Genomic DNA, 114,830 nt, shown 5'->3' with positions numbered 1-114,830 from the left:
AGACATTTCCTTCCAGCACATGATTTCTCGCGTGCAAGACGATACGCACGGACAGCACGCCGCGAGGTTGATACAGCTGCTCGATCGATACCAGCGAGCCATCGTCGAAACGGTGGTATTGCTCAAAAATCTGTTGCGTCCTGTCCATCGTCCCTTTCTTCTCCACAAAAAAAACCGGCCTGTCGAGGCCGGCTTTCATCATACAAGCGCGCACGCTTAATTGGTGCACTGCCTGGCCACGCCTTCGGCCGGCGCGGGCGGCTCGATCAGCGGCATCAGGCTCGGCGCCAGCGAGACGAGCAACTGCACCGGCAAGGCGCTGGTGAAATCGTAGTTCTTCGATTCCGGCCCCCGCACATACGCCGTCATGCTGCCATAGAAGCGTTCGCCGATATTGAAGACGAACGTGGCCGAGCGGTTCACATAGCGCGACTCGATCAGGCGGCCACCGGCGCCATACACGTCGAAACGCTGGTCGCCCGTGCCCGTCTTGCCGCCCATCGGGATGGGCACGCCGTCGGCGCCGACGAATGCCGTCTTCGCCCGCTTCGCCGTGCCGTCCGACACCACTTCGCGGATGGCCTTGGCCACGGCGCGCGCCACGTCCGGCGACAGCACTTGCTCCGCCTCCACCTTGCTGCCCCGCTGGAACTTGGTGTCGTATGGCGTGTTGGCGGCGAAATGCATGGAATCGATGCGCACGCTCGGCTTGCGCACGCCATCGTTGATGATGATGCCCATCAACTCGGCCAGCGCGGCGGGCCGGTCGGCCGAGGCGCCCAGGGTCGTCGCGTACGACGGCACGAGCGAGTCGAACGGATAGCCCATCTTCTTCCACTGGCGGTGGATTTCCAGGAACCCTTCCACTTCCAGCAAATTGGCGATGCGGCGGTCCTGCGCATGCTTGCGGTGCGTATTGAACAGCCATTTGTACACTTCCTGGCGTTCCTTTTCGCTGGCCGCCACCATCTGCGACAGGGTGGAACCCTCGTGCTGGCGCAGGTACGCCACCATCCACAGTTCCAGCGGATGCACATTGGCGAGATAACCACGGTCGGCCAGCGACCAGTTTTCCATCGCGTACTGCTCGTACATCTTGGCCACGCGCTCGGGCGGCACTTCATTTTGCGATGGCAAGTTGGCGTTGAGGAAATCGCCGAATTCCGCCACGGTGCCCTTCGGATTGATGGTGCGGAAGATATTCGCCAGGCGCACGGGGGTCGGGCGTATGCTGGCCAGCAAGATCTTTTCCTGCTCGTCGACGCTCTTGCCACGGTATTTCTGATAGAAGCGGTGCAGGAATTCGCGCCCTTCCTTGTCGGCAAAACGGCTCAGGTACTGCGCGCGGCGCGGATCGTCGGCGTCCGCCAGCAAGGAGGCGGACGAATCGGGACGCGAAAACATGTAGTAGCGGGCCACGTCGCGCATCAGGCGCACGAACACCAGGTTGGTCGACTGGCGCAGCGCCTGCTGCAAGGTCATGATGCGGCTGTCGTCGAGCTTGGAGAAGTTGCCGAAATGGTGCAAGCCGCCGCCCGTGAAGAAGCCTTCGCCCGGGTTGCCCGAATACTTGCGTTCCATGGCGGCCGCCAGCATGGCCGGCAGCTTGCGCGCCTCGCCGAGCGGCAACGGTTTCAAATAGGCAATCGCCCACTGCGACAGCATGTCCTTCGGATCGACGGCGATCTTGCCCAGCTCGGCGGCGCCCATGCCGCTGTAGCGCTGGTGCAGCTGGTCGATGATGTCCAGGTAGGTCACCAGCGTGCGCAGCTTGGCCGTGGAGCCGAGGTCGAGCTTGGCGCCCTCGTTGATGTCGAGCGGCTGGTCATAGTTGTCCGTCTGCACGCGCAGCAGGTTGGCCTGCTCGCCCTTTTGCAGCAGGGTAAAGCTGTACACGACATTGGCCGGGTCGCCATTGCCCAGCATGCCCTTGCCCGTCAGGCCGGCCGCTTTCGCCACTTCGGGGTCGCGCAGCTCGCGCAAGACCTTGGTGACGGCGTTTTGCGCCTGCGCGTCAAGCGTGCTGACCACTTTCAGGTCAAGACGGTCGAGGTTGTACAAGCGCGGATCGCCGAGCATGCCAGCCAGGTGGTTGCGCACGGCATTCGAGGCCTTGCGCGTGACGAACGAGGTCGACGCTTCCGACTGCACGCCCGAGGCCGTCGATGGGCGCAGGCGCTCGGCGACGGCGGCATCGCGCAGCTGCGGCGAGATCACGCCCGCCTGCGCCAGCAGGCGCAGATGGCTGTTCGTCAATTCTTCCAGGTCGGCGCCGCCGGCCACCAGATAATGCGAGGGACGGCGCTGCGCGATCAGCAGGCTCAGCGCCTGCTTGTAGGCGAGCGCGCTGCCCGGCTGGTCCATATTGCCCTTGAGCAAAGTCTTGACCTCGGCGAACGGGCGGCCATACCAGACCCACATGCCGTCGCCAATGCCGTTGACTTCGCCAAAGCCGCTTTTCGCCGACAGCGGCACGGTATTGAGGTAATTGACGACGATCTTGCGCCGCGCTTCCATGGTGTTTTCGCCATCCTGGTACGAACGCAGGCTGGCCGAAATCATCTGCAGCAGCTTGTCCTGCATGGAACTGGTGCGGCCGTCTTCCGAATGCCGGTATTTTTCGATCTGCGTGGCCAGGGTGCTGCCGCCGCCGCTGCGGTGGCCGCCAAACAGGTTCAGCGCCTTGTCGAGGACAGCCTTGCTCAGGCGGTCCCACTCCACGGCCGGGTTGCGCTCGGGCGTGCCCGGGTCGAGCAATTCGCGGTTTTCGATGAACAGCAGGCTTTGCACGAGCGCCGGCGGCGCTTCGGCGAAGCCGTCGAACATGCGCTCCGGGTAGCTGGCGGCAAACAGGGGCGCGGCGCGGCAATCGAGGATGGACAGGCCGGCGCGGTTTTTCTCGTGATACGTGGCAAAGATGCCGCGATCGACCAGCTGCACCATCTTCGGCGACATGCGCGCCTGCGCCGTGATTTCATAATCGCGCGCGTTGAGCTTGGTGATGAAGTCCGGCAGGCTGGCATAGCCGAGCCGCTCGTCGTACGGGCCATGCTGCGGGTAGCGGATGGCGTCCGCCGGCGCGGGGCCAGGCTCGACCTTGTACGTCAGCTGGCGGTCCAGGCGCGTGAAGAATTCCGCCTGCAGGGCCGACGTGCGCACTTCGCGCATGACGAACCAGGCCACGCCGGCGATCAGCGCCAGCGCAATGATGGCAAAGATGGGCCAGATGCGCGAACGGCGCTTCTTCGGCGGGCTCGCCGGCGGCGGCGCCTCGGCGCCCGCGTCGGGCAGTGTATCGGCTGGGGGCCGCTCTTGCGCGGCCAGGTTGACGCCTGTGTCTTTCATGGGATGCTGGGGTAAGGTTGGGTGTGGACGGCGCGGAAAATGCGGTAGCTGCACCGCACACTCGTGCGGCAATGGCTGCAATCCGCGCAGGGTAAGACCGGGGCCAGCCGTAGCTGGTCACAACGAAGCTTGCTTAACATGATGTCCATACCGATGAATCAAAAATACGCTCTACTGCACAGGCAGGCGGCCCCGCTTCCTGCACGCGACGCCCCTGTTCACCATTCCACCACATCGGCATGAAAACGACTGACGAGCGCACACAAAAATCTTGCTTCATTGAAGATTTTCGCAAAAAAACAACGTCTTGGACTGTACGCTCGCGAACATAGGAGCAAGGCGGGCTGGACGCCAGCGAAAAAGCCGCCGGCGCCGGGCTGGCGGCCGGTCAGATGGTGGTGTATTCCGCCTGCAAGGTATCGAGCGCGGCGCGCATCTCGGCAAAGGCGGCCGCCGCCTGCGCGGGCTCGCCCTTGACGCCCAGTTCGATATGCCGGCGCGTCTGCGCGTCGCCCACGCTGGGCAGGCTGAACACCTTGATCAGCGGAAACTCCGCCTCGAGCCGCACCATCAGCGGCGTCAGTAGCGATTCCGCCGTCTCGTACACGAGCAAGGCGTGTTCCGCGTGCGGTACCTGGTTGAACAGGTGGGCGTAATGCGTATCGAGCACCCACTCGATCATGGGCCAGGACATGATGGGAAAGCCCGGTACAAAGTAATGCTCGCGCACGGCAAAGCCGGCAATCTTGTTGTACGGATTCGGTATCAGTTCGGCGCCCTGGACGAATTCCGCCATTTTCAGGCGGTGCAGGTTTTCCGGCGAGTGCAAGTCGGCCGGCACGCCCGCCTCCTCGCCCATTTCCGTGATCCGTTGCTGGATATTGGCCTTGCCCTGCGGATGCAATACCAGCGGCAAGCCCAGCGCGTCGGCGGCGGCCTGGCGCGTGTGGTCGTCCGGCGTGGCGCCGATGCCGCCGAAGCTGAAGACGATGTCGCCGCTGGCAAAGCTGCGCTTGAGCAAGGCGACGAGGCGGGCCGGTTCATCGCCCACGTATTCCGCCCAGCTCAGCTGCAAACCGCGCTGCTTGAGCATTTGCACCACTTTCGGAAAATGCTGGTCCGTGCGCTTGCCCGACAGGATTTCGTCGCCGATGATGATCAATCCGATAGCCATGAAACTTCCTTCTTCGATTCGATAGTGAGGGTCAGGCGTCCGCCGGTGCCACGTCCGTCATGCCGCGCTGGCCCCGCAGGCGCGCCAGTGCTTCCAGGCAGTAATACTGGAACCACAGGCCCGTGAAGATAAAGATCAGCACATACAGCCAGATGGCGAACGCCGCCAGGAAGGGGAAAAACACGACGGACATCACGCCGCCCATCCACAGCAGGCCAGGCACGGCGCCGGCCGCGCCGGACACCATGCCGATGGCCAGCAGGGGCCAGCGCTGCTCGCGCATGATGGCGTGGCGCTCGTCCACGCTGGCGTAGTCGGCCATCGCGTCATACGCCATCACCCGGTAGGTCAGCCAGCCCCACAGCACGGCCTGCCCCACCAGCGCGGCCGGTGGAAACGCGTACAGGGGCAGCATGACGAGCCAGGCGACGATGAACAGCAGAAAGGTGGCCAGCGAGGTGCCGACGCTGCCGACCAGGCTGCCGCCATGCTTCTTTTCCAGTTGCGGAAAATGCCGGCCGCCGATATGGCGGCCGATGGCCGGCATGGCGAACAGGCCCATGAAGATCAGGGCCGTCAAGATCATCAGCGGCAGCAGCATGAACATGGCGATCAGCGGCACGATGACGGCTTTCAGCACGCCCAGGCCGAACGTGGCCAGCACCTGGCCGCTGGTGCGGAAGAAATCGTACTGCGTGAACAGCGCGTGCAGGCTGTCGATCAGCGGCTGCAGGCCGACATACAGCAAGCCGCCCCACAGGATCAGCGACAGGATGAACGGCGCGACACTCAGCAGCAATATCCTGCCGTGCAATTGCGACAGCAAGGCACGGCCATACGAGTTCAGCACATTACGCATCAACGGCGTCCTTTTCGTTTCAATCTTGCAAATTCCACCATGCGGCGCAGGCCCAGCCATTGCTGTTGCCAGAAGCCGCGTCCATAGTTGCGTCCCGGCCGGCCCACGCCATTGCCGTCGATGCGGGCCAGCTGGTCGCGCACGCCCGTGCGCGCATAGCCTGCCGAGAAATTCGCGGTGCCCAGCAGCATATCCCAAATCGGCAAGACCACGCCGAAGTTGCAGCCGCCCATGCTGCCCTTGCCTTTCGACTCATGCCCCACGCCGATCGCATGGTGCGTGCGGTGAAAACGCGGCGAAATCAAGAGCCGCTCGCCGATGCGGCCGAAGTGTATCCTCACATTCGCGTGCTGCAAGCTTTGCAAGATGCGCGAAATCGAGACCAGCAGCACATATTGTCCCGGCGGCACGCCGATACCGAGCGCCACCAGGGCCATGACCACGTCGCGCAAAAAGTCATCGAGCAGGTGGTTGCGGTCATCGCTCCACAAGTTCATGTTTTGCTGGCTGTGATGCAGGCTGTGCAAACCCCACCACCAGCCGAAATGGTGCGAGGCGCGGTGGTAGCAATAGTCGACGAAGTCGATGATCACAAAATAAATGATAAAACTGAGCAAGGGGCTGATGCCGGGCAACAGCGACTCCAGGTTCAAGGGATGGATATTGTCGAAGCGCAAAGCCCCGGCCAATGCATCCATCAGCGGGTCGAGCGTGAAGAAAACCAGCACGGAAAACAGGCCGATGCGGTGCAGCACGGTATAGATGAAATCGTTCCAGCGGGCGCGCGGATCCGTCATCTTTTGCGCGGGTATCAGCGCTTCGAGCGGGCGCAGCACGAGAAACAGCAGCAGCAGTTCGCACAGGCCGATCAGCAGCCATTCCGTGCCTTCGAACGCCTCTTCCGTGAATTCGCCAAAGCCCAGGTGGTACACGAGCGGATTGACGACCGTCTGGAACAGCCAGCCCTGCGCCGCGCCAAAGGCATCGACCACCGTGTCGACGGCGGGCTGCAGGAGGGACGCGATGTCGGCGGTCATCATGGCTGCCCCTTCTTCTGCGCGTAATCGGGATGCTCGCGCAGCGTGGCAAAACAGAAACCCTTGTCCTGCAGGCCTTTGACCAGGGCATCGAGGTTGGCCGGCGCCCACGCATCCTTGCGCGACCAGATGCCCATGTGCGAGATGAAGATATCGCCGCTGCGCAGGTTCGCCAGCGCTTTCTTGAGCAGCATGGCGTTTGGATACTTATCGCTGGGCAATTCATCGCCCGAGTACCCTGCTGGCGCCCAGCCCGCATGCCGGTATCCGCAGGCGCTGCCTGCCGCCAGCGTGCGCGGCGACGTATAGCCGCCCGGCGCGCGCCAGAACGGGTCGAGCTTGTGCCCGGTCAGCTCCTGGAAACGCGTGTCGACACGGCGTAATTCCTCGCAGAACTGCTTGTCGGTGAAGGACGCGAGCTTGCCGCCCTCCTTGCCGAACTGGGGCTTGACCTGGATCAAACCGTTGGCTAGATCCTTCTTCCAGTACACGTGGTCAAACGTATGCGTGCCGAACGCATGGCCTTCGGCCACGCGGTCCTTCCAGTATGACGCCCAAGAGGCATCAAGCGAATAGTCGCCGCGCGTGGTCTTTTCATTGGCCAGGAAAAACGTGGCTTTGATATGGCGTTTATTGAGTACGTCGGCAATCAGCTGCGCTTGCGACTGGCTACCCGTGTCGAACGTCAGGTAGATCGTGCCCTTGCAGGCGGCCGGAGCGGCCGACAGCGCGGGTGTGGCGACGGCGCCAGGCGCGGCAAGCTTGGCAGGCGCGGCGCTGGAAGCGGCAGGCACGGGACTGGCAGCGGCAGTCGCATGCGCGCAAGCGTGCGGCAGCATGGCCGCACACAGCAGCATGGCGGGCGTGACGGCGCGGCGGCTCACGCCAGGAGCCAGGCGGCGCAAAATCAGGGGCGCCATCATCACATGCGCGGCGAGTGGGTGGCGAAATACACGCCATGGGGCGAGCGGCCCACGGGTATCAGCTTGATCACCTTGCGCGTCGTCAAGTCGATCACGGCCACTTTCTTGATCCAGCGCAAGGTCACCCACATGGTCTTGCCGTCGGGCGTGATTTCCATGCAATCCGGACCGCCCGGCACATTGATGGTGCCCACGTTTTCCAGCGTTTTCTGGTCGATGATATTGATCGTGTTCGATACGCGGTTCGAGACGAACGTCATGCGGTTGTCGCCGAGCGCGCGGAAATTGTGCGTGCCGGCGCCGGCCTTGATGCGCTTGACGGTCTTTTGCGTGCGCCAGTCGATCACTTCCACATAGTCGCTGCCCATGATACCGACCAGCAAATGTTTGCCATCGGGCGTCATCGTGATGCCGGCCGGCGCGGGGCCGACGGGCATGGTCCATTTCACCGTCTGCGTCTCCAGGTCGATGGCGCTGACCTGGTTGCTGCCCTGCTGGGTAATGAAGGCCATGCGGCTGTCGGCCGTGAACGCCATGTGGCTAGGCAACTTTGGCAGCGGGATGCGCTTGGCCAGGGTCAGGTTCTTGCCATCGTAGCGGTACAGGTCGATGCGGTCCAGGCGCAGCGAATTCGAGATGAACCACTTCTGGTCCGGCGAAAAGCCGATCTGGTAGGGGTCGAGGATGTTGCTGATGCGGCGCTGGATCTGGCCCGACACGGGGTCGAGGAAGATCAGCTCATTGCCGACGGAACTGGCGACGATCAGCGACTTGCCGTCCGGCGTCTCCATCAGGTGATGCGGCTCCTTGCCGACGGCAAAGGTGGACAGGGGGGCATAGGTTTTCTGGTCCAGCAGTTGCACCGTAGCATCACGGGAATTGAGCACCACCACCACTTCGGCTTGCGCCGTAGACATTGCGGAAACCAGGCACAGCGAGGAAAAAAGAAGGCGGCGTAGACTGCGGAACATGGAAGAAATCACTGTTAAATACAAAACATGTATTTTACGTGGAAACACTGTATTTATTGTGTGAAATCCCCCCTTAAATGCTACCGCTGGCAACAAGCGACGGTAATTTCCGGTTTTTCCATTCGACAGGGCCTGGAATGGCGCTTTGCAAGCCATTGCTCTACAATCTGAAGCTTTCATCGCCTACACAAGGATTATCATGACCACCATTACCACCGCTTCCGGCCTGCAATACATCGACACCGTTGTCGGCGAAGGCGCTGAAGCGCAAGCCGGCAACAATGTTGTCGTGCACTACACGGGCTGGCTGCAAAACGACGACGGCAGCGCCGGTGCGAAATTTGACTCGAGCAAGGACCGCAACGACCCGTTCGAGTTCCCGCTGGCCGCTGGCCGCGTGATTCAAGGCTGGGACGAAGGCGTGCAAGGCATGAAAGTGGGCGGCAAGCGCCAGCTGATCATCCCGGCAGCACTGGGCTATGGCGCGCGTGGCGCCGGCGGCGTGATTCCACCGAACGCCACCCTGATTTTCGACGTCGAACTGCTGGGCGTCTAAGCACCGACCGGGCAAGGTTCACATGACCACGCCAGGCGCCGCCCCTGTTCACTCAGCGGCGGCGCTTTTTTTGAGTGTGTCCTCTAATGCACGGCGCGCTTTTTTCACTATGATGTCAGGCACTGCAGCACGCACGGTGGCCACTCCGCCAGGCCTGCCGCACTTTCCCAGCGATTCCATCAGCACACAGGAGCCATCATGAGTTTACAAGAGCAATTCGATCAAGCGCAGCTCGATTCCAAGACCCTGTCCGAGCGTCCGGACAATATGACCTTGTTGAAAATCTACGCCTTGTTCAAGCAAGCGTCGAGCGGCGACGCCACGGGCGAGCGTCCCGGCATGACCGACTTCGTCAACCGCGCCAAGTTCGACGCCTGGGTGGCCCTGGCCGGCACCTCGAAAGAAGAGGCGCAGCAGCAATACATCGACCTGATCGAAGACTTGAAGGACTGATCGTCCCTCCCCTGCCCCGGCTGACGCCGGGGCAATGTTATGATTTCCGCATGACACCATCACCGATTTCCCAGGTTTCCCTGGCCCACGCCGCCGACCTGCCCCGTCTGTTCGACGTCTGGCACCTGTCCGTGCGCGCCACCCACGATTTCCTTGCCGACAGCGATATCGCCTTCCTCAGCCCCTTCGTGCGCGACGAACTGGCCAGGGTGACGGCCGAACGCCTGCTGCACGTGCTGCGCGCCGATGACGGCGTCGCCTATGCCTTCCTGTGCGTCGAGCACGCCAAGATCGAAATGCTGTTCGTGCATCCGGAGCGGCGCGGCAGCGGCGCCGGCAGCGCGCTGGTCCGGCACGCCATCGCCAGCCTGCAAGCGACGGCCGTCGATGTGAACGAGCACAACACGCAGGCGCATGGCTTTTACCGCCACCTGGGTTTTCTCGACGCAAGCCGTTCCGAACGCGACCCGTTCGGCAAGCCTTTCCCCATTTTGCACCTGAAACTGGCCGAAACAGGCTAAAAACTCACCAAAACCCACGAAAACAGGCGGTTAACGCAAAAGTGGCTACCGTATCGGTAGCCACTCTTTATGCGGAAATAAACGGCGCTGACTCTTATTGCTTCGCCGCCGCCTGCGCTTGCGCGATCCAGCCGTCAAACGTCTGCTGGTGGAACTTGATCCAGCCGGCCGTGTGGCGCGCGATATCGGCTTGCGTGTTTTCACCGCGGCGCATGCGCTCGTTCTGCGCATTGATGTCGGCCACCGGCAATTGCATCACTTCGAACAGCTTGGCCGCGGCCGGGTTTTTCTGCGCCCACTCCTTGTTGGCCACGATGCGCGCCGTGTTGACGGCAAAACCGTAATCGCTGCCATCGTCGAGGCGGGTATTCACCTTGTCCGGATTGGCCGAGAACGGCACTTTCAGCCAGATGACATCCTTGCCCGGCACCAGTACGCCGCTGACCCAGTACGGCGTCCACGTGTAGTACAGGATCGGTTCGCCACGCTTGTAGCGGCCCAGGGTGTCGGCGATCAGGGCCGCATAGCTGCCCTGCACGTGGGTCACCGTCTCGCGCAGCTTGTACGCATCCATATGGTTCTCGATCAGCGCTTCGCAGCCCCAGCCCGGGTTGCAACCGGTCAAGTCAGCCTTGCCGTCGCCATCGTGGTCGAACAGCTTGGCCAGGGTCGGGTCGCGCAACTGGTCGATATTCGTGATGTTGTACTTTTCCGCCGTGGCCTTGTCGATCAGATAACCCTGCGCCGCCGGCCCCGCATACTGGCCCGTGCGCAACAGCTTGGCGTCGCCGCCCGCATTGTTATAAAAATCCTTGTGCATCGGGTCCCAGTGCACGGCCATGAAGGTGGCGTCGCCGTTGGCGATGGCGATATGCGCGGTCGGGTATTCCACTTCCTTGATCGGCTGCACTTCGTAGCCGAGCTTTTCCAGGGCCTTGTCGACCAGCATGGTCTGGAAGGTTTCTTCCGCGATCGAACTTTGCAGCGGCTGGACCTTGACGCCCTTGCCCGGCAGCGCATTGGCGGCCACGGCCGGCGTTTGCGCCATGGCCAGGCTGGTGGTCAGGGCCAGGGCGGCAATCGCCAGGGCCGAATACCACTGGAACTTGCGTTGCGATTTTTGCGTTACCTCAAAATGGTCAATTTGATGCATGTGCTTCCTTTCTTATTGTGCGCTGGCCAGCGTAGCTTGCTGGTCAGCATTATTTTTCACGGTATTGCCACGCACCAGGCGCAGCACGCAGCCCACGGGACCCGTCTGGTACCAGTGGCGCACGCCGCGGCGGGGCTGGCCCATCGCCTGCGTCAACCGGTCCAGGGTAATGGCCAGCAGCACGATGCCCAGGCCACCGACCGTTGCCAGGCCCATGTCCAGGCGGCCGATGCCGCGCAGTACCATCTGACCCAGGCCACCGACGGCGATCATCGAGGCGATCACCACCATCGACAGCGACAGCATCAGCGACTGGTTGATGCCGGCCATGATCGATGGCATGGCCAGCGGGAATTGCACGCGGGTCAGCAACTGCCATGGCGAGGCGCCATATGCGCGGGCCGCTTCGATCAGGTCCGGACGCACCTGGCGGATACCGAGGTTGGTCAGACGCACCAGCGGCGGCAGGGCAAAGATGATCGTCACGATCACGCCCGGCGCATTCCCGATACCGAACAGCATCACCACCGGCACCAGGTAAACAAAGGCTGGCGTCGTCTGCATGGCGTCGAGCAAGGGGCGCAGGATGTTTTGCGCGCGGTCGCTGCTGGCAAGGAAAATACCCAACGGCAAGCCGATGGCCAGGCAGAACGCCAGCGACGTCAGCACCAGCGACAGGGTGGTCATGGCTTCCGGCCAGATGCCCAGCATGGACACGAGCAGCAGCGCCAGCACGGTGCCGATGGCCAGGGTGCGGCTGGTAAATTGCCACGCCAGCAAGCCGATGATGGCGATCACCGTCAGCGACGGCGCCGCCAGCAGCACGCCTTCCACGCCGGACAGCACGCTGTCGATCGGCGCGCGCACGGCCTGGAAGAAGGGGCGGAAATGCGCGACGACCCAGCCCAGGCCCTGGTTGATCCAGCTTTCCAGCGGCAGCGAGCCATCGAAAATCTGCGTCAGGTGGAAACCGGCCGCATGTTCCGGCTGTACGGCAGGCGCGGCCGCATCGAGCCACGCGGTGCTGGCGTCGGTGGGCGGCGTCAGCGCCCAGGGGTTGATCTGGGCGGCCTGTTCAACAACAGGTTCTACTGTGGAAACGGTGCTTGGGTTCATGCTTGTCCTTTCTGTTGTTGTGGCTCGGCAATGGCTGGCGTATCGCGGTCGAGGAACTTCAGCAAGGTAGTCTTGCTGATGGCGCCGCGGAAGCTGCCGTCATTGGCCACCACAGGGACGGCGTAAGGCAGTTGCGCCACCTGGCCGAACAGGCCGGCGACTGGCTCATCTGCATTGATGGTCTGCACGTCGGGCAGGTAGGCATGCGCCAGGCCCAGCGGTCCGACATGGCCGTCGAGCGCATTGCGCAGCGAATCGGCCGAGACGACGCCGAGGAACTTGCGCTGCGGATTGACGACATACGCAAACGCGCGATCCTGTTCTTCCAGCATCGACAGGGCGGCGCGCGAACCGCGGCTCGGCGACTCCGACACCACGATCTGGCTCTTGCGGGCAATATCGCTGGCCTTGAAGACGGCCGCCGCATCGACGCCGCGCACGAAGTTGCGCACGTAATCGTTGGCCGGCTTGCGCAGGATTTCTTCCGGCGTGCCCACTTGCACCACGTGGCCGTCTTTCATGATGGCGACGCGGTCGCCGATGCGCATGGCTTCATCGAGGTCATGCGAAATGAAGACGATGGTGCGGCGCTTGATCTGCTGCAGGCGCAGCAGTTCCGATTGCATTTCCGTACGGATAATCGGATCGAGCGCGGAAAACGCTTCATCCATCAGCAGAATCGATGGATCGCAAGCCAGCGCACGGGCCAGGCCCACGCGCTGCTGCATGCCGCCCGACAATTCATCGGGATAGCTGGCGCCGTAGCCGTCCAGGCCCACCTGCTCCAGCGCTTGCTGGGCCAGCGCATGGCGCTCGGCCTTGGGCATGCCGGCCAGCTCCATGCCGAAGGCGGTGTTGTCGAGTACGGTAATTTGCGGCAGCAGCGCGAACGACTGGAACACCATGCTGATGTCCTTGCGGCGCAGGGCGCGCAGCTGGGCGTCCGGCAAGGTGTTGATGTCGTTGCCGTCGATCATGATACGGCCGGCGGTCGGCTCGATCAGGCGGTTCAGCATGCGCACCAGGGTCGACTTGCCCGAACCGGACAGGCCCATGATGACGAAGATCTCGCCCGCTTCAATGGTAAAGGTGGCGTCGAAGACGCCGATGGTGCAGTCGGTCTTGGCCAGGATGTCCTGCTTGCTGGCGCCCTGACGGACGAGTTCAAGCGCTTCTTCTGGCTTGTCGCCGAACACTTTGAACACATGGTCGATAATAATTTGTTTTGCCACGATGTGGTTCTCCCTCGATTTGACGAATGGAATGAAACCCAGCAAGCCTGCTAGCTTGCGGCGGGAATCAGCAAACCCCGTTCCGTCGGCTACGCCACGGCGCACAAGCGCACGGGAGCGACAGGAAAAGGGGGTGACACGCGTGTGACCAGCGGATGGCAAAAGCCGATGCCGGGGTGCCGTGTGCGTGCTAAAAGAGGCTGTGGTTCAGGACTTTTAACAACGCTAGCGCCATGCAAATACATGGCACCAAATGTATTTAACCGAAAAAATCGATTACTTACGTTTAACTGGATGCGGGTGTAAAACCCAAAGAATTATTCACCACTCAGCGAGTGGGAGTACTGCGAAGCAGAAGGTGAAACGCGGTGTAGCTGTTGTAAATATGACTCAAGTATAACGCAAAAAGCCCGCAAAGTCCAATGGCTTTCCAAATAGAAATGTGCTAGCAATGTTCGCCAGCGTACAGTCAAGTGGGAAACAAGGGGGTAAAGCGGCGAAAAGAAGCCAGTTTCCTGCGTCTTTTCGCCCTTCGCTGCGGCGCCATTCCTACCACCAAAAGTGGCGCCAGACAAGCGGGTGCAAGGCCGTCAGGCTGGCTCGGTAAACACCTTGCGCATCTTCTCGGCGATCTTGCCTTCAATCGTGGAGGCGAAGGCGCTGAGCATGAAACCCAGCTTGATTTGCAGTTGCGCCTGCTCTTTTTCAAGCGTCAGCGAACCATCGACGCCGCTGCGCTCGAAACGCAGCACGTCGCCATCCCAGGCGCACGCCAGGTCATATTCCTGGGCCAGCTTGTCGGCCACTTGCTGCGCCGCTTCACGCGCCTTTACCGCTGTCAGCTTATGTTGCTGAACTATATTTATATCCGCCATCAAACGATCCTTTTATTAAAAACGGGGGCAATACGGCCAGCATCATACCAGCCGCGCTGCGGCAGGCGCGGCCGCGGCCAGCGCCGGCGCACCGAAAAAACCTGCATTTTCCTCGGCATCGCTTGCGCTGCATCAAACCGTAGCAAGCGATGCGGGCCGACTATTCCTGTTCCAGCTGCGCGTGTCTTGGAGAGCTATCATGGACCAGAAAGTCATCGTGCCGGTCGAAGCCGTGCTGACCCAATGCGTGTCCCTGCCCGTCGGCTATGTCCCCACGCCGTCGGCGCCCTACCGCCAGCACCGCAAGAATGCGCAGCTCACCCTGCAGCCGGGTCCGCCCCGCGTGCTCGATCCCGCCACGCGCAAGCTTGAGGCCGTGCCCATCGGTTCGCGCGTGCTGATCTGGAAGCAGGATCCGTCCGTCAGCGAGCTGGGCACGCGCAAGGCCTTCCTGCCCGGTCTGATCCTGCAGGGCCCGCGCGACGCGCGCATCACGTTTGGCGAACCGGGCATCGCCCAGGTCAGCCCGAATGCCTTCGGCGACTTCATCGTCTCGCCCAATACCGACCAGTTCGACGCCGTCCACACCTATGCCATCGTGCGCATGACGCTCACCATGTACCAGCGCGCGCTGGCCAGCAACGACACGGCGCCGCCGCTGCCATGGCAATGGAATAGCGCCAGCAACACGGCGCCCCTGCGCGTGTTTCCGCACGGCTTGCCCAATGTCATGAACGCCTATTACAGCCGCAGCGACAAGGCCCTCAAGTTCGGCGACTTCATCCCCAGCGGCGCCACCGAGCGCGTCTACACCTGCCGCTCGCTCGACATTGTCTCGCATGAAACGGGCCACGCCGTGCTCGATGGCTTGAAGCCGAATTGGCTGCTCAGCAACAATCCACCGCAGACGGGCGGCCTGCACGAATCGTTCGGCGACCTGACGGCCATCTTCCTGGCCCTGTCGCAGCTGGACCAGGTGGAAGCCGTGATCGCCCAGACCAAGTCCGACCTGCACGACAAGACCTTCCTGGCCGACCTGGCCGAGCAGTTCGGCCTGGCGCTGGGGCGCCCGAACGGCTTGCGCAATGCCGACAACGACATCAAGCTGTCCGAGGCGGGCACGGAAGTACACGCCATCTCGCAAGTGTTTACGGGCGCCATCTACGACATCCTGGCCGACATCTTTGCCCACGAACGCCAGCCCCAGCTGGAAGACGACGCGGCCGTGCTGCACCGCTGCGGCGATTACCTGCGCAGCCTCGTCCTGCGCGCCCTGGTCGCATCGCCCGACCAGGCAGCCACCTACGCCGACGTGGCCAACCACATGCTGGCGATTGCCCAGGCCGACGGCAATGGCGCCTACCTGGACTTCATCCGCAACAGTTTTACCGTGCGCGAAGTACTGAAGGCCGGCGCCATGACGGAGGACGTCCAGATGCCGTTTGCCGCCGATGTCGTCGACGAAGATGGCGCCGTGCAGGACCGGCGCGCCTGCTGCGGTACCATGAACCATGCGGAATACAGCGAATCGGACCAATTGCTCGAAGCGGAACGCGAAGCGCTGGCAGCCTGGTGCCGCAGTTATGGCCCCCGATAATGGCCCCCGCTAGTCACCGTAACCGGCGCCCCGCCAGACGCGACACGCAGCGCAGATGACAGCCACACCACCACCATCCACAGCAGGGAGCAGCATGAAAATTTCAGCCCGCAGCAGCGGCGGCTTTGCCGGCCTGAGCGAACATTATGAAATCGATACGCAAGCCCATCCCGCCGGCCGCAACCTGGAGGCGGCGCTGGCCAGCAGCGGTTTCTTCACCCAAGATCAAGCTGCAGGCGTGCAGGTCGGCGCCGACATTCCCCAGTGGAGCATCACGGTTGACGCGCCCGCCGCGCGCCGCACGATCACGTTTGCCGAGGATGGCAGCGCTGAAAATGCACGGTGGCAACAGCTGGTGGCGCAGATACGCGCCAGCGCATGAGTTTTCTGCCATTTAGTTGTACCGCTCTTGACTTGAGTAAAGCAAAAACACCACATGCCACGGCGCTACGCCACCTGCCCTGCATTGCCACGCGGCAGGCGACTGTCGCTTTCTTGCCGCGTTCTCCATGCCAACGTCATGGATAGTCGTCGAACTGCCCTCTCTGCGCAGCAACGGCGCCGCCAAAAAATGAATTTGCTTATATGTATTGTATATAAGCGGGATTTGTGAGAAATAGCGAATTGCCTTAAAATACAATGCTTTGCTTTAGTATGCGCCGCCGAGGTTCCTGCAGGCGCTACAGCACCTCCCCCATATTGATAGGACTGTTATGACCCACGTTGTCACCGAATCCTGCATCGCCTGTCGCTATACCGACTGCGTCGATGTCTGCCCGGTAGATTGTTTCCGGGAAGGCCCGAACTTCCTGGCAATCGATCCGGACGAATGTATTGACTGCGCAGTCTGCGTGGCAGAGTGCCCGGTGAACGCGATTTTCGCGGAAGAGGACGTGCCGGGCGACCAGCAAGCCTTCATCAAGATCAACGTCGATCTGGCCCGTAACTGGCCTTCGATCACCAAGACCAAGGCGGCATTGCCGGAAGCCGAGCAATACAAGGACGTCAAGGACAAGCTCGACATGCTGGTGCGCTAGGCACACGGCAGATTCGGCCAACAATGCGCACCGGGGCACGCCCCGACAGCGGCGCAAGGGGGCCATCGACACAAAAAAAGCAGCGGAAACGCTGCTTTTTTACTTTTAAAACATGATTGCCTGTGCAACCACACAACTGTGGCGCGCCGTCACAACTATACGCAAACTGTGGCCCTGTGCGCGGTAAAGCACATTTTGTCCTCAACAAACATCGTAAAATTGGATTATGATATTTGAGCCGATATTGGCGCTTGGAATCAAACAAGGACTCTATATGCTTTACCAACTGCACGAACTGCAACGCTCCTTCCTCACTCCGGTGATGCAATGGGCAGACATGTCCTCCAAGTTATTTACCAACCCGGTTTCTCCACTGGCCCACACCCCGTTTTCGCAACGCATCGCAGCCGGCTACGAGCTGATGTACCGCCTTGGCAAAGACTACGAAAAACCACAATTCGATATCCAATCCGTTCTCGTCAAAGGCGAGAGCGTCGACATCCTCGAACACGTTGTCGTGACAAAACCGTTTTGCCGCCTGATTCACTTCAAAAAAGAAGCCACTGGCTTGCAACAGCCCAAAGTTTTGCTGGTTGCCCCCCTGTCCGGTCACCACTCGACCCTGCTGCGCGATACCGTGCGCGGCTTGCTGGCCGAGCACGATGTCTACATCACCGACTGGACGGACGCGCGCATGGTACCGCTGACGGAAGGCCCGTTCCACCTGGACGACTACATTTATTATGTGCAAGAGTTCATCCGCCTGCTGGCGCCTGATTTGCATGTGATTTCCGTCTGTCAACCGACCGTGCCCGTGCTGGCCGCCATCTCGCTGATGGCGACGGCGAAAGACCCGCACATGCCAAAAACCATGACCATGATGGGCGGTCCGATCGACCCGCGCCGTTCGCCCACACAAGTGAACAACCTGGCGACGGAAAAGAAATTCTCGTGGTTTGAAAACACCGTGATCTATGCGGTGCCGCCGAACTACCCGGGCTTTGGCCGCAAGGTGTATCCGGGCTTCCTGCAGCACGCCGGCTTCATCGCCATGAATCCGGGCCGCCACGCACAAAGCCACCGCGAGTTCTACATGCACCTGGTGACGGGCGACGACGAGCCGGCGGAAGGCCATCGCCAGTTCTACAACGAGTACAACGCCGTACTCGACATGCCGGCCGAATACTACCTGGAGACGATCAAGACCGTCTTCCAGGAATTCAGCCTGCCGATGGGCACGTGGAAGGTCGGCGGCCAGCTCGTGCGTCCGCAAGACATCACGAATGTGGCGCTGTTCACGGTGGAAGGCGAACTGGACGACATTTCCGGCGCCGGCCAGACGCAGGCGGCGCACGACTTGTGTTCCGGCATACCTGCCGACATGCAGCAAGACTTCGTGGCACCAAAATGTGGCCATTACGGCATCTTCTCGGGCCGCCGCTGGCGCGAAATCATTTGCCCGAAAATCGGCGAATTCATCCAGAAGCATTCCTGATCCGCATTATTCCCGCCAAAACGGCACGCCAAGCATCGCTGGCGTGCCGTTTTTTCATGCGCGCTCGATTTTCACCGTCGGGCGCGTATTGACAAAGATCTGCTCGACTCTCGGCTCGCCCGGCCCCGGCTTCTTCATCGCATAGCCATTCACCGGTTGCGAGCGGTTTACCCACAGCGCGTAATACAGGTGATCGGCGCGCGGATCTTCCGTATTCGGATGGATCAAGATCGTCAGGCCCAAGCTGTTCAGCTGCAGCCACGGCACGATCACGGGCAACAGATCATTGGTGAAGCCGAAATAGAACGACGGCGTCACGTGCGGGCCGCGCGGTTCCAGGTTCCAGTCGCCCAGCTCGATCTGGAAGCGCTCGGCAGCCCACTTGCGTATCAGCGCCGCCTTCTGGTAGCTGTCTTCGTCAAAATAGATGTGCGCGTGATAACTCTCGATATCCGTGTAGGCGCGCGGCTTGCTCGGCAAGGTTTCCTCGCCGGGCCGCACGCTGACGGGACGGGGCGTGGGCGCCGTATCCGTATGCTCGCCCCACGGGCTCTTGCCCGGCACCGCTGGTTTGACGTCTTGCACGCGCTTGACGGCACCATCCTGCGCCAGGGCGGTACCGGCCAGGCCCGAAGCGGCCAGCGCCGCCACCAGCCCGCCGCCCCGCAAGACCGTGCGGCGCTGCGGCGACAGCAGATTCGCCCATTCCAGGTCGATCGCCGCGTGTTGATTGTTGTCAGACATGGTAAGTTCCTAATTTAGATGAGTAATAAAGCGTGCTCAAGGAAAAGGCCAGGGCCAGGCATAAGGCCGAAGACAGTACGAACGTACGGCAAGGCAACGCCGCCATGGCCTTTTTTGAGCACGATTAAAAGGACACGGTGGCGCGCGCGTAGTAGTAGCCGCCCAACACGCCCAGCGGCCCCGAGTTGTCATACGCGCCCGTGTACTGCGCCAGGTTTGACGCGCTGCGCGCCTCGCGCGGCACCTGGCTCGGCTTCTGGTCGAACACATTGTTGGCGCCCACCGTCACGTTGATGCGCTTGCTGACGTCATAGCCGACGCTGATGTCCGTCACGAAGGCGGCCTTCAGCTGGTAGTCGCCGCCCGTGATGGCGTTCAGGCGCTTGAGCTTGCCGTAGCGCGTCTCGCGCACGTTCACCGTCCAGCCCGCTTTTTCATACGCCAGCGTGACAATTTCCTTGTCGCGCGGCGCCCGGTACAGCAAGTCGTACTCGGCCGACTTGCTCAGGGTGCCGATGTTCGGCAAGCCTTGCAGCACGGCCGGCAGCTCCGCCTTGCCCACCAGGCTAGTGCGGTTGAAATTGGCCGCCGCGGTCCAGCGCAGCTTGCCGTCGGCTACGCGCAGTACGTCCTCGGCCGTGAAGTCGATGCCGCGCGTGCGCGTGTCGCCCACATTCGCAAAGTAATGGGCGACAAGGCCATTGCCCACCGTCAGCCCCGCCGAGCGCAGCAGGTTTTCAATCACGCTCGCCTGTGCCGCCGTCAAGGGCCGGCCACTGCCGTCCAGCGCCACGCCCGAACTGCGGTCGATGCCGATGTTCGACGACACGCCCAGGCGGTCGCTGACCTTGATTTGATACGCGTCAACGGCCAGGCGCAAGGTCGACGCAGGATGGAACGTCAGGCCAGCCGACAGATTCGTCGATTTTTCCGGCTTTAAAGGTTGCGCGCCGAGGGCCCGCGCCGCAGCCGAATTCGGTTGCGCCAGGGTATAGGGCACGCCCGCATGGTCGGACGTGTTCGAGTACGATTGCGTCACCAGGCTCGGTGCGTGGAAGCCATTGCTGACGGTGCCGCGCACGGCCACGGCGGACGTGACGTCAAAGCGCGCGGACAAGCGCCCCGTCGTCTTGCTGCCGAAGTCCGAATATTTCTCGGCGCGCAGGGCCGTGTCGAGCAGCAACTGCGGCGTCAGTTTCGCGCCCAGGCCGATATATGCGGCATAGCTGTGGCGCGCCGTGTCGGATGCGTCGACGGGCAGGTAGCCGGCCAGTGCCGACGAGCCGCTGCCCTGGTAAGACGCAGGCTCGCCCGGGCTGCGCTGCTGCGTTTCATGCGAGTATTCGAGACCGACGCTGAAATCGGCCGGCTCGGCCCATCCCAGTTGCACGGGACGGCGCAGGTCCGCATTCGTCGTCGAGCGGCTGTAGCGCTGGTTTCCAATATCAAAATCCGTCTTGCCGCCAGGGTAAGTGAGCGAATAGTTGGCCGAGTGTTCCACGCCCACGTCGATATCGTCGCGGCCATACGTCGTGCTCAGGTCCCAGGCCCAGCCGCCCGTCTCGCCCTTGATGCCGCCCGTCAGCGAAAAATCGTTTTCACTCGTCGTTTCATACGGCGTGAAACCATCCGGATACACGGACAGCAAGCCACGGTTGTTATTGAAGATGGTATTGGGCAAGCGGAAATTCTGCGCCGAACGGGCGTCGCGGTGCGCATACGTGCCGAAGCCGTACAGTTGCACGTCGGGCGACACGTCATAGCCAAGGTTGGCGCTGAGCGAGGCGGTCGTGCTTTGCGGCACGCCCGTGTTGCGCCACGGATTGCTGTTGCGCTTCGCTTCGGCCGGGTTCGGCGAGGCGCCGGCCGGCAAGCTGTTGTTCGGTCCCAGCTTCACCAGCTGGCCGTCGCTGTTGCGCACGGCCGGATACGACAGGTAGCCGGGGTTCAAGCCGAAGTTACGCACGGCAATGCCCTGGCGCTGGACTTCGGCGCCGAAGTGGGCAAAGCCGCGTTCGCCCAATCGCGTGCCGCCATCGACGCGCACGTAACCGTTCGTGCCATCGCCCGCGTAGGTGGAACCGAGTTGCGTGCTGGCGCTGAGCTTGTCATCCGACTTCAGGATGATGTTGATGACGCCGGCGATGGCATCGGAACCGTAGATGGCCGAGGCGCCATCGCGCAGGATTTCCACGCGGGCAATGGCGCCCGTGGGAATCAGGGCCAGGTCGGTGGCGACGGAACCGGGAAAGCCGTCCTCATTGACGATGGCCGTCGTATGCCGGCGCTTGCCATTGACCAGCACCAGCGTGTGCGATGGGTCCAGGTTGCGCAGCTGGCCCGCGCGCACGATGCTGCCCAGGTCGGGCTGCACGCGGGCTGGCAAATTGAACGACGGCAAGGCCGTGTCCAGCGCATCGAGCAGGTTCAGCTTGCCGGTCGCCAGCAGTTGCTGCGCGCTGATCACATCGATGGGCGCGGCGCTGTTGGCCACCGTGCGGCCCGTGCCGCGCGCGCCCGTGACGATCACGGCTTCCAGCGGGCTGGCGCCCAGCACGCCGTCGCCTGCCGGCGCCGTTTGCGCATGGGCCACGCCGGACGCGGTCAGCACGAGCATGGCAGCCGGCACGGCTTGCGCCAATTGCCGCAAGCGCGGGGTGGAGCCTTGCCTGTCATTCAGTTGCAGCATACGAAAACATCCTTTCAAGAGTCGTCAACACAGTGGTTGCAGACTAAAGGATGGACAAACAAACAAGAACGAATGGTTTCGTATTTAGATATTTCGTTTTGGCAACGTGCAACAGCGGCGCCTCAGGGAGGCGCTGGCGCCGTGGCCAGGCTCTGGTCCAGGCGCTTCCAGTAATCGCGTTCGAGGCGGGCCGTGTCGACGTCGCGCGCCGCCTCGTTGAAACGCTTTTGCCACGCCGCGCCTTCCGCATCGCGCTGGAAGCACACGTGCACGGGGCGCTCCTTGAAGACGGACTCGATGGTGCCGATGCGTTCGCGCTCGGCCTTGCTGAAATTGCGGCCCATCAGCAAATGCTGCAAGACATGGCGCTCGATGACGATCACGCGATAGCGCTTGATCAAGAGTTTCTTGAGGTTGGTGGCATCGTTCAAGCCCTCTTCCGTCCTCAGCTCACCGCGCGCCACCATGCCATCGAACTGCTCGCCGTTCGAGTAGCCGGCCACGGTGCCGATGCGCAGCTTGCCCAGCTCGGCCAGGGTGGCGCCAGGGACGCCATCTTCCTTCAGATACGCGAGCACGCCCTGCGTATTGCCAACCGGAACCGAAAAGTGACAGAGTTTTTCCCGTTCGGGGGTGCGCCAGACGGCCAGGAAACCCGCGTAACGGGGACTGGCCAGACCGAACTGCATGGCGCGCTTCCATGGAAAATACTCGTATTTGGCGACATAGCCCATGCGTTCGAAGATGGCGCTGACCATCGCCCCTGACATGCCATCGGCAGGCAGGCTGCGGCTGATGAACGGTGGCCAGTCTTCCGCGGCGAAGCGGACGATGCGCGAAGCGGAGGCGCCGGGCGCCGCCATGGGAGAGGCCGCCTGGGCATGGGCCACGGCAGACAGGACGAATAAACAGAAGGGCAAACCAACTGTCCGGAGGAAACGCATGCTCTGCTCCTATGGCCTGCTCGCCTTGCCGGGCAAGTGCGATGACAGGACTGGCGGTCGGCTTTCTTGATGACTTTCTTGATAAAAATCATGCTCCCATAAAAAAAAGAAATTTCAAAGTTGTTTATTTGCACTTTGACATTCCCATGGGAAATAAAATACGATTGCGGCGCGCCTGCAACAGCCGTGCTACCGGCACGCTATCCCCTGCCGCAAGACAGGTTTTTCCTTGTGCGCGGCCCGGATGGCCGATAATGGCGTTTTACCGTGGAAGATGACCGTGCCGCACCCTGCCCCTCCCTCACTTGCCGACCAGATCGAAGATGTACTGCCGCAGACGCAGTGCACCAAATGCGGCTACAACGGCTGCCGCCCGTATGCGGAAGCGATCGCCGCCGGCAATGCCGACATCAACCAGTGCCCGCCCGGCGGCGCGCAAGGCATCGTGCGCCTGGCCAGCTTGCTGGGCAAAAAAGTCATTCCACTCAATCCCGTCAACGGCCTCGAACGTCCGCGATCCGTCGCCTATATCGACGAATCGCTGTGTATCGGCTGTACCCTGTGCATCCAGGCCTGTCCCGTGGACGCCATCGTCGGCGCCGCCAAGCAGATGCATACGGTGGTCACCAGCCTGTGCACGGGCTGCGACCTGTGCGTGGCGCCCTGCCCCGTCGACTGCATCGTCATGTACCCCGTCAGCGGCGACGCAACGGGCTGGGATGCCTGGAGCCAGATGGACGCGGACGACGCGCGCGCGCGCCACGATTTCCGCACGCAGCGCCTGCGCCGCGAAACAGAGGAAAACGAGGCGCGCCTGGCCGCCAAGGCCGTCGCCAAGATGCGGGAAGTGACGCAGGAAGTCCCCGTCACGCCCGACGAACAGGCGGAAAAGGAACGCAAGCGCGCCATCATCGCCGCCGCCATGGAGCGCGCGCGCGCCAAGGCCGCTGCCGCCAGCACGGACACCTCCCAGCCAGCCCCTACCACCCCGAAAAAAGACGCATGAACGCTGCCAAACGCCTGGAAATCTTTACGCGCTTTCGCGCCGCCAACCCTTCCCCGAAAACGGAACTCGAATACACGACGCCGTTCGAACTGCTGATCGCCGTACTGCTGTCGGCGCAGGCGACGGACGTGTCCGTCAACAAGGCCACGCGGCTGCTGTATCCGGTCGCCAATACGCCGGCCCAGATGCTGGCGCTGGGCGTCGACGAGCTGGCAAGCTATATCCGCACCATCGGCCTGTTCCGCACCAAGGCGAAGAACGTCATCGCCACCTGCCAGATCCTGCTCGAGCAGCACGGCGGCGAAGTGCCGCGCGACCGCGCCTCGCTGGAAGCGCTGCCGGGCGTGGGCCGCAAGACGGCCAATGTGGTGATGAACACGGCCTTTGGCGAACCGACCATGGCCGTCGACACGCATATCTTCCGCGTCTCGAACCGCACGGGCATTGCGCCGGGCAAGAATGTCGATATCGTCGAGCAGAAGCTGCTGAAATTCATCCCCAAGGAATTCCTGCACGACGCCCACCACTGGCTCATCCTGCACGGCCGCTACACGTGCACGGCGCGCAAGCCGCAATGCTGGAACTGCATGATCGCAGACCTGTGCGATTACAAGGACAAGTCGCCGATGCCGGCCGTGGTGTAAGGCAAAAAAAACGGCCCGCAAGGGCCGTTTTGACATCGTGCTGCCTGCAAGTAAGCGCTTACAGCAAGACCATATTGTCGCGATGAATCAGCTCATGGCCTTCCATGTAGCCGAGAATCGCCTCGATTTCCGTGGAAGGTTTGCGCATGATGCGGCGCGCTTCGCCGCTCGTGTAATTCGACAGGCCGCGCGCCACGGGCACGCCGGCGGCATCGACGCAGGTGATCACGGCGCCACGGCCGAACTCGCCATTCACGCCCGTCACGCCGATCGGCAGCAGGGACTTGCCTTCCTGGCGCAGCTTTTGCACGGCGCCCGCGTCGAGCACGACGGCGCCGGCCGTATGCAGGTGATCGGCCATCCACTGCTTGCGCGCCGTCAACTGCCCCGTTTGCGCCCGCAATTCCGTGCCGATCGCCTCGCCCTGGGCAAGACGGCTGAGCACGTCGCTGTCGCGGCCCCAGGCGATAATCGTGTGGGCGCCGGACTTGGCGGCGCGCTTGGCGGCGAGGATCTTCGTCAGCATGCCGCCGCGCCCCAGGCTGCTGCCGGCGCCGCCGGCCATCGCTTCCAGGGCCGGATCGCCGGCGATGCCCTGCGTGATCAGGTATGCGTTGGGGTCCTTGCGCGGGTCGGCCGAGAACAGGCCGTGCTGGTCCGTCAGGATGACGAGCGCATCGGCCTCGATCAGGTTGGCGACCAGCGCGCCCAGGGTGTCGTTGTCGCCGAACTTGATTTCATCGGTGACGACCGTGTCGTTTTCATTGATGATCGGCACCACGCCCAGGCGCAGCAGCGTCGTCAGGGTGGAGCGGGCGTTCAGGTAGCGTTCGCGGTCGGCCAGGTCGGCGTGCGTCAGCAGCACCTGCGCCGTGCCCAGCTGGTGGGCGCGGAAGCTGCTTTCATAGATTTGCGCCAGGCCCATCTGCCCCACGGCGGCGCACGCCTGCAATTCGTGGATATCGGTGGGGCGCTGCTCGAAACCGAGGCGCAGCATGCCTTCGGCGATGGCGCCGGAGCTGACGAGCACGACTTCCTTGCCCAGCGCACGCAAGCCGGCTATCTGCGCGGCCCAGCGCGCGATGGCGGCATGGTCGAGTCCGCGGCCATCGTTGGTGACCAGCGAGGAGCCGACTTTGATGATGATGCGGGTAGCTTTTTGAATCACGGAATCCATGGGGCGGCGCTCTTCACTTAATAAACGTCAGCGCGCAGGACGCAGCAGCAAGAGCAGCCCCGCCAGCAGTTCCATTGCGCACATGAACAACACAAAACCCTGGGGCAAGCCGAAGCTGATGGCCGCGAATAAACGGCCGGCGGGCTGCGCCAGGACCAACATTGCAGTGATATCGCTGAAGACGGGCGGTTCGCCCTGCCGTGCCGCGAACAGCGCCAGGAGCGCGGTAGCGCCCCAGACACCGACATGGGAAGCGTAGAACTGGCTGTAGCCGTTGACGCCATTGAGGAAGATGCCCATGCCGGCCGCCATCTCGTCGGCGAACAGCAGGCAGGCGACCGCGCTCAGCCCGTAAGCATACGCGATCAGATGCAATACACGGCGCTGCCACGCTTGCTTGCGCGCTGGCGCGACAGCGACCGTCTGTACCGACATCAGGGTAACGCTTAGTCGAGAATCTTGAAACGCGGATCATCCGGGTCGATCGACGAGATACCGCGTGCTTCTTCGGTCATCTGCGTTTCTTCGGCACGGCTTTCGCTGTGTTTTTTCTCTTCCAGATGCTGGTAAATCGCATTCACCAGTTCCGGGCAACCTTGATGGTTCAGCGCGGAAATCTCGAAAACGGGACCTTTCCAGGCGAAACGCTTGAGGAAGTCCTTGACGATCTTCTTGCGCTCTTCTTCCGGCACCATGTCGAGCTTGTTCAACACCAGCCAGCGCGGCTTGTCGACCAGCGACTCGTCATATTTCTTCAATTCCTTGACCAGCGCCTTGGCTTCCTTGACAGGATCGACATTGGTTTCAAACGGTGCCAGGTCGACGATGTGCAACAGCAGACCCGTGCGCTGCAAGTGGCGCAGGAATTGATGGCCCAGGCCCGCGCCTTCGGAAGCGCCTTCGATCAAGCCGGGAATATCGGCGATCACAAAGCTCTTCTCGTGCGACACGCGCACGACGCCCAGGTTCGGGTGCAGGGTGGTAAAGGGATAATCGGCAATTTTCGGGCGCGCGTTCGAGACGGCCGAAATGAACGTCGACTTGCCGGCGTTCGGCATGCCCAGCAGGCCCACGTCGGCCAGCACTTTCAGTTCCAGGCGCAGTTCGCGGCGTTCGCCTTCCTTGCCTTCGCCTTTTTGGCGCGGCGCGCGGTTGGTCGAGGACTTGAAGTGGATATTGCCCCAGCCGCCTTCACCGCCCTTGGCCAGCAGTTCGATCTGGCCGTGTTCGGTCAAATCGGCCAGGATTTCGCCGCTCGCGTTGTCGATGATCAAGGTGCCAACAGGCATGCGCAGGTGGATGTCATCCGCGCCCTTGCCATAGCAATCTGCGCCACGGCCAGGCTCGCCATTGCGAGCCTTGTGCATTTTGGAGAAACGGAAATCGACGAGCGTGTTGATATTGCGGTCGGCGACGGCCCAGATGGACCCGCCCTTGCCGCCATCGCCGCCATCGGGACCGCCGAAAGGCCGGAATTTTTCACGGCAGAAAGAGGCGCAGCCGTTGCCGCCATCGCCCGCGATGACTTCGATTTTTGCTTCGTCGATAAACTTCATAATTTTGCCGCCATAAAACTAAAAAGGCTCTACCTTGGGCAGAGCCTTTCGATTGAAGGCTTGCGCCTTACATCATGCGATCACAGCGGAGCACGCGCTCCGCGATGAATTACGCTGGTACTGCTTCGTTTGGTACAACGGTCACGAATTGCTTCGAGCCAGCACCTTTGACAACGAACTTCACTTTGCCAGCGATCAACGCGAACAGAGTGTGGTCCTTGCCCATGCCTACGCCTTCGCCGGCGCGCACTGGGGTGCCGCGTTGACGAATGATGATGCCGCCAGCATTGATAGCTTGGCCGCCGTAGACTTTAACGCCCAGGCGCTTTGATTCTGAATCACGGCCGTTTCGCGTTGTGCCGCCGCCTTTTTTATGTGCCATTTAAGACTCCTTGATAGCTGATTAATTCAAACAGCGGCGATTAGCCGTTGATCGAAACGATTTGGATTTCGGTAAAATTCTGGCGATGGCCTTGATGCTTTTGGTAGTGCTTACGACGACGCATCTTGAAAATTTTGACCTTATCATGGCGACCATGCGCCACAACCGTAACCAGTACCGTTGCACCTTCGACCAATGGCGCACCAAATTTAATGGTGTCGCCCGCGCCTACTGCGAGAACTTGATCGATGGTGATTTCGGAACCAATGTCTGCCGGTATCTGTTCTACTTTAAGTTTTTCGCCAGCGACAACTTTGTATTGTTTGCCACCGGTTTTTATGACCGCGTACATGATTTGAAACCTCATCAAATGTTGAAAGAATTTGTCCCACCGCTCTGCAAAGCAAGCCGTACACAACAGGGGGAACCTGCAATTATACATGGCCTGTGAAATTGCGTCAAAAACTATTCACAAAGGCCGATGATCGTGGTATGTCGACAACCTGGACATCATGTCAGGCTTGCGCAAGGCAGACAGGAAAAGCCGCGCCCATGACAACAAGCACAATCAATTGCTCTACAGTCATAGGCAAACATCACGCGCGTGCAAGCCATGTCGTATAATCTCGGCACCCACAATCTATTGCAGGTTCGCCTTGTCTGACGCTAACAAACACGTTAACCAAAACACCATCGTGCAAACGATTGCCGCCGATATGGACGCAGTCAATACGGTGATCCGCCAAAAACTGCATTCCGATGTGATTCTGATCAACCAGATCGCCGAATACATCATCAGCGCCGGTGGCAAACGCATCCGCCCCGTGCTGATCTTGCTGGTGGCCAATGCCCACGCCTATCGCGGCACGGCGCACCATGAGCTGGCCGCCGTGGTCGAATTCATCCACACCGCTACCCTGCTGCACGATGACGTCGTCGATGAATCGTCGATGCGCCGCGGGCGCCAGACGGCCAATGCCCTGTTCGGCAATGCGGCCTCGGTGCTGGTGGGCGACTTCCTGCACTCGCGCTCGTTCCAGCTGATGGTCTCGCTGAATAATATGCGCGTCATGCAAATCCTGTCCGACGCCACCAACGTGATCGCCGAAGGCGAAGTGCTGCAGTTGCTGAACATGCACGATCCCGACGTGACGCAAGAGAGCTACCTGAACGTCATCCGCTCGAAGACGGCGAAACTGTTCGAGGCATCGGCGCAACTGGGCGCCCTGATCGCCGGCGCCAGCGAAAACGACATCGAAGCGGCTGCCGAATACGGCCGCTCGCTGGGCACGGCCTTCCAGCTGATCGACGACGTGCTCGACTATGCAGGCGACGCCACCGAAATCGGCAAGAACGTGGGCGACGACTTGCGCGAAGGCAAACCTACCATGCCGTTGATCTGGCTGATGGAAAACGGCACGCCGGAACAGCGCGAACTGGTGCGCAGCTGCATCGAACAGGGCGACGAGCAGCATTTCGACGCCATCCTGGCTGCCATCACCAGCAGCGGCGCGCTCGACTACACGCGCCAGCAGGCGGAAATCGCCGGCCAGCGCGCCGCCGATGCCATCGCCGGCTGGCCCGACAGTGTCTACAAGCAATCCATGCTGCAACTGTGCTCGTTTGCCGTGGACCGCAATCACTGATCGCGTTTGACCAGCCTCCATAAAAAACGGCGCCAGTGGCGCCGTTTTTTATTGCTTGTCATTATTTTCTGCTCGCCATCTGCTGTTTACTGCTTGCTCTCATGCTCCATGGCCGCGCCCGCCAATGCGCGCACGATGGCCGGCTCCGCTTCCAGCCGCTCGCTGTAGCGGCTGCCCAGGTAATCGCGGCGGTCGCGCACCAGCAAGGTAAATTTGTACAATTCCTCCATCACGTCGACCAGGCGTTCGTAGTACGGCGACGGCTTCATGCGGCCGTCATCGTCGAATTCCTGATACGCCTTGGCCACCGACGACTGGTTCGGAATCGTCACCATGCGCATCCAGCGTCCCAGCACGCGCAAGCCGTTGACGGCGTTGAACGATTGCGAGCCGCCCGATACCTGCATCACGGCCAGGGTCCGTCCCTGCGTCGGACGCACGCTACCCGTTTCCAGCGGCAGCCAGTCGATCTGCGATTTAAACACGCCCGTCATGGCGCCATGGCGTTCGGGACTGCACCACACCTGCCCTTCCGACCACAGCGACAGTTCGCGCAGCTCCTGCACTTTCGGATGCTCGGGCGACACGCTGTCGACCATGGGCAAGCCGTGCGGGTCGAACACGCGCGTGTCGGCACCGAAATGGCGCAGGATGCGCTCCGCCTCCAGGGTCATCAGCTTGCTGTACGAGCGCTCGCGCAGCGAACCGTACAGTAGCAAGATGCGCGGCGCATGCGTCGACAGCTGTGCTGGCGCCAGCTTGTCCAGGCTGGGCACGTCCAGGTGGGCGGCGCTGATATTCGGCAGATCCTCCATGCTTCCCCCTCAAGCCACCGGCTTGCCGTCGGCGCCCACCACGGGCTGGCCGTCTTCCTTGGCAAATGCCCCCTGCTGCGGCAACGGCAGGATGTCCAGCACCTTTTCCGACGGCCGGCACAGGCGCACGCCCAGTTCCGTGACGACGATGGGGCGGTTGATGAGGATCGGATGGGCTTGCATAGCGTCGAGCAGGGCCGCATCGGGCAAATCCGCATTGGCCAGGCCCAGTTCCTCGTACAGGGCGCCCTTGTCGCGCATGATGGCGCGCACGGAGAGGCCGGCGCGGGCGATCAGGTCCAGCAGCAGCTCGCGCGACGGCGGGTTCTTGACGTAATCGATGATGACGGGCTCGACGCCCGTATTGCGGATCAGCGCCAGGGTGTTGCGCGAGGTGCCGCACGCCGTATTGTGATAAATCGTGATCGTCATGTCGTGATGTCCTTCTATAAAGTGGTGGTGTCCGGCACGCAGCAGGGCGCGCCCGCGCAGCAGTTTTCCGTCAGGAAAGCCAATAGCCCGTTCATGCCCGCGTAATTGGCCGTGTAGATGATGGAACGCCCTGCCTTGCTCGCCGTCACCAGCTTGGCATGCGCCAATTCCTTCAAGTGAAACGACAGCGATGACGGCGCGATGGCCAGCGCCTCGGCGATTTTCGTGGCGGCCAAGCCTTGCGGCCCCGTCTGCACCAGCAGGCGGAAGACGGCCAGCCGCGATTCCTGCGCCAGCGCGGCCAGCGCCGCGATGGCGGCCGTGCTCGTCAGCGGTGTCGCTTGCGTCGCGACTGTGTTTTCATTTTCCATAATTCAATAATACTCGAATTATGGAATCAATGCCAGCGATCGCGCTGCGTACGTAACCTAGCGCACCGACCGATATGGCCTATCGGTCTACCTTGATGAAAAATTACTGCGATCGGCATCCCATGACACGCTCGACACCCCTGAAAATCCTCGGCTGGAGCCTGGCCGCCCTGCTGGCCCTCATCGCCATCGTGGTCATGCTTGTGCTGACCTTCGACTGGAACCGCGCCCGCCCCTACATCAATGAGAAGGTGTCGGCAAGCACGGGCCGTATCTTCGTCATCGGCGGCGACCTGCGGGTGCAATGGCGGCAGGGACTGAAGACGGAACCGGGCTGGCGCCGCTACGTGCCACGTCCCGTCATCAGCGCCCAGGACGTGCGCATGAGCAACCCGGACTGGGTCACGGCCGGCCCGCAACTGGCCAGCGCCAAGCGCATCGACGTGGCCATCCATCCGCTGCCGCTGCTGCAGCACAAGGTGGTACTGACGGACCTGGCGCTGGACGCGCCGCAGATCGCCCTGCAGCGGCGTACCGATGGCAGCAACAGCTGGACCTTCAAGGACCATGGCCCCTCGCCATGGGAGGTGGAAATCCAGCGCATGGCCTTTGGCGACGGCGCCATCCGCTACCTCGACGAGGGCATCGCACTGGACCTGCGCGCCAAGGTCAGTTCGACGGCGCCCGACGCCACGCCGGGCGACGCGCCAGGAAGCGCGCCCGTGGAAAAGTACGGCATCGCCTTCAGCCTGGGCGGCAGCTACCGCAAGGCGCCCGTCACGGGCGGCGGCAAGGCGGGCGCCGTGCTGTCATTGACCGATAACAACACTGTCTATCCCGTGCAGGCCCATGCCGTGCTGGGCAAGAACAAGGCCAGCATCGATGGCACGCTGACGGACCCGCGTTCGCTGTCCGGCATCGACTTGCAGCTGAGCCTGGCCGGCGCCAGCATGGCGGACCTGTACCCGCTGACAGGCGTGCTGCTGCCGGAAACCCCGGACTACGCCACCAGGGGACGGCTGCTGGGCAAGAAGGAAGGCGATATCTGGAACTGGACCTATCAAAACTTCAAGGGCACGGTGGGCAAGAGCGATCTGGCCGGCACCCTGCAATACCTGCCGCGCCAGCCACGTCCCTTGCTACGCGGCGAAGTGACGTCGCAGCAACTGCGCCTGGAAGACCTGGGTCCCACCATCGGCGCCGACAGCAATGCGCAGAAGCAGGCGCGCGGCAAGGCCCCCGTGCAGCCGGACAGCAAGGCCTTGCCGGTGGAACAGTTCAATACGGCCAAATGGGATGCGCTTGATGCCGACGTGAAATTCACGGGCAAGAAGCTGGTGCGCACGCACGACGTTCCCCTGACCGACATCGTCGCCGACATCCACATGAAGGACAAGGTGCTGAGCTTGACGCCGCTCAACTTCGGCATGGCCGGCGGCGACATCACCTCGAATATTTCGCTCGACGGCCGCCAGAAAACCATCGCCGCGCAAGCCAAGGTGGCCGCGCGCCACCTCAAGATACGCGAACTGTTTCCCAAGCTGCAATCGATGCAGGCCAGCTACGGTGAAGTGTATGGCGACGCGGCGCTCACCGGCCACGGCAATTCCATCTCGGCCATGCTGGCCAGCGCGAATGGCGAACTGGCGGCCACCGTCAGCGAAGGCTCAGTCAGCCAGTTCATGCTGGAACTGGCCGGCCTGAACCTGGCCAATGCCGTCTTCGTGAAAATCTTCGGCGACAAGCAGGTACACCTGAACTGCCTGGCCAGCGATTTCGCCGTCACGAACGGCCTGGCGAACGTGCGCCGTTTCGTGCTCGACACGGATACGGCCGTCGTGAACGTGACAGGCAACGTCAACCTGGCGCAGGAAACCCTGGACCTCGACGTGCGCCCGCGCACCAAGGGCGCCCGCATCATCACCCTGCGCACGCCGCTGTACGCGAAAGGCACGTTCAAGAACCCGGACGTGAGCCCGCAAAAAGGCCCGCTGGCCCTCAAGGCGGGCGCCGCCGTGGCCCTGGCCACCGTCGTCACGCCGCTGGCCGCCCTGTTGCCGTTAGTCAATGTCGACAAGGCGCCCGACACGGACTGCGCCGCCGTCATGGCCCAGGCGAACGCCACGCGAAAAAATCCCACCGCGCCGACGACGAATGCACCGGCGAAAAAGGTCAGCGCAGCGGACATCAGGAAAGCCCAGCAGGAAAAGAAATAGACCTTGACGCAGCCGCTTGAAAGCCGCCCCGCCATCTGCTGTAATACGACTATGCGGGGTGTGGCTCAGCCTGGTAGAGCGCTGCGTTCGGGACGCAGAGGCCGGAGGTTCGAATCCTCTCACCCCGACCACACTCCTCCTCCTGCATGCAATGGCAGGCCGGCCCGCCTGGCTCTGTACAACCTGCCTGCGGCTTGACCTGCGTGTTGGCGCCTTGTTGAAAAGCATGATATTAATTGAGCAATTAATTAAATACCTACTTTGCGCAAGGATCAGCTCGACATGTCTTTCCTGATAGTCCTGGCCGCTCTGGCCTTCCTCATGCTGGCCGCCTACCGCGGCTACAGCGTGATCCTGTTTGCGCCCGTCGCCGCGCTCGGCGCCGTACTGCTGACCGATCCGTCGGCCGTGCCGGCCGTCTTCAGCGGCATCTTCATGGAAAAGATGGTGGGCTTCATCAAGCTGTACTTCCCCGTGTTCCTGCTGGGCGCCGTGTTCGGCAAGCTGATCGAACTGTCCGGCTTTTCCCAGTCCATCGTCGTGGCGGCCATCCACTATATCGGCAGTTCGCGCGCGAATGCCGTCATCGTCGCCGTGTGCGCCGCGCTGACTTATGGCGGCGTGTCGCTGTTCGTCGTGGTGTTCGCCGTCTATCCGTTCGCGGCCGAGCTGTATCGCCAAAGCAATATTCCCAAGCGCCTGATGCCGGGCGCCATTGCTCTCGGTGCGTTCTCGTTTACCATGGACACCCTGCCGGGCACGCCGCAAATCCAGAACATCATCCCCACCACCTTCTTCAACACGACGGGCTGGGCCGCGCCGTGGCTGGGCACGATAGGCTCGGTGCTGACGGTGGCCATGGGACTGGCCTTCCTCGAATGGCGGCGGCGCTCCGTCATGGCGACGGGCGAAGGCTATGGCGTCGAGGCGGAACAGGCCAAGGCCGGCTCGGGCGACCTGCCCCATCCCCTGCTGTCGGTGGCGCCCTTGGTACTGGTGGGTGTGGCCAACTTTGCGCTGACCAAGCTGATTCCCCACTGGTATGGCGACAGCTACGTGCTCGGCGCCGAAGCGCTGCCGGGCTTGCACGCGCCCGTGACGACGGCAATCGCTTCCGTCACCGGCATCTGGGCCGTGGAGGGCGCCTTGCTGCTGGGTATCTTGCTCGTCTGCGTGACGGCCTTCGGACGCATCCGCGCCGCCTTTGCCGAAGGCACCAAGGCGGCCGTGGGCGGCGCCCTGCTGGCGGCCATGAATACGGCGTCCGAATATGGCTTTGGCGGCGTCATCGCGGCACTGCCCGGTTTCCTTGCCGTCAGCAACACCTTGCGCAGCGTGCCCGATCCGCTCGTCAACGCAGCCGTCTCCGTGACGACCCTGGCCGGCATCACCGGCTCCGCGTCGGGCGGCATGAGCATCGCATTGGCCGCCATGTCGGACAGTTTCATCCAGGCGGCGCAGCAAGCCCACATCCCTCTCGAAGTGCTGCACCGCGTGGTGGCGATGGCCAGCGGCGGCATGGACACCTTGCCACACAACGGCGCCGTGATTACCCTGCTGGCCGTCACGGGCCTCACGCACCGCCAGTCCTACCGCGACATTTTCGGCATCACCGTCATCAAGACGGTGGCCGTGTTCCTCGTCATCGCCGTGTACTACCTGACGGGACTGGTGTAAGGGCTGGGGCCAGCTACGGCCGCGGAGACGAGGCCGGCTTGGCCACGGCCTGCGGCGACTTGAACAGGTGGCTGATGCCCATGGTCAGCAGCGGGCCAGCCAGCGCCAGGTAGGAGCTGTCGACGCCGTACGGATTGCCCGCCAGGAACCAGCCGATGGTGGCCACCACCGAGACGATCACGCCGACAAAGGCGCCGCGCGGCGTGCCGAACTTCGGCGCATAGAAGGCCATCAGCACCAGCACGGCCAGGGTGGCGCGCAGGGCCTTGCCGAGGAAGGCGATCATCAGCAGTTTTTCCGCATACAGGGCCAGCACCAGCGGCAGCAGGCCGGCCACGACGATGGCGATGCGCAGGAACAGCATCGATTTCGCGTCATTTTTCGCCTTGTTGTACCACGGGTCATAAAAATCCTTCATGGCCAGCGTGGCCGATGCCAGCGTGGTGGCGGAAATGCCGCCGAACAGCGCGCCGGCCAGGCCGACGATCATGATGCTGGCGGAAAAAGCCGGCATGTGGGCGATCAGGGTCGGGAAGGCGTCAATCGACTTCATGCCCGGATACAGCACGGCGCTGCACATGCCGATCAGCGCGGCCATCAGGCCGAACGGGATCATCAGCGACGACACGTAATAGCAGGCGCGCTTGGCCACGGCCGGGTTGTCCGTGCTGACCAGGGCCTGGATCACATATTGCGTGGCAAAGATGGAACCGATGCCGCCTATCATCCAGGCGATGATCTGGCCCCAGCCGATCTCGACCCAGTTGAACATCTTGGCCGGCAACTGCGCCTGCAGCGCGCCGATGCCGCCCGTCGCTTCCAGCGCATACGCGAGCGCCAGGATCACGCCCAGGTATTTGACGATGGAATGGGCGAAATTGGTGTACACGACCGAACGCATGCCGCCCAGGCTGACATAGATCACGGTGATGGCGCCCACCAGCAGGATGGCCACGGTTTTATTGATATGCAACACGGCGGCCAGCACGGCGCCGCCGCTCGCGTACAGGGCGACGGCCACGATGCCCAGCGCGACGATGGTGAGGATGGAGGCCGCATAACGCACGGGCTCGCCGTAGGTTTGCGCCAGGATGCCGGAAATCGTCGATTGCCCGCTCTCCTTGTATTTCCGGACCAGCACGATCGCCAGCAGCAGGAAGCCCAGCGACAGCGCCACCAGGTTCCAGGCGGCGGAAATGCCCAGTTCATAACCCTTTTGCGCCGTGCCGATGCTGACGGAACTGCCGATGAATTCCGACAGCAGCAATGCGCCGATCAGGAAGGCCGGATAATTGCGGCCGCCGGCCGTCATGCCTTCGCTGTTGTTGGCATGCTTGCGCACGCTATAAGTAATGTACGACATGAGGGCGAAATAACTCACCGTGACTGCCGCGATGATGATCAATCTGTTTTCCATCCGTCTACTCCAAGTCTGCTTTTCTTATTATTATTTTTCAAGAAAGCCTCCCCTGCCGCATACCGGACCTGCCGGCGGCGGTGCTCAGGGGCAAAGCAAATTCTTGCCGTACCGATATGGTACGGCAAGCCTTACAACAAGAATGCGCGCAGCTGGGCCGTGAACAGGTCCGCCGCCTCGACGTTTGATATATGCGAGGCGGGCAGGCTTGCCAGGCGGGCACCGGCGACCTGCTGCTGCAGCCAGCGCCCGTCGTCGACGGTGGTCACGGGATCGTGCTCGCCGGCGATGATCAGGGTCGGCACGCCGAGCGTAGCGACAGCTGCGCGCAAGTCGGCCCGGGCCAGCGCTTCGCAGCACGCCGCATAGCCGCCGGCATCCTGCCCGCGCAGGGTGGCCACCATGCGCGCCACCGTGTCCGTTTCGCGCCCGATGAACGGCGGCGTGAACCAGCGCGCGGCGGCGCCATCGGCCACGGTGCCCATGCCGTCGCGCCGCACTTGCTGCGCCCGCGCCAGCCAGGCGTCGGCCGTGCCGATGCGCGCCGCCGTATTCGCCAGGACCAGTTTATGCAGGCGCTGCGGATGGTGGATGCCCAGCCACTGGCCCGTCAGGCCGCCCATCGAGATGCCGCAGAACGCGGCGCGCGCGATCTCCAGGTGGTCGAGCAGCGCCACCACGTCCAGGCCCAGCTCGTCGATGCCGAACGGCGCGCCGCCGGCGGACTGGCCATGGCCGCGCGCGTCATAGCGCACGACGAAAAACCGGGAAGCCAGCGCCGCCGCCTGGGCATCCCACATGGACAGGTCCGTGCCAAGCGAGTTCGACAGGACCAGGCAGGGATTGCCGCGCTGTCCATCGGTGCGGTAATGCAGGCGCGTAGCATCCGCGCTGAGCGTATTCACGACAGTGTGCGTCATAGAATGTTTCCTTTGATCATGCCAGGGTGCGCTTCAGGAATCGTCGCCGCGAACCGAGGAAGGATGGCGGCACAGCGGCATCACCTCGATCTGCATGTAGGGAAACAGTGGAAGCGCGGTCAGCAAGTTGTGCAGCTCGTCCACGCTGTCCACGTCGAAGACGCTGATGTTGGCGTACTGGCCGGCGATGCGCCACAGGTGGCGCCACTTGCCCTCGTGCTGCAGGCGCTGCGCCAGTTCCTTTTCCGTCTGCTTCAGCAGCGCCGCCTGCTCGGCCGGCATGCTCACGGGCAGGTTCACGTTCATGCGTACATGGAATAACATGGTTTCTCCTTTATTGACGCTGCATGGCGCGCAGCCTGTCCATATCGATATCGACGCCCAGGCCCGGCCCCGTCGGCACTTGCAGCATGAAGTCGCGGTACACGAGCGGTTCGCGCAAGACTTCCTGCGTCAGCAGCAGGGGGCCAAACAGTTCCGTGCCCCAGGCCAGTTCGGCAAACGTGGCGCAGACGTGGGCCGTGGCGGCCGTGCCGATGCCGCCTTCGAGCATGGTGCCGCCGTACAGGCCGACGCCAGCCAGGCGCGCCACGGTGGCCACTTCCAGTGCGGGCAGCAGGCCGCCGGACTGGGTGATCTTGACGGCATACACGTCGGCGGCGTCGGCCTGGGCCAGCGCCAGCGCATCGGCGGGGCCATGCAAGGCTTCGTCGGCCATGATGGCCACGTCGAAGCGCTGCGTCAGGCGCGCCAGCGCGGCGCGGTTGCCGGCCTTGACGGGCTGCTCGATCAGGTCGATGCCGCCCGCTTCCAGCGCGGCGATGCCGCGCACGGCGTCCGTCTCGCTCCACGCCTGGTTGACGTCGACCCGCACGCTGGCGCGCTCGCCGAGTGCCCGCTTGATCTCCAGCACATGGGCCACGTCATCCATCACGTCGCGCAAGCCGATCTTCAGCTTGAAGATGCGGTGACGGCGCAGGTCGAGCATTTTTTCCGCTTCGGCGATGTCGCGCACGGTGTCGCCGCTGGCCAGCACCCAGGCCACGGGCAGCGCATCGCGCACGCGGCCGCCCAGCAATTCCGACAGCGGCACGTTCAGGCGGCGCGCCTGCGCATCCAGCAGGGCCGTCTCGATCGCGCACTTGGCGAAGCGGTTGCCCTGGATCACCTTGCGCACGCGGGCCATGGCCTTGGCCACCTCGCTCGCTTCCATGCCGACCAGCAGCGGCGCGATATAGGTATCGATATTCGTCTTGATGCTTTCCGGGCTTTCGCCGCCGTAGCTCAAGCCGCCGATGGTGGTGGCCTCGCCCCAGCCGACGATGCCGTCGGCGCAGCGCAGCCGCACCAGCACCAGCGTTTGCGTATGCATGGTGGCGACGGAGAGCCGGTGCGGACGAATGGTCGGCACATCGACCAGGTAGGTCTCGATATTTTGAATCATATTTATTCCGTATAATCCTGAGCAGTGACGACACGATATTCCCCCATTGTCGCCACGTCCAACACCAAGTTGGTATCGAACCTATACCTGAAAGGTATGAAGATGGAATTACGGCACTTGCGCTACTTCGTCGCGGTAGCAGAGGAGAGGAACTTCACGCGGGCCGCCGAGCGCCTGCATATGGCCCAGCCGCCTCTGAGCCGGCAAATGCAGCAGCTGGAGGAAACCCTGGGCGTGGCGCTGATCGAGAAAGGCTCGCGGCCCTTGCGGCTGACGGAAGCGGGCGAGTTTTTCCTCGCCCACGCGCGGCCCCTGCTCGACCAGGTGCGCGACCTGAAGGCCATGACGCAGCGCATCGGCAAGCTCGATCGCACCCTGTCGATCGGCTTCGTCGCCTCGACCCTGTATGGGGAATTGCCCGACATCGTGCACCGCTATTGCGAGCGCCATCCCGAGGTGGACGTGACCCTGCACGAAATGACGACGGTGGAACAGTTGAAGGCGCTGAAGGAAGGGCGCATCGACGTCGGTTTCGGGCGCCTGAAAAGCGAGGATCCCAGCATCCGCCGCATCCTGCTGCGCGAAGAGCGGCTGGTGGTGGCCCTGCCGCCCGGCCACCGGCTGGTCCGGGGCGAAGGGGGATTACGTTTGACCGAGCTGATACACGACACCCTGCTCGTCTATCCGAAGGCGCCGCGGCCCAGCTTTGCCGACCAGGTGCTGGCCATGTTCAGCGAAGGCAATGTCACGCCCGGCCCCGTCACCGAAGTGCGCGAGCTGCAAATCTCGATGGGACTGGTGGCGGCCGGCCAGGGGATTTCCATCGTGCCCGAAAGCGTGCAGGCCATGCATCACCGCAACGTCGTCTACCGCAAGCTCGACGACACGCACGCGTTTTCCCCCATCTTCTTCAGCGTGCGCCACATGGACCGCTCGCCCGAGCTGGAAAACATCCTCGCCGCCGTGTATTCGATCTACGATGAACACGGCATCGCGCACGCCAAGGAAAGCCTGTAGCGCCGAAACAGCCTACAGCGCGGCGTCGACCAGCAAGGCGGGGCGCAGCGCGCGGATGCGCAGCTCCGTGAAATAGCCGCCCGCCTCGTTGTAGCGCAGATAGTGGCGGCCGCAATTCAGGCAGCGCGCCACCTGGCTCAGGTTGGCGGGATAGTAGCGTGGCGCGATAGGCGCGTCCTCGCTGTCGTAGCGCGTGCCGTGCGGGTGGTACTCGGCAAATGTCGGCTCCTCATAGGCGTCTTCGCGCAGGGTGCCGATTTCTTCAAACCGCTCCAGTTCCAGCGACGTGGGCAGGCGCTGCCAGGCGGCCAGCGGCACGGTGCAGCAGCTGCACGGCTGCGTGATGGTGGCCGACGCGGCGGCCAGGGCGGACAAGGCGGGAAAATCGATGAATAACATGGGTAGGCCAATGCAAAGGGGCAGCCCCTGGCAACGAGCCGGGCCGCGCCCTTCCATTCTAGCGCCAATCCGCCCTTCAGTGCCCCATGAGGTCATTCCACTTCGGCAGCAGCACGATGCTGTTCGGATTGAGTCCCTTGTCCTTCAGGGTATCGACCTTGCCCACCACGGCTTCCTTCTTCAGGTCGATGACGGTGATCGAGCCATCGCTCATGCCCGGCAGATTGAGCAGCGCATTTTGCACGAAAGCGTAGCGGCCGTCCCTGGTGAACGCCACGTGGTGCGCGCCCTCGGCGGCGGGAATCGATTTCAGCAGCCGCGGCTTGGCGACGCCGCCCGTCAGATCGAAGATATGCAGGTGGCCCGGCTTGGCGGTGGTCAGATACAGACGCGTGGCGCCCTTGTTGAAATACAGTTCCAGCGGCACGCCCGCCTTTTGTTCGGCAAAGTCATGCACCTGGGCCGTCTCGAAATCCTTCGTCTGCGCATTCCACGTGGCCGTCCATACGGTGCCGCCATACATGTTGGCGATGTAGGCGACGGGCGGATTGCTGCCCGGGACGAACAGGATTTCCACCGGCGCCTCGCCCGATGGCGACGGCTTCTTCGACAGCTTGTGCGTGCCCAGCACCTTGCCCGTGCTCGTTTCCACCACGCTGATCACCTCACCGGCGTCGCCCAGGTCCGTGGGGCGGATGGTGCTCGTCAACAGGGCCCGGTCGATGCCGTCGTGGATGGCCAGGCCATGCGGATACGGCGCCGGCAATTTGACGGTGCGCACGGGCTTGTCGTGCACGGCGTCGCCCTCCAGCATGGCCTGCGAGCCCATGCAGCTTAAATACCAGCGCTTGCGGTCATCCGAAAAAACGATGTCCTCGCCCACCTGGCAAGTCGGCACCTCGATCACCTTGATCGGCAAGTCCTTGTGGCGCATGTCCATCACGCGCAGCTGCGTCTTGCCCAGCGCCGTGATGTAGGCCTTGCTCATGTCGTGGTTGTAGAAAATGTGGTGCGCCACCAGGTCCGGCGGCAGGGGAATGTCGCGCACGATCTTGCCGAAGTTTTTCGACTCGGGATCGACGTCGATGATGGCGATGCCCTCCTTGCGCGAGGGCGGCGCCACCGGGCTTTTCAGCGCCTTCAGGGACTCGGGCGACTTGCTTTCGTAATTGACCATGGCCAGGATTTCGGCCGATGCGGGCAGCGCGGCCAGGGCCGCCACTGCCAGTGCAAACATCCGTTTTTTATTCGTCATCGTCTCCCCTGCCTTTTTCCAAGTGTCGTCGGATCCGCCGACAGGCGATGCTTGCCGCCGGTCCGCGCCGATCATTCTACGGCGGCACTTTTTCAAACTGGCGTTTTTTTTCAGATGGCCAATGATGGAAATATTTCCTAAAATTTAAGAATGAAAAAAATCCTCCGCCCCCATCTTGCCGCATGCTGCGCGCTGGCCTTCCTGATGCTCGCCATCTCCCCGCAAAGCCAGTCGCAGAGCGCTTCTGCGGTAAAACAGCAGGTGCGGGAACAGCGCGTTTCCATGGCCATTGTGCAGCGCAAGATCGCGGCAAAACCGCCGACGATACGGGTCAGGCAGTACGGCACAATCATGCTGGATTGGACTACCGACGAAATAGTCGATATCCATCTGCACGGTTATGACCAACTGCTGACGGTGAAACCAGGCGAGATGAAAGCCATGCGCGTCGACGCCACGGTGCCCGGCCGCTTCCCCGTTTCCGCGCACGGCTATGGCGCCCAAACGCAGGGCAAGCAGCACAAGCATCACCGCGAAGCGCCGCTGATGTACCTGGAAGTGCTGCCGCCATGACGCGGCGCCTGTTGCCCGCTGCCGGCCTGCTGGCCACGCCATGCCTCAGCCTCGCCCATGGCTTCGGCCAGCGCTACGACCTGCCGCTGCCGCTATGGCTTTACCTGACGGGCGCGGGCCTGACGGTGGCGCTGTCGTTTGCCTTCCTCGCGCTGTGGCGCCGCGATGCGCCCGCCGCGCCTTGCCAGGGCGACCATGCGCGGCTGCTCCTGCGCCGCATACCCGGCGCGCGCGCCCTCGCCTTCTTCCTGCGCCTGCTGGTGCTGGCCCTGTATGTGCTGGTGATCGTGGCGGGACTGGTGGGCGTGCAGAATCCGGTAAAGAACATCGCGCCGGCGATGGTGTGGGCCGTCTGGTGGGTGGGCATGGCATATGTCTCGGCGCTGGTCGGCGACCTGTGGGGGCTCGTCAATCCGCTCGACAGCGTGGCGCGCGCGGCGCAGCAGCTTTGCCCGCGCCGGCGCGCGCCATTCGGCTGGCCCGCATGGCTCGACAGCTGGCCGGCCACGCTCCTGTTCTTCTGCTTCATCTGGATGGAGCTGAACTGGGAAGGCAGCGAACAGCCGGCCAGCCTGGCCTGGGCCATGCTGCTGTATTCGGCCTTCACGTGGGCGGGCATGGCGCTGTTCGGCCGCGCCGCCTGGCTGCGCAATGCGGAAGTCTTCCACGTCGTCTTTGGCTTGCTGGCGCGCTTCGCGCCGAACACCCTGCGCGACGGCGCCTGGTACATCCGGCCGTATGCGGCGGGCCTGCTCGTGGCGGAACCCGTGCACCGCGCGCGCCTCGTGCTGGTGATCCTGATGCTCGCCGCCGTCAGCTTCGACGGCATGATGGAGACGCAAGCGTGGTACGACATCGTCGATGCCGTCCTCGCCCTGTCGCCGGGGGCGATCGGCTGGATCACCACGGCCGCGCTGCTGCTGATGCCGGCCCTGTTCCTCGCCGTCTTCCTGCTGTTTTGCCTGCTGGTCGCCCGCTGCGGCGCCAGCGATGGCCGCCCGCCCGTGCCCCTGATGCAGGTGGCCGGCCGCTTCGTGCTGACACTGGTGCCCATCGCCATCGCCTACCACTTCGCCCATTATTTGTCCTTCCTGGCGATGGCGGGCCAGTACCTGATCCCGCTCGCATCGGATCCACTGGGCCTGGGCTGGGACCTGTGCGGCACGCGGCTGTACTTCATCCGCCTGGGCATCGTCGACGCCAAGGCGGTGTGGTACGTGTCGCTGTTCGCCATCGTCGCCGGCCACGTGGCGGCCGTCTGGCTGGCGCACGTGTGCGCGCTGCGCCTGTTCGCCGGCCGCCGCGCCGCCCTGCGCAGCCAGTATCCGATGCTGGCCCTGATGGTGGCCTACACCCTGCTCAGTCTATGGATCATCGCCCAACCCATCGTCGGTGGCTAGCCTGCGCAAGTATCAGCTCCAGCAGCATCAGCAGCGAACCGGAGACGAGCAGCAGCGGCATCAGCGCGCACATGCCGGCCGCCGCCAGCCAGGCCAGCGGCGACGGCGAGGTCCAGGCGCCCGGCAGCAGCTTCGGCAAGCCCAGGCTGCCGGGAGCGCGACGCTTGAAGAACATCACCCAGCCCGACACCAGCGAGAACAGCACGCTGGCGCCAAACAGCAGCAGCAAGGCCTGGTTCCACCAGCCGAATTCCCCGCGATGGAAGGGGATGCCGATGGCCGTCGCCTTGCCGAACGCCGTCTGCGCATCCCAGCCCGCGTAATACAGGGGCTTGCCGCTGTAGGCATCGAATTGCAGGTCGAAGCGCAGCGTGGGCCGGCTGCGGTCAGCCATCGTGGCGCGCCACACATCGTCCTGGCTGGCCGGCGCCGTCAATTGCAGGGCGATGGCGGGCGCGTGGCTGCGCGCCACCTGCCACGCATCCTGCCAGTCCAGCGGCGCGCCATCCTCGCGCGAATGCAGGCCGCGCGGCGCGGGCGGCGGCGCCTGGCCGCTGATGTCGCGCAGCACGCGGATGCGTCCGCCCGCCTGCTGGCTCCACGTCAGCCCCGTGGCCAGGATCACGACGCTCACCAGCCCCAGCGCCACGCCGAGAAAGGCATGCCACTGGCGCCAGCCGTTCCGCCCCGTGGCGCCCTTCCTGGGCAGGCCCGTTTGCGCGCCGCGCGGCCACCACAGGATCACGCCCGTCGCCAGCATCACCACCAGCCAGCTGGCCGCCAGCTCGATCATCCAGCGCCAGCCATCGCCTTGCAGCAGGCGCGAATGCAGTTTCTTCGCCCAGTTGCCGAAACGCTCGCTACTGGCCAGCGTCCCCAGCACGGAGGCATCGTAGGGGTTCACATACACGATGACGGCTTGCGCGGGCAGGCCGAAGGCCGGCCGGGCCTTCGCCGGCATGCCATGGCCGGCGTGTTCATCGGGCGCTCCGCCCGGCGGCGCGAACGCCACTTGCACCGTGTCATCGGGACGGAAAGGCGGCACGACGTGCTGCACGGCCCAGCCACGGGGAGCCGCCGTTTCCGCCGCGGCCACGGCGGCGTCGAGGGGACGCATGGCGCCCTGCGGCACCACATGCTCGAGGTGCGCGTACAGCCTGTCCTCGACCTGCGGCGTGAACACGTACAGGATGCCCGTCAAGGTGGCCAGCAAGGCGAATGGCGAGGCGATCAGGGCGGCCCAGAAATGGATGCGCCAGTACAGGCTCTTGCGGCGCGCCAGGAGGGAAGTCGTCTGGTTCATCGGCAGCCTCACTCTACGTGGTAGTTATAGGTCAGCCCCAGCATCACGCTGCGCGGCGCGCCCGGCGTGTACTGGTTCTGGGTATTGGCCGCATAGCTGCCGACGCCCGAATAGCTGCTGCTGGCCGAATCGGCATAGCGCTTGTCCATCAGGTTGCGCACTTGCGCCCACGCCTCCCAGCCGCGCGACAGGCGATAGCTGGCGCGCAGGTTGAGCAAGGCGTGGCCTTTGTACTCCACCGTATTCGCGTTGTTCATCCAGTAGCGGCCCTGGTGCAGCACTTCCAGCGCCACCCTGGCGCCAGCCACGGGCGCGTAGCCGGCTTCGAACGAGGTGATGTCGCGCGGCGCCTGCGGCATGTCGCGGCCGCTGTAGTCGAGCGTGCCGGACACCTGGTAACGCAGGTAGCGGTGGCGCGCGACGGCCGTGGCGAAGCGCGCGTCGAACGGGCCGCTGGCGTAGTTCAAGCCTAATTCGAGGCCTTCGCTGCGGGTGCGGCCCGCATTGCGGTTTTCGCTATTGCCCGGCGACAGCGTATAGCTGACGATGGTGTCGCGGCCATCGAGGCGGTACACGGCCGTATCGAGCTTCAGCCGGCCCTGCAAAAAGGCCCAGCGCAGGCCCAGCTCATAGTTGTTGTACACGGAAGGCTGCAGATCGGCGATGCCCGTCTTGCCATACAGCTGGCTGACCTCGGGCGGCGTGAAGCCCTGGCTCACATTCGCGTACACGCTGCCCGCATGCCCGATGGCGTAGGTGGCGCCCAGCTTCGGGCTGACATGCGAAAACCGCCGCGTTTCGTCGGGCGCGCCGTAATTGATGCTGCCGCCCGGCGCCAGATTGTTATGGTAGTCGTAGCGGATGGCATCCGAACGGCCGCCCAGCACCACGCGCGTGCCCGCCAGCGGCGTGAATTCCCACTGCGCGAAGAACGCCGTGTTGAGGATATCCGTCTGGTAGTCGCGCACGCCCTGCGGATTGCCCGCATTGGCCAGCGTATAGCGCAGGTAGCGGCCCGTGGCCGCGTCGCGCACGATGGCCAGGTTATCGCTGACAAAGGGATTGTCGCTCTTGTCCACGTACACGCCGGCGATCAGGCGCGAATTCAGCCACGCAAAATCCTGCTGGTGCTTGACGTCCAGACCCAGCGAATCGACGTGGTTGTTGTTGATGACGCCCTTGCACAGGCTGCCGGCGCAGCTGCCGATGGAATAGGCCGGCAACTGCCCATGGTCGTTCTTGCGCGTGAAGGCGGTGACGGTGGTCGTGCCGCCGGCCGTCGTCGCCCCTTCCCACGCCACATTCATGCGCGTGGTCTTGTCCTTGCGGTAGGTAAACGTGTTCAGGCTCTTGCCCGGATCATGGCGGTAATCGTTTTCAAACAGGCTGCCCGTCATGGCCGCGTCGAGGTCCGTGTGCACGAGCGTGGCGCGCAGCTGGGAAGTGGGACTGAGCGCATAGTCGGCGCGCAGCGAGAACGAGTCCTTGTCGCCATAGCTGTATTCCTGCCAGTTGTCGCGTGAACGGCGCGAGCTGTAGTGGGAAAAGCGCAGTCCCAGCGGCCCCCAGGTGTCGCTGGCGGCCGTGTCGTAGCGCGTAAAGCCGGCCACGCCGTCGCGCCGCACGCTGGCGCTGGCCGTCGGCGTCGCGCTGGCGCCGGCCGTGAGGAAATTCACGGCGCCGCCCACGGCATTGCTGCCATACAGCGAGGAAGCGGCCCCTTTGACCACTTCGACGCCGCTGGCGCCCGCCATGTTCATCTCGTTGAGCGAATTGTGGTTGAAGACGCCCAGCGGGCGGATGGGAATGCCATCCTCCAGGTACTGGTAGACGGCATTCGTGCCGATGGGCTGGCGGATGCTCATGCTGTGCTGCTCGTTGCCCAGGTCATTCCAGTACACGCCGGCGATGCGGTTGAGGATATCGCCCATGGTCTTGGGCTTGTCGCGCTGCAGCGTCTTTTCGTTGACGACGCCGATGGCCTGCGGCGTTTCGGACAGCCACGCCTGTGCGCGCGAGCCGGAGACGACGACGGTGTCGATGACATGATCGGATTGCGCCTGCGCGCAGGGATAAGCCACGGTGATGGCCGCGGCCAGCACCAACAGTTGTTTGTTCATGTGATTCTCGTTTAAGTATGCGGATGCGGCGCATCACGCCGGAAGGCGGACAACGCAAGCATTAAAAATGCAAAAACTTAGACGAGAGCGGGCGGCGCGCGCGATTGCGCGGTGGACCAGATGAACAGCGGTGCGGGAGACTGGTAGTACAGCGCAGGCAGGATGGCCGTGCCGCTGGCGACAGGCAGCGGCAGCACGGGGCTGGGCGGCAAGCCGACGGAACCCGCATGCGTGGCACAGAAGGCGCAATGCTCCATCTGCATGGCCTTGCCGCCGGACTTGCCATCGGCGGCGCCATCGTCGGCGACCTGGACGAAACGGATGCCGGCCACCGAACAGATTTCAGCCCAGCCGGAGCCCGATTCCTGCTTGGCGTTGGCGACGGCCTGGGATATCGACGGCGCGAGCGCCGCCAGCAGGAGCGCGAAACAGGCGATCCAGGCGGCGCAGCGACGTGTGAGTGCGGTCATTCCCATGGCCACATTCTAGCAGCGGCCGGCCGGGCAGGAAAGGCGAAAATCGGCTCAGGTGGCGGGACAGGCGGCGTTGCCGGCCTCCAGGGCGCGCACCACGCCCGCCATGTCGGTGGCGATACGCGCCACGGCGCGGCGGTGGCCCGTCACCAGTGCATCGTAGCCGGCAGCCACTTTTTCATTCGCCACCGTGCGGCAAGTCACTACCTTGTTGCCAGCCAGCTGGCGCACGCTCCACACGGCGTCGATCAGCGCGTACTGCCCCATCACCGACTCGAAGCGCTGCACATTGGTGCTGATGCGGTACACGGGCAGGTTGTCCGGGTGTGGCGTGCGGAACACATCGATGGCGCCCAGCTCGTTCGTCACGGCCGTCGACAGGGACTGGCCGATCTCGCCGGCCAGCGGCCCGGCCCAGCGCTGCTGCTCGAGCAATTCGATACGGCCCGAGGGCGCCGTCACGACGAACTGGTTGCGGCTCACCTGCTGCGGCACGCTGACGGCCAGCACCTCGACATAGTATTTCACGGGTTTGGCCGGCTGCGCGTCGGCGCCGCCGCTCAGGGTATAGAAATGCTCGGGCTGCGGCGTGGAACAACCACCCAGCAGGATGGCTGTCATCAAAAACGCAAGAATTGGCTGCTTCATTTTTTCTCATCTCCTTTTTTACCGCGGATCAGGGACTCGGGATGACGTTCCAGGTAATCCGACAGGGCATTCAGCGATTGCAGGGTCTGCGTCAGCTGCTGCAAGGCCTGGCGCACATCGGACTGCAGCGGCGAATCCTTTTGCAGCACCTGCTCGGCCGTGCCGAAGGTCTGCTTCGCCGCCGTCAGGGTGTCGCGCATTTCCGGCACCACCTGGCCATCGAGCTGCTTGAACAGGGTGTTGGCCTGCTTGATGGTGGCGTTCAGGTTGTTGCCGATCTCGGCGTACGGCACCTGGTCCAGTTTGCGCGCGATGCTGGCGATCTGCGTCTGCAATTCATCCAGGGTATTCGGCACGGTCGGCACTTCCAGCGGATACTTGTTCAGGTCCAGCGCCACCTTCGGCGCTTTCGGGAAGAAGTCCAGCGCGATATACAGCTGGCTGGTCAGCAAGTTGCCCGTGCGCAGCTGGGCGCGCAGGCCGCGGCTGACCATGCGCTCCATCAGCTGGTGGCCGGCCGAGCCTTCCGCATCGTCGACGGCCGCCTTGAAGCGCATGCCCAGGCGCGCCGGGTACAGGTTGACCGTCACCGGCATGCGGAAGTTCTTCTTCACGGGATCGAATTCGATGCCGACCGAACGCACTTCGCCCAGCACGATGCCGCGGAAGTCCACCGTGGCGCCGGGCTGCAAGCCGCGCAGGGACTGGTCGAAATAGAACACGGTGGTAATGGCCTCGCCATCGGGTTCGCGCATGGCGCTGGCCTCGTCGGCCGCCAGGCGGTAGCTGGTGCCGGCCGGCGCCGGCTCTTCCGGCTTGCGGCCGTTTTCCGCCTCGAAGGCGATGCCGCCCACCAGCATGGCGGCCAGCGATTGCGTGTTCAACTTGAAGCCGTTGGAATCGAGGCGCACGTCGACGCCGCTGGCATGCCACCAGCGCGCGTTCTTGCCGACGAATTGATCGTACGGGGCATTGACGAAGACCGACATGGTGATGCCATTGCCGTCCTTGTCCAGCGCGAAGCTGACCACCTTGCCCACGCGCAGGCGGTGGAAGAACAGGGGCGAGCCCACGTCGACGGAACCGAGGCTGTCCGCATGCAGGGTGTACAGCTTGCCCTTCTGGTCGCCGGCCACGGCGGGCGGATTTTCCATGCCGACGAATCTGTCTTTCTTCGCTTCCGACTTGCCCGTGTCGACGCCGATATACGCGCCCGACAGCAAGGTGCCCAGGCCCGTCACGCCGCTGGCGCCGATCTGCGGGCGCACCACCCAGAAGCGCGAATCAGCCGTGGCGAAGCGGCGCGCTTCCTTGCTCATGTCGATCGTCACCTGCACCTTGGTCAGGTCGTCATCGAGGGTAATGGCGCGCACCTGGCCGATGTCGACATCCTTGTACTTGACCTTGGTCTTGCCCGGCTCCAGGCCTTCGGCGCTGGTGAAGCTGACCGTCACCGTGGGGCCCTGGTCGAGGATGGACTTGGCGGCCAGGCCCGCGCCGATCAGCGCGGCCAGCAACGGAATGAGCCACACCAGCGACGGCAGCCAGCGGCTGGCCGGATCCACATCGGGTTCGGGCAGTGGCCGCGCACCGGTTTCGGCAAGGTCGCCCGCTTCTTTGTCAGACATGCTGTTCTCCAATCACTGTATTGTTTCCGGTATTTTTGCTATTTGGCGCAAGCTTGGCACGCTCTTCATCCTCGGCCGCCCTGTCATCGACGGGGTCCCAGATCAGGCGCGGGTCGAACTGCATCGCCGCCAGCATGGTCAGCACCACCACCGCGCCGAAGGCCAGCGCGCCAGGGCCGGCCGTGATCACGGCCAGCGACTTGAAGCGCACCAGCGCCACCGTCAGGGTGACGACAAAGATATCGAGCATGGACCAGCGGCCGATGAATTCAACCATGCGGTACAGGATGGTGCGCTGGCGCGGCCGCCAGCGCGAGCGCCGCTGCGCCGTCCAGGCCAGCAGCGCCAGCACGCCCAGTTTCAACATCGGCACGACCACGCTGGCAATGAAAATGATGATGGCCAGGCCTTTCGAGCCGCTGGTCCAGAAGAGAACGACGCCGCTCATGATGGTATCGTCCTGTGCGCCAAACAGCGATTGCGTGACCATCACGGGCAGCAGATTGGCGGGGATGTACAGGATCATGGCGGCGATCAGCAGGGCCCAGGTGCGGCTGATGCTGTTTGGCTTGCGCACGTGCAGCGCCGAGCCGCAGCGCGCGCACTCCAGGTGTTTGCCCTTGACCAAAGGCGGCGCCACCAGGCCGCACGCATGGCAGGGCACGACCTTCTCGCCGGGCGCAAAGGCCTTGTAGCGGATGCCGGGCAGTGCTTGCCGCGTCAGGTCGTCGCCCAGGTTCCACAGCGCCTTCGGGTCGAACGAAACGACGATGGCCAGCATCAGCGTCAGCGCGCCAAACGCGAACAGGCCAGGTTGCGGCACCACGGTGGCCAGGCTCGTCATCTTGACGACGGTGATCAGGATGCCGATCATCAGCACTTCCGTCATGCCCCACTCGCGCGCCGTCTGCACGGCGCGCAGCACGCGGTTGAAGCCGGGAACCCTCACGCCCAGGCGCAGGCCCAGCGCCACATACAGCAGGGAGCCGAGTTCGATGGAGGGAAAGAGGATGGTAAACAGGAAGACCATCGTCGCCACGATGTGCATCTGTTCGGACCACAGCACGCGGATGGAACCGAGCAAGGTGGCGCTGGAAGTCAGGCCGTTGACGTCGAGTTCGACGATGGAAAAGAACTGGGCGATCAGGAAGACCAGGGCGGCGCCCAGGGTCAGCGCCACCACCTTGGTCAATTCGGCCGGCGCGCCCCGCGCATGGGCGCCCCGGTACAGCACCGAGCGGCAACGGATGCAGCGCGCCTTTTCGCGTGGACGCAGCGGACGTTTGCGGTACAGCACGCCGCAGTCATGACAGCTAATCAGGTCGTATCGGTGCACAGTGTGAAGTTTGCCGGCGCGCGAGCGCGACTATCTCATGTCAATGCCAGCTATCATATTACATAGTTGGCATTTTCCTGCACTGCAGCACTATTTATTGGTGCCCCCTCAACAATGCCTCGACCGCGCGGCCAATCTGCAGCACCCGTTCATCCGCGCCAGCCAGGCCGCAGATGCCGAGTCCCACGGGCAGCGTGCCTTCCTCGTGACACGGCAGCGACAGCGCGCAGCCGTCGAGGAAGTTGATCGCGCTGGCGTTGCGCAGCACCAGGCCATTCGTGGCGAAGAAGGTGGCGTCATCGGCTTCGAGCGGCGCCACTTCCGGCGCCACGATGGCCACGCTGGGCATCAGCCAGGCGTCATAGGGCGCCAGGCGCCGTCTGGCGATGGCGATCAGGCGCGCGCGCGCATCGAGCAAGTCGATGTAGTCTGCCGCTCCCTGCTGCTGGCCGCGGCGGATGCGCGCCGCCACGCGCTGGTCGTACTGCGCGCCTTGCGCCTCAAGCAGCGCGCGGTGCCAGTGCCAGGCTTCGGCCGCCACCAGTCCGCCGCCGCCATTGATCGTCGGCAGCTCCAGCAGTTCGGGGAAATCGAACTGTTCTACCTGCGCGCCTGCCGCGCGCAATGCATCCAGCGCGCGCTCAAACGCCTGCTGCACCTGCGGTTCGACATTGGCACCCACGTAGTCCAGGGTAAAGCCGAAGCGCAGTCCCTTCAGTGCGGGCGCGCCATCGGCGATCTCCTGGCCCGACAGCGCCGCGTACAAAATCGCGCAGCAATCGACGCTGCGCGCGATGGGACCGGCCGAATCGAGCGAACGCGACAGGGGCACCGTGCCGGCCAGCGGCACGGTCGCCGCCGTCGGCTTGAAACCCGTCAAGCCGCAAAAGGCGGACGGGATGCGGATCGAGCCGCCCGTGTCCGTGCCCAAGGCCCCTGCCGCCATTTCCAGCGCCACCGTGACGGCGCCGCCCGAGGTGGAGCCGCCGGCCACGCGCGCGCGGTCGTGCGGATGGCGCGGCGTGCCGTAATGGGGATTCAGGCCCAGGCCGGAAAAGGCGAATTCGCTCATGTTGGTACGTCCCAGCAGGATGGCACCTGCCGCGCGCAGGCGCGCCACGGCTGGCGCATCGGCGTCGGCCGGTGGCGCATCGGCCAGCGCCTGCGAGGCGGCGCTGCTGGTCTGCCCCCGCACGTCGAACAGGTCCTTAATCGAGATGGGCACGCCGGCCAGCGGCGAACGCACCAGGCCAGCGGCGCGCGCCGCATCGCTGGCACGCGCCTCGGCCAGCGCCTGCTCGCCATCGAGGCTGACATACGCATGGCCGCCCTGCGCGCGGTGCGCCTCGGCGCGCGCCAGCATGCGCTGCGTCAGTTCCACGCTGGTGATGCGGCCGGCAGCCAGGTCGGCCGCCAGTTCACGGATGGTCTTGCTCATTGTCCTATCCTTCCACGGGCAGGGTTTGCACGGCATAGCGGTGCTGCAGGCGGCGCTGCAAGGCTGGATCATACAGCTCCAGCTCGAAGGCGTCGCCGTGGCCCATCTCGCCGATGATCGGCTGCGTGCCGCAGAACATGGCGCTGCCCAGCGGCAGGCTGGCTTGCCCCGTGTAACGCAGGATCAGCTCTTCCGGCGACAGCATGCGCGTCACGGGGCCATCCTGGTACAGCGCCGGCACGCCATCGCGCTCGCGCCAGGAGCGCATCTGCAGCTGGTCCCAATGCCCTGCCACGTCCGCATAGCGCCACAGGGTGTCGCCCACGGGCTTGCCGCACATCTGCTTCGACACCGTCACGCCGTAGCTTTCCACCTTGCGGTCCGTGTGGTCGGAACCTATCCCCACCAGCAAGCCATATGCGGTGGAAAACAGCACGAATTCCGCTTCGCCCGATGAATCGCTGCCCGGCACTTCGATGCCGGCATCGCTGGACAGCAGCGCCGCCGCGACCCGGTAAAACGTCGGCACGCTTTTCGGCCGCGCCACGCCGATGGCTTCCAGTTCGGCGATATGGTGCTCGACCATGGCCATGTCGCGCCCCGTCCAGCCGGCGATGATCAGTTGATCGATGTCGAAGGTGACGGGGCCGTGGCCGGCCAGTTGAAAACTCAATGTTGTCATGATTTTATTCCTCAAGAGGGCCGCGGCCCGTTTCGCGCGCCGCGAAAACTGCCGCGCCGGTGATCAGCAAGGCCGCCGCCACGTACAGCGAGACGGCCATGGTGCTGTTGTACGAGCGGTACAGGCTGGCGATGACGAGGGGCGCGAAGCCGCCGCCGATGACGCCGGCCAGGGTATAGGCCAGCGAGGATCCCGCATAGCGCACCTTGGTGGGAAATTGCTCGATGACGAAGGCCGCTTGCGGGCCGTACATGATGGCGTGGATGACCAGGCCCACGACGACGGCAGTGACGATGGCCGCCGGGCTGGCCGTATCGAGCAGGGTGAAGAAGGCAAACGCCCACACGAGACCAAGCACGGCGCCCAGCGCATACACGGGACGGCGGCCGATCCTGTCCGACAGCGCGCCAAAGACAGGCACCGCCAGCGCATTGCAGGCCGTGCCGATCATGATGGCGGTGAGGGCCAGGGTCGACGACAGGTGCAGCACCGTCGTCACGTACGTCAGGGTGAACACCACCACCAGCGCGTACAGCACGTCCGAACCGATGCGCACGCCGCCGGCGATCAGCAATCGGCGCCAGTAGATGCGCAGCACGTCGCCGATCGGCGCTTCCGCCTTCGCATCCTGCTGGTCGAGCTCCTTGAACAGCGGGGTTTCATCGATGCCGCTGCGTATCCACATGCCGAAGGCCACCAGCAGCAGGCTGGCGATGAACGGCATGCGCCAGCCCCAGTCCATGAACGCTTCATGCGGCAGCAGGTAGGTGATCAGGCCGATGCAGCCGGTTGCCAGCAAGGTGCCGAACGACGGTCCCACCTGCGTCCACGAGGCATTGCGGCCCCGCTTGTCCGCTGCCCCGTGTTCGACGGAGATCAGCACGGCGCCGGCCCATTCGCCGCCCAGCGCGATGCCCTGCACGAAGCGCAGTGCCACCAGCAGGATCGGGCTCCAGATGCCGGCCGTCGCATAGGTGGGCAAGAGTCCCATCAGGCCTGTCGTCACGCCCATCAGCATCAGGGTCACCACCAGCACCCAGCGCCGTCCCAGCTTGTCGCCCAGGTGGCCGAAGATTACGCCGCCGATGGGACGCGAGATATAGCCGACCGCATACGTGGAAAAGGCCAGGATGGTGCCCGTCAGCGGATCGAACGAGGGAAAGAACAGGTGGTTGAAGATCAGCGCGGCCATGGTGTTGTAGACGGTGAAGTCATACCATTCCAGGGTCGTGCCGACCATGCTGGCCGTGGCCAGGCGGCCCGTCTTGGGTTTCTCGCCCGCTGCAGCGGCATGCGCGCCGGCATGCTTGCTGCCCTGCGCCGCGGTGTGCGTGGTGGTGTGTGTGGTCATTGCCTACCTCTCTCGTCAGTTTTATTGCAGGCCCGGCGCAGGATGCTTTGCCCTGCGCCGTGGCCCGTGTCTCGTGTTATCAGTGCCGGCAAGATGCACGGGCCCGTGTCAGGCAGCGTGCAGGTCGGCTTCGCGCAATTGCCAGGACAGCTGCAGGATGGCCGCATCCGCCGGATTCAGTCCCAGCCCTGCGCTGGCCGCATCAACGGCCGCCAGGGCTGCCGCCTCCGACGACGCGTCGATCAGGAAGATCGGGTCGAGCACGCGGCCTTCCTTCCGCTCTGCCGGCAGGGGGCCGGACAGGCTGGCATCGGGCGTCAGCAGCCGCGTGGCGATCACGCCGTCGATCTGCAGCAATGTCGCGCCCAGCGCGGCCATGCCGGCCACCGCCTGCGCGTCCTGGCCGATGGCTGCCGCACCAAGGCGCAGCACGGCCAGCCAGGCGCCCGTACCCATGCCCGTTTCCGCCTCGATGGCGCAGACGCGGCGCATCGGGTCGACCATGCGCTGCAGATTCGTCACCGACCATGGCGTCTGCTGGCCGAAGGCCTTGAAATAATCGGCAGTCTGGAACGCGTCCAGCGAGACGGTGCGGTACAGGCCCAGGTACTTGCGGGGACCGCGCACGCTCTGGTAGCGCGTGCCGCTGACAAAACCGGGAATGCGCACGCGCTCTTCCACGTGTTCGCGGTCGTACCAGCGGTTGAAATCGAGTTCGTGTTCCGGGTCGGCGCTGGTCCAGACAAACAGGATGCCGGGCAAGGTGATGGTGGACGTCGTCATGATGGTTCCGTTTGCGTAGTAAGTGGATGCAAACCCAGAATAGGTGGCCTGCAACGGCTTGGCAAACGGGTTATTCTGAACGCGACTGATAAGTTTTTCTTGTGGGTCGCGGCGATTACAGCAACTTAATTGTCATGTTAATTGTCACGTCCGCGCGCCGGCGCCATATTCCTCGCCCAGGCCCAGCGTGAACCTGGCCGCCTCCTCGCACGCCAGCATGGCCACCAATTGAATCGCTTCCGTGGTGATGTCCTCGCTGTAGCTGATGACGATGCGCTGCGGCGCCAGGGCGCTGGCGCAGGGGATCAGGGCGATGTTGCCCTGCTCGATTTCCTCGCGCAGGGGCGCCAGTGGCAACACGGCGATGCCGAAGCCCGCCTTCACCAGGCGCACGATGGCGGAAATCGAGCTGACGCAGTGGACCCGCCCCAGCTGCACGCCCTCGTCCTGGCACAGCGCCTTTAACGCGGAATGCGGCTGCGAACCGCGGTTCATGGTGATGATCGGGTGCTGCGCCAGTTGCGCCACCGTGAACGGCGTACCCGTGTCCGGCCAGTCGGCCTTTCGGCCCGCCCAGCCCATGGCGATGGCGCCGCTGCCCGTGCTGCGGATATGGTCGCCCGTCAGCATGTCCGTCTGCAGCGCGATATCGAGTTCGCCCTGCTGCAGCTGTTCGTGCAGGCGGCGCGTCGATTCGGACGTCAGCTGGATCTCGATGCCGGGATAGCGCTCCTGCACGCGCTGCAGGAACGGGATCAGCCAGGTATGCACGATGGTTTCGATGACGCCGATGCGCACTTCGCCCGTGATCAGCGCGGGCGAGGAATTGGCCGCATACATGTCGCGGCACAGTTCCAGCATGCGCTCGGCATAGACGAGCAGGTTGCGCCCGGCGAAGGTCAGGCGGATTTCACGCGCGTCGCGGTCGAACAGCCGCGTGCCGAAATCCTGCTCCAGCGAGGCGATGCGGTTGGAGATGGCCGCCTGCGTGATGTGCAGCTTGTCGGCCGCCGTGCGGAAGCTGCCCAGCCGCGCGGCCCAGACGAACGCTTCGAGAAAACGGGTATTCAATTTGGCTCTTCAATCAATGGGGCTCTTCTTCACAGTGTGAGTGTCCTCCCCATTGTAAGCCAAAGTCCCCGGCCCTATTTCTGCGCCAGGAAGTCGAGCAGGGTCAGGGCGACGATCTTGCTGGCCTTGCGCAAGTCGTCCAGCGCCAGGCGCTCGTCGGCCTTCTTCGCATTCGATTCGGGCACCGTGCGCGGACCGGCGCCATACAGCACGGCCGGTATGCCCCGCTCGCCATACAGGCGCGCATCCGCGTACAGCGGCGTGCCGACGGCGGGAATGGTTTCGCCGAGGATGGCTTGCGCATTTTTCTGCAGGCTGCCCACCAGCTGCTCGGAGCCGGCCAAGGGACGCAGCGCATGCGACAGCAGCAGGCGGCGGATCTCGATGCGGATGCCCGGCTCGCCGCGCACCGCGTCTTCGATCAGCGCGCGCACCTGCGCCTCCACCGCCACCGGGTCTTCTTCCGGGATCATGCGGCGGTCCATCTTCATGACCACCTTGCCCGGCACCACATTGGTATTCGTGCCGCCGTCGATGCGTCCCACCAGCATGGTGGGCGAGTCGATGCCCGCCACCCTGGATTTGATCTTTTTCAGCTCCGGCAGCTGGCCATAAATGGCGTTGAGGATCTTGCTGGCCGCCTGCAGCGCGTCATGGCCCGTCTCCGGCATGGAACCGTGGCCGGCCTTGCCGTGCACGGTGATTTCCAGCTGCAGGCAGGCGTTGTGCGCGGTGACGATGCCGTAGCTGAAACCGGCAGCGATGACGAAATCGGGCTTGGTCAGCTGCTGCTCCAGCAGCCAGCCCGGCCCCAGCAAGCCGCCGAATTCCTCGTCATACGTGAAGTGCAGTTCCAGCTGGCCTTGCAACGGGATACCCAGCGCCTCGAGCGCGCGCGCGGCAAACACATAGGTGGCGAAATCGCCCTTCGAGACGGCCGTCGCGCGGCCATACATATAGCCGCCGTCGATCTGCCCGCCATACGGCGGATACGTCCAGTTGTCGCCGGGCGGCACCACGTCGCCATGCGCATTCAGGGCCACCGTCGGACCGCCTGCCGCATACGGCCGGCGCACGATCAGGTTGGTGATGCTCTGCATGCCATACGCCTCGACCTGCTCCTGTGGGACCGCGTGTTTTTCCGCCTGCCAGCCATACGCCTGCAGCAGCTGCGCCACCAGTTCCGCGTGCGGCGCGTTGTTGCCGGGCGGCGTGTCCGTCGGCTGCTGCACCACCTTCTGCAAAAATGCGACTTCCTCGTCGAAGTGTTCGTCGATCCAGGCCGTGATCCGTTCCGCGTGCGTTGTCATTTTGCTCCTTGCATGGTCTGTTGCAGCCAGGCGCCCAATTCAGTGCGCTCGGCTTCCGTCATATTGGTCAGGTTCCCGATCGGCATGGCCTTCAGCTCGATGGCCTGCTTGTAGATCTGCGCCGCGTGCTGGCGGATTTCGCCTTCATTATCCAGCATCATGCCAGCCGGCGCCGTGGCGAAACCTGGCTGCGTGGGCTGGGCCGAATGGCAGGTGGCACAGCGCTGGGCGATGATGGCGTGCACGCTCCTGAACTGCGCGGCAGGATCCACCACCGGTGCCGCCGCCACGGCCACGGGCGCTTTCGGCGCGATGGCCACGGCCACGGCCAGCAACAGGGCCACGCCGATGGCCGGGTAGCGCCACTCGACCCGCCCCTTGTGGCGCAGGTTGAAGAAGTGGCGGATGAAGACGCCGGCCGCCATGATCAGCGCCAGCACCAGCCAGGCGTGATCGTTGCGGTAGGTCATCGCGTAGTGGTTGCTGATCATGATGAACAGCACGGGTAGCGTGAAATAATTGTTATGCACGCTGCGCTGCTTGGCTTTCAGGCCGTATTGGGGGTCGGGCAGCTTGCCGGCGGCCATGGCTTCGACCATCTTGCGCTGGCCGGGAATGATCAGCATCAGCACATTGGCCACCATGATGGTGCCGATCATGGCGCCCACGTGGATGTAGGCGGCCCGCCCGCTGAGCAGATGCGTGAGCACATATGCGGCGCCGACGATCAGCGCGAACACCGTCACGCCGAACCACAGCTCGTATTGCGCCAGCTTCGAACGGCACAGCAGGTCGTACACGGTCCAGCCGATGACGAGGGTGGCGATGCCGATGCCGACGGCCTGGCCGCTGCTGATGTCGGCCACGGATTTGTCGATCATCATGGCCTGCGCATTGAAGTAATACGCGATGGTCAGCAGCGCAAAACCGGACAGCCAGGTGGAATACGCTTCCCACTTGAACCAGTGCAGTTCCTTCGGTAATTCGGCGGGCGCCACCAGGTATTTTTGCGGATGATAAAAGCCGCCGCCATGCACGGCCCACAGTTCGCCCGACACGCCCTTCTTCGCCAGCTCGGAGCCGGGCGCGGGCGGGCGGATCGAGTTGTCGAGCCAGACGAAATAAAAGGAAGCGCCGATCCAGGCGATGCCCGTGATGACGTGCAACCAGCGGACGATCAGGTTCAGCCATTCAAGGCCGTATGGGATCAGGTAAGCGAATACTTCCATAAATTTCCTCGAGTCAGACCGAACCAATATTCGTGCCAATCTACACAAGATAAACGGATTTGCCGCCCATCACATGAAAAATATCGTATATTTGACATATTCAATTCGATATACAACAGAGCCGCCGCCACATGTCCAGCCTGCCGCAACACCTCGACCTGCACCTGATCCGCATCCTCTATCTGCTGCTGGTGGAAAAGAATGTCTCGCGCGTAGCGCTCAAACTCAATCAGCCGCAGCCGTCGATTTCCGCCTCCTTGCGCAAGCTGCGCGAATTGACGGGCGACCCGCTGCTCGTGCGCGGCGCGCGCGGCATGGTGCCCACGCAGCATGGCGAAAGCCTGCTCAACCCGGCCAAGCGCATCCTCGACCAGACGGAAAGCCTGTTCGTCAAGAAGACGCCGTTCGTGGCACAGGAAGAGGCGCGCACCTTCCATATCGCCGCGCCCGACTACCTGGACAGCCAGTTCCTGCCCAACGTGGTGGCCCTGCTGCGCCGCGGCTCGCCAAAAAGCCGCGTGGTGCTGCACAGCCTGGGGCCGGGCATCGACCATATCCGCCAGCTGTCCGATGGGGGGCTGGACCTGGTCATCGCCAACTGGGACGAGCCGCCCGCGCATCTGCACATCTCGAAGCTGTTCGAAGACCCGATCATCTGCGCCATGCATGCGGAAAACGCCTATGCGCGGCGCACGGCCAGCGACGCCATGACGCTGGACGACTATCTGAGCCTGCCCCACGTGGCGCCGTCGCAGATGATGCCGGGCTACCACGGCGTGATCGATTCCTTCCTGGAGCGCCAGAACCTGCAGCGCAACGTGGTGGTGGAATCGGCGTATTTCGGCCTGATTCCCTACATGCTGACGCAGACCGACCTGGTGCTCACCACGGGCCGGCAATTCATGCGCTTCTATGAAAAGACACTGCCGCTGAAAACGTATACCGTGCCATTGAAATTCCCGCCCATGCGCTTTTACCAGCTATGGCACCAGCGCGTGCACCAGGCGCCCGAGCACAAATGGCTGCGCGACCAGGTCAGCGCCGCGGCCAAGGCGCTGGTACAGCGATAGCTGCTATCAGCGCGCGCATATAATGGGCGCAGGACGGGGCGCTATCATCACCGCTTGTATGATCGGAAAACCATGACCACCCTTTCAAACCTGAACGCCAACAGCCACGCCGGCTTCATCGAGCAGCTGCACGGCATCTATGAACATTCGCCCTGGATTGCCCAGCGGGCGGCCCCCGCCATGCCATTTTCCAGCCTGACGGCGTTGAAGACGGAATTGCAGCGCGTGCTGGCGCAAGCCTCGCCAGAAGAGCAGCTTGGGCTGATACGCGCCCATCCTGAGCTGGCAGGCAAGGCCGCCATCGCGGGACAGCTGACGGCGGAATCGACGCGCGAGCAGGCCAAGTCAGGCCTGAACCTGTGCAGTCCCGAGGAATTTTCTACACTGCAGCGCCTCAATGGCGAATACAACGCCAAATTCGGTTTCCCCTTCATCCTGGCCGTCAAGGGCCCGACGGGCGAAGGCTTGACGCGCCAGGACATCATCGCCACATTTGCGCGACGCCTGAAGAACCGGCGCGCCGATGAGCTGGCCGAATCGCTGCGGCAGATCAAGCGCATCGCCGAGCTGCGCCTGAACGACCTGTTCGACGTGCGCCTGGATTTCGGGCCGACCATCATGCAGCACGCCGAAACGCTGGCTGGCTGGAGCGACAGCGACTACAACCTGACCTGTGCCTACCTGACGCCGGCGCACCGGAAGACGGCCGCGCAGCTGGCCGAATGGATGGCGGAAGCGGGCATGCAGGTGCACATCGACGCCGTCGGCAATGTGGTCGGGCGCTATCTGTCCGACGTCCCCGGCGCGAAGATCCTGATGACTGGATCGCATTACGACACGGTGCGCAATGGCGGCAAGTACGACGGCCGCCTGGGCATCGTGCTGCCGATCGCCGTCGTGCGCCACCTGCACGAGCGGGGCGAGAAACTGCCGTACCATTTCGAGATCGTCGGCTTCGCCGAAGAGGAAGGCGTGCGCTTCAAGAGCACTTTCCTGGGCAGCACGGCCGTCACGGGCAAGTTCGATCTGTCGCTGCTCGATCAATGCGACACGGATGGCGTGAGCATGCGCGACGCGCTGGCCGCCGCCGGCCATGCGGCATCCGCCATCGGCGCCATCGCGCGCAATCCGGCCGACTTGCTCGGCTACGTGGAAGTGCATATCGAACAGGGCCCCGTGCTGCTCGAGCGCGACCTGCCGCTGGGGATCGTCACGGCGATTGCCGGCAGCTCGCGTTACCTGGTCAATCTGGGCGGCGTGGCCAGCCACGCGGGCACCACGCCCATGAACATGCGCAAGGATGCGGCCAGCGCCGCGGCCGAAATCATCCTGCTGGTGGAACGACGCTGCAGCCAGGGCGAAGCGCTGGTGGGCACCGTAGGCCAGCTGCAGGTGCCCAACGGCTCCGTCAACGTGATCGCCGGCGCCTGCACCCTGTCGCTCGATATCCGCGCCGCCGTCGATGCCGTGCGCCAGGCTGCCGTCGACGATATTCTGGACGGCATCGCCGCCATCTGCGCGCGGCGCCAGATCGACTACCAGCTGGAGCTGCTGCTGTCGGCGCGTGCCGCGCCATGCGCGCCATGGCTGATGGCGCAGCTGGCGCAGGCCGTGGAGTCCGTCGGCATCGAACCATATGCGCTGCTGTCGGGCGCCGGCCACGACGCCATGGCCATGGCCGCCATCACGGACGTGGCCATGCTGTTTACCCGCTGCGGCAATGGCGGCATCAGCCACAACCCGCTGGAAAGCATGACGGCCGACGACGCAGACATCGCGGCGCGCGCGCTGCTGGCGTTTTTGCGCAATTTCCAGCCGAAGCCCTAAGGCTGGCCGGCGTGGCTAAACGGCCACGGCCCGCTCGAGCATCGCGTGTAGCAGCACGTTGCAGCCCGCTTCCAGGTGCTCGGGCTTGGCGTCCTCGATTTCATTATGGCTGATGCCATCCTTGCATGGCACGAAGATCATGCCGGCCGGCGCCAGGCGGGCCGCGTAGATGGCGTCGTGGCCGGCGCCCGAGACCACGTCCATCACGGAATAACCGAGTTTGGCGGTGGCGTTGCGCACGGCGCCCACGCAATCGGGATGAAATGGGCATGGCGGATAATAGGAGACTCTGTCCAGTGAAATACCCAGCCCCGTCCTGTCGCGCGTGGCGTCGATGAAGGCCGTGATTTCGCCGTGCATGGTGTTGAGCAGTTCGTCGTTCACATTGCGCAGGTCGATGCTGAACTTCACTTCGCCGGGGATCACGTTGCGGCTGTTCGGGAAGACCTGCACCATGCCCACCGTGCCGCGCCCGTACGGCGGGTAGCGGTTGGCAATCGCCACCACTTCCTGCATGATGGTGGTGGCCACCTGCAGCGCGTCCTTGCGCAAGCCCATGGGAGTGGGGCCCGCATGGGCTTCCATGCCCGTCACCACGCAGTCGTACCACGACAGGCCCATCACGGCCGGCACCACGCCGATGACCTTGTCCGCGTCTTCCAGCACGGGGCCCTGCTCGATATGCGTCTCGAAGTAGGCGCCGATCGGATGGTCGCCCGGCACCTGCTCTCCCTTGTATCCGATGCGCGCCAGCTCCTCGCCCACCGTTTTTCCCTCCGTGTCCTTGGCTGCATATGCCGTCTCCAGCGAGAAAGCACCGCAAAATACGCCCGAGCCCATCATCACGGGCACGAAGCGCGAGCCTTCCTCGTTGGTCCAGAAGGCCACCTCGATCGGCGCCTGCGTCTTGATCTTCAGATCGTTCAGGGTGCGCACCACTTCCAGGCCCGCCAGCACGCCGTAATTGCCGTCGAACTTGCCACCCGTGGGCTGCGTGTCGATATGGCTGCCCGTCATCACGGGCGGCAAGGTATTGTCCGTGCCGTCGCGGCGCATGAACACATTGCCGATCTGGTCGATGGTGATGCTCATGCCGGCCTCTCGGCCCCAGCCCACCACCAGGTCGCGGCCCTGCTTGTCCAGGTCCGTCAGGGCCAGGCGCTTGACGCCGCCCTTCACTGTCGCGCCGATCCGCGCCAGTTCCATCAGCGCCGCCCACAATCGTTCGCCATTGATGCGTAGATCATCCATTGCTGTCTCCTGAGTTCATGCGGTGGTGGCGGAAAACGCCGGGCGCTCGATATAGCGCCCCGCGCCCTCGACGGCCGTCAGCTCGCCCTGGCGGAACACCACCTTGCCGGCGGCAATCGTGGTGCTGGGGATGCCGCGCACGGTGCGTCCTTCGAAGACGTTGAAGCCTCCCCTGGCGAATTGCGTGGCGGCGGAAATCGTGCGCGTGCCCTGCGGATCCCACAGCACGATGTCGGCGTCGCTGCCCACTGCGACGACGCCCTTGCGCGGATACATATTGAAGATCTGCGCCGCGTTCGTCGACGAGACCTTGACGAATTCGGACGGCGTCAGCATGCCGGAATTGACGCCGGCGTCCCAGACCACGGCCATGCGCTCCTCGACGCCGCCGCAGCCGTTCGGGATGCGCGTGAAGTCCTGCTTGCCCGCCGCCTTCTGCTCGGCGCAAAAGGTGCAGTGGTCGGTCGCCGTCGTGTGCAGGTTGCCGCTTTGCAGGCCGTGCCACAGGGCCGATTGATGCTGCTTGCCGCGAAACGGCGGGCTCATGACATGGCCCGCCACGTAGTCGAAATCGTCGCTCTGGTAGACGCTGTCGTCGATCACCAGGTGGCCCGCCAGCGCTTCGCCATACACGCGCTGGCCATTCGCGCGCGCCCGCGTGATGGCGTCCAGCGATTCCGCGCACGAGACGTGCACGATGTACACGGGAGTATTCAAGACATTGGCGATCGCGATGGCGCGGTTGGCCGCCTCCGCCTCGACGGCCGGAGGGCGCGACAGCGGATGCGCCTGCGGTCCGGTAATCCCCTTCTTCAGCAAGGCTTGCTGCAATTGAAAAACCAGCTCGCCGTTTTCCGCATGCACGGTAGGCAGCGCGCCCAGCTCCAGCGAGCGGGTAAAGCTCTTTACCAGGGTTTCATCGTCGGCCATGATGGCGTTCTTATACGCCATGAAGTGCTTGAAGCTGTTCACGCCATGCTCGCGCACGAGGATGCCCATCTCTTCATGTACCTGCTCGCTCCACCAGGTGATCGCCACGTGGAAAGTGTAGTCGCCGGCCGCCTTGGCCGACCATGCGCGCCACTGGTGATAGGCCTCGATCAGCGACTGCTTCGGCGCGGGAATGACGAAGTCCATGATGGTGGTGGTGCCACCGGCCAGCCCCGCCGCCGTGCCCGTGTAAAAATCGTCGGATGTCACCGTCCCCATGAAGGGCAGGTTCATGTGCGTGTGCGTGTCTATCCCGCCCGGCATCACGTACTGGCCGCCCGCGTCGATCACGGTGGCGCCGGCCGGCACAGGCAGATTCTCGCCGACGGCGGCGATGGTATCGCCCTCGATGAGGACATCGGCGCGGAACGCGCGGTCGGCATTGACGACGGTACCGCCGCGTATGAGCATAGTCATATTGCTGTCTCCTCGTTTAGCGGGTCAGGCGAGCGGCGCCTGTTGCAAATGCGCCGCCGTCTTGCCCTTCATCATGACGCCGTAGACAACCGCGGCGATGGCCACGCCCACGAACCAGGCGTAGGTATAGACGGTCTTGAAGCCTTCGGCCACGTCGGGAAACGCCGTGGGAAAGGCCGCGTTCAGAAAACCGGGGATATTCGGCAGCACGGCGATGACGAAGGCGATCAGGGCCGCCATGTTCCAGCCCTTGCCATACGAGTACACGCCATCGTCGCGGTACAGCTGCCTGACGTCGAGCTGCGTCTTGCGCACAAAATAATAGTCGACGATGAGGATGCCGGCGATGGGCCCCAGCAGGGCCGAGTAGCCGATCAGCCACGTGAAGATGTAGCCCTGCGTCGATTCGAGCACCTTCCACGGCATCATGACGATGGCGATGAAGGCCGTGATATAACCGCCCATCTTGTACGAAATCTGCTTCGGCGCCAGCGAGGAAAAGTCGTACGCCGGTCCCACCAGGTTGGCCGCCAGGTTGACGCTGATCGTGTCGATCAAGAGGATGATCAGGGCGATCAGCACGGCGGCGCCCGTCATGCGGCTGGCCAGGTCGACGGGGTCCCAGATGGCCTTGCCGTACATGACGACGGAACCGGCCGTGACGATCACGGCCAGCATGGCGAGCAAGCCCATGGGCACTGGCAGGCCGATCGACTGGCCGATCACCTGGTCGCGCTGCGTCTTGGCGAAGCGCGTGAAGTCGGGAATGTTCAGCGCCAGGGTGGCCCAGAAGCCCACCATGGCGGTCAGCGATGGCCAGAAGACGCTCCAGAACTGGCCCGCCTTTTTACCGCCGGGGATGAATTGCGACGGCTGGTCCAGCAGGCTGGCCACGCCGCCCGCCTTGCTGTGCACCCAGTACAGCAGCACGAAGCAGATGAGGATTTTCAGCGGCGCCGTGTAGGTTTCGAGCTTGCGGATCGACTCCATGCCATGCAGGATGTAATAGAACTGGATGGCCCAGAAAGCCAGGAAACACAGCAGCTGGCTGCCGTTGATGCCCAGGCCCGCGATCTTCTCGCCGCCCAATTCATGCCCCACCAGCACGCCCATCAGGGTATAGATCATCTGGCCGCCGAACCAGGTCTGGATGCCGTACCAGCCGCAGGCGACGATGGCGCGCATCAGCGCCGGCAGCCGCGCGCCCATGGTGCCGAACGAGGCGCGCGCCAGCACCGCATACGGGATGCCGTACTTGGTGCCAGCATGGCCGATCAGCAGCATCGGCAGGAGCACGATGGCATTGGCGAGAAATACCGTGAGCACGGCCTGGTAGCCGGACATGCCGCTGTCGATCAGGCTGGCCGACAGGGTGTAGGCGGGAATGCACATCACCATGCCGACCCACAGCGCGGCGAAGTGATACCAGCGCCAGGTGCGCTGCGCCGCCGTGGTGGGCGCCAGGTCTTCATTCCAGAGTTGCGTGTTGCCTGAGTAGTCGTGGTTCACAGGGTTGCTCCATCGGTTAGACCGCTGGCGCGCGATGGCGCCAGGGATACGGCAATGTGGAAACGGCTGCAGCCTAGCTTACTGCAAAGATGGGCAACTGTTTACAAAATAAATGTACGCAAAAACTGTGCCTTGGGTTTCCCCGGCCAGACGCCAGCCCCGCAACGACGAACAGAAGCGTAGCGAGCGGCAGCGAATTGTGGCCGGGAAGGGCAACCGTGCCAGAGCACGGTGAGCATCACAGGCCGCAAGGCGCGACGCGCGGTAGCTTATGTCAGGCCGTCACCAATGCCCGTGGATTCCTGGGATCCTGCGTCCAGTTCATGTACGGCTTGCCCGTGGTCTGCGGCACCATCGTGATGCAGCCCTGCACCGGACAGGTGATTTCGCACAGGTTGCAGCCCACGCATTCATCCTTGATGACTTCATAGCTGCGCGTGCCGGCGGCGTCGATCAGCTGAGCGATGGCCTGGTGCGACGTGTCTTCGCAGGCGACATAGCACTTGCCGCACTTGATGCAGTCGTCCTGGTTGATCTGCGCGATGACCTGGTAATTCATGTCCAGGTATTTCCAGTCCGTCGTGTTGGCCACGGCCTTGCCGGCAAAGTCGCTGATGCGTTCATAGCCCTTTTCATCCATCCAGCGCGACAGGCCATCCTTCATCTCTTCGACGATGCGGAAGCCATGCAGCATGGCGGCCGTGCAGACCTGCACGCAGCCGGCGCCCAGGGCGATGAATTCGGCCGCGTCGCGCCAGTTGCCGATGCCGCCGATGCCGGAAATGGGCAAGCCGCGCGTCTGCGGATCGCGGGCGATTTCCGCCACCATGTTCAAGGCGATGGGTTTGACGGCCGCGCCGCAATAGCCGCCGTGCGTGCTGGCGCCGCCCACGATGGGCAAGGCCACCATGCGGTCCAGGTCCAGCGAGGTGATGGAATTGATGGTATTGATCAGCGAGACGGCATCGGCACCGCCCGCCTTGGCCGCGCGCGCCGGCATGCGCACGTCCGTGATGTTCGGCGTGAGCTTGACGATGACGGGCAGGCGGCTGTGCTTCTTGCACCAGGCGGTCACCATCTGCACGTATTCGGGCACCTGGCCCACGGCCGCGCCCATGCCCCGCTCCGGCATGCCGTGCGGGCAGCCGAAATTGAGTTCGATGCCGTCCGCGCCCGTGGCCTCGACCTTAGGCAGAATGTCGGCCCAGTAGTGCTCCTCGCACGGCAGCATCAGCGAGACGACGATGGCGCGGTCCGGCCAGTCCTTTTTCACCTGTGTGATTTCGCGCAGGTTGATCTCCAGCGAGCGGTCGGTGATCAGCTCGATGTTGTTGAAACCGACCACTTCGCGGTTCTTGCCGTACAGGGCCGAGTAGCGCGACGAGACATTGACGGCGGCCGGATCTTCACCCAGCGTCTTCCACACGACGCCGCCCCACCCGGCCTCGAAGGCGCGCACGACGTTGTAGGCCTTGTCGGTGGGCGGCGCGGACGCCAGCCAGAAGGGGTTCGGCGACTTGATGCCGCAAAATTCGATGCTGAGATCAGCCATTATGCAGCCTCCACTTTGGAAAGAAGATCGTGATGGATGGCCAGTGCGGCCAGCTTGCCATGCTGGACGGCCTGCACCGTCAAGTCCTGTCCCGGCGCCACGCAGTCGCCGCCCGCGTAAATTCCCGGCAGCACCGTGCGAAAACCCGCGTCGACGGCGATCTTGTCGCCCTCGCGCTGCAACAGCGCTGCCATGGGGTCCTGCAGCACTTCGGTATCGAGGCTCTGGCCGATGGCCTTGAAGATGGCGTCGGCCGCCACGTCGAACGTTTCGCCCGTGCCCGTCAAACGCCCGCCCTGCATGCGCGTTTTCTCGAAGCGCATGCCGGCCACATGGCCATGAGCATCGAGCAGCACCTGCTGCGGCTGGGCCCACGTCAGCATGCGCACCTGGTTGGCCTTGGCGATTTCCTGTTCGTGGTGGGTGGCCGTCATGGCATCGAAGCCGCGCCGGTACACGAGGGTCACTTCCTCGGCGCCCAGGCGCTGGATTTGCACGGCCATGTCGATAGCCGTATTGCCGGCGCCAATCACGATGGCCCGCTTCGGCACGGGCAGCGCGGCCAGGTCGTCCGCCTGGCGCAGTGCGGCGATGTAGTCGACGGCGGCCAGCAGGCCGGGGGCATCCTCGCCCGTCAGGCCCAGCTTGCGGCTGGCACCCAGGCCCAGGCCGAGGAAGACGGCGTCATACTGCGCATGCAGCTCGCGCAGGTGCACGTGCTCGCCCAGCGCCTGGCGACATCGGATGGCGATGCCGCCTATGCCCAACAGGAAGTCGACTTCCTTCTGCGCGAAATCGTCCGTCAGCTTGTACTTGGCGATGCCGTATTCATTCAGGCCACCGGCCTTGCCGTCCTTTTCAAAGATCACCACGTCGTGGCCCAGCATGGCCAGGCGGTGCGCGCACGACAGGCCGGCCGGACCCGCGCCGACGACGGCGATGGTCTTGCCCGTGGCAGGTGCCCGCCTGAACGGGTGCTGCGCAAAATGCATGTGATCGACGGCGTAGCGCTGCAGCAGGCCGATTTTGACGGGCTGGCCTTCCGCGTCGTGGTTGCGCACGCAGACATCCTCGCACAGGATTTCCGTCGGACAGACCCTGGCGCAGCTGCCGCCCAGGATATTCTGCTTGAGGATACCGGCGGCGGCGCCGTTAATGTTCCTGTCGTGGATATTGCGGATGAAGCTGGCCACGTCGATTTCCGACGGACAGATGCGGCTGCACGGCGCGTCGTAGCAATACAGGCAGCGCGCGCTTTCGATGGCTGCCTGGCGCGCCGTCAACGGCGGCGCCAGGTCCGTGAAATGGCCCGCCAGTTCCTCGTTGGGCAGGCTCGGATGCGGCAAATAGTTCAGGGACTCGATCATCGCGTTTTCCTTCTCTTATCCTGCGGTGGATTTGTAGTGTGTAACCATCACTTCATCTGGGGAAAAGCAAATTCCACACCAGCGCTGGCCGTGTTGGGCCAGCGCTGCATCACGGCCTTGTGACGCGTATAGAAACGCACGCCTTCGGGGCCATAGGCGTGATGGTCGCCGAACATGCTGCGCTTCCAGCCGCCGAAGCTGTTGAAGGCCATCGGCACGGGCAGTGGTACGTTGACACCCACCATGCCGACCTGGATCTGGCGCACGAATTCGCGCGCCACGCCGCCGTCGCGCGTGTAGATGGCCACGCCGTTGCCGTACTCGTTGGCGTTGATCAGCTCCACCGCATGCACCACGTCAGGACACCGGAGCACGCACAGCACGGGGCCAAAAATTTCTTCCTTGTAGATGCTCATGTCGCGCGTTACATGGTCGAACAGCGTGCCGCCGACGAAGAAGCCATTCTCGCGGCCCGGCACCACATGATTGCGGCCATCGACGACGAGGGTCGCGCCCTGCTCCACGCCGGAGGCGATCAGCTTTTCGATGCGCTGCTTGGCGGCCAGCGATACCACGGGCCCCATTTCGGCTCCCTCTGCCATGCCGTCGCGCACTTTCAGTGCGGCCGTGCGCGTTGCCAGTGCATCGATCAACTTGTCGCCCGCGTCGCCCACGGCCACGACGACGGAGATGGCCATGCAGCGTTCGCCCGCCGAACCGTAAGCGGCGCCGATCAGGGCGTCGACCGTCATGTCCATGTCGGCGTCGGGCATCACCACCATGTGGTTCTTCGCGCCGCCCAGCGCCTGCACGCGCTTGCCGCTGGCGCTGCCGCGCGCATAGATATATTCGGCGATCGGCGTCGAGCCCACAAAGCTGATCGCCTGCACCACGGGATGGTCGAGCAAGGCGTCGACCGTGACCTTGTCGCCCTGCACCACGTTGAAGACGCCGTCGGGCAAGCCTGCCTGCTTGAGCAGTTGCGCATGCAGCAGGGACGCGGACGGGTCGCGCTCGGACGGTTTCAGGACAAAGGTATTGCCGCAGGCGATGGCGACGGGGAACATCCACATCGGCACCATCACGGGAAAGTTGAATGGCGTGATGCCGGCCACCACGCCCAGCGCCTGGCGCATGGACCAGGCGTCGATGCCGCGCGAAATCTGGTCCGTGAATTCGCCTTTCAGCAGCTGCGGTATGCCGACGGCAAACTCCACCATCTCGATGCCGCGCGCCACCTCGCCCTGCGCATCGGCAAAGGTCTTGCCATGCTCGCGCGTGAGCATGGCGGCAAATTCGTCCGTGTGCTGCTGGCACAGCTGCAGATAGCGGAACAGGACGCGGGCGCGCGTCAGCGGCGGCGTGGCCGACCACGAGGGGAAGGCGGCGGCCGCAGCCTGCACGGCAGCGTCGACATCGTCGCTGGTGCCCAGCGCCACCCTGGCCACGGGCAGGCCCAGCGCGGGGTTGTAGACGTCGCCATAGCGGCCGCTGGCGGTGTCGACTTTGGCGCCATTGATGTAGTGGGTGATGGTGTCGAGATCGGTCATGAATGTTCCTTAGTCGAGGTTTTTCAGCACCGTCGCCAGCTTGCCGAACAGCTCGTCGACGTGCTGTTTTTCCAGTACCAGCGGCGGCGACAGGGCGATGATGTCGCCGGTGGTGCGTATCAGCACGCCGTCGGCGAACGCCTGCTTGAAGGCGTTGAAGGCGCGCGTGCCCGGTTTTCCCGCGATGGGATCAAGCTCGATGCCGGCGATCAGGCCGATGCTGCGCAAGTCGATCACATGCGGCAAGCCCTTGAGCGAATGCACGGCATCGCCCCAGTAGGCCTGCATGCTTTTCGCATGATCGAGGATGTCCTGCTCCTCGAATACCTGCAAGGTGGCCAGCGAGGCGGCGCAGGCCAGCGGGTGGCCCGAGTACGTGTAGCCGTGGAACAGTTCGATGCCGGCCGGCGCATCCATGAAGGCGTCGTGGATGTATTTTTTGCTGAAGACGGCGCCCATCGGCACCATGCCGTTGGTCAGGCCCTTGGCCGTCGTCATCAGGTCAGGCTCGACGTCGAAATAATCGGCGGCGAACGGCGTCGTCATGCGGCCAAAACCCGTGATGACTTCATCGAAGATGAGCAGGATGCCGTGCTTGGTGCACAGCTCGCGCAAGCGCTTCAGATAGCCTTTCGGCGGGATCAGCACACCCGTGGAACCGGCCACCGGTTCGACGATGACGGCGGCAATCGTCGAGGCGTCGTGCAGTGCGACGATGCGTTCGAGTTCATCGGCCAGGTGCGTGCCGTATTCGGGTTCGCCGCGCGTGTAGGCGTTCTGCTCCAGGTTATGCGTGTGCGGCAGGTGGTCCACCCCGGGCAGCAAGGGGCCGAAGGTCTTGCGGTTGCCGCCGATGCCGCCCACGGAGATGCCGCCAAAGCCCACGCCGTGATAGCCGCGCTCGCGGCCGATCAATCGCGTGCGTGCGCCCTCGCCGCGCGCCCGGTGGTAGGCCAGCGCGATCTTCAGGGCCGTGTCCACGGCTTCGGAACCGGAGTTCGTGTAGAAGACATGGCCGAACTTGTGGCCCGTGTAGTCCATCAGTTTTTCCGCCAGGTCGAAGGCGGCCGGATGGCCCATCTGGAAGGTGGGGGCGAAGTCGAGCTGGCCCACCATTTCGCGGATGGCGCCGACGATTTTCGGCTGTGCATGGCCGCAGGGCACGCACCACAGGCCGGCCGTGCCATCGAGGATGCTGTTGCCGTCGACATCCTTGTAATGCATGCCTTCGGCCGAGACGAGCAGGCGCGGATGGGACTTGAAGTCGCGGTTGTTGGTAAATGGCATCCAGAATGCCGACATCGATTCCGGCCTTGTTTCGTTCATGACCTTCTCCTTGGAATGGGCTGCCGCGGCGCCAAGATCGTTTTTGACGAAGCGCAAAATAATTTACCAGTTGGCAAAAAGCTGATGTAATAATAGACAGGCCATCCCATCTGGCACAGATACACAAACGGCAAAGTATCCCAACCGTACAGGTCGGAAAACCACTACAGTTTTGTGCAAGGCAGCATAAGGAGCCACCGGTGACGCACAACGTGAAGCAGGACGAGGGCGAAGGTAACGCCAGCGGCTGGCCCGTGCTGGAGATCGGCCGCCACAAGAAGGGCGGCCTGGTCGAGCAGATCGTCATCGCCATCAGCGTCATGGTGGGTAGCCGTGCCCTGCGCATCGGCACCAAAATGCCGTCCGTGCGCCAGTTCGCCAAGTGCAATGGCGTGTCCACCTTCACCGTCGTCGAATCGTATGACCGCCTGGTCAACCTGGGCCTGCTGTCGTCGCGGCGCGGTTCCGGCTATTTCGTCGCGCGCCACGACATCGCCGCCTCGCCGCAGGGGGCCCTCATTGCCAGCACCCTTGCGAGCCCCACCGCCATCGACGCCCTCACGCCGGACCTGTATTCGGGCGTGTCGGAAGCGCTGCCCGTGGGCGCCGGCTGGCTGCCGCCCGAGATGTATGGCGAGGCGACCGTGCTCGATGCCGTGCGCCAGGCCATGCGCATTCCCGCCAGCCGGCTGCGCGGCTATGGCCATCCGCTCGGTTTTCCCTCGCTGCGCCAGCACCTGGCCGCCACCTTGTCCGAAGACCTGTTCCAGGTGGAGGCGGACCAGGTCTTGCTCACGCATGGCGCCACCCACGCCTTCGACTTGATCCTGCGCAGCCTGACCAAGCCGGGCGACACGGTGCTGGTGGAAGATCCCGGCTACAGCAATCTGCAGTCGCTGATCCGCCACCACGGCTGCATCCCCGTGGGCATTGCGCGCGGCGAGGCGGGCCTGGACCTCGATGCGCTGGCCGCGGAAGCGGCCCGCACGCAGCCCAAGCTGATGTTCGTCAATACGGTGCTGCAAAATCCGCTGGGTACCTCGCTGAGCCAGGCGCAGGCGCACCGCCTGCTGGCGCTGGCCGAGCAATTCGATTTCTGGCTGGTGGAGGACGATATCTACCGCGAACTGGCGGCGCGCGGCGAAGCGTCGCTGGCGGCCATGGACGGCTTGCGCCGCGTGATCCGCGTGGGCAGTTTTTCCAAGACCCTGTCGCCCGTGCTGCGCGTCGGCTCCATCTGCGCCTCGCCGTCGCTGGTCGCCGAACTGGTGCGCGTCAAAATGCTGACCGGCCTGACGACGTCGGAAATCAACGAGCGCGCCGCCTACCACGCCGTTTCCGCGCGGCCCTACAAGCGCATGGTGGAACGGCTGGTGGCGCAACTCGATGCGGCCCGCGAGCGCAGCATCGATTGCCTGGCGCAGGCCGGCATGGCGCCCGTGGCGCGCCCGCGTGGCGGCATGTTCGTCAGCGCCGGCTGGCCCGACATCCAGACACCGGAATGGAATGGCAAGGTCGTCGCCGACCAGGCCCTGAAGGCGGGCATCCTGCTATCGCCCAATGAATTTTTCATGCTGCGCGCGCCCGAGACCGTGTGGTTCCGTTTCAACGTGGCCTACACGGACACGCCCGTGCTGCTGGCATTCCTGCAATCGATCCGCCCCCGCTAGAGAGTTCCCATGGCCAGCGATAAATCCCCTGCCCTCCCTGTGAAGAATGCCGGTGGCCGGCGCCTGCAAAACCGCGACCGCCTGGAGGCGGACATCCTGGAACAGGCCGTGCGCGTGTTCGCCGAGAGCGGCTACGAAGGCGCATCGATCGCCGCCATCGCCGAGCGGGCCGGCATGTCGAAGCAAAACCTCATGTATTACTTCCCCTCCAAGCAGCAGCTGTACCAGCGCGTGCTCGACGACGTGCTCGACGACTGGCTGGCGCGCATGGACAGCCTGGCCAGCGCCGGCGACCAGGCGGCGCCGCAGGACATGCTGCGCGCCTACATCGGCGCCAAGCTGCGTTTTTCGCGCGAACAGCCGTGGGCGTCGCGCGTATATGCGCTCGAAGTGATCAATGGCGCGCCCCTGTACGGCGCGCAGATACGCGAACGTGTCGTGCCCCTGCTGCGCAAGGATATCGGCATCTTCGAGGAATGGATCGCGGCCGGCAGGATCGCGCCCGTGAATGCCACGCACCTGATGTTCACGATCTGGGCCATGACCCAGTCCTATGCGGATTTTTCGGCGCAGATGACGCTGGTGCTCGAGCGCAAGCAGCTCAGCCGCAAGGACTACGATGACGCCGAGCAACTGATCGTGCAGATGGTGCTGGCGGCCATCGCCCTGCCTGCCGCGCAGCCCCTCCCGTGATGAAATTTCCAAGAAACAAACTTCCAGTGATAGCATGGCGCGCTGGAGCTTTTGCGATATTTCACGGGATAAGGAACAGGCATGACACATTGGTTATCGGCGCACGGCGCCTCATTGCTGGGCAAGACGGCCTGCGCGGCGCTGCTGGCACTGGCCTCAGGGGCGCAGGCGCAGACATTTGGCATGATCGAGAACCAGCCGCTGAGCGAGACGTGGCTCAATGCGGGCTTTTATTCATACCATTTTCAGCGCGACAAGAATCTGAACGACAGCAACCCCGGTCTGGGCGCTGAATACCGCTTTTCCACCGTGGCCTCGGCCACGGCCGGACGCTTCTACAATAGCGACCGCGCCTACTCGAACTACCTGGGCGTGTACTACCAGCCCATCAAGATGGGCCCGTTTCGTGTCGGCGCCGTCGTCGGCGGTTTCAGCGGCTATCCGAAGATGCGCGATGGCGGCTGGTTCCCGGCCCTGGTCCCCACCATCAGCTATGAATACCAGCGCGTGGGCGTGAATATCGCCATCGTGCCTTCCTACAAGGACCGCTTGTACGGCGCGCTCAGTTTCCAGCTGAAACTGAAGGTATTCGAATAGCCGTCTGTCCCGGCCTGTCGCCGTTCGCGCCGCCATTCCTGCCATTCATCGCATGCGCGATGACCGCCAGCGGCGTTTTGCCTATAGTGGTTTCATCGCCAGCATGCATACGGCAGCGGCAACCACGACGACAGGAGAACAGCATGAAAGACATCAATTCGGCACCGGGCAGCACTTCCTTCAGCGCGTTCTGGAACGAACTGTGCGCCTATGTGCGCCAGGGCATGGCCGCCCTGCGCGCCATGCCCTGGCCCATGCTGCTGGCGTGCTGCCTGGGCCTGGCGTTCCTGATCACCATCTTGCCGCTGGCCATCATGTTGTTTGCCCTCGTCATGCTGCTGAGATGGGCAAGCAACAGCGACGACACGAGCGCGGAGACGAAGGCGGCCGGTTCGCAGCAGTCGCCACAATAAAAGTTCGTGGCGGCAGAGGTGCCGCATGGCATTTGTGGCACTATATGGGCGCCGCACTGACGGGTATCAATGACCATCCCGATGGATGGCCGGGATACCGAACGCCGCGTGCGCGGGACGATCCAAACTACTCCCCATCTGCCATAGGAGTTTTCCGATGACCACGACAGCAAAAGCCACAGCCTGCACCACCATTCCCTGTCTGCGCTACAACGATGCCCCGGCCGCCATCGAATGGCTGTGCACGGCGCTCGGTTTTGAAAAACAATTGATCGTGCCGGACGGTAACGGTGGCGTCGCCCATGCGCAACTGAGCTTTGGCCATGGCATGGTCATGGTGGCGCCCGCCATCGCCAGCGACTACGGCCGCCTGATGAAGCTGCCCGGCGAAGTCGGCGGCGCCAATACGCAAAGCTGCTACCTGGTCGTCAGCGACGCCGACGCCGTCTACCGCAGCGCGCGCGAGGCCGGCGCCGACATCGTGCTCGACATCAAGGATGAAGATTACGGCGGACGGGGCTTTACCTGCCGCGACCCGGAAGGCCACATCTGGAGCCTGGGCACCTACGACCCATGGTGAAACGGAGAACAATGATCATCAGTACCATCGCCGCCGCCAGCCTTCTGGTCGGCGGCTTCCTGTCCGCCCCCGGGCTGGTCGACCGGCAAATGAACCAGGTCTACCCCTATTCCGCCAAGGCGCCGTCGCGCGACACCCTGGCCCTGCACCAGCGCCTGTGGATCGCCGACCTGCATGCGGACAGCCTGCTGTGGCAGCGCGACCTGAACCGCTCAGGCAAGCATGGCCATGTGGACTTCCCCCGCCTGCAACAAGGCAATGTCGCGCTGCAGGCGTTTTCCGTCGTCACCAAGACGCCGCGCAAGATGAATATCGAGCGCAACGGCAGCGACACGGACAACATCACGGCGCTGGTGGTGGCGCAGGGCTTGCCGCCAGCCACCTGGAACAGCCTGCTGGCGCGCGCCACCTACCAGGCCGACGAGCTGCGCCGGCTGGCAGGCAAGAGCGATGGCAAGGTCAGCGTCATCGGCAGCCGCGCCCAGCTGCGCAGCTTCATCGCGGCGCGCGAAAAAGATCCTGCCCTGCTGGCCGGCTGGCTGACGCTGGAAGGCGCGCATGCGCTCGAAGGCAAGCTGGACAACCTCGATACCCTGTACAAGGCGGGCTACCGCATGGCGGCGCCCACGCACTTCTTCGACACGGAATTATCGGGTTCCCAGCATGGCCTGAAAAAAGGCGGCTTGACGCCGCTGGGCAGACAATGGCTGCGCGCCATGGAGCAGCGCAGGATGATCGTCGACCTGGCGCATGCCTCGCCGGCCACCATCGACGACGTCCTGGGCCTGGCGCAACGCCCCGTGATGGTCTCGCACACGGGCGTGCGCGGCACCTGCGCCAATGGGCGCAACCTCAGCGACAGCCAGTTGAAACGCATCGCCGCCCAGGGTGGGCTGGTGGGGATCGGTTTCTGGAATACGGCCGTCTGCGGCAAGGACGTGGCGGCCATCGCGCGCGCCATCAAGTACACGGTCAAGCTGATCGGCGCCGAACACGTGGCCTACGGTTCCGACTTCGATGGCGCCGTCACCACCGCCATCGACGCGGCCGGCCTGCCGCGATTGACGCAGGCGCTGCTGGATGCTGGCCTGTCCGAGGCCCAGATCCGCCGCATCGCCGGTGAAAACGTGCGCGACTTCCTGCTGAAAAACCTGCCCGACGATGACGCTTGAGCAGCTGAACCGGCGCCTAGCCTAGCGCCGTGACCAAGGCCTGGTCCGCCACCTGGCGCGGCCGGATCCGGATCAGGCTGCGGTACAGGGGCGGCATGGCGCCGCACAGCGCCAGCAGCGCGTCTTCATCCATGGCCGGGCGCACGTACTGGAATTGCGCCGGATTACTCTCGGGTAGCGCCCCTTCCATGGTGGAACCGTAGGCGCCCAGGGTCATGAAACTGGCGGCGCTGTCGTCCGGGCCGATGGCCAGCACGAAGGTGCCATGCTTGGGATGGCCCAGATAACTCTTGATGTCTTCCTGCAGCGCCGGTTCGGCGCCCGCCATCAATTCATAGCGCAGTTGCGCATACTGGCGCGTGCACTCCATGAATGGCGTGCGAATGAGGGAGCGTGCCAGCTGGCCCGGCATGCACAGCAGCAGGTTGCCGAAGGAGTCGAGCAAGGCGGCCGCGTCGCCCTGGCCGCCATCGCGCGCATCCTGTTCCATGGCCGCCTGCAGGAACGGCGCCAGGCCGGCGTCGGGCGCATGCGGCGTGCAGCGGTAAGTCAGCGCATCGGGATAGCGGCGGCGCAAGGCGCGCACCACCGGATGCTCGGCGGGCAAGGTGGCCGGATCGCGCCGTTGCCCGTCATCGCCGGCGTTCAGCAGCTGCATCACCTGCGCCGACGTCGACTCGAACACCAGCGAGCACAGGGCCTGCGTCGCCTCGTGGATGCTCTTGCCGATGAAAAAAGATCTGGGTGCGGCGCCGGACGGGGCGCGCGCATAGTCGGTGGCGCCGCGCACGGCCGGATAGCAGAAGCTGCGGCCAGCCTGCGCCTGCAGCGGCGCCGGCAAGGCCGTGAAACTGGCGGCGCCATCGTAATTGATGCCGGCCTTGACATCGGGCGCGGCGACCACCACGTTGAAACCGGCGGCCAGGATCGCCCCCGTGCACATGCAGCACGGATCGAGCGAGGTGACGATGGTCAGTTCGCCGGGCGGCGGCAGGGGCGTGCCCTTGGCCCGTTCGGCGAAATACCAGTCCACCAGCTGGCGCTCGCCATGCGCGGTAGGATCGAACACGAGGCCCTGGCGCACGACGTTGTTGTGCATCGATTGCAGCACATTGCCGGCGCCATCGAGCAGCACGCCGCCCACGCCGAAGGTGCCCTGCGTCTTGGCGGCCAGGGCTTCGGCCGCGGCGATGGCCACGGCGGCCTGGATATCGATCGTCTTGTTCAAGCGGATGCCATTGCCTAATTTACTTCATGTCCAGGTCGGAATTGCCGAAACCGTGCGGCAGCAGCCAGCCCGCCGTCACTTCCATGACATCGTTTTTCAGGTTCGTCAGGATCACCGGCAGGTCGGCGCCGCCCATTTCGAAGATCACCTGGCGGCAGGCGCCGCACGGAGAAATCGGTTCGGCCGTATCGCCCGTGACGGCCAGTTTGGCGAAATCGCCTGGCTTGCAGCCATGCGCGACGGCGCTGAAAAATGCCGTGCGCTCGGCGCAGTTGCACAGGCCATAGGCGGCGTTTTCCACGTTACAGCCACGGAAGACGCGGCCATCCTTGCACAGCAGGGCCGCGCCCACCTTGAAACGCGAGTAGGGCGCGTAAGCCAGTTCACGGCCGGCGTTGGCTTCGGCGATCAGTTCTTGGTTGTTCATTTGATTATTTACCTGTAAAACCCGCAATGGCCGGGGTCGTACCCGCAGGGTACGACCCCGGCCTCTGCTTTTGGGCTAAAAATAGTTACGGTCGAATGGTACGGTAAATCACGGGATTGGCCGCCAGCGCGACCGCGCTGATGGCATACGCTTCCTGGATTTCCCTGACGGCTTGCCGCGCCGCCGCTTCCGTGCGCGCGTGCACCATGGCCAGCGGCTGGCCTACGGACACTTGCTCGCCCAGGCCGACGAGGTCCGTCAGGCCGACGGCAAAGTCGATGCTGTCGCTCGGACGGCGGCGGCCGCCACCGAGGGCCACCACGGCCAGGCCGATAGCGCGGCAATCGCGCACATTGGCGTAACCGGCGGACAGCGCCGGCGCCGGCACGATGAACGGTGCTTTTTCCAGGTGCTTGTCCGGGTTCTCGACCAGGTCGGCCGGGCCGCCCAGGGCCGACACCATGCGCGAGAAGCGCTCGGCCGCCTCGCCCGAATCGAGCGCCGCCATCAGCTTGACGCGCGCCTCTTCTTCGGTGGCGGCCAGGCCGCCCAGCACCAGCATTTCGGCACACAGCGCCAAGGTCACTTCATGCAGGCGCGCGGGACGCGAACGGCCCGTCAGGTAATCCATGGCGCCGCGCACTTCGAGCGCATTGCCGGCATATGGCGCCAGCGACTCGTTCATGTCCGTCAGGATGGCCGATGTCTGCATGCCCGCGCCATTGCCGACGGCGACGATGCTCTCGGCCAGCTCCACCGACTTGTCGTAGGTCGGCATGAAGGCGCCCGTGCCCACTTTGACGTCCATCACCAGCGCGTCCAGGCCAGCCGACAGCTTCTTCGACAGGATGGAGCCGGTGATCATGGCCACCGATTCCACCGTGGCGGTGACGTCGCGGATGCTGTAGAAACGCTTGTCGGCCGGCGCCAGCTGCGCCGTCTGGCCGATGATGGCCACGCCGATCTCCTGCACCACCTTGCGGAACAGTTCATTGTCCGGCACCGTGCAATAGCCCGGGATGGCATCGAACTTGTCCAGCGTGCCGCCCGTGTGCCCCAGGCCGCGGCCCGAGATCATCGGCACGTAGCCGCCGCAAGCGGCGACCATGGGTCCCAGCAGCAGGGAAACCACGTCGCCCACGCCGCCCGTCGAATGCTTGTCGACGATGGGGCCAGGCAGGTTCAGCGAACGCCAGTCCAGCACGTGTCCGGAATCGCGCATGGCCAGGGTGAACGCCACGCGTTCGTCCATGTTCATGTCGTTGAAATAGACGGCCATGCCCAGCGCCGCGATCTGGCCTTCGCTGACGCTGCCGTCAGTGATGCCGCGCACGAAAAACTGGATCTCCTCTGCACTCAGAACACCCTTGTCGCGCTTCTTGCGAATGATTTCTTGGGTTAAAAACATGGGATAACTCCAATAAATGAATGACTTAGGGGCCGCACCCCGATCGCCTTTGCGATGGAGTTGCGGCCCCGGCGGTGCGGTTATTTACATTAGACGCCGTAAGGTATCCACACGTTTTTCACTTGCGACGCATGCGCCAGCACGGCGCGGCCGCCGCTTTGCGCGGCGCTGTACCAGTCGCGGCCTTTGGCGCCGCCGACCCAGGTGCGTTTCAGGGTGGCAGCCGACAGGCGCTCGACTTCCGCGCAGCCTTCGGCGGATCCGTCATGGCGCCAGACGGCGTCGATGTCGGCGTGCGTGGCCAGCGTGCGCGCCAGTTCATCGGCGTTGCCGCTGATGATGTTGACGACGCCGCCCGGCAGGTCGGACGTATCGAAGACCTGGTACAGGTCCAGCGCGGACAGCGGATGCGCTTCGGACGGCACCACCACCACGCGGTTGCCCAGCGCGATGGCCGGCGCCACCAGCGAAATGAAGCCCAGCAAAGGCGCTTCGTTCGGGCAGACGATGCCGATCACGCCGACCGCTTCGTTGAGCGCCACGGTGATGCCCTTCGTCGGCGGCTGGTGCGCCAGGCCGTCGTACTTGTCGGCCCAGGCCGCGTAGTAGAACAGGCGTTCGATAGAAGCCTGTACTTCCTTCTCCGGGTTTTTACTGCCCGTCATGGCGGCAATGCGGGCGGCAAATTCATCGGCGCGCGCCGCCAGGTTCTCGGCGATGTAGTACAGCACTTGCGCGCGGTTGTGCGCCGTGGCGCCGGTCCAGCCGGACGCTTTATGGGCCGCTTCGACGGCGTTGCGGATGTCCTTGCGGCTGCCCACGCCCACTTCGGCCAGCAGGGCGCCGTTCGCGCCGAACACTGGCGCGCTGTAGGCGCTGTCAGGACGCGCCTGTTTGCCGCCGATGTACATCTTGGCCGTGCGGTCGATGGCGAACGGGTCGGCTGCTGCCGGTTTCGCATTCCCTTTGGCCTTCGCTTCGGCCACCGGCAAGGCCGGACGCGCATCTTCGGCCAGGGCCGTCATGTACTCCAGCATGCCTTCGCGGCCGCCTTCGCGGCCAAAGCCCGATTCGCGGTAGCCGCCGAAGCCGCAGGCCGCGTCGAACTGGTTGGCGCTGTTGATCCACACCACGCCGGCCTTGATGGCGGGAGCGATGTCCAGCGCCAGGCTGATCGACTCGGTCCACACGCTGGCGGCCAGGCCGTACACCGTGTTGTTCGCCAGCTGCACCGCTTCGGGCGGCGTGCGGAAGCTCATGGCCACCAGCACGGGGCCGAAGATTTCAGCCTGCGCCACGGCGGCCGAGGTCGACGCGCCCGTGATCAGCGTCGGCGGGAACCACGAGCCGTCCGCCGGCAGTTCGCACGCCGGCTGCCAGACGTCGCAGCCTTCGGCGCGGGCCGAATCGACCAGCGCGGCGATGCGCTGGCGCTGCACGGGGTCGACCAGCGCGCCCACGTCCATCGATTTGTCGAGTGGCGAACCGAGACGCAGGTTTTCCATGCGTGCGCGCACCTTGTTCAGGAAGCGCTCCTGGACCGATTCCTGCACCAGCAGGCGCGAACCGGCGCAGCACACCTGCCCCTGGTTGAACCAGATCGAATCGACCAGGCCTTCCACGGCGCCGTCGAGGTCCGCGTCTTCGAAGACGATGAACGGCGACTTGCCGCCCAGTTCCAGTGACAGCTTCTTGCCGCTGCCGGCCGTCGCCTCGCGGATCAGACGGCCCACTTCGGTCGACCCCGTAAACGCGATCTTGTCGACGCCGGAATGGTTGACGATGGCAGAACCCACGCGGCCGTCGCCGGTGACGATATTGACCACGCCGGCCGGCACGCCCGCCTGCACGCACAGTTCGGCGAACAGCATGGCGGTCAAGGACGTGAATTCGGCCGGCTTGAAGACGACCGTGTTACCGGCCGCCAGGGCCGGGGCGATTTTCCACGACAGCATCAGCAGGGGGAAATTCCACGGCACGATCTGGCCCACCACGCCCACGGCGCGGTAGTCGGCGAATTCCTCCGACTGCAGCTGCGCCCAGCCGGCGTGATGGTAGAAGTGGCGCGCGGCCAGCGGCAGGTCGATATCGCGCGTTTCGCGGATGGTCTTGCCGTTGTCCAGGGTTTCGAGCACGGCGAACAGGCGCGAATGCTTTTGCAGCAGGCGGGCCAGCGCGTACATGACCTTGGCGCGGCCATGGCCGCCCATGCCTTGCCATACGGGCAGCGCGCGGCGCGCCGCGTCCACGGCCCGTTCGACGTCCTGGTCGGTGGCTTGCGTCAGCTCGGCCAGCTGCACGCCGTCGGCCGGATTGGTCGAGGCGAACAGCTCGGCCGGCTCGCTCCACGCATTGTCGATGAACAGGCCGAACTTGCGCTGATGGCCGTCGAGCCACGCCTGCGCTTCTTTTTGACTTTCGGGAGCAGGGCCGTAGTCCATAGTAGTGAGAATCTCGTTAATTGTTGGCATGACGATTGTTCTTTAAGGTTGTGCGTGACGATGATTGGCCGAGTAGCTGCCGGTGACGTAGTGCTCGAGCTGGCGCTCGATGTCGGTCAGCAGGCTGGAAGCGCCGATGCGGAACAGGTGCGGCTGCAGCCATTCGTTGCCCAGTTCTTCCTTCATCAGCGTCAGGTATTGCAGCGCGCTCTTGGCCGAGCTGACGCCGCCGGCGGGCTTGAAGCCCACCTGGAAGCCCGTCTGCTCGTGGTATTCGCGGATCGTGCGCACCATCGTCAGGGCCACGGGAATGGTGGCGTTCACGCCTTCCTTGCCGGTGGACGTCTTGATGAAATCGGCGCCCGCCATCATGCAGACCCACGAGGCCTTGGCCACGTTTTCCATCGTCAGCAAATCGCCCGTGGCGAGAATCGCCTTCACGTGCGCTTCGCCGCACGCCTTGCGGTAGGCCAGCATTTCGTCGTACAGCACTTGCCAGTTGCCGTTCAGGACGTGCTGGCGCGTGATGACGATGTCGATTTCCGAGGCGCCGGCGGCGACCGACAGTTCGATCTCGCGCAGCTTCGTTTCCATGCTCGTCAGGCCGGCCGGGAAACCCGTCGACACGGCGGCGATGGGCAGGCGGCCCTGGATGACTTTCACGGCTGGCTGGATCATCTCGTGGTACACGCACACGGCGCCGGTGCTCAGTTGCGTCAGGCCCAGTGCATCCATCAGGTCGGCGCGCAGCGGACGCATGGCCTTCATGCACAGGCGCTCCACGCGGCCCGGCGTATCGTCGCCGCCCAGGGTGGTCAGGTCGATCATCTGGATGGCTTTCACCAGCCAGGCGGCCTGGTATTCCTTTTTCACCGTACGGCGGTTCGCCAGGCTGGCGGCGCGGCGATCGGTGGCGGCGCGGTTGACGCGGATCTGGTTGATCCAGCCCAGGTCGAGGCCGACCGCCTCGTTACGCTTGAAGTCGGGGTGCATGAGTGTCATAACAAGCTGGTTCCATTAGCAAGTGGTGGTACGCCAAGGTGCTTGGCGAGGGTTTGGCCAATATCGGAGAAGGTCTCGGAAATGCCCAGCGCGCGCGGGGCGACGCCAGGACCGAAGAAGATCATCGGAATATGTTCGCGGGTGTGGTCGGAGCCGTGCCAGGTCGGGTCGCAGCCATGGTCGGCGGTAATCACGACCAGGTCGCCCTCCTTCAGCTTGGCCATGAATTCCGGCAGGCGCGCGTCCATTTCGCGCAGCGCATCGGCATAGCCCTCGACATTGCGACGGTGGCCGAAGGCCTGGTCGAAATCGACGAAGTTCACAAAAGTGAGCGACTTGTCCTGCACTTCATCGGCCGTTTTCAGCAGCGCCTCGAACAGGGCCATGTTGTCGACGCCCTTGACGACGCGCGAGATGCCCTGGGTGGCGAAAATGTCGCTGATCTTGCCCAGGCCGACGACTTCGCCGCCCGCGTTTTTCACGTGGTCGAGCAGGGTCGGTGCCGGCGGCGCGACGGCGTAGTCATGGCGATTCGAGGTGCGCGTATAGTTGCCATTGCTGCCGGTAAACGGGCGGGCGATGACGCGGCCGATGTTGTACGGCTCGACCAGCTTGAAGGCCATTTCGCACACTGCGTACAGGCGCTCGAGGCCGAACGATTCTTCGTGCGCGGCGATCTGCATCACCGAGTCGCCCGAGGTGTAGATGATCAGCTTGCCCGTGGCGACGTGCTCGTCGCCATGCTTGTTGATGATGTCCGTGCCCGAGGCATGGCAGTCGCCGAGGAAGCCGGGCACGCCCGACATGGCCTTGAGCTTGTCGGTCAGGTCGGCCGGAAACGATGGCGTCGTGCGGGGGAAGTAGCCCCAGTCGAATTCGACGGGCACGCCGGCGATTTCCCAGTGGCCGCTCTGCGTGTCCTTGCCGGTGGAGCGCTCGCGCGCCGCACCGTAGGCGCCGGTAAAACCGTCGCGCTGGTCGAAGCCCGTGGCCCATTCGCCGCTGGCCAGGTGGGCGGCGGCGCCCAGGCCCAGGCGTTCCATATTCGGGAGTTTCAAGGTCTTGCCGCTTTTGGCGACAGTGCTGGCAATATGGCCAAAGGTATTGGCACCTGCGTCGCCATACTTGGCGGCGTCTGGCGTCGCGCCAAGGCCGAAGGAATCAAGCAGGAGGATAAATGCGCGTGACATGATAAGGCTCGCTTTGTGGATGATGCGGACAGTGTAGGCCGGTTTTTCCCGGCCTGCCGCGCGGCAGCGCCGCTGGTTGGCGCGCCGCTACTGCATAAAAGAAGTGCTTAGGCTTGCGGTTTTTCAGCGACTTTGGAGAGGAAAGCCAGGATCAGCTTGACCAGGTCTTTCGCGCCGATGGCCGCGTATTTCAGGGTTTGCTCGTGCGACAGGGCGAATGGCGACATGCCTTCCGCCAGGTTGGTGATGACGGACACGCCCACCACTTTCAGGTCGCAATGACGGGCCGACACCACTTCCGGCACCACCGACATGCCGACCGTGTCGGCGCCCAGGCGGGCCATCATGCGGATTTCCGCAGCCGTCTCGAAGTTCGGGCCCGGGTAGGCGACGAACACGCCTTCGTGCAGGGTGATGCCGTTCGACGCAGCCGTTTCCTTGACCAGGTTGCGCAAGTCCGCATCGTAGGCGTTGGCCATGCTGAAGAAGCGCGGACCGAAGCGGTCGTCGTTCGGGCCGACCATCGGCGTGCCTGGCAGCAGGTTGATGTGATCGCTGATGGCTACCAGGCTGCCGGCGTCCACTTCAGGGCGCAGGGAACCGGCCGCATTCGTCACGAAGAGCATTTCGCAGCCCAGCAGCTTCAGGGTGCGGATGGCGCTCGTCATCACGCCCATGCCATAGCCTTCGTAGAAGTGGCCACGGCCCTTCATGCAGACGACGGCGACGCCCGACAGGGTGCCGACCACCAGCTCGCCCGCATGGCCGTGCACGGTGCTGATCGGGAAACCCGGCAATTCGTCAAAGCTGATGCTGACGGCGTCCGTCATCTGCTCGGCCAGTACGCCCAGGCCGGAGCCGAGGATCATCGCCACGCGCGGCTTGAAATTTTCAGGGGCGCGGGCACGGATGATTTCGGCGGCGTGGAAAGGGGCGTTGTTCGACATGGTTATCCTCTGAGTGACTAATTAATGATGGTTGCTGCCTGCGCGGCAGTACAAGGCAAGGTGCTGCGGCCCAGGTATCGGGTATGTATATGGTGTTACCGGTATATCGAATTGCGTATTGCCAACGAGCTTATCCCAGCAGATGAAGACATCCCTGCCGGCGCTCCCTACCGGGATAACCTCTATTTGCCGCCACTATGCATCAAACGGAATATGTATGGCAAATACCATTTTTCTTGCCTATTTATACAATTCAAATATAAATGGCCGATATTATAGTCGAGACAAGCACTCGCCTGCCAGCCGCGTCGACGCCCTTGCAATGCCCGGAAAATGCCTGCATACAAGCTCCATACGACCACGTTTCACGAACGGTGGACATGCGCTTGACACCGGACAGACAAATGTTTACAGTTTCGGACAAATGTTTAAACCTTTTGCGAAACCCCGTGACCGATACCAATAAAAAAGACCAGCTGTACACGCTGATCCGCAACAATCCCTTCATCTCGCAGCAGGACCTGGCGAGCGAGCTGGGCTTATCGCGCTCGGCCGTCGCCGGCCATATCGCCGGACTGATCCGTGAACGCCGGCTGCTGGGACGCGCCTATGTGCTGCCCGACAGCCGCCCCGTGCTGTGCATAGGCGCCGCCAACCTCGACCGCAAGATGCGTACCCTGGCCACCTTGCAGATGGGCACATCGAACCCTGTCAGCTCGGAAGAGGTGTTTGGCGGCGTGGGCCGCAACATCGCGGAAAACCTGGCCCGATTGTCGATCCCCGTGGCCTTGCTGACGGCGCTGGGCGACGACGCGGCCGGCCACGCCCTGCAGACGCATGCGGAAGACGCCGGCATCGACATGCGCGGCAGTTTGCATTTAAGCAATACCAGCAGCGGCACCTACACGGCCGTGCTGGACGAACATGGCGAAATGCTGCTGGCAATGGCCAACATGCAACTGTATGAACAGCTGACCCCCGCCTTCCTGCACAGCCGCCAGCCGCAGCGCGCGGCCGCCGCGCTCACCGTGTGCGACCTGAACCTGGGCCACGACAGCGTGCAGGCGCTCCTGGCCGATGCGCGCCAGGATGACAGCCAGGGCCGCAGCCCGGCTGCGCCGCTGGTCATCGTCGCCGTCTCGCAGCCGAAGATGGCGCACCTGCCGCAAGACCTGACGGGCTTGCACCTGCTGATCCTGAACCGGGGCGAACTGGAAACGCGCGTGGCGCGGGCCTTGCCGACGGCAGCCGACCTGCGCGCCGCCTGCCGCGACGTGCAGCGCCAGGGTGCGCGCCAGGTGATCGTCACCTGCGGCGGCGAAGGCGTGTACTTCACGGATGGCGACAGCCTGGACGCGCCGATCCTGCACCTGGCCGCGCGCGAAGTGGCCGCCGTCGACGTGACGGGCGCCGGCGACGCGTTTTCCGCCGCCGTCTGCTGGTCGCTGTACCACGACAGCGGCGACCTGAAGCTGGCGTGCCGGCGCGGCCTGAAGCTGGCCGCCATGACCCTTGAATCCGATGCCACCGTATCGCCGCTGATTTCGGCCGGCGCGCTCGACGATATCGACGATGCCGACCTGGCGCCGCCCCCTCCTACCCTCTTTCAACAGGACTGAAACATGACTCAATTGAATAGCTTCCTCTCGTTCTCGCAAGAAGTACTCGACGCGCGCGCCGCCGGCAAGGCCATCGTGGCGCTGGAATCGACCATCATTTCGCACGGCATGCCGTATCCGCAAAACGTGGAAATGGCGCGCGAAGTGGAACAGATCATCCGCGACGGCGGCGCCGTGCCGGCCACCATCGCCATCATCGACGGCAAGATCTGCGTCGGCCTGTCGCCCGAGCAGCTGGAATTGCTGGGCACCTCGCCCGACGCCATGAAGGTCAGCCGCCGCGACCTGCCGTTCGTCCTGTCGCAGGGCAAACTGGGCGCCACCACCGTGGCCGCCACCATGATCTGCGCGGAACTGGCCGGCATTGCCGTGTTCGTCACGGGCGGCATCGGCGGCGTGCACCGCGGCGCCGAAACAAGCTTCGACATTTCCGCCGACTTGCAGGAACTGGCGCAAACGTCCGTCGCCGTCGTCTGCGCGGGCGTGAAATCCATCCTCGACATCGGCCTGACCCTGGAATACCTGGAAACCCACGGCGTGCCCGTCATCAGCGTGGGCCAGGAAGGGTTTCCTGCCTTCTTCACGCGCGAAAGCGGCTACAAGGCCGATTTCCGCCTCGACACGCCAGCCGAACAGGCGGCCTTCATCGGCACCAAGTGGCAGCTGGGCCTGAAAGGCGGCGTGATCGTCAGCAATCCCGTGCCGGCCGCGCAGGCGATGCCGAAAGAGGAAATCGACGCGATCACCACGCAGGCACTGCAGGAAGCGGACGCGGGCGGCGTGAAGGGCAAGCAGGTCACGCCATTCCTGTTGTCGCGCATCAAGCAGCTGACGGACGGCCGCAGCCTGGCAACGAATATCGCCCTCGTCAAGCACAATGCCCAGGTCGGCACGGCACTAGCCATTGCCATGCAGGCAGTGGTGGCACGATAATAGGACTGCTGTAAAGAAAGCGCGCGCGCCTTTACCGGTCCGCGCGCCGTTCCATCGCCAAGCACCGCGCAACGCCAAGGAAAGCATGTCCATCGATCTGAAACAGTTAAAGTATTTTCTTGCCGTCGCCGAGGAGAAAAGCTTCAGCCGCGCCGCCGAGCGCCTGCATATCTCGCAGCCGCCCCTGAGCCAGCAGATCATGAAACTGGAAAGCGAACTGGGCGTGCGCCTGTTTGCGCGCACCACGCGCACCTTCGAGCTGACCGTGGCGGGCAAGGCGCTGATGAACGAGGCGGCCGACCTGCTGGCGAAGATGCGCATGACCATCGACACCATCCGCCAGATCGACCGCGGCGAAGTGGGCCGCTTGCGCGTGGGCATCGTCGGCTCGGCCATGTGGGGCCCCATTCCCAGCCTGCTGGAAGAATTCCAGACCAAATTTCCCCGCGTCACCTGGACCATCCACGAATTCGGCCCGACAGTGCAATACGAGGCGCTGCGCGCCAAGCAGATCGACGTAGGCTTCTGGCGCGAACCCAAGCTCAACGATGACGACTTGCGCCACGACAACCTGCGCCAGGAACTGTGCTTCCGCGAAAACGTGTGCGTGGCCGTCAACGAACACCATCCGCTGGCCAAGAACACGGCGATCGAACTGATCGACATCGCCCACGAACCGATGCTGACCCTCAACCTGGACAAGTCCGCCTTTCCCCGCTACCTGGTGCAATGCTGCGTGAATGCCGGCTTCGAACCGGTGATCTTCCAGGAAGCGAGCGAACCGCAAACCCTGCTGGCCATGGTCGGTGCCGGACTGGGCGTGACCCTGGTGCCGGAAACGACGAGCCGCATCGGCTGGCCCGGCGTCGTGTTTCTGCCGATCAAGACCAATCCGCCATCGGCCAACCTGTATATCAGCTACACCACGCTCGACGACGCTCCTGTCGTGCGGGCCTTCCTGAACATACTCAATCCCCCAGCCGCCTGAAAACGCGAACAAAACCCGCTGCGCGTCGCGGGTCGCGGCCTCCGATGCTCACGGTGCTCACGCACAGTTCCGCTTCCCGCGCCGCAGGCTACGGTTTTGTCATGCGTTCTTAAAAGCTATTTATATGTGATTCATATAAATACATAAACAAAAACGTATTTGTCATACATATCTGGCATGATGCATAGTGATTCGGACGCACATCGCGGCGCCCTCACTGTGCTTGCCTTGCCCGTCATGCGCTTCTGCTGACGCTGCATTCCTGCCAGTCCTGGCGCCCCCATTCGATGTTGTAAATATAAAAGAGACGCGGCGCGACTGTTGCATGATCAGCACAGCATGGCCACAAAAGCATCGGGGAGCAGCAATGTTCTTGTGCTATACAGTGCAATGTTGATAAGGAACCATCTCCTCATGCATGAAAAACAGGCTAAATCGGCCCCAAATTATATGTTTCACCTATAAAAAATATACAATATCGATCTTCCAGGAGCCAATTCATGAAACTTACACAATTTAGTTTGACGATCGCAGCCGTATTTCTGACTGCTCAAGCGTCCGCGGCTACCCCAAAACTGGGTGTCGTGTATGACGCGGGCGGCAAGTTCGACAAGTCGTTCAACCAATCCGCTTTCGAAGGCGCATCGCGCTTCAAAAAAGACACGGGCATTTCCTTCATCGAAGTGCAGGCATCGAGCGATACGCAGGCCGAGCAAGTCATGCGTGGCCTGGCCCGCAAGAAACTCGACATGATCGCCGCCATCGGCTTTGCGCAAACGCAAGCCGTGCAAAAGGTCGCCAAGGAGTTTCCGAACGTGAAATTCGTGCTGATCGACGGCCAGGCCGCCGGCAGCAACGTCAATTCCGTCGTCTTCAAGGAAGAAGAAGGCTCCTACCTGGTGGGCGTGGCCGCGGCCATGGCCAGCAAGAGCAAGAAAGTCGGCTTCATCGGCGGCATCGATATTCCCCTGATCCGCAACTTCGCCTGCGGCTACGCGCAAGGCGTCAAGGCCGTGAACGCGAAGGCGGAAATCACGCAAAACATGGTCGGCACCACGTCCGGCGCCTGGAATGACCCGGCCAAGGGTGGCGAACTGGCCCGCTCGCAATTCGAGCGCGGCGTCGATGTCGTCTTCGCCGTCGCTGGCGGCAGCGGCATGGGCACCCTGCAGATGGCCAAGGAAAAAGGCAAGCTGGCGATCGGCGTCGATTCGAACCAGAACCACCTGTATCCAGGCAGCATCCTGACCTCGATGGTCAAGCGCGTCGACAACACGGTCTACGACAGCTTCATGCAAGTCAAGAACGGCACCTGGAAGGGCGGCGTCAGCTATAAAGGCTTGAAAGAAGGCGGCGTGGACTGGGCGCTCGACGCCAACAACCGCAAGCTGATCACGCCGGAAATCGAGAAGCGCGTGTTGGGTGCGCGTAAGGACATTATCGATGGCAAGATCAAAGTGATCGATTACCGCGTCGGCAGCAGCTGCCCGGTTTAATTTTTCTCCGTATCTTTTAGCGCGCCGCCGGGGCCAGTCTCCGCGCGGCGCGTTTCCATGAAACTATCCAGTTATGAACCTATGCAGCCAGCAGTAGAATTTCGCAGCATTTCCAAGCAATTTGGACATGTGAAGGCGAACGCCGACGTCAGCTTCTCCATCGCCAAGGGCAGTATCCATGGCCTGGTGGGGGAAAACGGCGCCGGCAAATCGACCTTGATGAGCATCCTGTACGGGTATTACCGTGCCGACGGCGGAGAAATCTTGCTTGACGGAAAAGTACAGCCTATCCGCAACAGCCAGGAAGCGATCAATCTCGGCATTGGCATGGTGCACCAGCATTTCATGCTGGTCGAGAACTTCACCGTCCTCGACAATATCATGCTGGGCACGGAAGGCGGTTTTCGTTTGGCCAGCCACCGCGCCGAAGCGGAAGCCCAGCTGCGCGACATTTGCGCGCGCTACCGCCTCGACGTCGACCCGCTGGCGAAGATCGAGGACCTGTCCGTGGGCGCGCAGCAGCGCGTGGAAATCCTCAAGCAGATTTACCGCAGCGCCAATATCCTGATCCTCGACGAGCCGACGGCCGTGCTGACGGCGCAGGAAACGGCGTCGCTGTTTGAAATCCTGCGCCTGTTCAAGGAACAGGGCAAGACCATCATCCTGATCACGCACAAGCTGCAAGAGATCCTGGAAATCACCGACAACGTCACCGTCATGCGCGGCGGCACGGTGGTGGGCGCCGTGGCGACAAACGGCACCTCGAAAGAGGAACTGGCCAACATGATGGTGGGCCGCCCCATCCAGAGCCATCTGCCGCGCGCGCCGTACAATCCGGGCGCCACGGTGCTGGAAGTCGACGGCCTGCAACTGGCCGACGAGCAACAGGTCAAATTGCTGGCCGACATAGGCTTCAATTTGCGCGCCGGCGAAATCGTCGCCATCGCGGGCGTGTCCGGCAATGGCCAGAGCGAACTGCTGGAAATTCTCTCGGGCATGCGTTTGCCGACCTCGGGCAAGCTGCGCTTCCTCGACAAGGATTTGCCGTTTGGCAAGCGCCACGATGCCGACGGCTTGCCGCTGGCCTTCCGCGAGCTGGGCATCGCCCACATTCCGGAAGACCGCTTGCGCGATGGCGTGGTGAAAAATTTCTCCGTCATGCAGAACACCATCCTCGGCTATCAGGACCGCCTGAAGAACCGCTGGGGCCTGTTCAACTTCAAGGCCATCGGCGCGCGCTGCGCGGAACTGCTGAAGACCTTCGACGTGCGACCGGCCAACCCCGACCTGCGCATCGGCCTGTTGTCGGGCGGTAACCAGCAAAAGGTGGTGATCGCGCGCGAAGTGCTGGCGCAGCCGAAACTGATGCTGGTGGGCCAGCCCACGCGCGGCGTCGACATCGGCACCATCGAGAGCATCCATACGCAATTGCTGGCCCTGCGCGACGCAGGCGTGGCGATCCTGCTGGTGTCGGTCGAACTGGAAGAAGTGCGGGCGCTGGCCGACCGCATTCTCGTCATGTGCGGCGGGCGCATCACCGGCGAACTGAAAATTGAAGAATTCGATACCACCCGCATCGGTCTGTTGATGGGGGGAATGCATAAATCATGAATAACGACTTGCCACGCTGGGCGACAGCCTTTGTCATGCCCATGTTAAACCTGCTGTCGGCCTTGCTGGTCGCGGCACTGGTGATTTATATGCTGGGCGAAGACCCGGCCGAATCGCTGTCCATCCTCGTCAACAGCGCCCTGCTCAATCCGGAAGGCTTGAGCTATACGCTGTTCTACGCCAGTACCTTCATTTTCACGGGCCTGTCGGTCTCCGTGGCGATGCAGGCCGGCCTGTTCAATATCGGCAGCGAAGGCCAGATGTATATCGGCGGCCTGGGCTTGACGGTGGCCATGCTGGCCTTCGACCAGACCCTGCCCGCCTGGCTCCTGATTCCGGCGGCCATGATCGGCGCCGCCCTGTTCGGCGCGCTGTGGGGCTTTTTGCCCGGCTACCTGCAAGCCAGGCGCGGCAGCCATATCGTCGTCACCACCATCATGTTCAACTTCATCGCCGCCAGCCTGATGAACTTCGTGATCGTGAAATACCTGATACCGCCGGGCGAGCAGAACACGGCCAGCCGCGTCTTCGCGGAAAGCGGCGAAATGCCGCGCCTGAACACCTGGTTCCCGTCCTTGGGCGACACGCCGCTGAACGTCAGCTTCCTGCTGGCGATCGCCGCGCTGGTCATCTATGGCGTGATGGTGTGGCGCTCGTCGTGGGGCTTCAAGCTGCGCGCCACAGGCCTCAACAAGCATGCGGCCCACTATGCGGGCGTGTCGATCAGCAAGATGATCATCGTCGTCATGCTGATCTCGGGCGCGCTGGCAGGCTTGGGTTCCGTCAATTCCATCATGGGCTCGACGCATTACCTGTCGCTCAACTTCGTTGGCGGCGCCGGTTTCATCGGCATCGCCATCGCCCTGATGGGCCGCCAGCATCCGGTCGGCATCTTCCTGTCAGCCGTGCTGTTCGGCGCCCTGATCCAGGGTGGCTTCGACTTGTCGCTGGAAAAACCGAATATCCCGACGGAAACCTTCATTTTCATCCAGGGCTTGATCATCCTGTTCTGCGGCGCAATGGAAAACTTCTACGCACCGGCCATTTCCGCCCTGCTCAAGCGCACCAAAGGCTAACACCATGACACTCGACGACTTTCATTTCGCCAGCATCCTGGTATCGACCGTGCGCAATGCGCCGGTCCTGATCTTTGCCGCCATGGCTGGCCTGTTCGCCGAACGCAGCGGCATGATCGACATCGGCCTGGAAGGCAAGATCCTGGCCAGCGCCTTCGCTTCCGCCGCCGTGGCCTACACGACGCAAAACCCGTACTACGGCATGGCCGCCGGCATGCTCGTCTGCGTCGCCCTGGCCCTGCTGCAGGCGTATGTCAGCATCACGCAAAAGGGCAACCAGCTGGTGGCCGGCATGGCGATCAATATCGCCATGAGCGGGCTGACCTTTGTTCTGGCGCAGTTCTTTTTCCAGCAAGGCGGCCGCACGCCCGACCTCGGTTCCGCGCGCCTGTTCGACGTCGTCTTGCCGGGCACGCAGTACGTGGAGCACATCCCCTTCATCGGCTGGGTGTATGCCCATTTGATCGGCGGCCATTCCATCCTCGTGTATGTGGCATTCCTGCTGATCCCGCTCGTGCACTGGCTGCTGTACCACACGCGTTTCGGCCTGCGCCTGCGCGCCTGCGGCGAAAACCCGCACGCGGCCGACTCGGCCGGCGTCAGCGTGGAAGCGACGCGCTACATGGCCATGCTGGTGGCCGGCATCCTGTGCTCGTTCTCGGGCGCCTATCTGGCCATCGTGCAAAGCGGCTTCTTCCTGCGCGACATGTCGGCCGGTGCCGGCTACCTGGCCCTGACGGCCATGGTGTTCGGCAACTGGCGTCCCGTCTACACCTTCCTCGGCTGCCTGATGTTCGGCTTCTTCGCCGCCATCCAGATCCAGATCGAAGGCGTGGACTTGCCTGTCGTCGGCCGCATCCCCGGCTCGCTGATCCAGATGGTGCCGTATGTGGTCACCGTGATCGTGCTGGCCGGCTTGATGGCGAAATCCATCGCGCCGAAGGCCATCGGCATTCCGTTCGTCAAGTCGCGCTAAGTTTCAATGCGCGGATAACAAAGCGAAGCCCGCGGGCTTCGCTTTTTTTACGCCTGTGGAATCTCGTCCGGCGAGAAATACACGGGCAGGCCCAGGCCGCGCGCCACATCCACCATCTGGTCGGCGCCCCGGGACGCGCCGCCCATGCGCAGCACGGCATCGCAATGCGTGAGCAGCCGCGCCGCGTGCGCGTGGAACAGTTCCTCATACACGCCATCGCCCACCTGGCTTGAACCGGCCAGCGCCAGCATGGGCAAGGCCAGCCATTCGCCGAGCACGGGCAAGTGCCCGGCCGCATACAGCGGCAAACATAGCTCTTCCATGGCCGCCACATTGCGCTGCATCAAGACGGGATCGTCGCCCGTACCCGAGCGGTAGGGACCGGCGATGAGGATCTGCAGCCCCCGTTTGCGCGGCATCAAGTGCAGTTGCGCATGCTGCAGCAGCATGATGGTCTTGCCGTCACAGATGCGGCCGTCCGCCACCATCTGCATCGCTTGCGCCAGCGGCAGCTCCAGCACGTCGATATCTTCGCCCTCGTGCGCCAGGCCGCCGCCAGCGCCGATACGGCTCGACGGATCGTACTCGGCAACGAAGAAATGCAGGCGCTCCGTCACGGAACCCGGGCTCATGAAAGCCTCGAAGACCTTGCCCACGTCGCCCACCCGGTAGCCGGTTTCCTCCTCCACCTCGGCGCGGATGCGCTGTTCCGCGCTGGCCTGTTCCAGCAAGCCGGCCGCCGCCTCGATGAGGAAGCCGTCGTGTCCATCGCGGTAGGTGGGAAAGCGAAACTGGCGGATCAGGATCACCGTGCGCCGTTCCTTGTTGTAGAGCAGGATGGTGGCACCATCGCCACGGTCATAGGTTTCCCGCGTCTGCGTCTGCCACTGTCCATCGCGGCGCAGGTAGTCGAACGTGGTCTTTTGCAACAGATACCAGTCGTGCGACAGGGTCTGCACGTGCTGGATGCGCACCCTCTCCTGCCCCGGATTGTCGTCGCGCATGTCGTCTCCTTGTTGTGCTTGCGTTCGCCGACTTTATCATGCAAACTCGTGCAACATCAAGAATTAACAAGAAAAATCATGCTGACACATCAACGCAAACAGTATTTGCTGGACCTGCTCCAGCGTGAGGGACAGATCGTCGCCAAGGCCGTCAGCGACGCCCTGGGATTATCGGAAGACACCATCCGCCGCGACCTGCGCGAGCTGGCGAAAGAGGGATTGCTGGAACGCGTGCATGGCGGCGCCCTGCCCTTGCTGCCCCGTTCGCCCGCGCTGGCGCCGTTTGCGGGCCGCATACAGATGTCAGCCGAAGCCAAGCCCGCCATCGGCCGCGCGGCGGGCGCCATGATACAGGCGGGGCAAGTGGTGTTTATCGATGGCGGCACGACCGCGGTGCAGCTGGCGCGCCAGCTGCCGCGAGAATTGCGCGCCACCGTGGTCACGCACAGCCCCTCGATTGCAGTCGAGCTCGTCAATCATCCATCGATCGAGGTAGTGATGCTGGGCGGGCGCCTGTACAAGCATTCGATCGTCGGCGTGGGCGCGGCCACCGTGGAAGCCATCGGCCGCATCCGCGCCGACCTGTATTTCATGGGCGTGGCCGGCCTGCATCCGCAAGCGGGCATCACCACCGGAGACTATGAGGAAGCGTGTGTCAAGCGCGCCCTGAGCGAGGCGTCGGCCCGCACCATCGTGCTGGCCTCGCCGGAAAAGCTGAATACCGCCTCGCCGTTCCAGATCGCGCCGTTGAGCCAGGTCAGCGATATCGTCGTGCAGCGCGACATGGAGGACACGCTGCTGGCGCCGTACCGCGAGATGGGCATAGTTGTGACATTGGCGTGAATTAGCGGACTCAAGCTGAAATGCTCGCGCCTATGAGCAGCAAGGAAAGCATCCTCACTAAGAAATAATTTCCAAAGATCAAATTAACTTAAACCGCCTATGCGGTGCAAACGACGCGAAGAATAGCCGGATTTATCCTCCACAGTATCGTAACAATAGATAGACGCCGTCTTTCCGGATGCATACAGGGTCAGCACCAAAGCATAAAGATTTTTCTCTTCAGGCATAACATGGCAATACAGGCCGTTCGATAGCTTGACCACGATGGGACTGGCATCCTGCCACACGATGACTTCCTTGATACTGACAGGCTCGCCCGCTGGAGTCCAGGCATAGGCAGCGCTACTCAATGCCAGCAAGGCCAATACGCAGATGCGTTTAATAACTTTATTCACTGTCAATCCTATTTGTTAAGTAACAATCCGGCAATTATTACATTTGCAATTCGATAGATCAAATCAAATGCATGGGCTGAGCAAGAAAACCGCCAGGGCAGCGGTTTTCCATGCATCTGCATTTCACGGCCAAATAGCCTGTAACAACGCAGCCAAGTGATAGCCGCCATGAATCAGCTGCTGCTTCGCCAGCGCCGAGCTGGGCACGGGATAATTGTCCGGCACCGTCAAGGCCCACACATTGTAGGCCTCGCCCTTGCGGCTGGTCTGCTGCGTGGCCGGGCCCGCCACCACGTCCGCGTAGGCCACTTTCGAGGCGGCCAGCGACGCATCGGCCCATTGATACGGCCACGTGACGGGGTCGCCAGTATTGCGGCTCACGTCAGGCCCGCTGGCAATCACCGTCCTGGCGAATTGCTGCGGCGTGCGCGTGCTCAGGCGGCGCATGGCGTAATCGACCACCGTGCTGTCCCAGTACGAATGCAGGGGCTTGGTGGGCGACTTCGGATAGGCGCTGGCCGGCTTGGCCGCGCCATCCTCGGCCGGCAGCGGCGCGGGAATCACGGCGTCCGACAGCGCCGTCAGCTTCGCATCGTCGAGCAGCAGGTCGTTGCCGCCGCGCGCATTGAAGATCGCCACGTCGTCAATCTGCGCCTGGGTGGCGGGCACGAAAAACTGGCCATCCTTGCCGACAAAGGCGTTACCCACATGCAAAGGCTGGTGGATATCGCCCACCAGGTGCGTGATCAGGATCAAGGCTTCGCGCTGGCTGAAACGGTGCGGATTGCTGGCCGCATCATCCTTGCCCTGCAACACCAGAATCGCCTGTTTCAACGTCTGCACGATGTCGTCGTCAGCCGTGCCCACGCCATGGTCGTGGTAATGCTCGTTCTGGAAAGGCACGTTCGTGTAATGGTATTCGCCATGCTTCGGGTTCGCCGCCACATACGTCAGCATTTCCGCCGATTGCGGGCCGCAATACGTGCCCTTCACGCAATCGGGCCAGTTGGCAATCTTTTCCAGACTTTCGCCGGGCAGCAGCAATTTGGCAATTGCCGCCTGAGCAGCGCTGCCCTTGAGCAATTGATCGGCGATGGCGCCGACGGCGCGGTGGCCGTCATTGCCCCAGGCCAGCACATTGCCGGAGGAGAAAGCGGCGCCCAGCGCCAACAGCGTGAGTAATTTTTTCATGCTCACTCCTTCGCTTGCGGCGCCGCTTTCGCCGGTTTCGGATACTGCTTGTTGATGTCGATAGGCTGCGCATACACCGAGCTCCACGTCTGCTCGTGCAGCGCGGCAATACGCTGCGCCATGGCGTCGTTGCGCAGCACCACTTCCAGATTGCGCGACAAGTCGAAATAGCCGCCCGTCCAGTTGCTCGTGCCGACCCAGGCCAGCTTGCCGTCGATGCTCATGGTCTTGCTGTGGATCACGCGCGCGAACGGAATGAAGCCCGTCGATGCCGTCGGCAAGGTGACGATGCGGATTTCCACGTTCGGCACCAGGGCCAGGCTTTTCAGGTAGGCGATGGCCGGCGCTTCCGTGTTCCAGGCGGACACCATCAGCTTGATCTTCACGCCGCGCTGGGCGGCCGTGCGCACGGCGTTGTCGATCACGGCGTAATACGGACGCGTGCGGTTCGGACCGTAGGACAGCGGCGCATAGTCGAGCAGCTGGATGCGCACCTCGCTTTTCGCTTCCACCAGCAAGGCCGGCAAACCCGTTTCCGAATCGCCCACGCCAGCCGGGTTGTACGCATTCGGGCTGGCCAGCAAAAACGCGTTTTGCGCGTAATTGGCCGGCACCACCTTGCTGTTGAGTACCGTGGCGCGGCTGCCTTGCGACGTCAGGGCCTGGGCTTGCCAATCCTGCTCGAAGATGGCTTGCACCTGGCCGACCATGGCAGGCTCCGTGATTTTCACGCCCGTTTCATGGATGTGCTCGAACGAGCGCCAGTCGAAATTCTGGCTGCCGATGTAGGCCACCTGGCCGTCGACGGCCAGGTATTTCGCGTGCACGATGCCGTTGCCCGTGACTTTATTGAAATCGATGAGGCGCAAGTCCAGGTTCGGAATCGCCTTGATCTGCGCGATGGTTGCCGCTTCCGACAGGCCCACGCCCTTCTGGTCGAGCAGGAAGCGGATCTTCACGCCGCGCTGGCCGGCCGCCGTCAGGCTGGCCAGCACTTTTTCAAATGCCGTACCCGGTTTGCTGACGGCATAGAACTGGGCGATGACGATCTCTTTTTTGGCCCCGTCGAACAGCTCGCTCCATACGGTGACCGGCTCGCGCAGGTCGGGATTGGTCAGCGTGGTTTCCACGGGCGAAGTGTGCACGAGCTCAAAGCCGGGAATGGTGAAATCGGCGTGGGCCGTGCCCGCGAACAGGCTGGAAAGTAGAACGGAAACAAATAAGCGACGCATGGTTTTTCCTTGAAAGTATTAGTTGACGCGCACGATGCGGCCTGCCGCCGTGGCGCTGCCCGCAGGCTTGCCGGCGCGCGCGCGCGAAATCAGGTAATCGCTGAAGGCGTCGATATCGCGCACGCCCGTATCGAGACGGCGCGTGCCGGCTGCCAGCACGGTGAAGCGGTCGCCGCCGCCGGCGAGGAAACTATTGGCGGCGACACGGTATTGTTGATTATCGTCAATAGGGCTGCCATTCAGCATGATGCTACCCGGCAGCACGCGCTGGCCTTGCGGCTGCGTGCTGTCCCAGCGATAACTGAATCCTTCCGAAACTTGCAGCAGATTGCCATCTTCGGCCACCGCGCCCGGCCATTGCTGTTCGAGCAAGGTACGGATTTGCGCGCCGGACAGGCTGACGACGATCAGCGTATTGCCGAACGGTACCACGGCCTGGTTTTGCCCCACATTCGTCATCAGGTCGGCGCCCGCTTCCAGATCCTTGCGGATGCCGCCATTATTCATCAGGCCGATTTGTGCACCGGCAGCGCGCGCGCCAAACAGGGTGCTGTCGGCCACCAGGTCGCCCAGCGCGGAAGCGCCGCTGCCCTTGGTGCTGCGGCCTACCGTCGGCACGGCGATGGCCGCCACGGGACGCGACAGTTCCTGCGCGCTGCGCTGCTTCACCGATTCCAGGTAGGCGCTGACGGCCGGGTCCGGTTCATACATGCCCGGCAGCATGACGACGTTTTGCGCGCTGGCGTCGATCACGGCGTTCTTCACAGGATCGACCTTGAGTTTGATGCGCGTCAGCATATGTCCGCCCATCTGTGCTTGCGTCACCAGGCGGCCATCGACACGGCACAGATAACCCTGGTGCGAATGGCCGCTGACGACCAGCTGGATGGCGGGATCGAGACGTTTCACCACGTCGATCACCTCGCCCTTGAGGCCGCTGCAATCGGGCTGGTCGACGGCTTCCTTCGTTTCGCCGCCCTGGTGCAGCAGCACGACGAACACGCCCACGCCCTGTGCCCGCAGCTGCGGCAAGGTGGCGTTGATGGCGTCCGCTTCATCGCCGAACTGCAGGCCGGCAATGCCGGCGGCCGTCACCACGGACGGCGTATCCTTCAGCACGGCGCCGATCAAGCCCACCTTGACGCCATGCGCCTCTTCGATGCGGTAGGCCGGCAGCAGGGACTTGCCCGTCTGCGTATCGATGACATTGGCCGCCATATAGGTGTAGCTGGCGCCCTGGAAATCGGGCGTGAACTTGCAGGCCTTGTCGGCGCGCGAGGACTCGCAGCCGCCGCGCTGCTGGCGCAGCAATTCCGCCTTGCCCTGGTCAAACTCATGGTTGCCGACGGAACTGGCCTTCATGCCCAGCATGTTCATGGCGACGATGCTGGGCTCATCGGCCCACAGCGCCGACATGGCGGGACTGGCGCCGACCAGGTCGCCATTGCCGACAAAGATCAGCTGCGCATCTTCCTTGCGCCATGCCGCCAAGGCGCCGGACAGGGTATCGATGCCGCCCGCCTGCACCGTCTTGCGGACAGGGTCGGCGGCACTGGTATAGCTAAATTTGCTGCGGTCGAGGTTGCCATGAAAATCGTTCAGGGCGACCAGGTTCACTTCAATCGGGCCGCTCGGCGCAGCCTGCGGCGCGGCAGCGAAATGGCTGCAGGCGGACAGGGTCAGGATCAGGGCCGCGCTGGCGACCGGAGTGCGTAGGAAGTGAGCCATGGAATGATATTTATTGAAAAGAGGAAAGAGTAAACCATCTTGCGTATAAAAAAAACGGCTGGTGTCGCCACCAGCCGTTTTTTAGTTTGCCAAGCTACGAGGCAAGGACGAGATTAGAACTCGTACTTGATCGTTGCTTGCAGTGCCCATTGCGATTCGCCCTTGGCTTGGCGCGTTTCCGTGCCTTCAACCGTGGCGCGGGTGTTGTAGACGTACTTGCCGTTTTCCATACCCACGTAGTCGACGAAGCTGCGTACCTGACCGCCAGCCGATTGGAAGGCCACTTCATTGATGCGGCCCCATTTACGGTTGAGCATGTTGCCAAAGTTCAAGATATCGAAGGTAAAGATACCTTTGTTACCTTTGAAGAAGCCTGGGATTTCCTGGCTCAGACGCACGTCGAAACTGTTGGTCCATGGTGCGAAGCTTTCGTTACGGCCAATCACGCCGCCCTTGGCTTTGCGCAGGTCGCCATTGGCGTTGACGACTTTCCAGAACGCTGCCTCGTTGGCGGCGCGGGCTGCTGCCGTGGCGCCAGCGAAGACCACTTCGCCCGAACCTGGCGCGCTAGGAATGTACATCAAGTCATTGCCGCCCAGGCCATCACCGTTCAAGTCATTGTTGATGGTCCAGCTGTATGGCTTGCCGCTACGGCCTTCATAGAACAGACCAAACGTGGTCTTGTATTCGCCGAAGAAGCGTTTTTGCCAGTTGACGTTCGCCGTGAAGCGGTCCTTGACCATGTAGTTCGAGTTCGACGCGACGTTTTCGTTCGGATTGAAGACGGCACGGCCGCCCCAGTTCGAGCTCGACGTCGACGACGTCAGCGGCGACACTTCCGTGGCATCGCTGTAGGTGTACGACGAACCCCACGACAGGCCTTCGCGCAGCGGGCTGCGTACCGACAGGGTCAGCACGTTCGACTCGCCCTTGTCCGTGTTCTTGGCCATCAGCACCTGACCGAAGGCGGCATTGCTGCCCGCTTTGGTCAACGCGCTGCAATTGGCACCACCGATCAGACCGCCCGTGGCATTCCAGCACGAGGTCTTGTAAGCGTTCGGGCCATAGTACAGCGGACGACCGTCGCTACCGAAAGCAGTTGGGGCACCCAGGTTCAACTCTTCATAGTAGATCGAGTTCTTGGTTTGCAAGCGCAGGTATTCCGCGCCAACAATCAGGCCCATCCATGGCAACTCATGTTCGAACGCCAGATTGGCTTTCCATACCGACGGTTGCGCCAAGTCCGTGCTCAGGGCATCGACCTTCATGGCGGGAACCACAGCGGCCAGGTTGGTCGGCTGTTTGTTTGGATCCGGATTGAAGAAACCATCGGTGGTCGGGCACGTGCCAGCCGCCGAGGTACACGTGATGTTTTGCGTGACCAGGCCGGTATTCTGGTAAGGATTGCCCAGCCAGACACTGGCAGCGGCGCCCTGGAACAGGCCGAAACCACCACGGAACTGCGTCGGACGTGCCGAATCGAGTTTGTAGTTGAAGCCAACGCGTGGCTGGTACAGGTTCTCGCCATCGATGGTGTGCGAGTTATCGATGCCGAAGCCGCCCGTTTGACGGCCGGTTGGCGTCGTGCGTGCCACGGTTGGCTGGGCTGCCAGCGCATTGTAGATCGGCTTTTCGCCGATACGGGTGCCATCGATGCGCAAGCCGGCCATGACCGTCAGCTGCTTGCTGACATCCCAGCTATCTTGCACGAACAAGCCGATGTTTTTCAGCGAGAACGACGCGATGGCGTCATTCAGCGTGCGGCCAGGTTGCGCCACTTGGTACGAGTACGAACTTGGACGGCCACGGCTGAAGTTCTCCAGCACGGCAGCTTGCAACTGCGCCGCGGTAGCCGTACCGCAATTGATCGCGCCAAACGAATAGGCAACGGCAGCGCTGCTGTTGATACAACCGAAGGTGTAGTTGCCATTGACGTTTTGCAGGAACGCATTGTAGACGTCGTTCTTGCTGTAATCGGCACCAAACTTCAGTTCGTGGTCACCCAACGCCCAGGTACCGGCGGCATAGAAGTCTTTCGTCTTGGTGCCCAGGACGTTTTTCTGGCGGCTCTGTTCCGTACCGAAGTTCAGGAAGCGGCTACCGGTGGCCAGGCCAGCAGGTGCACCGGCGGGCAGCGCGCCCGTGAACTGCAGGCCCATGGCCGGCAGGAAAGCATTATTTTTCGGCACGCTGTCATAGTCGCGCGTCGATACCTTCACTTCGGTCGAGAACGTCGGCGTCCATTCGGCCGTCCATTGGCCGACCAGGGTTTCCAGGCTCTTTTCCTGGGTGTACCAGTACGAGCTCAGCGACAAACCTGTCGGCGAGAAACCCGTGTAGATCGGCTCGGCTTGCTCTGTCTTGGTGTAACGCAGCATCATGCGCTGGCTGTCGGTCAAGTTCCAGTCCAGTTTCAGCAGCTTTTCCTTGGCCGTGAATTCCGAACCGCTAGGAATAGCCGAGCTACCGATATCGAGGCCATATTTATCTTTGGCGATACCGATGGCACCATCGATGGCCGATTGCGAAATGGCCACGTTGGTCTTGTCGCTGCCGATCGGACCGAAGGCCGGCGCGCCGCGCGAGCTCTTGGTTTCTTCGTAGTTAGCGAACAGGAACAGTTTATCCTGGATCAGTGGGCCGCCCAGGGTGATGCCCTTGGTGGTGTCTTTCGACTTTGGCGGCGCGTAGTACTCACCGGTCGAATCGTTGTAGCGGTCGCCAGCGGTGGTGTCATTGCGGAACACGTAGTAAACGCTGCCCTTGACCTTGTTGGTACCGGACTTGGTCACGGCGTTGATGTTCGCGCCCGTGTAGCCTTTTTGCGTCACGTCATAGTTGGCGACGTTCACCTGGACCGACTGGATCGCTTCGATCGAAATCGGTTGCTTGCCGGTCGCCGTACCGGAGGCTTCCAGGCCGAAGGTGTCATTCACGGCCACGCCGTCAATCGTCATCGAGTTGTAGCGCGAGTTCTGGCCGGCGACGGAGATTTCGCCGCGTTCCTTGTCCGTTTGCGACAGGCGCGGGTCGGCGCGGGCGTAGTCTTGCAGGCTACGGGAGATCGATGCCTGGGTTGCCAGTTCCGTCGGGCCGATGTTGGTGCCGGCACCCATGTTGCTGCGGTTAAAGATTTGTGCGCGGGCGGCATTGCCAACCACTTTTACCGATTGCATCGGGGCACCCAAGGTCGCATCGACGCTGGCCGTTTCAGCCAGCTGGATGTATACGCCTTCGCGTTTTTCCACTTCGCCGTTCTTGGTGATGGTGATCGTGTAAGGACCGCCAGCGCGCAAGCCGCGTGCAACATAGCGACCTTCCGCATCGGTGGTCACGTTGCTGGCGGAGCCAGATTCAACGTGCACGATGTTAACTTGGGCGCCAGCTGCTGGCTGACCATCGTTGGACGAGATACGTCCGCTGATGGCCGAGGTAGTGTTCTGTGCGAACGATGGTGCCGCCGCCAGTGCAATAGACAGGCTCAACGCGATTTGCGTCAGCCGAAGTCGTTTGTGATTGATCATCTTTAACCCCAGAAAAGACTATTATTTTTTGAAAATCCTGGATTGCCTCACCGCCCGGCTGCGCCGCACAGCAACACAAACACAACATTTCCTCTTTACGATGCTGCAACTGTTACGCCGGCTGGACTGGCTGCTGGTCCTGACAAGACCGTACACAAACGCCTTCCACACACACCACAGCCATCCCTATTCAAGCAAAAACGACGGGATCCGGGATCCCTGGCCGTACAACTCAGGGCGCTAGCACCTGTGTCATACACCCGACATGCTGAGCCGGCCAACATGGCAAGCCGCGAGTGTAATTGTTAAATATTTCAAGACTGTGACACGGCGGCAAGATGGAGAAAAATGTCGTCATTTAGCAGCATGACTGTTTGTTTCACTCTGCATCTCACCTTTATTTACTGCAAATACCCATCTACATACGATATCTGTCACATTAATTGTGACTTTTTAATATCACCCTCATCTCACTATGCATCATCAAAAAATGGATGACAAATACGTTTTTTTTTACATATTTATATATTTAAAATATAAATAGCATGAGCTAAGTAGCAGGATTGATATCGTGATGACAGTGTCCGGGCTTATGGCGCGAGATTATAAATGAGCAATATGTGCTTGAAATTGATTCATCCAGGAAATTGGACAAAGTCGTGCATCTGTCGTCAATTGTGTCGCATGGCCGCCACAAAGTTAGCGGAAACACATCAATATGAATTTGGCAGGAGAAAGGAAAACGGCCGGAGAATCCGGCCGCTGTGACAGTGTCGGTTTCGACAACGATACGACTTACGGTTTGCTTGCCTTGCCGGCCTGATCGGCCGCGGCAATTTGTGCTTCGAAGCGGGTGAAACGGGCGTCGAGTGCTTTCAGCAAACGTTGTTTATCCGCCTCGGCCAGGAAGGAATAGCGCAGGCTGTTATATGACAGCTTTTTAATTTCCGCATAGTCGGTCTTGTACTGGCTGGCAAACAAGACGTATTCATTCGACAAGGTGTTGCGCGACACGCCAGCATCGTCGGTCGAGATGACGAATGGCACGCCATACTTGCGGTACAGGGTAATCGGATGGGCCTGGCCCTTGATGCCGAGGATGTAGTCATTGCTGGTCAGATTCACTTCCACAGGGATACCCCGCTCGCGCATCTTTTGCATGGTCGCCAGCGCCTTGTTTTCATAGGCGATATCCATGCCATGGCCGATGCGGTCGGCGCCGGCCACATCGACGGCTTCGGCGATATGGAAAGCCATGCCTTCCGGCGGCACCATGCCCAGCGCCAGCTCACCGGCATGCAAGGCGATCTTCACGTTTGGATACTTCGCCTTGAGGAACTTGAACATTTCCATGTGCAGGCTGTAATCGCGCATGGAAACGTTCACGCTTTCCTGGCCCACGATATTCACGCCCACCACCAGGGGATTCAGGCTCGCTGCCTTGAAGGCGGCCACCATCGAGGAAAACACTTGCGACGGCGACAGGAAGCGCAGCACATACGCCTGGTAGCGCATGGTAAAGCTGGCGTCGTCGATGCCGGCGCTGCTGCTGTTCACATTGGCGTTGTAGTCGGTGATGCTTTTCTGGAAGGCCGCATCCTGCTCGAGGGTCTGCGTCCAGCTGGCCAGCAGCGCCTGCAGCGCGGCCGGCGGCAAGCCCTGGGTCAGCACCTGCTGGTCGAACTGCGTGTTTTGCACGAATGGCGACAGCTCGAAAATCGTTTCGATATAGCTCAGGTTTTCGGCGATGGCGCGCTGCTTCAGGGTTTTCAGGCCATCGGCCGTATTCGTGGAGGCCACGGGGCCGAAGTAGCCGAAGGTATCAAAGAAGGTGCGGTCGGGCGGCGTCTGGATGGCGCCGTGGTTATAGAAATCCTTGGTCGACCAGCGCTGCAGCAACTCCGCATACAGGCCCGCATCGGCGAACACTTCCGTCGATGACAGGCATCCACGCTGCGCGGCCGGCTTGGCGCGCTCGGCCGCCACGACATCCTTGTTGCTTTCGATGCGGTAGGTCGTCTTGTTGACGCAATAGTTTTCCTTGTCGACCCAGTCGAGGAACTGCTCGGCGTAGATGGCGCCCGAGTAATGGTGATGCAGGTCGCCGCCCTTGGGCATCATCGAAAAGAACAGGCTCAGTTCGGCGGTCTTCGGCTGCGCCCCCGCAAGCAGGGCGGCAAAATGGCGCGCGGTGGCCGCTTCGTTGGCAGACGGCGTGGCCGCTGCCTTGGCGGCATGCGCCGTACCGGTCAATGCCAGCGCGGCGCCAAGCGCCAGGCCAGTGAGTTTCTTGTGCATACGCGTTCTCGCTCAGGGTGATTCGTGTTGAACAACGGGTAGGTCAGCCTTGCCCCCGCACATGCACGCACTGTCCGCCCGAATACGTGGCGGCCACGGCACGGTCGTCACCGAGCAGCGCAAACGCAAACAGCAATTCCTCGAGGCTTTGACAAGCAGCCGTGCGGCGCGCCAGCAGCGGCGTCGATTGCTTGTCGAGCACGATGAAGTCCGCTTCCGTGCCAGCCGTGAAATTGCCCAGGGTGCCTTCCAGTTGCATGGCCCGCGCGGCGCCCAGGGTCGCCAGGTAAAACATGCGCAAGGCGGGCAGGTAGCTGCCTTTCAAGCGTGCTACTTTATAGGCTTCGTTCATGGTTTGCAACATCGAGAACGAGGTACCGCCCCCCACGTCGGTAGCCAGCGACAGCGGCACGCGCGCCGCATCGGCCCGCTCAAAATCAAACAGGCCGCTGCCCAGGAACAGGTTTGAGGTAGGACAAATCGCGGCCGCCGAGGATGTTTCCGCCATGCGCGCGCGGTCGCGTTCATCGAGCCAGACGCAGTGGCCGAACATGGCGCGCGGGCGCAGCATGCCGTACTGGTCATAGACATCGAGGTAGCTGCGCGCCTGCGGATGCAATTCGCGCACCCAGCGGCACTCGTCCTCGTTCTCCGACACATGCGTCTGCAGATAGGTATCCGGATAGGCGCGCGCCAGTTCGCCCGCCAGGTGCATCTGTTCATTGGTCGAGGTGGGCACGAAACGGGGCGTGATCGCATACAGCGAGCGGCCATGCTTGTGCCAGCGCCGGATCAGTTCCTCGCTCTCGCGCGCACCGGATTCTGCCGTATCGCGCAGGAATGCGGGACAGTTGCGGTCCATCATGACCTTGCCCGCCACCATGCGCAAGCCGCGCGCCTCGCTGGCGCCAAAGAAGGCGTCCACCGATTGCGGATGCACGCTGCCATACACCATGGCCGTGGTGGTGCCGCAGCGCAGTAGTTCATCGAGGAAAAACTCGGCCACATTGCGCGCGTGCACAGGGTCCTCAAACGCGCGCTCGGTGGGAAACGTGTACGTCTCGAGCCACGGCAGCAAGCCCGGGGCGGGTGAGGCGATCATTTCCGTCTGCGGGAAATGCAGGTGGGTATCGATAAAGCCGGGCACGATCAGCTTGCCCTGGTAGTCGACGATATGCGTGCCAGGAGGCAAAGTCGCCTGCAGTGACGCATAATCGCCGGCCGCCACGACCTTGCCATCGACCACGATCAGCAAACCGTCCGCGTGCCAGGCATGCGCCTCTTCATGGAAGGCGGGATCGGCGTGAAAGTGCAGCAAGCTGGCACGGTAAGCTTGCAATGTGGCAGGGACAATCGGCATGACTTCTTTCTATAACGGGTGATTGGCGGCGCGTCTATTGCGGCGCGGTGGCGTACTGGCAGTGACCAGCCGCAGCGGTGCGGCCAGGGCCGCCGCGGCGGCTTCCTCCCACACCATGAGTAATTGACAGGCAACGGAGGCGGCGATCACGGCTGGCGCCTTGTTGCGGATGCCAGGCATGCCGATTGGACACACCATGGCGGCGATACGTTCGTCCGGCACGCCACGGGCCTGCAGGCGGTGCTCGAACTGCTTGCGCTTGGTCTGCGAACCGATCAAGCCGAACCAGCCCGCATCGTCGCGCGCCATGATGGCTTCCGTCAAGCGTTGATCGAGCGCATGGCTATGCGTCATGACAAGGAAACTGCCACCGGGCGGTGCCATCGCGACGAATTCTTCGGGCGTGTCGGTAGCGGCGATGCGCACATTATCGGGCATGTATGCGGGAAACATGTCTTCGCGTTCATCGACCCAGGTGATATTACAGGGCAAATCGGCCAGCGCGCGCACGATGGCGGCTCCCACGTGGCCGGCACCGAACAGCGTCAGATGGGCACGCGGCGCCAGGCACGGGTCGACCAGCCAGCGCCGCCCGCTGCCATCCTGCGCCACATGGGTGCCCCGTTCACGCGCAAATGTGCTGGGCGCCTGCTCGCCTGTGCCGGCGATCAACCGCCCCATCGCATCGAACAGCGCCGAGGCGGGTGCACCGTCGAGTGCCGTCAAACGCCAGCTGTCCTGCTGGCGGCGTTCGCGCAAGGCGGACAACACCGCCCCCAGGCTGGCATCGACGGCTTCGAAGACAAGGTAGACGACGCCGCCGCAGCATTGGCCGAGGCTGGGGCCCAGCGCAAAACGCTCGAGCCGCGCATGGGTCTCGCCCGTGACCAGCATGGTCTTGGCGATTTCGACGGCGCGCAGCTCCAGGTGGCCGCCACCGATGGTATCGATCTGGCCGCGCGTAGTGACGCGCATCTTCGCTCCCGCCTCGCGCGGTCCGGAACCTTCCACCAGGGCGACCGTCACCAGCACGGATGCCTGCGCGTCATTGTCCATCGCTGTCAGCCAGTCGCTCATCGTCTGCTCCTATGCGGCGGTGCCGGCCGCTTGCACGGCCATGATCGCCTTGAGGATTTCCTCGCTGGTGGCCGGCGCATTGAGCGGCGGCTGCACGGCGTGATGGCCCACGCTGGAAATGGCGTCGCGGATGGCAAAGAAAACGGAAAACGGCAGCAGCAACGGCGGCTCGCCCACGGCTTTCGAGCGGTGTATGCTGTCTTCCACATTGCGGTTCCGGAACAGCTTGACGCGGAAATCTTCCGGGCAATCGGAAATGCCGGGAATTTTATACGTCGATGGCGCGTGCGTCATCAGCTTGCCTGCGCCATTCCACCACAGCTGCTCGGTCGTCAGCCAGCCCATGCCCTGGATAAACGCACCTTCCACTTGACCCAGATCAATCGCGGGGTTGAGCGACTGGCCTGCATCGTACAAGGCATCCGCGCGCAACAATTTCCATTCGCCCGTCAAGGTATCGACCACCACTTCGGCCACGGCCGCGCCATACGCGTAATACGAAAACGGATGGCCCGTCATCGTCTTCGCATCCCACGACAGACCGGGCGTGGCATAGAAACCGTCCGACCACAGTTGTACCCTGGCCAGATAGGCCTTCTGCACCAGTTCGGCAAACGCGACGACGTGGCCGTTGACGTGAATATGGTTATCGAAGAAACGCACGGCAGCAAGCGCGCCGCCGTACAGTTTGACCGCGTAGTCGGCCAGGCGTTCGCGGATCTGGCGCGCGGCATCCTGCGCCGCCTTGCCATTCAGGTCGGCACCGGTGGACGCCGCCGTGGCCGACGTATTCGCCACCTTGCTGGTATCGGTGGCCGTGGCGCGCACCCGTCCCAGGTCCAGGCCCAGCTCGTGCGCCACCACCTGCATGACCTTGGTATTGATGCCTTGCCCCATTTCCGTGCCGCCATGGTTGACCAGTACGGAGCCATCCACGTACACGTGCACGAGGGCGCCAGCCTGGTTCAGGTGCGTGACGTTGAAGGCGATGCCGAATTTCAATGGCGTGAATGCCAGGCCCTTCTTCAAGACAGGGCTGGCTTCGTTGAAGGCGTCGATGGCGCGGCGGCGCGCGCGGTAATCGCTGCTCTGTTCCAGTTCGGCGACGAGTTCGTGGATCACGTTATCGACGATGACCTGGCCATATGGCGTGACGTTGCGCCCTTCCCCATCGTTGCGGCCATAGAAATTGAGCAGGCGGATATCGAGCGCATCGCGCCGCAGGTGGCGGGCAATTTCATCGATGACATACTCGATGGCAATGGCGCCCTGCGGTCCGCCGAAACCCCGGAAGGCCGTGTTCGACTGCGTATTCGTCTTGCCGCAGGCGGCGCGGATATCCACGTCGGACAAATAATAGGTATTGTCGAAATGGCAGACGGCGCGCGTGGCGACGGGACCGGACAGGTCGGCCGAATAGCCGGCACGCGTGGTCATGTCGACCTTGGCGGCCAGCATCCGCCCCGCGTCGTCGTAGCCCACTTCATATTCATAGTAAAAACAGTGGCGCTTGCCCGTCACCAGCATGTCGTCGTCGCGGTCGGCGCGCAGCTTGACGGGGCGTTTCAGTTTCGATGCAGCAATAGCCGAGGCGGCCGCCCACAGGGCCGACTGCGATTCCTTGCCGCCAAAGCCGCCGCCCATGCGCCGGCATTCGACCGTGATGTTATGCGAATGCACGTCCAGCGCATGCGCCACGACGTGCTGCATTTCGCTGGGGTGCTGGGTCGAGCACAGTACGAGCATGCCTTGCGCTTCCTTCGGAATCGCGTAGGAAATCTGGCCTTCCAGGTAAAACTGTTCCTGGCCGCCCACATACAGCTGGCCCTTGACCACATGCGGCGCACGTTCGAAGGCCGCTTGATAGTCGCCGCGCGCCAGGTGCATGGGCGGCAGCACGTACGATTGTGCCGCCTTGGCCGCCTGTGGCGTCATGATCGCAGGCAACTCCTCATACGTCACTTGCGCCAGGCGGGCGGCGCGGCGCGCGTGATCATGCGTATCGGCCACCACGATGAAAATGGGCTGGCCCACGTATTGCACCAGATCAAACGCCAGGATGGGGTCGTCGTGAATGATGGGGCCGCAATCGTTGGTGCCGGGAATGTCCTGCGCCGTGTAGACGGCAACGACGCCGGCGGCAGCGCGCACGGCGGACAAGTCCATGGCCGTGATGCGCGCGTGCGGCTTTTGCGACAAGCCCAAGGCCGCGTGCAAGGTACTGTGCAGTTCAGCAATATCGTCCGTGTAGGTAGCTTGCCCCAGCACATGCAATTGCGCTGATTCATGGGGACTGGGCTTGCCCACAGAGCTCCAGGCGGCCGCTTGCAGTTCGGGCGTGGCAGGATGGTTCATATTCGTCCTTTCAAGCGCGGCAAGCGTAGGCATTGAGGGACGACCGCGGCAACGGTGCGCCGCAGCGTGTTTCCAGCCAGAAGCGGCGCAGCAGGTTTTGCGCCGTCATCATGCGGTAGCTGTTGGACGCGCGCATGTCCGACAGCGGCGCATAATCATCGGCCAGCAAGAGCATGGCAATGCTCAGGTTTTCTTCCGTCCACGCCTGGCCCCGCAAAAACGTTTCCGTTTGCGCAGCGCGCTGCGGCGTGGCCGCCATGCCGCCAAAGGCGATGCGCGCATCAACGATGCGTTCGCCATCGAGCTGGAAGGCAAACGCGGCGCACACGGCTGAAATATCCTGGTCAAAGCGCTTGGCCAGTTTATATGTGCGGAAATGCACGTCGGCACGCGGCAAGGGGACGCGCACGGCTTCGACGAATTCATCCGGCCGCAAGTCTTTCTTCTGATAGCCCAAATAGAAATTTTCCAGCGGCATGATGCGCTGGCCCGTCGGGCCGCGCAGCACGACGTCGCTTCCCAAGGCGATCAGCCATGGCATCGAGTCGCCGATGGGCGAGCCATTCGCGACATTGCCGCCCAGGGTACCGGCGTTGCGAATCGGCAAGGAAGCAAAGCGCTGCCACAATTCGGACAGTTCCTCGGGGTAGTGTTGACACAGCGCCCCGTAGGCATCGTTCAGGCTGGCGCCGGCGCCAATCTCCAGCTTGCCGTCGGCAATGGCAATGGTTTTCAAGGCCGCCACATTCCCCAGATAAATAATGTCGCCCAGGTCGCGCAGTTGCTTGGTCACCCAGAGTCCCACGTCGGTGGAGCCGGCCAGCAGGCACGCTTGCGGATGCGCCGCACGCAGCGCCACCAGTTCTTCAAGGGTATGCGGGGCATGGAATTGCTGGCCGCCATGTTCATACGTGAGCAAGCTGTCGCGCTGCAGCGCCTGCAGCTGCATGCCCAGGGCATCGCGGTCGAAGGCCACATGCGGCAATTCGCCCATGCGTTTTGCCGCCTCGATGATGGGCCGGTAGCCCGTGCAGCGGCACAGGTTGCCGGACAGGGTATCGTCGATTTCGCAGCGCGTGGGTGGCGCGCCATTCTTGTCCAGGTACATGCCCCACAGCGACATGACGAAGCCGGGCGTGCAAAAGCCGCATTGGGAACCGTGGCACTCGACCATCGCCTGCTGTACCGGATGCAGGGCGCCATCGGGCTGCTGCAAGTCTTCCACGGAAAACAGGGCCTTGCCATCGAGCGTAGGCGTCAGCTGGATGCAGGCATTCACGGCCTTCATCTCCACCTTGCCATCAACCAGGCTGCCGATGACCACCGTGCAGGCGCCGCAATCGCCTTCCGCACAGCCTTCCTTGGTGCCCGTGCAATGCAGGTCCTCGCGCAGGTGCTGCAACACAGTCTGCGTGGGGGCGGCGTTGCGTACTTCCTGTACGGCGCCACGGTAGTAAAAGCGAATCGGTTCTGACATGCTGGCCTCGGTATAGTCCTGTCTAGAAGATTAACACCGGCATACACGACAACTATACGCAAAAACTGATTTTACTTATCATCCCACATCAATAAAGATCATGCCTTGAACGGATGCGTCGCATGCCAGTGTTCGGCAATATCGATACGGCGCGTGATCCACACCTGCTCATGGCGCTGCACGTAGTCGAGAAAGCGCGCCAGCGCCGCCGCGCGGCCAGGCCGGCCTACCAGGCGGCAATGCAAGCCCACGGACAGCATCTTCGGCTGATTCAATCCGTTCGGATCGCCTTCCGCATACAGCACATCGAATGCATCCTTCAAATAGTCAAAAAACTGCGTGCCCGAATTAAAACCCTGCATGGCGGCAAAACGCATGTCGTTCGTGTCCAGGGTATAGGGCACGATCAGCTGCGCTTGCGCGGCTGCGGCGCCTGTGGCATCCGTGTACGCCACCTTTTCCCAGAATGGCAGGTCGTCGCCATAATAATCGGCGTCATAGCGAAAACCGCCATGCTCCACCACCAGTTTGCGCGTATTTGGCGAATCGCGCCCGGTGTACCAGCCTTGTGGGGCGGAACCGGTCAATTCGCGGATGATCTGCACGGCTTCGCGCATATGCGCACGCTCCGTCGCCTCATCCATGTTTTGATAGGAAATCCAGCGCAAGCCATGGCAAGCGATTTCATGCCCCAGTTCCTGGAACGCGGCTACCGCTTCCGGGTTGCGCTTCAAGGCCATCGAGACGCCAAATACGGTCAGCGGCAGGCGCCGCTCCTCGAACATGCGCAGCAGGCGCCACAGCCCGGCGCGCGAGCCGTATTCATAAATGGATTCCATGCTCAGGTGGCGTGCAGGAAAAGCCGCCGCGCCGATCATTTCGGACAAAAACGTCTCCGAGGCGGGATCGCCATGCAGCACGCTGTTTTCCGCCCCCTCTTCGTAATTGAGGACAAATTGCAGCGCGATACGCGCCTTGCCCGGCCATTGCGGATGGGGCGGCGTACGGCCATAACCGATCAAGTCGCGTGGATAATGTTCGTAAGTACTCATGCGGTGGCACGCCTATAGGAGGACAATGTGGGCTATATGCCCAATCATATAGCCCGGCGCAGTCACCGGTATATGATTTGCACGATAAGCACATTCACTCACTCTATATACAGGATAGCAAATGGGAAAACTCAGCACGCATGTACTCGATATCGCCCACGGCAAGCCGGGAGCCGGCGTCAAGGTGGCCCTGTTTTCAGTCGCGCCGGAAGGAAAAGTATTGCTGAAGATGGATATGACCAACAGCGATGGCCGCTGCAGTTCGCCACTGCTGGAAGGCGACAGCATGAAGGCGGGTCAGTATGAGCTGGTGTTCAATGCAGGCGACTATTTCGCCGCCCAGGGTGTCGATCTCCCCTCGCCCCGCTTCATCGACCTGGTGACCTTGGCCTTCGGTATCGCCCATACGGATGAAAACTACCATGTGCCGCTGGTGGTATCGCCATGGTCGTATTCGACGTATAGAGGGAGTTAAGTCTTACAATTTTTTAGGAAATAAAAAATTGCCTTGGCACCAAGGCATCGTCAATGGCATTGACGATGCCTTATGCTATTTATCCAGTTAAATATTTCAAGTTGCTCGTTTGGCGCGATGCGCAGTAAATCCAATCAAGCCCAAACCGAGCAGCATCATCGCATACGTTTCTGGCTCGGGAACCGCAGAGACGCCGTTGACGGCAATTTCAGTGATACGGAAGCTGCGGTCGTAACCATGTGTCAGGAAACGGCTCAAAACAACGGTATCCGTCACAATCCCGTCAAATATTGTGCCTGAAAAGCTATTAATCGCCTGGCAAATACCGGCAGCGCAGTTGCGGCCGGCTGAAGTAAACAAGAGCGACTGCCCATTGATAGTCACGGCAACATTACTCAACATGCTTTGGAACGGGTCCCAGAATGCCGGAGCTCCCCAAATATCTATGCCGTTCAGTCTGCTATTTCCTGACAGGTGCAATGTCACGGTCGTTGCGCCTCCCCCCTGGAATAGCTGGCTTGTCGTTCCGTCGGTTATGCCATCATTCAGCGTTCCACTGCCGCCAGTATAATTAAATCCGCCATTCACAAACGCAACGGTACCGGTATAAAAACTGGAATCAATGGAACCATTTGCGGCACCCAATGTATTGACGATATCGTAGGTCTTCACCAGGCCTTGCGCGTGTACTTGTAACGATGCCAGCAATGAAACGGCTGCCAATAATTTCAATAAAAATCTATTCATTTTTTCTTTGCTTTCACAATAAATGCCATACCAATTAATTATTTAAGAAGTATTTTTTACAACGACACTATATTGTCAGAAAAAATTATTTTCATAACGTTAATAAAGCATGATTTTATTGTCTTAACCAAAACAAGCAAATAGCCTTATCAGATTCAAAAAGCTCTTTAAAGTAATTGCAAAAGCATCAGACGAAAAAAAACCCCACCGGAGTCCGGTGGGGGTTTTCTCTACTGCGTATAACAAGCCTGACGATAACCTACTTTCACACTGGTTGCAGCACTATCATCGGCGCAAAGTTGTTTC

Annotated in this window: 99 protein-coding genes, 1 tRNA gene and 1 pseudogene (1 of these 101 running past the window's edge); 33 read left to right on the top strand and 68 right to left on the bottom strand. The window is 62.9% G+C overall.

Going from position 1 to position 114,830, the window contains the following annotated elements; translation table 11 throughout:
• The 7 genes from AC1RDJ_RS11220 to AC1RDJ_RS11190 form a co-directional block, all read right to left on the bottom strand.
• Positions 1-148, bottom strand: partial view of a hypothetical protein gene (locus AC1RDJ_RS11220; RefSeq protein ID WP_493027467.1) — the 5' end (the start) only. 233 nt of this gene lie to the left of the window's left edge; the window shows 148 of its 381 coding nt (coding positions 1-148); the start codon lies at positions 146-148; the stop codon falls past the left edge of the window.
• A gap of 68 nt (positions 149-216) precedes the next feature.
• Positions 217-3,345 carry a transglycosylase domain-containing protein gene (locus tag AC1RDJ_RS11215; RefSeq protein WP_083411999.1) on the bottom strand — a complete coding sequence of 1,043 codons (3,129 nt, stop codon included), beginning with the start codon at positions 3,343-3,345 and terminating at the stop codon, positions 217-219.
• A gap of 388 nt (positions 3,346-3,733) precedes the next feature.
• Positions 3,734-4,519, bottom strand: coding sequence for a competence/damage-inducible protein A (locus tag AC1RDJ_RS11210; protein WP_289888292.1), 786 nt, complete (start codon positions 4,517-4,519; stop codon positions 3,734-3,736).
• Positions 4,520-4,550: 31 nt separating this feature from the next.
• Positions 4,551-5,378, bottom strand: a complete 828-nt coding sequence (locus tag AC1RDJ_RS11205; protein ID WP_071325156.1) for an EI24 domain-containing protein — start codon at positions 5,376-5,378, stop codon at positions 4,551-4,553.
• Positions 5,378-6,418, bottom strand: a complete 1,041-nt coding sequence (locus tag AC1RDJ_RS11200; protein ID WP_493027466.1) for a sterol desaturase family protein — start codon at positions 6,416-6,418, stop codon at positions 5,378-5,380. Before AC1RDJ_RS11200 ends, AC1RDJ_RS11205 begins: the two co-directional genes overlap by 1 nt.
• Complete coding sequence (locus AC1RDJ_RS11195) at positions 6,415-7,254, bottom strand: polysaccharide deacetylase family protein (protein WP_493027661.1); 840 nt, start codon at positions 7,252-7,254, stop codon at positions 6,415-6,417. Before AC1RDJ_RS11195 ends, AC1RDJ_RS11200 begins: the two co-directional genes overlap by 4 nt.
• Before the next feature lie 83 nt (positions 7,255-7,337).
• Positions 7,338-8,309 (bottom strand): YVTN family beta-propeller repeat protein, encoded by a 972-nt coding sequence (locus AC1RDJ_RS11190; protein WP_071325157.1) that lies wholly within the window; start codon positions 8,307-8,309, stop codon positions 7,338-7,340.
• A 199-nt stretch (positions 8,310-8,508) separates the two neighbouring features.
• Here AC1RDJ_RS11190 and AC1RDJ_RS11185 point away from each other — a divergent pair, with 199 nt between their 5' ends.
• From AC1RDJ_RS11185 to AC1RDJ_RS11175, 3 genes are all read left to right on the top strand, one after another.
• Positions 8,509-8,865, top strand: a complete 357-nt coding sequence (locus AC1RDJ_RS11185) for an FKBP-type peptidyl-prolyl cis-trans isomerase (protein WP_071325158.1) — start codon at positions 8,509-8,511, stop codon at positions 8,863-8,865.
• 198 nt (positions 8,866-9,063) lie between these two features.
• Positions 9,064-9,318, top strand: a complete 255-nt coding sequence (locus AC1RDJ_RS11180; protein WP_493027465.1) for an acyl-CoA-binding protein — start codon at positions 9,064-9,066, stop codon at positions 9,316-9,318.
• A 50-nt stretch (positions 9,319-9,368) separates the two neighbouring features.
• A complete protein-coding gene (locus AC1RDJ_RS11175) occupies positions 9,369-9,839 on the top strand; it encodes a GNAT family N-acetyltransferase (protein ID WP_493027463.1) in 471 nt (156 codons plus the stop codon).
• A gap of 94 nt (positions 9,840-9,933) precedes the next feature.
• Here AC1RDJ_RS11175 and proX read toward each other — a convergent pair whose 3' ends face one another.
• From proX to AC1RDJ_RS11155, 4 genes are all read right to left on the bottom strand, one after another.
• Positions 9,934-10,992 (bottom strand): glycine betaine/L-proline ABC transporter substrate-binding protein ProX, encoded by a 1,059-nt coding sequence (gene proX, locus AC1RDJ_RS11170; RefSeq protein WP_289888282.1) that lies wholly within the window; start codon positions 10,990-10,992, stop codon positions 9,934-9,936.
• A gap of 12 nt (positions 10,993-11,004) precedes the next feature.
• On the bottom strand, positions 11,005-12,108 hold the full coding sequence (proW, locus tag AC1RDJ_RS11165) for a glycine betaine/L-proline ABC transporter permease ProW (protein WP_071325160.1): 1,104 nt from the start codon (positions 12,106-12,108) through the stop codon (positions 11,005-11,007).
• Positions 12,105-13,340, bottom strand: a complete 1,236-nt coding sequence (gene proV, locus AC1RDJ_RS11160) for a glycine betaine/L-proline ABC transporter ATP-binding protein ProV (protein WP_071326675.1) — start codon at positions 13,338-13,340, stop codon at positions 12,105-12,107. The genes proW and proV overlap by 4 nt, the downstream gene beginning before the upstream one ends.
• 590 nt (positions 13,341-13,930) lie before the next feature.
• Positions 13,931-14,215, bottom strand: coding sequence for a polyhydroxyalkanoic acid system family protein (locus tag AC1RDJ_RS11155; protein WP_071325161.1), 285 nt, complete (start codon positions 14,213-14,215; stop codon positions 13,931-13,933).
• A gap of 199 nt (positions 14,216-14,414) precedes the next feature.
• On the opposite strand from AC1RDJ_RS11155, the gene AC1RDJ_RS11150 reads away from it, so the two are divergent.
• From AC1RDJ_RS11150 to AC1RDJ_RS11135, 4 genes are all read left to right on the top strand, one after another.
• Positions 14,415-15,812: a hypothetical protein gene (locus tag AC1RDJ_RS11150; protein ID WP_493027461.1), complete on the top strand. Its 1,398-nt coding sequence runs from the start codon at positions 14,415-14,417 to the stop codon at positions 15,810-15,812.
• Positions 15,813-15,906: 94 nt separating this feature from the next.
• A complete protein-coding gene (locus AC1RDJ_RS11145; RefSeq protein ID WP_071325163.1) occupies positions 15,907-16,194 on the top strand; it encodes a protealysin inhibitor emfourin in 288 nt (95 codons plus the stop codon).
• A gap of 331 nt (positions 16,195-16,525) precedes the next feature.
• The gene (gene fdxA / locus AC1RDJ_RS11140) at positions 16,526-16,849 is read left to right on the top strand and encodes a ferredoxin FdxA (RefSeq protein ID WP_010395176.1); all 324 of its coding nucleotides are present in this window, start codon (positions 16,526-16,528) and stop codon (positions 16,847-16,849) included.
• 274 nt (positions 16,850-17,123) lie between these two features.
• Positions 17,124-18,344, top strand: a complete 1,221-nt coding sequence (locus AC1RDJ_RS11135; RefSeq protein ID WP_071325164.1) for a polyhydroxyalkanoate depolymerase — start codon at positions 17,124-17,126, stop codon at positions 18,342-18,344.
• Between the two features lie 54 nt (positions 18,345-18,398).
• On the opposite strand, the gene AC1RDJ_RS11130 is transcribed toward AC1RDJ_RS11135, so the two are convergent.
• The 3 genes from AC1RDJ_RS11130 to AC1RDJ_RS11120 form a co-directional block, all read right to left on the bottom strand.
• Complete coding sequence (locus tag AC1RDJ_RS11130) at positions 18,399-19,088, bottom strand: DOPA 4,5-dioxygenase family protein (protein ID WP_493027460.1); 690 nt, start codon at positions 19,086-19,088, stop codon at positions 18,399-18,401.
• A gap of 124 nt (positions 19,089-19,212) precedes the next feature.
• Positions 19,213-21,777, bottom strand: coding sequence for a TonB-dependent receptor plug domain-containing protein (locus AC1RDJ_RS11125; RefSeq protein WP_493027459.1), 2,565 nt, complete (start codon positions 21,775-21,777; stop codon positions 19,213-19,215).
• Between the two features lie 122 nt (positions 21,778-21,899).
• On the bottom strand, positions 21,900-22,721 hold the full coding sequence (locus tag AC1RDJ_RS11120; protein WP_493027458.1) for a substrate-binding periplasmic protein: 822 nt from the start codon (positions 22,719-22,721) through the stop codon (positions 21,900-21,902).
• A 274-nt stretch (positions 22,722-22,995) separates the two neighbouring features.
• Here AC1RDJ_RS11120 and rsxB point away from each other — a divergent pair, with 274 nt between their 5' ends.
• Positions 22,996-23,727, top strand: a complete 732-nt coding sequence (gene rsxB / locus AC1RDJ_RS11115) for an electron transport complex subunit RsxB (RefSeq protein WP_493027457.1) — start codon at positions 22,996-22,998, stop codon at positions 23,725-23,727.
• Entirely contained in the window at positions 23,724-24,371 is a 648-nt protein-coding gene (nth, locus tag AC1RDJ_RS11110) for an endonuclease III (protein ID WP_289888264.1), read from the top strand. Before rsxB ends, nth begins: the two co-directional genes overlap by 4 nt.
• Positions 24,372-24,429: 58 nt before the next feature.
• On the opposite strand, the gene proB is transcribed toward nth, so the two are convergent.
• From proB to rplU, 5 genes are all read right to left on the bottom strand, one after another.
• On the bottom strand, positions 24,430-25,548 hold the full coding sequence (proB, locus tag AC1RDJ_RS11105) for a glutamate 5-kinase (RefSeq protein WP_071325169.1): 1,119 nt from the start codon (positions 25,546-25,548) through the stop codon (positions 24,430-24,432).
• A gap of 27 nt (positions 25,549-25,575) precedes the next feature.
• Entirely contained in the window at positions 25,576-25,983 is a 408-nt protein-coding gene (locus AC1RDJ_RS11100) for a hypothetical protein (protein WP_493027456.1), read from the bottom strand.
• 11 nt (positions 25,984-25,994) lie between these two features.
• A complete protein-coding gene (obgE, locus tag AC1RDJ_RS11095; protein ID WP_071325171.1) occupies positions 25,995-27,104 on the bottom strand; it encodes a GTPase ObgE in 1,110 nt (369 codons plus the stop codon).
• A gap of 109 nt (positions 27,105-27,213) precedes the next feature.
• The gene (gene rpmA, locus AC1RDJ_RS11090; RefSeq protein ID WP_070219281.1) at positions 27,214-27,486 is read right to left on the bottom strand and encodes a 50S ribosomal protein L27; all 273 of its coding nucleotides are present in this window, start codon (positions 27,484-27,486) and stop codon (positions 27,214-27,216) included.
• Between the two features lie 40 nt (positions 27,487-27,526).
• Positions 27,527-27,838: a 50S ribosomal protein L21 gene (rplU, locus tag AC1RDJ_RS11085; protein WP_038500602.1), complete on the bottom strand. Its 312-nt coding sequence runs from the start codon at positions 27,836-27,838 to the stop codon at positions 27,527-27,529.
• A 304-nt stretch (positions 27,839-28,142) separates the two neighbouring features.
• On the opposite strand from rplU, the gene ispB reads away from it, so the two are divergent.
• On the top strand, positions 28,143-29,132 hold the full coding sequence (gene ispB / locus AC1RDJ_RS11080) for an octaprenyl diphosphate synthase (protein ID WP_071325174.1): 990 nt from the start codon (positions 28,143-28,145) through the stop codon (positions 29,130-29,132).
• An 86-nt stretch (positions 29,133-29,218) separates the two neighbouring features.
• Here the strand turns inward: ispB and arsH are convergent, their stop codons facing one another.
• From arsH to AC1RDJ_RS11065, 3 genes are read right to left on the bottom strand one after another with little or no spacing between them, the layout of a single operon-like run.
• Entirely contained in the window at positions 29,219-29,947 is a 729-nt protein-coding gene (gene arsH / locus AC1RDJ_RS11075; protein WP_071325175.1) for an arsenical resistance protein ArsH, read from the bottom strand.
• 9 nt (positions 29,948-29,956) lie between these two features.
• The gene (gene arsC, locus AC1RDJ_RS11070) at positions 29,957-30,379 is read right to left on the bottom strand and encodes an arsenate reductase (glutaredoxin) (protein WP_493027455.1); all 423 of its coding nucleotides are present in this window, start codon (positions 30,377-30,379) and stop codon (positions 29,957-29,959) included.
• Positions 30,380-30,393: 14 nt separating this feature from the next.
• Positions 30,394-30,750, bottom strand: a complete 357-nt coding sequence (locus AC1RDJ_RS11065) for an ArsR/SmtB family transcription factor (RefSeq protein ID WP_198043796.1) — start codon at positions 30,748-30,750, stop codon at positions 30,394-30,396.
• Positions 30,751-30,872: 122 nt separating this feature from the next.
• Here AC1RDJ_RS11065 and AC1RDJ_RS11060 point away from each other — a divergent pair, with 122 nt between their 5' ends.
• The 3 genes from AC1RDJ_RS11060 (at position 30,873) to AC1RDJ_RS11050 (ending at position 34,643) form a co-directional block, all read left to right on the top strand.
• Entirely contained in the window at positions 30,873-32,966 is a 2,094-nt protein-coding gene (locus tag AC1RDJ_RS11060) for an AsmA family protein (RefSeq protein WP_493027454.1), read from the top strand.
• A gap of 54 nt (positions 32,967-33,020) precedes the next feature.
• Positions 33,021-33,097, top strand: a tRNA-Pro gene (locus AC1RDJ_RS11055).
• Positions 33,098-33,248: 151 nt separating this feature from the next.
• A complete protein-coding gene (locus AC1RDJ_RS11050; protein WP_493027453.1) occupies positions 33,249-34,643 on the top strand; it encodes a GntP family permease in 1,395 nt (464 codons plus the stop codon).
• Positions 34,644-34,656: 13 nt separating this feature from the next.
• On the opposite strand, the gene AC1RDJ_RS11045 is transcribed toward AC1RDJ_RS11050, so the two are convergent.
• The 4 genes from AC1RDJ_RS11045 to AC1RDJ_RS11030 all read right to left on the bottom strand — a co-directional run bounded on the left by AC1RDJ_RS11045 (position 34,657) and on the right by AC1RDJ_RS11030 (position 38,424).
• Complete coding sequence (locus AC1RDJ_RS11045; RefSeq protein ID WP_071325182.1) at positions 34,657-36,060, bottom strand: sodium:solute symporter family protein; 1,404 nt, start codon at positions 36,058-36,060, stop codon at positions 34,657-34,659.
• Positions 36,061-36,191: 131 nt separating this feature from the next.
• A complete protein-coding gene (gene pcaD / locus AC1RDJ_RS11040; protein WP_493027452.1) occupies positions 36,192-36,980 on the bottom strand; it encodes a 3-oxoadipate enol-lactonase in 789 nt (262 codons plus the stop codon).
• A 33-nt stretch (positions 36,981-37,013) separates the two neighbouring features.
• Positions 37,014-37,304 (bottom strand): muconolactone Delta-isomerase, encoded by a 291-nt coding sequence (catC, locus tag AC1RDJ_RS11035; protein WP_493027451.1) that lies wholly within the window; start codon positions 37,302-37,304, stop codon positions 37,014-37,016.
• 10 nt (positions 37,305-37,314) lie between these two features.
• Positions 37,315-38,424, bottom strand: a complete 1,110-nt coding sequence (locus tag AC1RDJ_RS11030; protein ID WP_071325185.1) for a muconate/chloromuconate family cycloisomerase — start codon at positions 38,422-38,424, stop codon at positions 37,315-37,317.
• A gap of 102 nt (positions 38,425-38,526) precedes the next feature.
• Here AC1RDJ_RS11030 and AC1RDJ_RS11025 point away from each other — a divergent pair, with 102 nt between their 5' ends.
• On the top strand, positions 38,527-39,441 hold the full coding sequence (locus tag AC1RDJ_RS11025; protein ID WP_071326684.1) for a LysR family transcriptional regulator: 915 nt from the start codon (positions 38,527-38,529) through the stop codon (positions 39,439-39,441).
• Between the two features lie 12 nt (positions 39,442-39,453).
• Here AC1RDJ_RS11025 and AC1RDJ_RS11020 read toward each other — a convergent pair whose 3' ends face one another.
• Together AC1RDJ_RS11020 and AC1RDJ_RS11015 are read right to left on the bottom strand one after the other, a co-directional pair.
• On the bottom strand, positions 39,454-39,840 hold the full coding sequence (locus tag AC1RDJ_RS11020) for a hypothetical protein (RefSeq protein ID WP_493027450.1): 387 nt from the start codon (positions 39,838-39,840) through the stop codon (positions 39,454-39,456).
• A 76-nt stretch (positions 39,841-39,916) separates the two neighbouring features.
• Complete coding sequence (locus tag AC1RDJ_RS11015) at positions 39,917-41,077, bottom strand: YncE family protein (protein WP_493027449.1); 1,161 nt, start codon at positions 41,075-41,077, stop codon at positions 39,917-39,919.
• 168 nt (positions 41,078-41,245) lie between these two features.
• Between AC1RDJ_RS11015 and AC1RDJ_RS11010 the strand changes: the two genes are divergently transcribed.
• Positions 41,246-41,668, top strand: coding sequence for a hypothetical protein (locus tag AC1RDJ_RS11010; RefSeq protein WP_493027448.1), 423 nt, complete (start codon positions 41,246-41,248; stop codon positions 41,666-41,668).
• On the top strand, positions 41,665-43,068 hold the full coding sequence (locus AC1RDJ_RS11005; protein ID WP_493027447.1) for a hypothetical protein: 1,404 nt from the start codon (positions 41,665-41,667) through the stop codon (positions 43,066-43,068). Before AC1RDJ_RS11010 ends, AC1RDJ_RS11005 begins: the two co-directional genes overlap by 4 nt.
• On the opposite strand, the gene AC1RDJ_RS11000 is transcribed toward AC1RDJ_RS11005, so the two are convergent.
• From AC1RDJ_RS11000 to AC1RDJ_RS10940, 13 genes are all read right to left on the bottom strand, one after another.
• Complete coding sequence (locus tag AC1RDJ_RS11000) at positions 43,040-44,371, bottom strand: PepSY-associated TM helix domain-containing protein (protein WP_493027446.1); 1,332 nt, start codon at positions 44,369-44,371, stop codon at positions 43,040-43,042. The two genes, AC1RDJ_RS11005 and AC1RDJ_RS11000, sit on opposite strands and share 29 nt — an antisense overlap.
• An 8-nt stretch (positions 44,372-44,379) precedes the next feature.
• The gene (locus AC1RDJ_RS10995) at positions 44,380-46,491 is read right to left on the bottom strand and encodes a TonB-dependent receptor (RefSeq protein WP_493027445.1); all 2,112 of its coding nucleotides are present in this window, start codon (positions 46,489-46,491) and stop codon (positions 44,380-44,382) included.
• 77 nt (positions 46,492-46,568) lie between these two features.
• The gene (locus tag AC1RDJ_RS10990; protein WP_493027444.1) at positions 46,569-46,961 is read right to left on the bottom strand and encodes a DUF2946 domain-containing protein; all 393 of its coding nucleotides are present in this window, start codon (positions 46,959-46,961) and stop codon (positions 46,569-46,571) included.
• Positions 46,962-47,015: 54 nt separating this feature from the next.
• On the bottom strand, positions 47,016-47,612 hold the full coding sequence (locus tag AC1RDJ_RS10985; protein ID WP_493027443.1) for a PqiC family protein: 597 nt from the start codon (positions 47,610-47,612) through the stop codon (positions 47,016-47,018).
• Positions 47,609-49,240, bottom strand: coding sequence for a PqiB family protein (locus tag AC1RDJ_RS10980; RefSeq protein ID WP_071325193.1), 1,632 nt, complete (start codon positions 49,238-49,240; stop codon positions 47,609-47,611). Before AC1RDJ_RS10980 ends, AC1RDJ_RS10985 begins: the two co-directional genes overlap by 4 nt.
• A complete protein-coding gene (locus AC1RDJ_RS10975; RefSeq protein ID WP_493027442.1) occupies positions 49,233-50,537 on the bottom strand; it encodes a paraquat-inducible protein A in 1,305 nt (434 codons plus the stop codon). Before AC1RDJ_RS10975 ends, AC1RDJ_RS10980 begins: the two co-directional genes overlap by 8 nt.
• A 133-nt stretch (positions 50,538-50,670) precedes the next feature.
• Entirely contained in the window at positions 50,671-52,014 is a 1,344-nt protein-coding gene (locus tag AC1RDJ_RS10970; protein ID WP_493027441.1) for an amidase, read from the bottom strand.
• 4 nt (positions 52,015-52,018) lie between these two features.
• Positions 52,019-52,696, bottom strand: a complete 678-nt coding sequence (locus AC1RDJ_RS10965) for a DUF2848 domain-containing protein (protein ID WP_493027440.1) — start codon at positions 52,694-52,696, stop codon at positions 52,019-52,021.
• 4 nt (positions 52,697-52,700) lie between these two features.
• Positions 52,701-54,047 carry an MFS transporter gene (locus tag AC1RDJ_RS10960; protein ID WP_083412003.1) on the bottom strand — a complete coding sequence of 449 codons (1,347 nt, stop codon included), beginning with the start codon at positions 54,045-54,047 and terminating at the stop codon, positions 52,701-52,703.
• A 108-nt stretch (positions 54,048-54,155) separates the two neighbouring features.
• Positions 54,156-54,830: a hypothetical protein gene (locus AC1RDJ_RS10955; RefSeq protein WP_493027439.1), complete on the bottom strand. Its 675-nt coding sequence runs from the start codon at positions 54,828-54,830 to the stop codon at positions 54,156-54,158.
• A gap of 144 nt (positions 54,831-54,974) precedes the next feature.
• Positions 54,975-55,901, bottom strand: coding sequence for a LysR family transcriptional regulator (locus AC1RDJ_RS10950; protein ID WP_071325197.1), 927 nt, complete (start codon positions 55,899-55,901; stop codon positions 54,975-54,977).
• Between the two features lie 74 nt (positions 55,902-55,975).
• Positions 55,976-57,211: a M20/M25/M40 family metallo-hydrolase gene (locus tag AC1RDJ_RS10945; protein ID WP_493027438.1), complete on the bottom strand. Its 1,236-nt coding sequence runs from the start codon at positions 57,209-57,211 to the stop codon at positions 55,976-55,978.
• Positions 57,208-58,440 (bottom strand): urate hydroxylase PuuD, encoded by a 1,233-nt coding sequence (locus tag AC1RDJ_RS10940; RefSeq protein WP_071325199.1) that lies wholly within the window; start codon positions 58,438-58,440, stop codon positions 57,208-57,210. The genes AC1RDJ_RS10945 and AC1RDJ_RS10940 overlap by 4 nt, the downstream gene beginning before the upstream one ends.
• Positions 58,441-58,571: 131 nt before the next feature.
• Here AC1RDJ_RS10940 and AC1RDJ_RS10935 point away from each other — a divergent pair, with 131 nt between their 5' ends.
• Together AC1RDJ_RS10935 and AC1RDJ_RS10930 are read left to right on the top strand one after the other, a co-directional pair.
• Positions 58,572-59,510, top strand: coding sequence for a LysR family transcriptional regulator (locus tag AC1RDJ_RS10935; RefSeq protein WP_034754583.1), 939 nt, complete (start codon positions 58,572-58,574; stop codon positions 59,508-59,510).
• 72 nt (positions 59,511-59,582) lie between these two features.
• Positions 59,583-61,337, top strand: coding sequence for an allantoate amidohydrolase (locus tag AC1RDJ_RS10930; RefSeq protein ID WP_493027437.1), 1,755 nt, complete (start codon positions 59,583-59,585; stop codon positions 61,335-61,337).
• 15 nt (positions 61,338-61,352) lie between these two features.
• On the opposite strand, the gene AC1RDJ_RS10925 is transcribed toward AC1RDJ_RS10930, so the two are convergent.
• The 7 genes from AC1RDJ_RS10925 to aptA form a co-directional block, all read right to left on the bottom strand.
• Complete coding sequence (locus tag AC1RDJ_RS10925) at positions 61,353-62,588, bottom strand: Zn-dependent hydrolase (protein WP_289888199.1); 1,236 nt, start codon at positions 62,586-62,588, stop codon at positions 61,353-61,355.
• 15 nt (positions 62,589-62,603) lie between these two features.
• Positions 62,604-63,995 carry a dihydropyrimidinase gene (gene hydA / locus AC1RDJ_RS10920; RefSeq protein WP_493027436.1) on the bottom strand — a complete coding sequence of 464 codons (1,392 nt, stop codon included), beginning with the start codon at positions 63,993-63,995 and terminating at the stop codon, positions 62,604-62,606.
• 24 nt (positions 63,996-64,019) lie between these two features.
• A complete protein-coding gene (locus AC1RDJ_RS10915; protein ID WP_493027435.1) occupies positions 64,020-65,504 on the bottom strand; it encodes an NCS1 family nucleobase:cation symporter-1 in 1,485 nt (494 codons plus the stop codon).
• 274 nt (positions 65,505-65,778) lie between these two features.
• A complete protein-coding gene (preA, locus tag AC1RDJ_RS10910) occupies positions 65,779-67,056 on the bottom strand; it encodes an NAD-dependent dihydropyrimidine dehydrogenase subunit PreA (RefSeq protein ID WP_071325204.1) in 1,278 nt (425 codons plus the stop codon).
• A complete protein-coding gene (locus AC1RDJ_RS10905; protein ID WP_493027434.1) occupies positions 67,056-68,423 on the bottom strand; it encodes an NAD(P)-dependent oxidoreductase in 1,368 nt (455 codons plus the stop codon). The genes preA and AC1RDJ_RS10905 overlap by 1 nt, the downstream gene beginning before the upstream one ends.
• 47 nt (positions 68,424-68,470) lie before the next feature.
• Positions 68,471-69,973 (bottom strand): CoA-acylating methylmalonate-semialdehyde dehydrogenase, encoded by a 1,503-nt coding sequence (locus AC1RDJ_RS10900; RefSeq protein WP_071325206.1) that lies wholly within the window; start codon positions 69,971-69,973, stop codon positions 68,471-68,473.
• Positions 69,974-69,982: 9 nt separating this feature from the next.
• Positions 69,983-71,299: an omega-aminotransferase AptA gene (gene aptA / locus AC1RDJ_RS10895; protein WP_493027433.1), complete on the bottom strand. Its 1,317-nt coding sequence runs from the start codon at positions 71,297-71,299 to the stop codon at positions 69,983-69,985.
• Positions 71,300-71,499: 200 nt separating this feature from the next.
• Here aptA and AC1RDJ_RS10890 point away from each other — a divergent pair, with 200 nt between their 5' ends.
• The 6 genes from AC1RDJ_RS10890 (at position 71,500) to AC1RDJ_RS10865 (ending at position 76,424) form a co-directional block, all read left to right on the top strand.
• The gene (locus tag AC1RDJ_RS10890; RefSeq protein WP_289888188.1) at positions 71,500-72,969 is read left to right on the top strand and encodes an aminotransferase-like domain-containing protein; all 1,470 of its coding nucleotides are present in this window, start codon (positions 71,500-71,502) and stop codon (positions 72,967-72,969) included.
• 9 nt (positions 72,970-72,978) lie between these two features.
• Positions 72,979-73,662 carry a TetR/AcrR family transcriptional regulator gene (locus AC1RDJ_RS10885; RefSeq protein ID WP_071325207.1) on the top strand — a complete coding sequence of 228 codons (684 nt, stop codon included), beginning with the start codon at positions 72,979-72,981 and terminating at the stop codon, positions 73,660-73,662.
• A gap of 81 nt (positions 73,663-73,743) precedes the next feature.
• Positions 73,744-74,259: a hypothetical protein gene (locus AC1RDJ_RS10880; protein ID WP_493027432.1), complete on the top strand. Its 516-nt coding sequence runs from the start codon at positions 73,744-73,746 to the stop codon at positions 74,257-74,259.
• Positions 74,260-74,402: 143 nt separating this feature from the next.
• A complete protein-coding gene (locus AC1RDJ_RS10875) occupies positions 74,403-74,672 on the top strand; it encodes a hypothetical protein (protein ID WP_493027431.1) in 270 nt (89 codons plus the stop codon).
• Between the two features lie 157 nt (positions 74,673-74,829).
• Positions 74,830-75,252, top strand: a complete 423-nt coding sequence (locus AC1RDJ_RS10870; protein ID WP_071325210.1) for a VOC family protein — start codon at positions 74,830-74,832, stop codon at positions 75,250-75,252.
• Between the two features lie 11 nt (positions 75,253-75,263).
• The gene (locus AC1RDJ_RS10865) at positions 75,264-76,424 is read left to right on the top strand and encodes a dipeptidase (protein WP_493027430.1); all 1,161 of its coding nucleotides are present in this window, start codon (positions 75,264-75,266) and stop codon (positions 76,422-76,424) included.
• Positions 76,425-76,440: 16 nt separating this feature from the next.
• Here the strand turns inward: AC1RDJ_RS10865 and AC1RDJ_RS10860 are convergent, their stop codons facing one another.
• From AC1RDJ_RS10860 to xapA, 7 genes are all read right to left on the bottom strand, one after another.
• Positions 76,441-77,652 carry a nucleoside deaminase gene (locus tag AC1RDJ_RS10860; RefSeq protein WP_493027429.1) on the bottom strand — a complete coding sequence of 404 codons (1,212 nt, stop codon included), beginning with the start codon at positions 77,650-77,652 and terminating at the stop codon, positions 76,441-76,443.
• Positions 77,653-77,671: 19 nt separating this feature from the next.
• Positions 77,672-78,079 carry a cytidine deaminase gene (locus tag AC1RDJ_RS10855; RefSeq protein ID WP_071325213.1) on the bottom strand — a complete coding sequence of 136 codons (408 nt, stop codon included), beginning with the start codon at positions 78,077-78,079 and terminating at the stop codon, positions 77,672-77,674.
• An 85-nt stretch (positions 78,080-78,164) separates the two neighbouring features.
• Positions 78,165-79,487 carry a thymidine phosphorylase gene (gene deoA / locus AC1RDJ_RS10850; RefSeq protein WP_493027428.1) on the bottom strand — a complete coding sequence of 441 codons (1,323 nt, stop codon included), beginning with the start codon at positions 79,485-79,487 and terminating at the stop codon, positions 78,165-78,167.
• Positions 79,488-79,576: 89 nt separating this feature from the next.
• On the bottom strand, positions 79,577-81,958 hold the full coding sequence (locus AC1RDJ_RS10845; RefSeq protein WP_493027427.1) for an aldehyde dehydrogenase family protein: 2,382 nt from the start codon (positions 81,956-81,958) through the stop codon (positions 79,577-79,579).
• A 12-nt stretch (positions 81,959-81,970) separates the two neighbouring features.
• Positions 81,971-82,930: a deoxyribose-phosphate aldolase gene (gene deoC, locus AC1RDJ_RS10840; RefSeq protein ID WP_071325216.1), complete on the bottom strand. Its 960-nt coding sequence runs from the start codon at positions 82,928-82,930 to the stop codon at positions 81,971-81,973.
• On the bottom strand, positions 82,927-84,120 hold the full coding sequence (locus tag AC1RDJ_RS10835) for a phosphopentomutase (RefSeq protein WP_131374317.1): 1,194 nt from the start codon (positions 84,118-84,120) through the stop codon (positions 82,927-82,929). The genes deoC and AC1RDJ_RS10835 overlap by 4 nt, the downstream gene beginning before the upstream one ends.
• Before the next feature lie 107 nt (positions 84,121-84,227).
• Positions 84,228-85,067: a xanthosine phosphorylase gene (gene xapA, locus AC1RDJ_RS10830; RefSeq protein WP_071325218.1), complete on the bottom strand. Its 840-nt coding sequence runs from the start codon at positions 85,065-85,067 to the stop codon at positions 84,228-84,230.
• A 449-nt stretch (positions 85,068-85,516) separates the two neighbouring features.
• Here xapA and AC1RDJ_RS10825 point away from each other — a divergent pair, with 449 nt between their 5' ends.
• The 7 genes from AC1RDJ_RS10825 to AC1RDJ_RS10795 all read left to right on the top strand — a co-directional run bounded on the left by AC1RDJ_RS10825 (position 85,517) and on the right by AC1RDJ_RS10795 (position 93,766).
• Positions 85,517-86,686, top strand: coding sequence for a carbohydrate kinase (locus tag AC1RDJ_RS10825; RefSeq protein WP_071325219.1), 1,170 nt, complete (start codon positions 85,517-85,519; stop codon positions 86,684-86,686).
• A 3-nt stretch (positions 86,687-86,689) separates the two neighbouring features.
• Positions 86,690-87,619 carry a pseudouridine-5'-phosphate glycosidase gene (locus AC1RDJ_RS10820; protein ID WP_493027426.1) on the top strand — a complete coding sequence of 310 codons (930 nt, stop codon included), beginning with the start codon at positions 86,690-86,692 and terminating at the stop codon, positions 87,617-87,619.
• An 85-nt stretch (positions 87,620-87,704) separates the two neighbouring features.
• On the top strand, positions 87,705-88,607 hold the full coding sequence (locus AC1RDJ_RS10815) for a LysR family transcriptional regulator (protein WP_071325221.1): 903 nt from the start codon (positions 87,705-87,707) through the stop codon (positions 88,605-88,607).
• Between the two features lie 500 nt (positions 88,608-89,107).
• The gene (locus tag AC1RDJ_RS10810; protein WP_475414084.1) at positions 89,108-90,103 is read left to right on the top strand and encodes a BMP family lipoprotein; all 996 of its coding nucleotides are present in this window, start codon (positions 89,108-89,110) and stop codon (positions 90,101-90,103) included.
• An 81-nt stretch (positions 90,104-90,184) separates the two neighbouring features.
• Entirely contained in the window at positions 90,185-91,714 is a 1,530-nt protein-coding gene (locus AC1RDJ_RS10805; protein ID WP_493027425.1) for an ABC transporter ATP-binding protein, read from the top strand.
• Complete coding sequence (locus AC1RDJ_RS10800; protein ID WP_493027424.1) at positions 91,711-92,790, top strand: ABC transporter permease; 1,080 nt, start codon at positions 91,711-91,713, stop codon at positions 92,788-92,790. Before AC1RDJ_RS10805 ends, AC1RDJ_RS10800 begins: the two co-directional genes overlap by 4 nt.
• Before the next feature lie 4 nt (positions 92,791-92,794).
• Positions 92,795-93,766 (top strand): ABC transporter permease, encoded by a 972-nt coding sequence (locus AC1RDJ_RS10795; protein WP_071325225.1) that lies wholly within the window; start codon positions 92,795-92,797, stop codon positions 93,764-93,766.
• A 419-nt stretch (positions 93,767-94,185) separates the two neighbouring features.
• On the opposite strand, the pseudogene AC1RDJ_RS10790 reads toward AC1RDJ_RS10795, so the two are convergent.
• A pseudogene (locus AC1RDJ_RS10790) lies at positions 94,186-94,770 on the bottom strand (NUDIX domain-containing protein); the annotation flags it as partial.
• 78 nt (positions 94,771-94,848) lie between these two features.
• Between AC1RDJ_RS10790 and AC1RDJ_RS10785 the strand changes: the two are divergent.
• Positions 94,849-95,613 (top strand): DeoR/GlpR family DNA-binding transcription regulator, encoded by a 765-nt coding sequence (locus AC1RDJ_RS10785; RefSeq protein WP_493027423.1) that lies wholly within the window; start codon positions 94,849-94,851, stop codon positions 95,611-95,613.
• A gap of 83 nt (positions 95,614-95,696) precedes the next feature.
• Here AC1RDJ_RS10785 and AC1RDJ_RS10780 read toward each other — a convergent pair whose 3' ends face one another.
• The 11 genes from AC1RDJ_RS10780 to puuE all read right to left on the bottom strand — a co-directional run bounded on the left by AC1RDJ_RS10780 (position 95,697) and on the right by puuE (position 113,302).
• Positions 95,697-96,008, bottom strand: coding sequence for a hypothetical protein (locus AC1RDJ_RS10780; protein WP_156894953.1), 312 nt, complete (start codon positions 96,006-96,008; stop codon positions 95,697-95,699).
• Positions 96,009-96,131: 123 nt separating this feature from the next.
• The gene (locus tag AC1RDJ_RS10775; protein WP_493027422.1) at positions 96,132-97,199 is read right to left on the bottom strand and encodes a S1/P1 nuclease; all 1,068 of its coding nucleotides are present in this window, start codon (positions 97,197-97,199) and stop codon (positions 96,132-96,134) included.
• Between the two features lie 2 nt (positions 97,200-97,201).
• On the bottom strand, positions 97,202-98,431 hold the full coding sequence (locus AC1RDJ_RS10770; RefSeq protein WP_493027421.1) for a phospholipase D-like domain-containing protein: 1,230 nt from the start codon (positions 98,429-98,431) through the stop codon (positions 97,202-97,204).
• Between the two features lie 18 nt (positions 98,432-98,449).
• Positions 98,450-100,159 carry a bifunctional metallophosphatase/5'-nucleotidase gene (locus AC1RDJ_RS10765; protein WP_493027420.1) on the bottom strand — a complete coding sequence of 570 codons (1,710 nt, stop codon included), beginning with the start codon at positions 100,157-100,159 and terminating at the stop codon, positions 98,450-98,452.
• 113 nt (positions 100,160-100,272) lie between these two features.
• Positions 100,273-103,683: a TonB-dependent receptor gene (locus tag AC1RDJ_RS10760; RefSeq protein ID WP_071325231.1), complete on the bottom strand. Its 3,411-nt coding sequence runs from the start codon at positions 103,681-103,683 to the stop codon at positions 100,273-100,275.
• A 795-nt stretch (positions 103,684-104,478) separates the two neighbouring features.
• Positions 104,479-105,981 carry an adenosine deaminase family protein gene (locus AC1RDJ_RS10755; RefSeq protein ID WP_493027419.1) on the bottom strand — a complete coding sequence of 501 codons (1,503 nt, stop codon included), beginning with the start codon at positions 105,979-105,981 and terminating at the stop codon, positions 104,479-104,481.
• Positions 105,982-106,024: 43 nt separating this feature from the next.
• Entirely contained in the window at positions 106,025-107,341 is a 1,317-nt protein-coding gene (gene guaD / locus AC1RDJ_RS10750; RefSeq protein WP_493027418.1) for a guanine deaminase, read from the bottom strand.
• A 9-nt stretch (positions 107,342-107,350) separates the two neighbouring features.
• Positions 107,351-108,418 carry a xanthine dehydrogenase accessory protein XdhC gene (xdhC, locus tag AC1RDJ_RS10745; RefSeq protein ID WP_493027417.1) on the bottom strand — a complete coding sequence of 356 codons (1,068 nt, stop codon included), beginning with the start codon at positions 108,416-108,418 and terminating at the stop codon, positions 107,351-107,353.
• 9 nt (positions 108,419-108,427) lie between these two features.
• The gene (gene xdhB, locus AC1RDJ_RS10740) at positions 108,428-110,773 is read right to left on the bottom strand and encodes a xanthine dehydrogenase molybdopterin binding subunit (protein WP_493027416.1); all 2,346 of its coding nucleotides are present in this window, start codon (positions 110,771-110,773) and stop codon (positions 108,428-108,430) included.
• Positions 110,774-110,783: 10 nt separating this feature from the next.
• A complete protein-coding gene (xdhA, locus tag AC1RDJ_RS10735; RefSeq protein ID WP_493027415.1) occupies positions 110,784-112,250 on the bottom strand; it encodes a xanthine dehydrogenase small subunit in 1,467 nt (488 codons plus the stop codon).
• 98 nt (positions 112,251-112,348) lie between these two features.
• On the bottom strand, positions 112,349-113,302 hold the full coding sequence (gene puuE / locus AC1RDJ_RS10730) for an allantoinase PuuE (protein ID WP_071325237.1): 954 nt from the start codon (positions 113,300-113,302) through the stop codon (positions 112,349-112,351).
• 121 nt (positions 113,303-113,423) lie between these two features.
• Here puuE and uraH point away from each other — a divergent pair, with 121 nt between their 5' ends.
• Positions 113,424-113,777, top strand: a complete 354-nt coding sequence (gene uraH / locus AC1RDJ_RS10725; RefSeq protein WP_071325238.1) for a hydroxyisourate hydrolase — start codon at positions 113,424-113,426, stop codon at positions 113,775-113,777.
• A 96-nt stretch (positions 113,778-113,873) separates the two neighbouring features.
• Here uraH and AC1RDJ_RS10720 read toward each other — a convergent pair whose 3' ends face one another.
• On the bottom strand, positions 113,874-114,524 hold the full coding sequence (locus tag AC1RDJ_RS10720) for a PEP-CTERM sorting domain-containing protein (RefSeq protein WP_493027414.1): 651 nt from the start codon (positions 114,522-114,524) through the stop codon (positions 113,874-113,876).
• Between the last annotated feature and the right edge of the window lie 306 nt (positions 114,525-114,830).

It is taken from the genome of Janthinobacterium sp. GW822-FHT07H10 (assembly GCF_058798675.1).
This window is presented reverse-complemented; position numbering and strand designations above follow the sequence as displayed.

What these genes read in the sequence shown, in the direction of transcription:
- AC1RDJ_RS11215 (WP_083411999.1), bottom strand. Translation starts at nt 3,345, where the DNA reads ATGAAAGACACAGGCGTCAACCTGGCCGCGCAAGAGCGGCCCCCAGCC.
- AC1RDJ_RS11210 (WP_289888292.1), bottom strand. Translation starts at nt 4,519, where the DNA reads ATGGCTATCGGATTGATCATCATCGGCGACGAAATCCTGTCGGGCAAG.
- AC1RDJ_RS11205 (WP_071325156.1), bottom strand. Translation starts at nt 5,378, where the DNA reads ATGCGTAATGTGCTGAACTCGTATGGCCGTGCCTTGCTGTCGCAATTG.
- AC1RDJ_RS11200 (WP_493027466.1), bottom strand. Translation starts at nt 6,418, where the DNA reads ATGATGACCGCCGACATCGCGTCCCTCCTGCAGCCCGCCGTCGACACG.
- AC1RDJ_RS11195 (WP_493027661.1), bottom strand. Translation starts at nt 7,254, where the DNA reads ATGCTGCCGCACGCTTGCGCGCATGCGACTGCCGCTGCCAGTCCCGTG.
- AC1RDJ_RS11190 (WP_071325157.1), bottom strand. Translation starts at nt 8,309, where the DNA reads ATGTTCCGCAGTCTACGCCGCCTTCTTTTTTCCTCGCTGTGCCTGGTT.
- AC1RDJ_RS11185 (WP_071325158.1), top strand. Translation starts at nt 8,509, where the DNA reads ATGACCACCATTACCACCGCTTCCGGCCTGCAATACATCGACACCGTT.
- AC1RDJ_RS11180 (WP_493027465.1), top strand. Translation starts at nt 9,064, where the DNA reads ATGAGTTTACAAGAGCAATTCGATCAAGCGCAGCTCGATTCCAAGACC.
- AC1RDJ_RS11175 (WP_493027463.1), top strand. Translation starts at nt 9,369, where the DNA reads ATGACACCATCACCGATTTCCCAGGTTTCCCTGGCCCACGCCGCCGAC.
- proX (WP_289888282.1), bottom strand. Translation starts at nt 10,992, where the DNA reads ATGCATCAAATTGACCATTTTGAGGTAACGCAAAAATCGCAACGCAAG.
- proW (WP_071325160.1), bottom strand. Translation starts at nt 12,108, where the DNA reads ATGAACCCAAGCACCGTTTCCACAGTAGAACCTGTTGTTGAACAGGCC.
- AC1RDJ_RS11155 (WP_071325161.1), bottom strand. Translation starts at nt 14,215, where the DNA reads ATGGCGGATATAAATATAGTTCAGCAACATAAGCTGACAGCGGTAAAG.
- AC1RDJ_RS11150 (WP_493027461.1), top strand. Translation starts at nt 14,415, where the DNA reads ATGGACCAGAAAGTCATCGTGCCGGTCGAAGCCGTGCTGACCCAATGC.
- AC1RDJ_RS11145 (WP_071325163.1), top strand. Translation starts at nt 15,907, where the DNA reads ATGAAAATTTCAGCCCGCAGCAGCGGCGGCTTTGCCGGCCTGAGCGAA.
- fdxA (WP_010395176.1), top strand. Translation starts at nt 16,526, where the DNA reads ATGACCCACGTTGTCACCGAATCCTGCATCGCCTGTCGCTATACCGAC.
- AC1RDJ_RS11135 (WP_071325164.1), top strand. Translation starts at nt 17,124, where the DNA reads ATGCTTTACCAACTGCACGAACTGCAACGCTCCTTCCTCACTCCGGTG.
- AC1RDJ_RS11130 (WP_493027460.1), bottom strand. Translation starts at nt 19,088, where the DNA reads ATGTCTGACAACAATCAACACGCGGCGATCGACCTGGAATGGGCGAAT.
- AC1RDJ_RS11125 (WP_493027459.1), bottom strand. Translation starts at nt 21,777, where the DNA reads ATGCTGCAACTGAATGACAGGCAAGGCTCCACCCCGCGCTTGCGGCAA.
- AC1RDJ_RS11120 (WP_493027458.1), bottom strand. Translation starts at nt 22,721, where the DNA reads ATGCGTTTCCTCCGGACAGTTGGTTTGCCCTTCTGTTTATTCGTCCTG.
- rsxB (WP_493027457.1), top strand. Translation starts at nt 22,996, where the DNA reads ATGACCGTGCCGCACCCTGCCCCTCCCTCACTTGCCGACCAGATCGAA.
- nth (WP_289888264.1), top strand. Translation starts at nt 23,724, where the DNA reads ATGAACGCTGCCAAACGCCTGGAAATCTTTACGCGCTTTCGCGCCGCC.
- proB (WP_071325169.1), bottom strand. Translation starts at nt 25,548, where the DNA reads ATGGATTCCGTGATTCAAAAAGCTACCCGCATCATCATCAAAGTCGGC.
- AC1RDJ_RS11100 (WP_493027456.1), bottom strand. Translation starts at nt 25,983, where the DNA reads ATGTCGGTACAGACGGTCGCTGTCGCGCCAGCGCGCAAGCAAGCGTGG.
- obgE (WP_071325171.1), bottom strand. Translation starts at nt 27,104, where the DNA reads ATGAAGTTTATCGACGAAGCAAAAATCGAAGTCATCGCGGGCGATGGC.
- rpmA (WP_070219281.1), bottom strand. Translation starts at nt 27,486, where the DNA reads ATGGCACATAAAAAAGGCGGCGGCACAACGCGAAACGGCCGTGATTCA.
- rplU (WP_038500602.1), bottom strand. Translation starts at nt 27,838, where the DNA reads ATGTACGCGGTCATAAAAACCGGTGGCAAACAATACAAAGTTGTCGCT.
- arsH (WP_071325175.1), bottom strand. Translation starts at nt 29,947, where the DNA reads ATGGAGGATCTGCCGAATATCAGCGCCGCCCACCTGGACGTGCCCAGC.
- arsC (WP_493027455.1), bottom strand. Translation starts at nt 30,379, where the DNA reads ATGACGATCACGATTTATCACAATACGGCGTGCGGCACCTCGCGCAAC.
- AC1RDJ_RS11065 (WP_198043796.1), bottom strand. Translation starts at nt 30,750, where the DNA reads ATGGAAAATGAAAACACAGTCGCGACGCAAGCGACACCGCTGACGAGC.
- AC1RDJ_RS11060 (WP_493027454.1), top strand. Translation starts at nt 30,873, where the DNA reads ATGACACGCTCGACACCCCTGAAAATCCTCGGCTGGAGCCTGGCCGCC.
- AC1RDJ_RS11050 (WP_493027453.1), top strand. Translation starts at nt 33,249, where the DNA reads ATGTCTTTCCTGATAGTCCTGGCCGCTCTGGCCTTCCTCATGCTGGCC.
- AC1RDJ_RS11045 (WP_071325182.1), bottom strand. Translation starts at nt 36,060, where the DNA reads ATGGAAAACAGATTGATCATCATCGCGGCAGTCACGGTGAGTTATTTC.
- pcaD (WP_493027452.1), bottom strand. Translation starts at nt 36,980, where the DNA reads ATGACGCACACTGTCGTGAATACGCTCAGCGCGGATGCTACGCGCCTG.
- catC (WP_493027451.1), bottom strand. Translation starts at nt 37,304, where the DNA reads ATGTTATTCCATGTACGCATGAACGTGAACCTGCCCGTGAGCATGCCG.
- AC1RDJ_RS11030 (WP_071325185.1), bottom strand. Translation starts at nt 38,424, where the DNA reads ATGATTCAAAATATCGAGACCTACCTGGTCGATGTGCCGACCATTCGT.
- AC1RDJ_RS11025 (WP_071326684.1), top strand. Translation starts at nt 38,527, where the DNA reads ATGGAATTACGGCACTTGCGCTACTTCGTCGCGGTAGCAGAGGAGAGG.
- AC1RDJ_RS11020 (WP_493027450.1), bottom strand. Translation starts at nt 39,840, where the DNA reads ATGTTATTCATCGATTTTCCCGCCTTGTCCGCCCTGGCCGCCGCGTCG.
- AC1RDJ_RS11015 (WP_493027449.1), bottom strand. Translation starts at nt 41,077, where the DNA reads ATGTTTGCACTGGCAGTGGCGGCCCTGGCCGCGCTGCCCGCATCGGCC.
- AC1RDJ_RS11010 (WP_493027448.1), top strand. Translation starts at nt 41,246, where the DNA reads ATGAAAAAAATCCTCCGCCCCCATCTTGCCGCATGCTGCGCGCTGGCC.
- AC1RDJ_RS11005 (WP_493027447.1), top strand. Translation starts at nt 41,665, where the DNA reads ATGACGCGGCGCCTGTTGCCCGCTGCCGGCCTGCTGGCCACGCCATGC.
- AC1RDJ_RS11000 (WP_493027446.1), bottom strand. Translation starts at nt 44,371, where the DNA reads ATGAACCAGACGACTTCCCTCCTGGCGCGCCGCAAGAGCCTGTACTGG.
- AC1RDJ_RS10995 (WP_493027445.1), bottom strand. Translation starts at nt 46,491, where the DNA reads ATGAACAAACAACTGTTGGTGCTGGCCGCGGCCATCACCGTGGCTTAT.
- AC1RDJ_RS10990 (WP_493027444.1), bottom strand. Translation starts at nt 46,961, where the DNA reads ATGACCGCACTCACACGTCGCTGCGCCGCCTGGATCGCCTGTTTCGCG.
- AC1RDJ_RS10985 (WP_493027443.1), bottom strand. Translation starts at nt 47,612, where the DNA reads ATGAAGCAGCCAATTCTTGCGTTTTTGATGACAGCCATCCTGCTGGGT.
- AC1RDJ_RS10980 (WP_071325193.1), bottom strand. Translation starts at nt 49,240, where the DNA reads ATGTCTGACAAAGAAGCGGGCGACCTTGCCGAAACCGGTGCGCGGCCA.
- AC1RDJ_RS10970 (WP_493027441.1), bottom strand. Translation starts at nt 52,014, where the DNA reads ATGAGCAAGACCATCCGTGAACTGGCGGCCGACCTGGCTGCCGGCCGC.
- AC1RDJ_RS10965 (WP_493027440.1), bottom strand. Translation starts at nt 52,696, where the DNA reads ATGACAACATTGAGTTTTCAACTGGCCGGCCACGGCCCCGTCACCTTC.
- AC1RDJ_RS10960 (WP_083412003.1), bottom strand. Translation starts at nt 54,047, where the DNA reads ATGACCACACACACCACCACGCACACCGCGGCGCAGGGCAGCAAGCAT.
- AC1RDJ_RS10955 (WP_493027439.1), bottom strand. Translation starts at nt 54,830, where the DNA reads ATGACGACGTCCACCATCACCTTGCCCGGCATCCTGTTTGTCTGGACC.
- AC1RDJ_RS10945 (WP_493027438.1), bottom strand. Translation starts at nt 57,211, where the DNA reads ATGACAACGCACGCGGAACGGATCACGGCCTGGATCGACGAACACTTC.
- AC1RDJ_RS10940 (WP_071325199.1), bottom strand. Translation starts at nt 58,440, where the DNA reads ATGGAAGTATTCGCTTACCTGATCCCATACGGCCTTGAATGGCTGAAC.
- AC1RDJ_RS10935 (WP_034754583.1), top strand. Translation starts at nt 58,572, where the DNA reads ATGTCCAGCCTGCCGCAACACCTCGACCTGCACCTGATCCGCATCCTC.
- AC1RDJ_RS10930 (WP_493027437.1), top strand. Translation starts at nt 59,583, where the DNA reads ATGACCACCCTTTCAAACCTGAACGCCAACAGCCACGCCGGCTTCATC.
- AC1RDJ_RS10925 (WP_289888199.1), bottom strand. Translation starts at nt 62,588, where the DNA reads ATGGATGATCTACGCATCAATGGCGAACGATTGTGGGCGGCGCTGATG.
- hydA (WP_493027436.1), bottom strand. Translation starts at nt 63,995, where the DNA reads ATGACTATGCTCATACGCGGCGGTACCGTCGTCAATGCCGACCGCGCG.
- preA (WP_071325204.1), bottom strand. Translation starts at nt 67,056, where the DNA reads ATGGCTGATCTCAGCATCGAATTTTGCGGCATCAAGTCGCCGAACCCC.
- AC1RDJ_RS10905 (WP_493027434.1), bottom strand. Translation starts at nt 68,423, where the DNA reads ATGATCGAGTCCCTGAACTATTTGCCGCATCCGAGCCTGCCCAACGAG.
- AC1RDJ_RS10900 (WP_071325206.1), bottom strand. Translation starts at nt 69,973, where the DNA reads ATGACCGATCTCGACACCATCACCCACTACATCAATGGCGCCAAAGTC.
- aptA (WP_493027433.1), bottom strand. Translation starts at nt 71,299, where the DNA reads ATGAACGAAACAAGGCCGGAATCGATGTCGGCATTCTGGATGCCATTT.
- AC1RDJ_RS10885 (WP_071325207.1), top strand. Translation starts at nt 72,979, where the DNA reads ATGGCCAGCGATAAATCCCCTGCCCTCCCTGTGAAGAATGCCGGTGGC.
- AC1RDJ_RS10880 (WP_493027432.1), top strand. Translation starts at nt 73,744, where the DNA reads ATGACACATTGGTTATCGGCGCACGGCGCCTCATTGCTGGGCAAGACG.
- AC1RDJ_RS10875 (WP_493027431.1), top strand. Translation starts at nt 74,403, where the DNA reads ATGAAAGACATCAATTCGGCACCGGGCAGCACTTCCTTCAGCGCGTTC.
- AC1RDJ_RS10870 (WP_071325210.1), top strand. Translation starts at nt 74,830, where the DNA reads ATGACCACGACAGCAAAAGCCACAGCCTGCACCACCATTCCCTGTCTG.
- AC1RDJ_RS10865 (WP_493027430.1), top strand. Translation starts at nt 75,264, where the DNA reads ATGATCATCAGTACCATCGCCGCCGCCAGCCTTCTGGTCGGCGGCTTC.
- AC1RDJ_RS10855 (WP_071325213.1), bottom strand. Translation starts at nt 78,079, where the DNA reads ATGAACAACCAAGAACTGATCGCCGAAGCCAACGCCGGCCGTGAACTG.
- deoA (WP_493027428.1), bottom strand. Translation starts at nt 79,487, where the DNA reads ATGTTTTTAACCCAAGAAATCATTCGCAAGAAGCGCGACAAGGGTGTT.
- AC1RDJ_RS10845 (WP_493027427.1), bottom strand. Translation starts at nt 81,958, where the DNA reads ATGCCAACAATTAACGAGATTCTCACTACTATGGACTACGGCCCTGCT.
- deoC (WP_071325216.1), bottom strand. Translation starts at nt 82,930, where the DNA reads ATGACACTCATGCACCCCGACTTCAAGCGTAACGAGGCGGTCGGCCTC.
- AC1RDJ_RS10835 (WP_131374317.1), bottom strand. Translation starts at nt 84,120, where the DNA reads ATGTCACGCGCATTTATCCTCCTGCTTGATTCCTTCGGCCTTGGCGCG.
- xapA (WP_071325218.1), bottom strand. Translation starts at nt 85,067, where the DNA reads ATGTCGAACAACGCCCCTTTCCACGCCGCCGAAATCATCCGTGCCCGC.
- AC1RDJ_RS10820 (WP_493027426.1), top strand. Translation starts at nt 86,690, where the DNA reads ATGACTCAATTGAATAGCTTCCTCTCGTTCTCGCAAGAAGTACTCGAC.
- AC1RDJ_RS10815 (WP_071325221.1), top strand. Translation starts at nt 87,705, where the DNA reads ATGTCCATCGATCTGAAACAGTTAAAGTATTTTCTTGCCGTCGCCGAG.
- AC1RDJ_RS10810 (WP_475414084.1), top strand. Translation starts at nt 89,108, where the DNA reads ATGAAACTTACACAATTTAGTTTGACGATCGCAGCCGTATTTCTGACT.
- AC1RDJ_RS10805 (WP_493027425.1), top strand. Translation starts at nt 90,185, where the DNA reads ATGCAGCCAGCAGTAGAATTTCGCAGCATTTCCAAGCAATTTGGACAT.
- AC1RDJ_RS10800 (WP_493027424.1), top strand. Translation starts at nt 91,711, where the DNA reads ATGAATAACGACTTGCCACGCTGGGCGACAGCCTTTGTCATGCCCATG.
- AC1RDJ_RS10795 (WP_071325225.1), top strand. Translation starts at nt 92,795, where the DNA reads ATGACACTCGACGACTTTCATTTCGCCAGCATCCTGGTATCGACCGTG.
- AC1RDJ_RS10785 (WP_493027423.1), top strand. Translation starts at nt 94,849, where the DNA reads ATGCTGACACATCAACGCAAACAGTATTTGCTGGACCTGCTCCAGCGT.
- AC1RDJ_RS10775 (WP_493027422.1), bottom strand. Translation starts at nt 97,199, where the DNA reads ATGAAAAAATTACTCACGCTGTTGGCGCTGGGCGCCGCTTTCTCCTCC.
- AC1RDJ_RS10770 (WP_493027421.1), bottom strand. Translation starts at nt 98,431, where the DNA reads ATGCGTCGCTTATTTGTTTCCGTTCTACTTTCCAGCCTGTTCGCGGGC.
- AC1RDJ_RS10765 (WP_493027420.1), bottom strand. Translation starts at nt 100,159, where the DNA reads ATGGCTCACTTCCTACGCACTCCGGTCGCCAGCGCGGCCCTGATCCTG.
- AC1RDJ_RS10760 (WP_071325231.1), bottom strand. Translation starts at nt 103,683, where the DNA reads ATGATCAATCACAAACGACTTCGGCTGACGCAAATCGCGTTGAGCCTG.
- AC1RDJ_RS10755 (WP_493027419.1), bottom strand. Translation starts at nt 105,981, where the DNA reads ATGCACAAGAAACTCACTGGCCTGGCGCTTGGCGCCGCGCTGGCATTG.
- guaD (WP_493027418.1), bottom strand. Translation starts at nt 107,341, where the DNA reads ATGCCGATTGTCCCTGCCACATTGCAAGCTTACCGTGCCAGCTTGCTG.
- xdhC (WP_493027417.1), bottom strand. Translation starts at nt 108,418, where the DNA reads ATGAGCGACTGGCTGACAGCGATGGACAATGACGCGCAGGCATCCGTG.
- xdhB (WP_493027416.1), bottom strand. Translation starts at nt 110,773, where the DNA reads ATGAACCATCCTGCCACGCCCGAACTGCAAGCGGCCGCCTGGAGCTCT.
- xdhA (WP_493027415.1), bottom strand. Translation starts at nt 112,250, where the DNA reads ATGTCAGAACCGATTCGCTTTTACTACCGTGGCGCCGTACAGGAAGTA.
- puuE (WP_071325237.1), bottom strand. Translation starts at nt 113,302, where the DNA reads ATGAGTACTTACGAACATTATCCACGCGACTTGATCGGTTATGGCCGT.
- uraH (WP_071325238.1), top strand. Translation starts at nt 113,424, where the DNA reads ATGGGAAAACTCAGCACGCATGTACTCGATATCGCCCACGGCAAGCCG.
- AC1RDJ_RS10720 (WP_493027414.1), bottom strand. Translation starts at nt 114,524, where the DNA reads ATGAATAGATTTTTATTGAAATTATTGGCAGCCGTTTCATTGCTGGCA.